The organism is Geodermatophilus normandii (genome assembly GCF_003182485.1).
GTDB classification, from domain to species: domain Bacteria; phylum Actinomycetota; class Actinomycetes; order Mycobacteriales; family Geodermatophilaceae; genus Geodermatophilus; species Geodermatophilus normandii.
Window position 1 is genome coordinate 1,132,501 of sequence record NZ_QGTX01000001.1, and the last position, 111,644, is coordinate 1,244,144.

At 76.1% G+C, this 111,644-nt stretch carries 115 protein-coding genes, 3 pseudogenes and 1 riboswitch (2 of these 119 only partly in view); of the genes and pseudogenes, 66 read left to right on the forward strand and 52 right to left on the reverse strand.

The features are described 5' to 3' along the window. Positions 1–609: the 5' portion of an alpha-ketoglutarate-dependent dioxygenase AlkB gene (locus JD79_RS05620; protein WP_110004723.1), read on the reverse strand. 24 nt of this gene lie to the left of the window's left edge; 609 of the gene's 633 nt are visible here — the first part of the coding sequence; it begins with the start codon at positions 607–609; its stop codon lies beyond the left edge, outside the window. A 39-nt stretch (positions 610–648) separates the two neighbouring features. Then, positions 649–2,874, reverse strand: a complete 2,226-nt coding sequence (locus JD79_RS05625) for a RecQ family ATP-dependent DNA helicase (protein ID WP_110004724.1) — start codon at positions 2,872–2,874, stop codon at positions 649–651. 78 nt (positions 2,875–2,952) lie between these two features. Here JD79_RS05625 and JD79_RS05630 point away from each other — a divergent pair, with 78 nt between their 5' ends. Further along, positions 2,953–3,771, forward strand: a complete 819-nt coding sequence (locus JD79_RS05630; protein ID WP_110004725.1) for a PHP domain-containing protein — start codon at positions 2,953–2,955, stop codon at positions 3,769–3,771. 2 nt (positions 3,772–3,773) lie between these two features. Here the strand turns inward: JD79_RS05630 and JD79_RS05635 are convergent, their stop codons facing one another. Then, entirely contained in the window at positions 3,774–4,211 is a 438-nt protein-coding gene (locus JD79_RS05635) for an SRPBCC family protein (protein ID WP_110004726.1), read from the reverse strand. 124 nt (positions 4,212–4,335) lie between these two features. Here JD79_RS05635 and JD79_RS05640 point away from each other — a divergent pair, with 124 nt between their 5' ends. After that, positions 4,336–5,346, forward strand: coding sequence for a carbamate kinase (locus tag JD79_RS05640; RefSeq protein WP_110004727.1), 1,011 nt, complete (start codon positions 4,336–4,338; stop codon positions 5,344–5,346). A 14-nt stretch (positions 5,347–5,360) separates the two neighbouring features. Next, positions 5,361–6,464, forward strand: coding sequence for a barbiturase (gene bar, locus JD79_RS05645; RefSeq protein WP_110004728.1), 1,104 nt, complete (start codon positions 5,361–5,363; stop codon positions 6,462–6,464). An 18-nt stretch (positions 6,465–6,482) separates the two neighbouring features. On the opposite strand, the gene JD79_RS22465 is transcribed toward bar, so the two are convergent. Beyond that, positions 6,483–7,034: an RNA 2'-phosphotransferase gene (locus JD79_RS22465; RefSeq protein ID WP_170149130.1), complete on the reverse strand. Its 552-nt coding sequence runs from the start codon at positions 7,032–7,034 to the stop codon at positions 6,483–6,485. Continuing rightward, positions 7,031–7,636: a hypothetical protein gene (locus tag JD79_RS22470; protein WP_170149131.1), complete on the reverse strand. Its 606-nt coding sequence runs from the start codon at positions 7,634–7,636 to the stop codon at positions 7,031–7,033. The genes JD79_RS22465 and JD79_RS22470 overlap by 4 nt, the downstream gene beginning before the upstream one ends. 74 nt (positions 7,637–7,710) lie before the next feature. Here JD79_RS22470 and JD79_RS05655 point away from each other — a divergent pair, with 74 nt between their 5' ends. Both JD79_RS05655 and JD79_RS05660 read left to right on the forward strand, forming a co-directional pair. After that, on the forward strand, positions 7,711–8,379 hold the full coding sequence (locus JD79_RS05655; protein WP_110004729.1) for a 3-oxoacid CoA-transferase subunit A: 669 nt from the start codon (positions 7,711–7,713) through the stop codon (positions 8,377–8,379). Beyond that, positions 8,376–9,041 (forward strand): 3-oxoacid CoA-transferase subunit B, encoded by a 666-nt coding sequence (locus JD79_RS05660; protein WP_110004730.1) that lies wholly within the window; start codon positions 8,376–8,378, stop codon positions 9,039–9,041. The genes JD79_RS05655 and JD79_RS05660 overlap by 4 nt, the downstream gene beginning before the upstream one ends. Here the strand turns inward: JD79_RS05660 and rpsD are convergent. Continuing rightward, positions 9,029–9,631, reverse strand: coding sequence for a 30S ribosomal protein S4 (rpsD, locus tag JD79_RS05665; protein WP_110004731.1), 603 nt, complete (start codon positions 9,629–9,631; stop codon positions 9,029–9,031). The genes JD79_RS05660 and rpsD overlap by 13 nt on opposite strands. Before the next feature lie 60 nt (positions 9,632–9,691). Here rpsD and JD79_RS05670 point away from each other — a divergent pair, with 60 nt between their 5' ends. Further along, positions 9,692–10,453: a DUF2470 domain-containing protein gene (locus tag JD79_RS05670; protein ID WP_110004732.1), complete on the forward strand. Its 762-nt coding sequence runs from the start codon at positions 9,692–9,694 to the stop codon at positions 10,451–10,453. Between the two features lie 135 nt (positions 10,454–10,588). On the opposite strand, the gene JD79_RS05675 is transcribed toward JD79_RS05670, so the two are convergent. Together JD79_RS05675 and JD79_RS05680 are read right to left on the reverse strand one after the other, a co-directional pair. Beyond that, a complete protein-coding gene (locus tag JD79_RS05675) occupies positions 10,589–12,016 on the reverse strand; it encodes a YlbE family protein (RefSeq protein WP_245899770.1) in 1,428 nt (475 codons plus the stop codon). Next, complete coding sequence (locus tag JD79_RS05680; RefSeq protein ID WP_245899772.1) at positions 12,013–13,512, reverse strand: AllF/FdrA family protein; 1,500 nt, start codon at positions 13,510–13,512, stop codon at positions 12,013–12,015. The genes JD79_RS05675 and JD79_RS05680 overlap by 4 nt, the downstream gene beginning before the upstream one ends. A gap of 183 nt (positions 13,513–13,695) precedes the next feature. On the opposite strand from JD79_RS05680, the gene JD79_RS05685 reads away from it, so the two are divergent. Genes JD79_RS05685 through JD79_RS05705 form a run of 6 tightly spaced genes read left to right on the forward strand, consistent with a single transcriptional unit; the run spans position 13,696 to position 19,734 of the window. After that, entirely contained in the window at positions 13,696–15,222 is a 1,527-nt protein-coding gene (locus JD79_RS05685; protein ID WP_110004734.1) for a uracil-xanthine permease family protein, read from the forward strand. Continuing rightward, the gene (locus tag JD79_RS23510) at positions 15,219–15,698 is read left to right on the forward strand and encodes an FAD binding domain-containing protein (RefSeq protein ID WP_245899774.1); all 480 of its coding nucleotides are present in this window, start codon (positions 15,219–15,221) and stop codon (positions 15,696–15,698) included. Before JD79_RS05685 ends, JD79_RS23510 begins: the two co-directional genes overlap by 4 nt. Next, on the forward strand, positions 15,674–16,093 hold the full coding sequence (locus tag JD79_RS23515) for an FAD binding domain-containing protein (protein ID WP_245899776.1): 420 nt from the start codon (positions 15,674–15,676) through the stop codon (positions 16,091–16,093). Before JD79_RS23510 ends, JD79_RS23515 begins: the two co-directional genes overlap by 25 nt. Next, a complete protein-coding gene (locus tag JD79_RS05695; protein ID WP_110004735.1) occupies positions 16,090–16,608 on the forward strand; it encodes a (2Fe-2S)-binding protein in 519 nt (172 codons plus the stop codon). The genes JD79_RS23515 and JD79_RS05695 overlap by 4 nt, the downstream gene beginning before the upstream one ends. A gap of 28 nt (positions 16,609–16,636) precedes the next feature. After that, positions 16,637–19,051: an aerobic carbon-monoxide dehydrogenase large subunit gene (cutA, locus tag JD79_RS05700; RefSeq protein ID WP_110004736.1), complete on the forward strand. Its 2,415-nt coding sequence runs from the start codon at positions 16,637–16,639 to the stop codon at positions 19,049–19,051. Continuing rightward, positions 19,048–19,734, forward strand: a complete 687-nt coding sequence (locus tag JD79_RS05705) for an SRPBCC family protein (RefSeq protein WP_110004737.1) — start codon at positions 19,048–19,050, stop codon at positions 19,732–19,734. Before cutA ends, JD79_RS05705 begins: the two co-directional genes overlap by 4 nt. Before the next feature lie 68 nt (positions 19,735–19,802). Here JD79_RS05705 and JD79_RS05710 read toward each other — a convergent pair whose 3' ends face one another. Next, positions 19,803–21,137, reverse strand: a complete 1,335-nt coding sequence (locus tag JD79_RS05710) for a right-handed parallel beta-helix repeat-containing protein (protein ID WP_110004738.1) — start codon at positions 21,135–21,137, stop codon at positions 19,803–19,805. 321 nt (positions 21,138–21,458) lie between these two features. Here JD79_RS05710 and JD79_RS05715 point away from each other — a divergent pair, with 321 nt between their 5' ends. Then, positions 21,459–22,472, forward strand: coding sequence for an ABC transporter ATP-binding protein (locus JD79_RS05715; protein ID WP_110004739.1), 1,014 nt, complete (start codon positions 21,459–21,461; stop codon positions 22,470–22,472). Next, positions 22,469–23,350, forward strand: a complete 882-nt coding sequence (locus JD79_RS05720; RefSeq protein WP_245899777.1) for an ABC transporter permease — start codon at positions 22,469–22,471, stop codon at positions 23,348–23,350. The genes JD79_RS05715 and JD79_RS05720 overlap by 4 nt, the downstream gene beginning before the upstream one ends. A 144-nt stretch (positions 23,351–23,494) precedes the next feature. On the opposite strand, the gene JD79_RS05725 is transcribed toward JD79_RS05720, so the two are convergent. Both JD79_RS05725 and JD79_RS05730 read right to left on the reverse strand, forming a co-directional pair. Then, entirely contained in the window at positions 23,495–24,136 is a 642-nt protein-coding gene (locus tag JD79_RS05725; RefSeq protein WP_245899779.1) for a LuxR C-terminal-related transcriptional regulator, read from the reverse strand. A 398-nt stretch (positions 24,137–24,534) separates the two neighbouring features. Continuing rightward, positions 24,535–25,269 (reverse strand): LuxR C-terminal-related transcriptional regulator, encoded by a 735-nt coding sequence (locus JD79_RS05730; protein WP_110004741.1) that lies wholly within the window; start codon positions 25,267–25,269, stop codon positions 24,535–24,537. Positions 25,270–25,667: 398 nt separating this feature from the next. Between JD79_RS05730 and JD79_RS05735 the strand changes: the two genes are divergently transcribed. From JD79_RS05735 to JD79_RS05785, 12 genes and pseudogenes are all read left to right on the forward strand, one after another. After that, positions 25,668–25,994: a TcmI family type II polyketide cyclase gene (locus JD79_RS05735; RefSeq protein ID WP_110004742.1), complete on the forward strand. Its 327-nt coding sequence runs from the start codon at positions 25,668–25,670 to the stop codon at positions 25,992–25,994. Next, on the forward strand, positions 25,991–27,772 hold the full coding sequence (locus JD79_RS05740; RefSeq protein ID WP_110007461.1) for an acetyl-CoA carboxylase carboxyltransferase subunit alpha: 1,782 nt from the start codon (positions 25,991–25,993) through the stop codon (positions 27,770–27,772). Before JD79_RS05735 ends, JD79_RS05740 begins: the two co-directional genes overlap by 4 nt. A gap of 31 nt (positions 27,773–27,803) precedes the next feature. Beyond that, positions 27,804–28,298 carry an acetyl-CoA carboxylase biotin carboxyl carrier protein gene (gene accB, locus JD79_RS05745; RefSeq protein ID WP_245899781.1) on the forward strand — a complete coding sequence of 165 codons (495 nt, stop codon included), beginning with the start codon at positions 27,804–27,806 and terminating at the stop codon, positions 28,296–28,298. Beyond that, entirely contained in the window at positions 28,295–30,043 is a 1,749-nt protein-coding gene (locus tag JD79_RS05750) for an acetyl-CoA carboxylase biotin carboxylase subunit (protein ID WP_110004743.1), read from the forward strand. The genes accB and JD79_RS05750 overlap by 4 nt, the downstream gene beginning before the upstream one ends. A gap of 24 nt (positions 30,044–30,067) precedes the next feature. Further along, positions 30,068–30,565, forward strand: coding sequence for an SRPBCC family protein (locus JD79_RS05755; RefSeq protein WP_110004744.1), 498 nt, complete (start codon positions 30,068–30,070; stop codon positions 30,563–30,565). Continuing rightward, positions 30,562–31,518, forward strand: coding sequence for an ACP S-malonyltransferase (locus JD79_RS05760; protein ID WP_245899783.1), 957 nt, complete (start codon positions 30,562–30,564; stop codon positions 31,516–31,518). The genes JD79_RS05755 and JD79_RS05760 overlap by 4 nt, the downstream gene beginning before the upstream one ends. A gap of 22 nt (positions 31,519–31,540) precedes the next feature. After that, positions 31,541–31,966 carry a cupin domain-containing protein gene (locus JD79_RS05765; protein ID WP_110004745.1) on the forward strand — a complete coding sequence of 142 codons (426 nt, stop codon included), beginning with the start codon at positions 31,541–31,543 and terminating at the stop codon, positions 31,964–31,966. After that, positions 31,966–33,258, forward strand: coding sequence for a beta-ketoacyl-[acyl-carrier-protein] synthase family protein (locus JD79_RS05770; RefSeq protein WP_110007464.1), 1,293 nt, complete (start codon positions 31,966–31,968; stop codon positions 33,256–33,258). Before JD79_RS05765 ends, JD79_RS05770 begins: the two co-directional genes overlap by 1 nt. Further along, a complete protein-coding gene (locus tag JD79_RS05775; RefSeq protein WP_110004746.1) occupies positions 33,255–34,502 on the forward strand; it encodes a beta-ketoacyl synthase N-terminal-like domain-containing protein in 1,248 nt (415 codons plus the stop codon). Before JD79_RS05770 ends, JD79_RS05775 begins: the two co-directional genes overlap by 4 nt. A gap of 59 nt (positions 34,503–34,561) precedes the next feature. Further along, positions 34,562–35,005: pseudogene (locus JD79_RS05780) on the forward strand (antibiotic biosynthesis monooxygenase family protein); the annotation flags it as partial. A 200-nt stretch (positions 35,006–35,205) separates the two neighbouring features. Further along, complete coding sequence (locus JD79_RS22475; protein ID WP_170149053.1) at positions 35,206–35,379, forward strand: hypothetical protein; 174 nt, start codon at positions 35,206–35,208, stop codon at positions 35,377–35,379. A gap of 29 nt (positions 35,380–35,408) precedes the next feature. After that, complete coding sequence (locus JD79_RS05785) at positions 35,409–36,965, forward strand: FAD-dependent monooxygenase (RefSeq protein WP_245900318.1); 1,557 nt, start codon at positions 35,409–35,411, stop codon at positions 36,963–36,965. A gap of 52 nt (positions 36,966–37,017) precedes the next feature. Here JD79_RS05785 and JD79_RS05790 read toward each other — a convergent pair whose 3' ends face one another. Continuing rightward, on the reverse strand, positions 37,018–38,094 hold the full coding sequence (locus tag JD79_RS05790) for an alkene reductase (protein ID WP_110004747.1): 1,077 nt from the start codon (positions 38,092–38,094) through the stop codon (positions 37,018–37,020). Between the two features lie 73 nt (positions 38,095–38,167). Here JD79_RS05790 and JD79_RS05795 point away from each other — a divergent pair, with 73 nt between their 5' ends. Both JD79_RS05795 and JD79_RS05800 read left to right on the forward strand, forming a co-directional pair. Beyond that, positions 38,168–39,028: an HTD2 family dehydratase gene (locus JD79_RS05795; protein WP_110004748.1), complete on the forward strand. Its 861-nt coding sequence runs from the start codon at positions 38,168–38,170 to the stop codon at positions 39,026–39,028. Beyond that, on the forward strand, positions 39,025–40,179 hold the full coding sequence (locus JD79_RS05800) for an acyl-CoA dehydrogenase family protein (protein ID WP_110004749.1): 1,155 nt from the start codon (positions 39,025–39,027) through the stop codon (positions 40,177–40,179). The genes JD79_RS05795 and JD79_RS05800 overlap by 4 nt, the downstream gene beginning before the upstream one ends. Before the next feature lie 136 nt (positions 40,180–40,315). On the opposite strand, the gene JD79_RS05805 is transcribed toward JD79_RS05800, so the two are convergent. Further along, on the reverse strand, positions 40,316–41,092 hold the full coding sequence (locus tag JD79_RS05805) for a hypothetical protein (protein ID WP_110004750.1): 777 nt from the start codon (positions 41,090–41,092) through the stop codon (positions 40,316–40,318). Positions 41,093–41,121: 29 nt separating this feature from the next. Then, positions 41,122–41,997, reverse strand: a complete 876-nt coding sequence (locus JD79_RS05810) for an ABC transporter ATP-binding protein (protein ID WP_110004751.1) — start codon at positions 41,995–41,997, stop codon at positions 41,122–41,124. Between the two features lie 194 nt (positions 41,998–42,191). On the opposite strand from JD79_RS05810, the gene JD79_RS05815 reads away from it, so the two are divergent. Both JD79_RS05815 and JD79_RS05820 read left to right on the forward strand, forming a co-directional pair. Then, positions 42,192–43,337 (forward strand): sensor histidine kinase, encoded by a 1,146-nt coding sequence (locus JD79_RS05815; protein ID WP_110004752.1) that lies wholly within the window; start codon positions 42,192–42,194, stop codon positions 43,335–43,337. Beyond that, the gene (locus JD79_RS05820) at positions 43,334–44,014 is read left to right on the forward strand and encodes a response regulator transcription factor (protein ID WP_245899787.1); all 681 of its coding nucleotides are present in this window, start codon (positions 43,334–43,336) and stop codon (positions 44,012–44,014) included. The genes JD79_RS05815 and JD79_RS05820 overlap by 4 nt, the downstream gene beginning before the upstream one ends. 10 nt (positions 44,015–44,024) lie before the next feature. Here the strand turns inward: JD79_RS05820 and JD79_RS05825 are convergent, their stop codons facing one another. Both JD79_RS05825 and JD79_RS05830 read right to left on the reverse strand, forming a co-directional pair. Continuing rightward, positions 44,025–44,768 (reverse strand): thioesterase family protein, encoded by a 744-nt coding sequence (locus JD79_RS05825; RefSeq protein WP_110004753.1) that lies wholly within the window; start codon positions 44,766–44,768, stop codon positions 44,025–44,027. Between the two features lie 71 nt (positions 44,769–44,839). Next, positions 44,840–45,475, reverse strand: a complete 636-nt coding sequence (locus tag JD79_RS05830) for a dihydrofolate reductase family protein (RefSeq protein WP_110004754.1) — start codon at positions 45,473–45,475, stop codon at positions 44,840–44,842. Positions 45,476–45,626: 151 nt separating this feature from the next. Between JD79_RS05830 and JD79_RS05835 the strand changes: the two genes are divergently transcribed. Further along, on the forward strand, positions 45,627–46,829 hold the full coding sequence (locus JD79_RS05835; protein ID WP_110004755.1) for an EAL domain-containing protein: 1,203 nt from the start codon (positions 45,627–45,629) through the stop codon (positions 46,827–46,829). A gap of 3 nt (positions 46,830–46,832) precedes the next feature. Here JD79_RS05835 and JD79_RS05840 read toward each other — a convergent pair whose 3' ends face one another. Further along, a complete protein-coding gene (locus JD79_RS05840; RefSeq protein WP_110004756.1) occupies positions 46,833–47,387 on the reverse strand; it encodes a GNAT family N-acetyltransferase in 555 nt (184 codons plus the stop codon). A gap of 204 nt (positions 47,388–47,591) precedes the next feature. Between JD79_RS05840 and JD79_RS05845 the strand changes: the two genes are divergently transcribed. Both JD79_RS05845 and JD79_RS05850 read left to right on the forward strand, forming a co-directional pair. Beyond that, complete coding sequence (locus JD79_RS05845; RefSeq protein WP_245899789.1) at positions 47,592–48,485, forward strand: sensor domain-containing diguanylate cyclase; 894 nt, start codon at positions 47,592–47,594, stop codon at positions 48,483–48,485. Between the two features lie 58 nt (positions 48,486–48,543). Next, the gene (locus JD79_RS05850; protein ID WP_110007467.1) at positions 48,544–49,374 is read left to right on the forward strand and encodes an SDR family oxidoreductase; all 831 of its coding nucleotides are present in this window, start codon (positions 48,544–48,546) and stop codon (positions 49,372–49,374) included. 209 nt (positions 49,375–49,583) lie between these two features. On the opposite strand, the gene JD79_RS05855 is transcribed toward JD79_RS05850, so the two are convergent. Next, positions 49,584–51,473 (reverse strand): ABC transporter ATP-binding protein, encoded by a 1,890-nt coding sequence (locus JD79_RS05855; protein WP_281270282.1) that lies wholly within the window; start codon positions 51,471–51,473, stop codon positions 49,584–49,586. Between the two features lie 37 nt (positions 51,474–51,510). On the opposite strand from JD79_RS05855, the gene JD79_RS05860 reads away from it, so the two are divergent. Together JD79_RS05860 and JD79_RS05865 are read left to right on the forward strand one after the other, a co-directional pair. Then, the gene (locus JD79_RS05860; RefSeq protein ID WP_211307878.1) at positions 51,511–51,927 is read left to right on the forward strand and encodes a MarR family winged helix-turn-helix transcriptional regulator; all 417 of its coding nucleotides are present in this window, start codon (positions 51,511–51,513) and stop codon (positions 51,925–51,927) included. A 114-nt stretch (positions 51,928–52,041) separates the two neighbouring features. Continuing rightward, positions 52,042–52,476 carry a DUF1707 SHOCT-like domain-containing protein gene (locus tag JD79_RS05865; protein ID WP_211307879.1) on the forward strand — a complete coding sequence of 145 codons (435 nt, stop codon included), beginning with the start codon at positions 52,042–52,044 and terminating at the stop codon, positions 52,474–52,476. On the opposite strand, the gene JD79_RS05870 is transcribed toward JD79_RS05865, so the two are convergent. Beyond that, positions 52,473–53,342 (reverse strand): GGDEF domain-containing protein, encoded by an 870-nt coding sequence (locus JD79_RS05870; protein ID WP_110004759.1) that lies wholly within the window; start codon positions 53,340–53,342, stop codon positions 52,473–52,475. The two genes, JD79_RS05865 and JD79_RS05870, sit on opposite strands and share 4 nt — an antisense overlap. A 156-nt stretch (positions 53,343–53,498) precedes the next feature. Beyond that, on the reverse strand, positions 53,499–53,759 hold the full coding sequence (locus JD79_RS05875) for a hypothetical protein (RefSeq protein ID WP_110004760.1): 261 nt from the start codon (positions 53,757–53,759) through the stop codon (positions 53,499–53,501). Positions 53,760–53,891: 132 nt separating this feature from the next. Between JD79_RS05875 and JD79_RS05880 the strand changes: the two genes are divergently transcribed. Next, positions 53,892–56,000 (forward strand): hydantoinase/oxoprolinase family protein, encoded by a 2,109-nt coding sequence (locus JD79_RS05880; protein ID WP_110004761.1) that lies wholly within the window; start codon positions 53,892–53,894, stop codon positions 55,998–56,000. After that, complete coding sequence (locus tag JD79_RS05885; protein WP_110004762.1) at positions 55,997–57,877, forward strand: hydantoinase B/oxoprolinase family protein; 1,881 nt, start codon at positions 55,997–55,999, stop codon at positions 57,875–57,877. The genes JD79_RS05880 and JD79_RS05885 overlap by 4 nt, the downstream gene beginning before the upstream one ends. Positions 57,878–57,923: 46 nt before the next feature. On the opposite strand, the gene JD79_RS22480 is transcribed toward JD79_RS05885, so the two are convergent. Next, complete coding sequence (locus tag JD79_RS22480; RefSeq protein WP_170149132.1) at positions 57,924–58,091, reverse strand: hypothetical protein; 168 nt, start codon at positions 58,089–58,091, stop codon at positions 57,924–57,926. Next, a complete protein-coding gene (locus JD79_RS05890) occupies positions 58,088–58,939 on the reverse strand; it encodes a helix-turn-helix domain-containing protein (protein WP_110004763.1) in 852 nt (283 codons plus the stop codon). Before JD79_RS05890 ends, JD79_RS22480 begins: the two co-directional genes overlap by 4 nt. Positions 58,940–59,026: 87 nt before the next feature. Between JD79_RS05890 and JD79_RS05895 the strand changes: the two genes are divergently transcribed. Both JD79_RS05895 and JD79_RS05900 read left to right on the forward strand, forming a co-directional pair. Then, positions 59,027–59,446: a hypothetical protein gene (locus JD79_RS05895; protein ID WP_110004764.1), complete on the forward strand. Its 420-nt coding sequence runs from the start codon at positions 59,027–59,029 to the stop codon at positions 59,444–59,446. A 26-nt stretch (positions 59,447–59,472) separates the two neighbouring features. Next, complete coding sequence (locus JD79_RS05900; protein WP_110004765.1) at positions 59,473–59,841, forward strand: nuclear transport factor 2 family protein; 369 nt, start codon at positions 59,473–59,475, stop codon at positions 59,839–59,841. 21 nt (positions 59,842–59,862) lie between these two features. On the opposite strand, the gene JD79_RS05905 is transcribed toward JD79_RS05900, so the two are convergent. Beyond that, positions 59,863–60,351: a DnaJ family domain-containing protein gene (locus tag JD79_RS05905; RefSeq protein WP_211307880.1), complete on the reverse strand. Its 489-nt coding sequence runs from the start codon at positions 60,349–60,351 to the stop codon at positions 59,863–59,865. Between the two features lie 47 nt (positions 60,352–60,398). Here JD79_RS05905 and JD79_RS05910 point away from each other — a divergent pair, with 47 nt between their 5' ends. Beyond that, entirely contained in the window at positions 60,399–60,947 is a 549-nt protein-coding gene (locus JD79_RS05910) for an NUDIX domain-containing protein (RefSeq protein ID WP_110004767.1), read from the forward strand. A 25-nt stretch (positions 60,948–60,972) separates the two neighbouring features. Here the strand turns inward: JD79_RS05910 and JD79_RS05915 are convergent, their stop codons facing one another. Further along, on the reverse strand, positions 60,973–61,545 hold the full coding sequence (locus JD79_RS05915) for an NADPH-dependent FMN reductase (RefSeq protein WP_110004768.1): 573 nt from the start codon (positions 61,543–61,545) through the stop codon (positions 60,973–60,975). Positions 61,546–61,782: 237 nt separating this feature from the next. Between JD79_RS05915 and JD79_RS05920 the strand changes: the two genes are divergently transcribed. Then, positions 61,783–62,796: an ATP-dependent DNA ligase gene (locus JD79_RS05920; protein WP_110004769.1), complete on the forward strand. Its 1,014-nt coding sequence runs from the start codon at positions 61,783–61,785 to the stop codon at positions 62,794–62,796. 14 nt (positions 62,797–62,810) lie between these two features. Here the strand turns inward: JD79_RS05920 and JD79_RS05925 are convergent, their stop codons facing one another. The 5 genes from JD79_RS05925 to aceB all read right to left on the reverse strand — a co-directional run bounded on the left by JD79_RS05925 (position 62,811) and on the right by aceB (position 72,496). Beyond that, a complete protein-coding gene (locus JD79_RS05925; protein WP_110004770.1) occupies positions 62,811–63,314 on the reverse strand; it encodes a MarR family winged helix-turn-helix transcriptional regulator in 504 nt (167 codons plus the stop codon). A gap of 32 nt (positions 63,315–63,346) precedes the next feature. After that, positions 63,347–64,387, reverse strand: coding sequence for a sensor histidine kinase (locus JD79_RS05930; protein WP_146220397.1), 1,041 nt, complete (start codon positions 64,385–64,387; stop codon positions 63,347–63,349). A 101-nt stretch (positions 64,388–64,488) separates the two neighbouring features. After that, the gene (locus JD79_RS05935; RefSeq protein WP_110004772.1) at positions 64,489–69,579 is read right to left on the reverse strand and encodes a SpoIIE family protein phosphatase; all 5,091 of its coding nucleotides are present in this window, start codon (positions 69,577–69,579) and stop codon (positions 64,489–64,491) included. Positions 69,580–69,600: 21 nt separating this feature from the next. Further along, positions 69,601–70,848, reverse strand: a complete 1,248-nt coding sequence (locus tag JD79_RS05940; protein ID WP_110004773.1) for a DUF6986 family protein — start codon at positions 70,846–70,848, stop codon at positions 69,601–69,603. A gap of 76 nt (positions 70,849–70,924) precedes the next feature. Continuing rightward, positions 70,925–72,496: a malate synthase A gene (gene aceB / locus JD79_RS05945; RefSeq protein WP_211307881.1), complete on the reverse strand. Its 1,572-nt coding sequence runs from the start codon at positions 72,494–72,496 to the stop codon at positions 70,925–70,927. A 45-nt stretch (positions 72,497–72,541) separates the two neighbouring features. Here aceB and uraD point away from each other — a divergent pair, with 45 nt between their 5' ends. From uraD to JD79_RS05970, 5 genes are all read left to right on the forward strand, one after another. Further along, positions 72,542–73,042 (forward strand): 2-oxo-4-hydroxy-4-carboxy-5-ureidoimidazoline decarboxylase, encoded by a 501-nt coding sequence (gene uraD / locus JD79_RS05950; protein WP_211307882.1) that lies wholly within the window; start codon positions 72,542–72,544, stop codon positions 73,040–73,042. Next, positions 73,039–73,356, forward strand: coding sequence for a hydroxyisourate hydrolase (gene uraH / locus JD79_RS05955; RefSeq protein WP_110004776.1), 318 nt, complete (start codon positions 73,039–73,041; stop codon positions 73,354–73,356). Before uraD ends, uraH begins: the two co-directional genes overlap by 4 nt. Positions 73,357–73,464: 108 nt before the next feature. After that, positions 73,465–74,370 carry a factor-independent urate hydroxylase gene (pucL, locus tag JD79_RS05960; protein ID WP_110004777.1) on the forward strand — a complete coding sequence of 302 codons (906 nt, stop codon included), beginning with the start codon at positions 73,465–73,467 and terminating at the stop codon, positions 74,368–74,370. Positions 74,371–74,380: 10 nt separating this feature from the next. Further along, entirely contained in the window at positions 74,381–74,875 is a 495-nt protein-coding gene (locus JD79_RS05965) for a phosphoribosyltransferase (protein WP_110007470.1), read from the forward strand. Between the two features lie 3 nt (positions 74,876–74,878). After that, complete coding sequence (locus JD79_RS05970) at positions 74,879–75,316, forward strand: GNAT family N-acetyltransferase (protein ID WP_110004778.1); 438 nt, start codon at positions 74,879–74,881, stop codon at positions 75,314–75,316. 21 nt (positions 75,317–75,337) lie between these two features. On the opposite strand, the gene JD79_RS05975 is transcribed toward JD79_RS05970, so the two are convergent. The 3 genes from JD79_RS05975 to msrA all read right to left on the reverse strand — a co-directional run bounded on the left by JD79_RS05975 (position 75,338) and on the right by msrA (position 78,146). Further along, complete coding sequence (locus tag JD79_RS05975; RefSeq protein WP_110004779.1) at positions 75,338–76,447, reverse strand: class I SAM-dependent methyltransferase; 1,110 nt, start codon at positions 76,445–76,447, stop codon at positions 75,338–75,340. Then, positions 76,444–77,376 carry a haloalkane dehalogenase gene (locus JD79_RS05980; RefSeq protein ID WP_245899791.1) on the reverse strand — a complete coding sequence of 311 codons (933 nt, stop codon included), beginning with the start codon at positions 77,374–77,376 and terminating at the stop codon, positions 76,444–76,446. Before JD79_RS05980 ends, JD79_RS05975 begins: the two co-directional genes overlap by 4 nt. 116 nt (positions 77,377–77,492) lie before the next feature. Beyond that, positions 77,493–78,146 (reverse strand): peptide-methionine (S)-S-oxide reductase MsrA, encoded by a 654-nt coding sequence (msrA, locus tag JD79_RS05985; protein WP_110007472.1) that lies wholly within the window; start codon positions 78,144–78,146, stop codon positions 77,493–77,495. Positions 78,147–78,244: 98 nt separating this feature from the next. Here msrA and JD79_RS05990 point away from each other — a divergent pair, with 98 nt between their 5' ends. The 6 genes from JD79_RS05990 (at position 78,245) to JD79_RS06015 (ending at position 81,529) form a co-directional block, all read left to right on the forward strand. Then, complete coding sequence (locus JD79_RS05990; RefSeq protein ID WP_211307883.1) at positions 78,245–79,267, forward strand: NADP-dependent oxidoreductase; 1,023 nt, start codon at positions 78,245–78,247, stop codon at positions 79,265–79,267. Between the two features lie 37 nt (positions 79,268–79,304). Beyond that, positions 79,305–79,511 carry a hypothetical protein gene (locus JD79_RS05995; RefSeq protein WP_110004780.1) on the forward strand — a complete coding sequence of 69 codons (207 nt, stop codon included), beginning with the start codon at positions 79,305–79,307 and terminating at the stop codon, positions 79,509–79,511. After that, complete coding sequence (locus JD79_RS06000) at positions 79,508–80,206, forward strand: serine aminopeptidase domain-containing protein (RefSeq protein WP_110004781.1); 699 nt, start codon at positions 79,508–79,510, stop codon at positions 80,204–80,206. The genes JD79_RS05995 and JD79_RS06000 overlap by 4 nt, the downstream gene beginning before the upstream one ends. 30 nt (positions 80,207–80,236) lie before the next feature. Then, positions 80,237–80,635, forward strand: coding sequence for a DUF1622 domain-containing protein (locus JD79_RS06005; protein WP_110004782.1), 399 nt, complete (start codon positions 80,237–80,239; stop codon positions 80,633–80,635). Beyond that, the gene (locus JD79_RS06010; RefSeq protein ID WP_110004783.1) at positions 80,632–80,925 is read left to right on the forward strand and encodes a DUF1622 domain-containing protein; all 294 of its coding nucleotides are present in this window, start codon (positions 80,632–80,634) and stop codon (positions 80,923–80,925) included. Before JD79_RS06005 ends, JD79_RS06010 begins: the two co-directional genes overlap by 4 nt. A 145-nt stretch (positions 80,926–81,070) precedes the next feature. Continuing rightward, positions 81,071–81,529 (forward strand): hemerythrin domain-containing protein, encoded by a 459-nt coding sequence (locus tag JD79_RS06015; RefSeq protein WP_110004784.1) that lies wholly within the window; start codon positions 81,071–81,073, stop codon positions 81,527–81,529. Between the two features lie 10 nt (positions 81,530–81,539). Here JD79_RS06015 and JD79_RS06020 read toward each other — a convergent pair whose 3' ends face one another. Both JD79_RS06020 and JD79_RS06025 read right to left on the reverse strand, forming a co-directional pair. Further along, the gene (locus tag JD79_RS06020; protein WP_110004785.1) at positions 81,540–82,562 is read right to left on the reverse strand and encodes a 1-aminocyclopropane-1-carboxylate deaminase; all 1,023 of its coding nucleotides are present in this window, start codon (positions 82,560–82,562) and stop codon (positions 81,540–81,542) included. After that, positions 82,546–83,211, reverse strand: a complete 666-nt coding sequence (locus JD79_RS06025) for a GntR family transcriptional regulator (protein ID WP_425454165.1) — start codon at positions 83,209–83,211, stop codon at positions 82,546–82,548. Before JD79_RS06025 ends, JD79_RS06020 begins: the two co-directional genes overlap by 17 nt. Positions 83,212–83,337: 126 nt before the next feature. Here JD79_RS06025 and JD79_RS06030 point away from each other — a divergent pair, with 126 nt between their 5' ends. Then, positions 83,338–83,784, forward strand: a complete 447-nt coding sequence (locus JD79_RS06030) for a rhodanese-like domain-containing protein (RefSeq protein WP_110004787.1) — start codon at positions 83,338–83,340, stop codon at positions 83,782–83,784. Here the strand turns inward: JD79_RS06030 and JD79_RS06035 are convergent. The 3 genes from JD79_RS06035 to JD79_RS06045 all read right to left on the reverse strand — a co-directional run bounded on the left by JD79_RS06035 (position 83,768) and on the right by JD79_RS06045 (position 85,744). After that, positions 83,768–84,331: a GNAT family N-acetyltransferase gene (locus JD79_RS06035; RefSeq protein ID WP_211307884.1), complete on the reverse strand. Its 564-nt coding sequence runs from the start codon at positions 84,329–84,331 to the stop codon at positions 83,768–83,770. The two genes, JD79_RS06030 and JD79_RS06035, sit on opposite strands and share 17 nt — an antisense overlap. A 22-nt stretch (positions 84,332–84,353) precedes the next feature. Then, positions 84,354–85,157 carry an SDR family NAD(P)-dependent oxidoreductase gene (locus tag JD79_RS06040; RefSeq protein ID WP_110004788.1) on the reverse strand — a complete coding sequence of 268 codons (804 nt, stop codon included), beginning with the start codon at positions 85,155–85,157 and terminating at the stop codon, positions 84,354–84,356. Between the two features lie 74 nt (positions 85,158–85,231). Beyond that, positions 85,232–85,744 (reverse strand): VOC family protein, encoded by a 513-nt coding sequence (locus tag JD79_RS06045; protein WP_110004789.1) that lies wholly within the window; start codon positions 85,742–85,744, stop codon positions 85,232–85,234. A gap of 170 nt (positions 85,745–85,914) precedes the next feature. Between JD79_RS06045 and JD79_RS06050 the strand changes: the two genes are divergently transcribed. Next, the gene (locus JD79_RS06050) at positions 85,915–86,544 is read left to right on the forward strand and encodes a superoxide dismutase (protein WP_110004790.1); all 630 of its coding nucleotides are present in this window, start codon (positions 85,915–85,917) and stop codon (positions 86,542–86,544) included. Between the two features lie 264 nt (positions 86,545–86,808). Beyond that, positions 86,809–88,005 (forward strand): Nramp family divalent metal transporter, encoded by a 1,197-nt coding sequence (locus JD79_RS06055; RefSeq protein WP_170149333.1) that lies wholly within the window; start codon positions 86,809–86,811, stop codon positions 88,003–88,005. Between the two features lie 69 nt (positions 88,006–88,074). Here the strand turns inward: JD79_RS06055 and JD79_RS06060 are convergent, their stop codons facing one another. Further along, on the reverse strand, positions 88,075–88,980 hold the full coding sequence (locus JD79_RS06060; protein ID WP_211307885.1) for an alpha/beta fold hydrolase: 906 nt from the start codon (positions 88,978–88,980) through the stop codon (positions 88,075–88,077). 54 nt (positions 88,981–89,034) lie between these two features. Here JD79_RS06060 and JD79_RS06065 point away from each other — a divergent pair, with 54 nt between their 5' ends. Further along, positions 89,035–89,637, forward strand: a complete 603-nt coding sequence (locus JD79_RS06065) for a TetR/AcrR family transcriptional regulator (protein ID WP_110004791.1) — start codon at positions 89,035–89,037, stop codon at positions 89,635–89,637. 204 nt (positions 89,638–89,841) lie between these two features. On the opposite strand, the pseudogene thiD reads toward JD79_RS06065, so the two are convergent. The 5 genes and pseudogenes from thiD to JD79_RS06090 all read right to left on the reverse strand — a co-directional run. After that, positions 89,842–90,462, reverse strand: a pseudogene (thiD, locus tag JD79_RS06070) (bifunctional hydroxymethylpyrimidine kinase/phosphomethylpyrimidine kinase); the annotation flags it as partial. Further along, positions 90,459–91,094 carry a thiamine phosphate synthase gene (thiE, locus tag JD79_RS06075; protein WP_110004792.1) on the reverse strand — a complete coding sequence of 212 codons (636 nt, stop codon included), beginning with the start codon at positions 91,092–91,094 and terminating at the stop codon, positions 90,459–90,461. The pseudogene thiD and the gene thiE, both read right to left, overlap by 4 nt. Continuing rightward, the gene (gene thiM, locus JD79_RS06080; protein WP_245899794.1) at positions 91,091–91,861 is read right to left on the reverse strand and encodes a hydroxyethylthiazole kinase; all 771 of its coding nucleotides are present in this window, start codon (positions 91,859–91,861) and stop codon (positions 91,091–91,093) included. The genes thiE and thiM overlap by 4 nt, the downstream gene beginning before the upstream one ends. 7 nt (positions 91,862–91,868) lie before the next feature. Next, a riboswitch (TPP riboswitch) is annotated at positions 91,869–91,965 on the reverse strand. Next, on the reverse strand, positions 91,958–92,584 hold the full coding sequence (locus JD79_RS06085) for a TenA family protein (protein WP_110004794.1): 627 nt from the start codon (positions 92,582–92,584) through the stop codon (positions 91,958–91,960). Its footprint overlaps the riboswitch before it by 8 nt. After that, positions 92,581–93,168 (reverse strand): TenA family protein, encoded by a 588-nt coding sequence (locus tag JD79_RS06090; RefSeq protein ID WP_110004795.1) that lies wholly within the window; start codon positions 93,166–93,168, stop codon positions 92,581–92,583. The genes JD79_RS06085 and JD79_RS06090 overlap by 4 nt, the downstream gene beginning before the upstream one ends. A 134-nt stretch (positions 93,169–93,302) precedes the next feature. On the opposite strand from JD79_RS06090, the gene JD79_RS06095 reads away from it, so the two are divergent. The 6 genes and pseudogenes from JD79_RS06095 (at position 93,303) to JD79_RS24195 (ending at position 97,479) form a co-directional block, all read left to right on the forward strand. Then, on the forward strand, positions 93,303–94,670 hold the full coding sequence (locus JD79_RS06095) for a purine-cytosine permease family protein (protein WP_110004796.1): 1,368 nt from the start codon (positions 93,303–93,305) through the stop codon (positions 94,668–94,670). After that, positions 94,667–95,806: a glycine oxidase ThiO gene (thiO, locus tag JD79_RS06100; RefSeq protein WP_245899796.1), complete on the forward strand. Its 1,140-nt coding sequence runs from the start codon at positions 94,667–94,669 to the stop codon at positions 95,804–95,806. Before JD79_RS06095 ends, thiO begins: the two co-directional genes overlap by 4 nt. Further along, on the forward strand, positions 95,797–95,997 hold the full coding sequence (gene thiS / locus JD79_RS06105) for a sulfur carrier protein ThiS (protein ID WP_110004797.1): 201 nt from the start codon (positions 95,797–95,799) through the stop codon (positions 95,995–95,997). Before thiO ends, thiS begins: the two co-directional genes overlap by 10 nt. Positions 95,998–95,999: 2 nt before the next feature. After that, positions 96,000–96,893 (forward strand): thiazole synthase, encoded by an 894-nt coding sequence (locus tag JD79_RS06110; protein ID WP_281270284.1) that lies wholly within the window; start codon positions 96,000–96,002, stop codon positions 96,891–96,893. A 62-nt stretch (positions 96,894–96,955) separates the two neighbouring features. Continuing rightward, positions 96,956–97,258: pseudogene (locus JD79_RS23525) on the forward strand (thiamine phosphate synthase); the annotation flags it as partial. A gap of 89 nt (positions 97,259–97,347) precedes the next feature. After that, positions 97,348–97,479 (forward strand): hypothetical protein, encoded by a 132-nt coding sequence (locus JD79_RS24195; RefSeq protein WP_281270360.1) that lies wholly within the window; start codon positions 97,348–97,350, stop codon positions 97,477–97,479. Here JD79_RS24195 and JD79_RS06120 read toward each other — a convergent pair. After that, complete coding sequence (locus tag JD79_RS06120) at positions 97,443–98,813, reverse strand: uracil-xanthine permease family protein (protein WP_110004798.1); 1,371 nt, start codon at positions 98,811–98,813, stop codon at positions 97,443–97,445. The two genes, JD79_RS24195 and JD79_RS06120, sit on opposite strands and share 37 nt — an antisense overlap. A gap of 199 nt (positions 98,814–99,012) precedes the next feature. Here JD79_RS06120 and JD79_RS06125 point away from each other — a divergent pair, with 199 nt between their 5' ends. Then, positions 99,013–99,438 (forward strand): ATP-binding protein, encoded by a 426-nt coding sequence (locus tag JD79_RS06125; RefSeq protein ID WP_110004799.1) that lies wholly within the window; start codon positions 99,013–99,015, stop codon positions 99,436–99,438. 79 nt (positions 99,439–99,517) lie between these two features. Here JD79_RS06125 and JD79_RS06130 read toward each other — a convergent pair whose 3' ends face one another. The 3 genes from JD79_RS06130 to JD79_RS06145 form a co-directional block, all read right to left on the reverse strand. Continuing rightward, the gene (locus tag JD79_RS06130) at positions 99,518–101,599 is read right to left on the reverse strand and encodes a SpoIIE family protein phosphatase (protein WP_110004800.1); all 2,082 of its coding nucleotides are present in this window, start codon (positions 101,597–101,599) and stop codon (positions 99,518–99,520) included. A 155-nt stretch (positions 101,600–101,754) separates the two neighbouring features. Next, positions 101,755–102,642 carry a S1 family peptidase gene (locus JD79_RS06135; protein ID WP_110004801.1) on the reverse strand — a complete coding sequence of 296 codons (888 nt, stop codon included), beginning with the start codon at positions 102,640–102,642 and terminating at the stop codon, positions 101,755–101,757. A gap of 820 nt (positions 102,643–103,462) precedes the next feature. Then, positions 103,463–104,038, reverse strand: a complete 576-nt coding sequence (locus JD79_RS06145) for a hypothetical protein (protein WP_146220398.1) — start codon at positions 104,036–104,038, stop codon at positions 103,463–103,465. A gap of 576 nt (positions 104,039–104,614) precedes the next feature. Between JD79_RS06145 and JD79_RS06150 the strand changes: the two genes are divergently transcribed. Continuing rightward, a complete protein-coding gene (locus JD79_RS06150) occupies positions 104,615–105,979 on the forward strand; it encodes an APC family permease (RefSeq protein ID WP_110004804.1) in 1,365 nt (454 codons plus the stop codon). Here the strand turns inward: JD79_RS06150 and JD79_RS06155 are convergent. Next, positions 105,972–106,847 carry an ATP-grasp domain-containing protein gene (locus JD79_RS06155; RefSeq protein ID WP_146220399.1) on the reverse strand — a complete coding sequence of 292 codons (876 nt, stop codon included), beginning with the start codon at positions 106,845–106,847 and terminating at the stop codon, positions 105,972–105,974. The two genes, JD79_RS06150 and JD79_RS06155, sit on opposite strands and share 8 nt — an antisense overlap. A 40-nt stretch (positions 106,848–106,887) precedes the next feature. Here JD79_RS06155 and JD79_RS06160 point away from each other — a divergent pair, with 40 nt between their 5' ends. After that, complete coding sequence (locus JD79_RS06160) at positions 106,888–107,847, forward strand: nucleoside hydrolase (protein ID WP_245899798.1); 960 nt, start codon at positions 106,888–106,890, stop codon at positions 107,845–107,847. A gap of 17 nt (positions 107,848–107,864) precedes the next feature. On the opposite strand, the gene JD79_RS06165 is transcribed toward JD79_RS06160, so the two are convergent. Then, positions 107,865–108,569, reverse strand: coding sequence for an ANTAR domain-containing protein (locus tag JD79_RS06165; RefSeq protein ID WP_110004807.1), 705 nt, complete (start codon positions 108,567–108,569; stop codon positions 107,865–107,867). Between the two features lie 136 nt (positions 108,570–108,705). On the opposite strand from JD79_RS06165, the gene JD79_RS06170 reads away from it, so the two are divergent. Then, entirely contained in the window at positions 108,706–109,218 is a 513-nt protein-coding gene (locus JD79_RS06170) for an ATP-binding protein (RefSeq protein WP_110004808.1), read from the forward strand. A 31-nt stretch (positions 109,219–109,249) separates the two neighbouring features. Here JD79_RS06170 and JD79_RS06175 read toward each other — a convergent pair whose 3' ends face one another. From JD79_RS06175 to JD79_RS06185, 3 genes are all read right to left on the reverse strand, one after another. Beyond that, positions 109,250–109,486, reverse strand: coding sequence for a hypothetical protein (locus JD79_RS06175; RefSeq protein ID WP_110004809.1), 237 nt, complete (start codon positions 109,484–109,486; stop codon positions 109,250–109,252). A 41-nt stretch (positions 109,487–109,527) separates the two neighbouring features. Continuing rightward, a complete protein-coding gene (locus JD79_RS06180; protein ID WP_245899802.1) occupies positions 109,528–110,217 on the reverse strand; it encodes an NYN domain-containing protein in 690 nt (229 codons plus the stop codon). A gap of 185 nt (positions 110,218–110,402) precedes the next feature. Further along, a protein-coding gene (locus JD79_RS06185; RefSeq protein ID WP_245899803.1) for a putative bifunctional diguanylate cyclase/phosphodiesterase crosses the window boundary here: on the reverse strand, positions 110,403–111,644 show its 3' portion. Its footprint extends 861 nt past the window's final position; the window shows 1,242 of its 2,103 coding nt (coding positions 862–2,103); its start codon lies beyond the right edge, outside the window; the stop codon is at positions 110,403–110,405.

Here is a 111,644-nt window from a genome sequence, read left to right on the forward strand (position 1 = left end):
CTGGACGCTCACCCGGGGCCCGACCGGTCGTGTCGTCTTCGGGATGCAGTGCTCCCACGTGCGCTGGCAGGAGCCGCCCATCACGACGAGGTCGCCGTGCCCGAGCGGGAAGCGCAGGGTCTCGCCGCCACCTCCGGCCGGGCGCAGGAGCAGGGGGCGGGGGGACCCGAAGGAGACGATCGCGACCATCGTGTCCTGGGTTCGGCTGCGCCCCAGCCGGTCGCCGTGCCAGGCGACGCTGTCGCGACCGTCCCGGTAGAGGCACATGCCCGCGGTGACGAACGGCTCGCCGAGCTCGTCCGTGTAGTGGGCGTCCAGCGCCGCGCGCGCCCCGGTCAGCAGCGGGTGGGGCAGGTCCTCGCCCCGGCCGTACCAGCGCAGGAGGCGGGGGACGGCGACCTCGCGGTCGTACATCTGCCGGCGGTCGGCCCGCCAGCCGATGTCCCCCAGCAGCACCTCGAGCACCTCGTCGGACCCGGTGACCCATCCCGGGAGGTGGTCGACCCACGCCCCGCGGCTGAGGACGTGGCGCCGGACCCGGCCCCGCAGCGGTGTGAGCGCCGCCTCCTCGGCGACGTCGAACATCGACGGCTGGTGCGCGAGCGTCATGGCGGCAGGCTACGCGGGATCGAACAGGTGTACGACCCCTCAGGCGGTCAGGGCCAGCGCGAAGGGCAGGACGCGGGAGGCACCGGCCAGGCGCAGCTCCCGCCCGGCGACCGTCATGGTCCAGCGGGAGTCGGCGAGGTCGTCGACGAGCAGGACCGGCACCGCGCCCAGCTCCTCCAGCCGCGAGCGCAGCTCCGGCCCGACGACGACCCGCTGCCACACGCCCGCCAGCCGGAAGGCGCTGTTCCCACCGGGTCCGCCGGTCGGCCCGCCGGAGGCCAGGGACATCTCCCCCAGGTACGGCAGCCGGCCCAGCCGCGCGAGCCCCTGCGCCACCCCGGTCACCAGCCGCGGCCGCCGGCGCGAGGGGACGGCCACCACCGCGGCGGGCCGCTCCGCCCAGTCCCACGCGCCCAGCACCCGGGCGCAGGCCCGGAGCAGGTCCTCGTCGGGCGGGACGTCGGAGATCGACCGCTGCACCGGGACGTCGAAGGCGGCGTCGGGGTCCTCCTCCAGGCCCGGGGCCTCGAGGTCGAGGGTCACCGTGCCGCCCACGCCGTCGTCCCCGAGGAGGGTCCGCAGGCGCTGTCCCCAGCCCAGGTCGGTGAGCCGGGCCACCGCCCGGCCCGGGTCCAGCAGCTCGCCCGCGGCGATCTTGCCCTTCACCTCGACGCCCAGCCGGTCGGCGCCGGTGGGCCACTGCGCGCGCGGCGCGAGCTCCACTCCCGGGCGGTCCAGGGCGGCCGAGGCCGCCTCCGCCGCCCCCTCGGGCACGTCGGTCGGGTACCAGGGGCCGGCGCAGACGTCGCAGCGGCCGCAGGGTGCGGCCGTCGGGTCGTCGAGCGCCTCCTGGAGGAAGGCCATCCGGCAGCGCGCCTCGTCCACCGGCTCCGCGTACGTGATCATCGCCCGCTGCTCGGCCTCGCGGGTGCGGGCGACGCGGGCGTAGCGGTCGCCGTCGTAGACCCACGGGCGGCCGGTGGACCGCCAGCCGCCCTGCACCCGCTCCACGGCCCCGTCGACGGCGAGGACCTTGAGCAGCAGCTCGAGCCGGGAGCGGCGGACGTCGGCCACCGTCTCCAGCCGGGCCACCGACCACGCCTTCCCGTCGGCCATCGCGGACAGGACGGCGGCGGCGTGGTCCTCGCGCGGCATGGACGAGGTGGCGAACCACTGCCAGATGGCCAGGTCCTCGGGCCCGGGCAGGAGCAGGACGTCGGCGTGCTCGACGGCGCGGCCGGCGCGGCCCACCTGCTGGTAGTAGCTGACCGGCGACGACGGCGCCCCGAGGTGGACGACGAAGCCGAGGTCGGGCTTGTCGAAGCCCATGCCCAGCGCCGAGGTGGCCACCAGCGCCTTGACCCGGTTCTCCCGCAGCGCCTCCTCGGCGTCCTTGCGGTCGGCGTCGTCGAGGCGGCCGGTGTAGGCGCGCACGTCGTGACCGGCGTCGCGCAGCAGCCCCGCCGTCTCCTCGGCGGCGGCGACGGTGAGCGTGTAGACGATGCCGCTGCCCGGCAGGTCGCCGAGGTGGGCGGCCAGCCACGCCAGCCGCGCGCGGTCGGTGGGCAGCCGCAGGACGCCCAGGCGCAGCGAGTCGCGCGCCAGCGGGCCGCGGACCGTGGTCACCCCGACGCCGCCGGCGCCGAGTTGCTCGGCGACGTCGGCCACCACGCGCTCGTTGGCCGTGGCCGTCGTCGCCAGGACCGGCGTGGCCGGCGGGAGGGTGCCGAGCAGGTCGCGGATGCGGCGGTAGTCGGGGCGGAAGTCGTGGCCCCAGTCGGAGACGCAGTGCGCCTCGTCGACGACGAGCAGGCCGCAGCGGGCGACCAGGCCGGGCAGCTGCTCCTCGCGGAAGCGCGGGTTGGTGAGCCGCTCCGGGGAGACGAGCAGGACGTCGACCTCGTCGGCGGCCAGGGCGGCGGCGACGTCGTCCCACTCGGTCGCGTTGGCGCTGGAGATCTCCACGGCGCGGATGCCGGCCCGGGCGGCGGCGGCCACCTGGTCGCGCATGAGCGCGAGCAGCGGGCTCACCAGCAGCGTGGGCCCGGCGCCGCGGCGGCGCAGCAGCGCGGTGGAGACGAAGTAGACCGCCGACTTCCCCCACCCGGTGCGCTGCACGACCAGCGCCCGCTCGGAGCGCTCGACCAGCGCGGCGACGGCGGCGTCCTGGCCCTCGCGGAAGACCGCGTCGGGCCGCCCGGTCAGCTCACGCAGGACCCCGAGGGCCTCGGTGGCGAGATCGGACGGCGGCGCGGCGGTGCTCATGGCTCCCGACAGTAGGGGCGTCCCCCGACAGCGGGACCGTCCGAGCGCGACCTGGGGACGGCGGGCAGGATGGGGACGATGCGACCGCCGGACAACCACGTGCACACCGGGTGGTCGTGGGACACCCCGAGCAGCGTGACGATGGCCCGGGCCTGCGAGCAGGCCGTGGCGCAGGGGTTGCCGGCGATCGCCTTCACCGAGCACCTGGACTTCACCGTGTGGGGTGCCGACGACCGCGCCACCACGCTGGGCCTGGTCGACCGGCACGCCTCGCGGCACGCCCCCATCGACACGCAGGGCTACTGGGCCGAGCTGGCCGAGGTCCGCGAGCGGTTCCCCGAGCTGCGGATCTGGTCCGGCGTCGAGGCCGGCGAGCCGCACCTGTTCTCGGCCAGCATCGCCGCCCACCTCGCCGACGCGCCGGTGGACCGCGTCCTCGGCTCGCTGCACTCGCTGCACGACGGCGACCGGCTCTACGGCGTCGGCCAGCTGCTCTACTCCGACGCCGACGGCACGATGCGCCGCTACCTCGCCGAGGTCGTCGACATGGTCGAGAGCAGCGACGTCTTCCAGGTGCTCGCGCACGTCGACTTCCCGCGGCGGTACTGGCCCGGCGGCTCGCACCGGTACGTGGAGAAGGACTACGAGGAGGAGTACCGGGCGGTGTTCCGCGCGCTGGCCGGCACCGGCCGGGCGCTCGAGGTCAACACGAGCAGCCCGCTGGCCTCGGTGGACCAGGTGCGCTGGTTCCGCGAGGAGGGCGGCGAGGCGGTCAGCTTCGGCAGCGACGCCCACCAGCCGGGCGCGGTCGGGCAGCGCTTCGACCTGGCCGTCGACGTCGTCGAGGCGGCCGGCTTCCGCCCGGGCCGCGACCGGTTCGACTTCTGGCACCGCTGAGCTCAGCCGGCCATCCGGTCCAGGGCCGCCCGCCAACCCCGGGCGAACGCGACGGGCCCGAGGAGTCGCTGGGCGAGCAGCACGGCCCGGCCCCGCAGGCCACGGCCGCCGGCGTGGTGGATGACGACGTCGACGTGACTGCCGCCGTCCCGCGGGGTGATCCGGACCTCGCCGGTTCCCCGGTCGCAGTGGTCGCTGTCCAGCAGCGTCCAGGTGACCCGGTCCGGCGTCGGCCACTCGTAGCGCAGCAGCACCCAGAAGGGCACGCCGGCGCTCCCCTCGCGGACGACGGCCCAGCCCTCGCCCTCCTCGAGGACCTCGTACTTCGCCGGGTCCAGCGAGCGCGACCAGACCTCCAGCCGGCGGGCGCCGGTGTCGGTGAGGGCCTCGCGGACCTGTGCCGGGGTGGCACGGGTGTCGAAGTCGAAGTGGACGCGCATCGCCGGCTCCCTCCGGACGGCCCCCGTGCCCGCGGTGATCGTCCCGCCGACGGTGCCTCGTGGGGAGGCGCCACCTCCTGCCAACTACTTCACCGCTAAGAGAAACGACGCTAGGGTCGCCGGGGTGACCTCCCGCCGCGCCGTGATCGCCCTCGGCGGCAACGCGATGACCGGGCCGGACGGCTCGGCGACGCCGGCGGCCCAGCGGAACGCGATCCGCGAGGCGGCCGGCCACGTCGCCGAGGTGGTGGCCGCCGGGGTCGAGGTGGTGCTCACCCACGGCAACGGCCCCCAGGTGGGGAACCTCCTGGTCAAGAACGAGCTCGCCGCGCACGTCGTGCCGCCGGTGCCGCTGGACTGGAACGTCGCCCAGACCCAGGCCACCATCGCCTTCACCGTCGCCGACGAGCTGGACGCCGCCCTGGCCGCCTGGGGGCTGCCCCAGCGCACCGCCGGGCTGGTCACGCGGACCCTGGTCGACGCCGACGACCCGCACTTCGCCGAGCCGTCCAAGCCGGTCGGCCGCTTCCTCCCGCGCGAGGAGGCGGAGCGGTTCGTCGCGCTCGGCCAGGTCTGGGAGGACCGCGGGTCGCGGGGCTGGCGGCGGGTGGTCGCCTCACCCGAGCCGCGGTCGGTCGTCGACTCCCCGGCCATCCACGCGCTCGCGGCGGCCGGCTTCGTCGTCGTCTGCGCCGGCGGCGGAGGCATCCCCGTGACCGCCGACGCCGCCGACGGCGCGCCCCTGCGCGGCGTCGAGGCCGTCATCGACAAGGACCTCACCGCCGCCGTCCTCGCGCGCGACCTGGGGGCCGACACCCTGGTGATCGCCACCGACGTCCCGAACGTCATGGTCGACTTCGGGACGCCGTCCCAGCGGCCGCTCGGCCGGGTCACGGTCGCCGAACTCCGCGCGCACGCCCGGGAGGGCCAGTTCGCGCGGGGCAGCATGGGCCCGAAGGTGGAGGCCGCCCTGCGCTTCGTGGAGGCCGGCGGCGAGCGCGCCGTCGTCACCTCGCTCGAGAACATCGCCGACGCCGTCACCGGTGACGCCGTCGGGACCGTCCTGCAGAAGGACCCTGCTGACCCCCACCGCTCGCAGGCTCGCGGCGGGCCCCCGCAGCAGGGCCACCCGTGAGAGAAGAGGAACAGGTGCCCGCACCGATCGAGGTCCGCAAGGTCCCGCTGCACAACGTGAGCGACGCCAGCGAGCTGGCCAAGCTCATCGACGACGGCGTCATGGAGGCCGACCGGGTCGTCGCCGTCATCGGCAAGACCGAGGGCAACGGCGGCGTCAACGACTACACCCGCATCATCGCCGACCGCGCCTTCCGCGAGGTGCTCCTGGAGAAGGGCACCCGGTCCAAGGAGGAGGTCGGGGAGATCCCGATCGTGTGGTCCGGCGGCACCGACGGCGTCATCAGCCCGCACGCCACGATCTTCGCCACGCTGCCCGAGGACGCCGTCGAGAAGACCGACGAGCCGCGGCTGACCGTCGGCTACGCGATGAGCGACGTGCTGCTGCCCGAGGACATCGGCCGCATCTCGATGGTGGAGAAGGTCGCCGAGGGCGTGCGCCGCGCGATGGAGGCCGCCGGCATCACCGACGCGGCCGACGTCCACTACGTGCAGACCAAGACGCCGCTGCTGACCATCGAGACCATCCGCGACGCCAAGAGCCGCGGCAAGGACACGTACTACGACGAGCCGCACGGCTCGATGGACCTGTCCAACGGCACGACGGCGCTGGGCATCGCGGTGGCGCTCGGCGAGATCGAGATGCCGGAGCAGTCGCAGGTCATGCGCGACCTGTCGCTGTTCAGCGCCGTCGCCTCGTGCTCGTCGGGCGTGGAGCTGGACCGGGCGCAGATCGTCGTCGTGGGCAACGCCCGCGGGCACGGCGGCCGGTACCGGATCGGCCACTCGGTGATGAAGGACGCGCTCGACCAGGACGGCATCTGGGACGCCATCCGCCAGGCCGGGCTCGACCTGCCCGAGCGGCCGCACGTCAGCGACCTCGGCGGCCGGCTGGTCAACGTCTTCCTCAAGTGCGAGGCCGACCCGACCGGCTACGTCCGCGGCCGGCGCAACGCCATGCTCGACGACTCCGACGTCTTCTGGCACCGGCAGATCAAGGCCACGGTCGGGGGCGTCGCGGCCTCGGTGACCGGCGACCCGGCGGTGTTCGTGTCGGTGGCCGCGGTGCACCAGGGGCCGTCGGGCGGCGGCCCGGTCGCCGCGATCGTCGAGGCGTAGGCCCGCCGGTCCCGGTGGTCACGGCCCGAGGACGGTGAGGAAGGCCGGCGGCACGGCGTCGACCAGCCACACGCCGTTGGCCGACCGCGTGAACACCGCCCCGGTGGCGGCCAGGCCCGCGGCGTCGACGCGCAGGACGGCGGCCCGCCCGCGGCGCTCGCCCACCGCCCGGGCGGTGGCCGCGTCGGGGCTCAGGTGCACCGCGTGCCGGCGCCCCGGACGCAGCCCCTCGGCGAGGACGGCCGGGAGGTTGCGCACCGGGGTGCCGTGGAAGAGCACGTCCGGCGGCGGCTCGGCGGTGTACCCGAGCGCCACCGGCACGCTGTGTCCCTGGCTGGCGCGGATCCGGGTGCCGCGGTCGTCGTAGGCGAAGCGCTGCTTGTCGTTGCCCGCGACGACGCGGTCGAGGTCCTCGCGGGTCAGCGGCAGGCCGTGCGCCGCCAGGGCGGCGAGCAGCGTGTCGACGTCGACCCACCCGGCCTCGTCGAGCCTGACGCCCACGGTGTCGGGACGGTGCCGCAGGACGTGGGACAGCCGCTTGCTGACCCGGACGACGTCGTCGCGCCTCACGGTCCGGCGAACCACGACCCCGGCGGCAGGTCCGGGGGCGGGGGCTCCGGGTTCCAGGGCTTCGGCGGCGTCCACGGCCACAGCTCCACCACGTCCGCCGCGGCCGCCCGGATCGCCGTCCCGTCGAGCTCGGTGGCCGTCTCCTCGACGCCGAGCTCCGGGCAGCGGACGACGACGGTGAGCGGCCCGTCCGGCGGCAGCGGGGAGAGCCACCAGCCCTGTTCGACGGAGCGGTCGTCGCCGCTTCCCCCCGTCGGCTGCCAGACCAGGTCCGGGTCGTTGCGGGGCACGCCGCCGCTGGCCACCCGCCGGCCGTCGGCCAGGCCCACCCCGACGAGCAGGCCGCCGCCGTCGAGGCCGTGCACCACCTCGTGCAGGCCCCGCCGCGGCGCAAGCGGCTCGCGGACCCGGACGAGGAGGGTCATCGACACCCCGGTCGAGTACACCTGCAGACCCGTCACGGCGATCGCCGCGTCCCGGGTGCGCGCGAGCAGCGCGTTTCCCGGCAGCGCCGTCGGCAGCTCGTTGTCCGGCGGGCCCATCCGGCGCAGGAACTCCTCGTCGGGCCCGTCCTCGCCACCCGGGGATCCGATCTGCCACACGGGCAGCAGCCTGGCGGGTCGAGCCGCGGATCCGCCAGCCGGTTAGCGTCAGGCCGACCGATCGGAGGGGACACGTGATCGACAAGCGGGTCGCGTCGCTGGCCGACGCCGTCGAGGGCATCGAGGACGGCGCCACGGTGCTCGTCGGCGGGTTCGGCGCCTCCGGCGTCCCGGTGGAGCTGGTGCACGCGCTGCTCGACCGCGGCACCACCGACCTCACGGTGGTCACCAACAACGCCGGGTCCGGCGAGACCGACGTCGCCGCGCTGCTCCGTGAGCGCCGGGTCCGCAAGATCGTCTGCTCGTACCCGCGCTCGGCCGGCTCGATCTGGTTCGAGGAGCGCTGGCGGGCCGGCGAGGTGGAGCTCGAGCTCGTCCCCCAGGGCACGCTGAGCGAGCGGATGCGCGCCGCGGCCGCGGGGCTCGGCGGGTTCTTCACCCCGACCGGCGCGGACACCCGGCTCGCCGAGGGCAAGGAGGTGCGCGTGATCGACGGGCGCCGGCACGTGTTCGAGGAACCCCTGCCCGGCGACGTCGCCCTGGTGAGGGCGGCCCGCGCCGACCGCTGGGGCAACCTGGTCTACCGCACCGCCGCGCGGAACTTCGGCCCGACGATGGCCGCCGCGGCCGCGCTGACCGTCGTCCAGGTGGACGCGTTCGTGGAGCTCGGCGAGCTGGACCCCGAGACGATCGTGACGCCCGGGATCTTCGTCGACCGCGTCGTACAGGTGGAGGCAGCGTGAGGCTGGACGTGCGGGACGTCGCCCGGCGGATCGCCCGGGACATCCCCGACGGCGCCTACGTCAACCTCGGCATCGGGCTGCCCACGCTGGTCGCCGACTGCGTGGGCTCCGACAAGGAGGTCGTCTACCACTCGGAGAACGGCATCCTCGGGATGGGCCCGGCCCCGGCGCCGGGCGAGGAGGACCCCGAGCTGATCAACGCCGGCAAGCAGCCGGTGACCCTCCTGCCCGGCGGGGCGTTCTTCCACCACACCGACGCGTTCCTGATGATGCGCGGCGGCCACGTCGACCTCACCGTGCTCGGCGCCTTCCAGGTCTCCGAGCGCGGCGACCTCGCCAACTGGGCCACCGACGACGCCTCGCACCCCCCGGCGGTCGGCGGCGCGATGGACCTCGCCGTCGGCGCCAGGCAGGTGCTGGTGATGACGACGCACACGACCAAGGCCGGCGAGCCCAAGCTCGTGCCGCGCTGCAGCTACCCGCTCACGGCCGCCGGCGTGGTCGACCGCGTCTACACCGACCTCGCCGTCCTCGACGTCACCGCCGACGGCTTCCTGGTGCGCGAGATGGTCGCCGGGCTCACCCGCGAGGACCTGCAGGGCGCCACCGCCGCGCGGCTGTCGTTCGCCGACGAGGTCGGCGTGCTCGGTCAGCGGGAGTAGTACTCCACGACCAGCTGCTCCTCGCAGACCACCGGGACCTCCTCGCGGGCCGGGACCCGCTCCACCCGGGCGGTGAGGTCGGCCGGCCGCACCTCGAGGTAGGCCGGGGCCTCGGCGTGCGCGCCGGCGGCGGCGACCTGGAACGGCTCCTTGGTGCGGGAGCGCTCGGCGATGGAGATCCAGTCGCCGGGCCGCAGCCGGTGGGAGGGCCGGTCCACCCGGCGGCCGTTGACCAGGACGTGCTGGTGGGTGACGAACTGGCGGGCCTGGTAGATGGTCCGCGCGAAGCCGGCCCGCAGCACCGTGGCGTCCAGCCGCGACTCGAGGTCCTGGATCAGCGCCTCACCCGTCTTGCCGCCGGTCCGCCGCGCGCGGTCGAAGGCGCGGCGCAGCTGGGTCTCGCTGACGTCGTACTGCGCCCGCAGCCGCTGCTTCTCCAGCAGCCGGGTCGAGTAGTCGCTCTGCTGCTTGCGCTTGCGGCCGTGCTCGCCCGGCGGGTACGGGCGGCGCTCGAAGTAGCCCACCGCCTTCGGGGTGAGCGGCAGGCCGAGCCGGCGGCTGAGCCGGACCTTGGGACGCGGGGTGTTCACCGGGACCTCCAGAGTTAGGTTAGGTTCACCTTACCCGCACGCCGACCGCCGAGGTGATCGATGACCGCCGGCTCCTCCCCCCGCGCCGCCGGCACCACCGGCATCCCGCAGCCCCTCCCGGCCGAGCGCGCCCGCACGGTGGCCGCCCGGGCCTCGGCGGCGCTGCACGCCGTCGGCGTCGGCGCGGTCGGGGTCACGGTGGGCGGGACGACTGCCGCCGGGCAGGTCCTCGTCGTCGTCCCCGCGGACGGGCGGCTGGCCGGCGCGCTCCGGAGCTCCCCGCTGGGCGACCTGCCCGCGCGGCTCACGGTCACCGACCGCGCGCCGTTCCCCCTGCGGCACCCCCTGCGCGGGCAGGTGTCGCTGTCGGGCTGGCTGACCCCGGTCCACCCCGCCGACGTGCAGCGGTCCCTGCTCGACCTGGCCGAGGTGCGCCCGTCGGACGCGCTGCTCGACGTCGGCCTCGGCGCCGTGCTGGTCCGTCTCGACCTCGCGGAGGTCCTGCTCACCGACGCCGGGACGACGGCCGAGGTGGACCCCGACGACTTCACCGCCGCGCGGCCGGACCCGGTGAGCGCCGACGAGTCCGCCCTCGCCGCCGCGCACGCCGGCGCACTGGACTCCCTGCTCGGGCGCGTGCAGACCTGGGCCGGCCCGCGCGACGACGTCCGCCTTCTCGGCCTGGACCGGCACGGCGTGCGCGTCCGCGTCGAGGCGCGGGCGTCCTGCCACGACCTGCGCGCCCCCTTCCCCGCGCCGCTGACCGGCGGCGACGGCCTGGCCGCGGCGCTGGGCACCCTGCTCACCTGCGGTCCGGCGTAGATCCGGTCGACCGGCGACGAGATCGGCGGTCTCGTCGCCACCGGGACGCCTCGGCGGACGAGATCGGCGGTCTCGTCGCCACCGGGACGCCTCGGCGTGCGAGATCGCCGATCTCGACGGAGCGGGAGCGGCCGATCAGGCGGCCGTCGCGGCGCGGGCCTCCTGCGCGAGGGCCGCCAGGGCCTGCTCGAAGCACTCCCGCGGCGGCTGCACCAGCCCGGCGCCGACCTGGCCGGTGCCGGCCACCCGCCCGGCCATGCCGGTGTTGATCTGCGGCAGCCAGCCGGTGCGCGCGACGGAGAGGACGTCGATGCCGGTCGGGGCGCCGCGGAACCCGAGGATCGGGATGGCCATCGCCGGGTTCTCGGCCAGCGTGAGCTGGTACATCCGCTCGGTGGTCGCCAGCGCGTCGGGGACGCTGCCGCCCACGAACCGCACGATGGCGGGGGCTGCGGCCATCGAGAACCCGCCGACGCCGTAGGTCTCCATGATCGCGGAGTCGCCGATGTCGGGGTTGGCGTCCTCGGGGCCGTAGTCGCCGAGGAACAGGCCGACCGGCGTCTGCGCGGGGCCGGTGAACCAGCGGTCGCCGGTGCCCGCCGTCTGGACGCCGAACTCGGTGCCGTTGCGCGCCATGACGGTGACCATCGTCGAGCCGGGGACGTCGCGGGCGGCGTCCATCGCGAGCTTCGCCGTCGGCATGCCGAGGTTGAGGAAGAAGTGCTCGTTGCCGCCGATGAACGCCAGCGCCGCGGCGGTGTCGGCCGAGGGCGCGTCCAGGGCGACCAGCGCCGGCGAGAGCTCGCGCAGGGTCATCAGCGAGCCCGCGCGGTTGCGGTTGTGCCCCTCGTCGCCCATCTGCAGCATCTGGGCGAGCACGGCCTTCACGTCCAGCGGCTCGGCCATCGACCGCACCGCCCGCGACAGCAGCGGGCCGAGGACGTCGCGCATCCAGGCCAGCCGGGTGAGCACCTCCTCGTTGAAGGCGCCCATCCGCAGCACCTTGCCCAGGCCCTCGTTGAGGTTGCAGTACGCGCGGCCGCCGTTGACCGGGTCCTCCAGGCACCAGGTCCACATCGACGGGCTGGTCACCCCGGCCATCGGCCCGACGGCGGAGTGGTGGTGGCAGGGGTCGAGCGTCACGCCGCCGGAGGCGAGCAGCGCCTCGGCGTCCTCCACCGTCGAGGCCCAGCCCTCGAACAGGCAGGCGCCGATCAGCGCCCCGCGCATCGGGCCCGAGGCCGCCTCCCAGGTCAGCGGCGGACCGGAGTGCAGCAGGACCCGGCCCTCGAGCCCGAGCGTCTCCCGCGCCGGCCGGACGTCGGTCAGCACCGACCCTGCCGCCAGCACCCGCTCGACCGCGGTCCGGTTGGCCGCGGCGCGGCGCGGGTCGAGGGCCAGCGCGGCGAGGTCGGCGGGCTCGCCGATCGCCGGCGGCCGCCAGTCGACGTCGCCCACCGGCACCCCCTGGGCGCGCAGGGAGCCGGAGAAGACCTCGACCCCCGCGGCGACGACGGCCGGCGGGCCGTCCAGCAGTCCACCCAGCGCTCCGGTCGAGGTCACAGCTCGGCTCCCAGCAGGTCGATGGCGTACCGCGTGGCCGCGGCGTTGGAGGCGAAGACCGCGGCACCGGCCGCGGCGAGGGCGTCGGCCTGCCGGCTCCAGCCCTGCGGGTCGGCCTCGGTGCCGACCAGCGCGACGACGACGGGCAGGTGCGCCCGTGCCCGGGCGGCGGTGAGCGCGGGCGCCAGCGCGGCGGCGGGGTCGGCGTCGGCGCCGTGGCCGAGGACGACGTCGAGCAGCAGCACGGCGGGTTCGCCGGAGGCGGCCAGCCGGTCGATCGCCTCCAGCCGCAGCGTCGGGTCGATCATCGGGTGCGCGCGGCCCACCGTGAGGGCGTCGTCGCCGAAGTCGACCACGGTGTGCCCGGGGGCGGACAGGTCCGTCCCGAGGGCGAGCTCGAGCCGCAGCGGCGTGTTGGAGCGGACGTCGCCCAGCACGGGGACCGCGAGGAGCATCGCCTCGTCGGCGAGCGTGCCGCCGGAGTAGAGGCCCTTGAGGACGGCGCCGGGCAGCGCGGCCTCGGCCGGACCGGGGCGCGAGGGCCAGACCGGCACGTCGCGGCCCATGTCGGCGAGCAGCGCCTCGACGGCGGCGGTGAGGTCGGGCGTCTCCGGGCTCAGCGCGGCCGACCGCACCGGGGTGGACAGTCCGGCGGCGGCCCGGGCGACCGCCTCGGCCACCGACGGCGCCGGCGGCTTGGAGACGACGAGCACCCGCTCGGTGGCCGGGTCGGCGTCCAGCGCGGCGAGAGCGGCCAGGGTGGCCAGCCCGCCGACGGCCTCGGACAGGTCGCGCCCGCCCACGCCGAGGACGTGCGAGACGCCGACGCCGGCCGCGTCGAGCAGGCAGGACACCTGCTGCGCGCCGGTCCCCGACGCCGCGACGACGCCCACCGGGCCGGGGCGGACGACGTTGGCGAAGCCGAGCGCGACGCCCGAGACGATCGCGGTGCCGCAGTCGGGGCCCATGACCAGCACGTCGGCCTCGGAGGCGGCCCGCTTGAGCGCCACCTCCTGTTCCACCGGCACCCCGTCGGAGAAGACCAGGACGCTGCGGCCGGCGGCGATCGCGTCGGCGGCCTCGAGCGCGGCGTACTGCCCGGGGACGCTGACGATCGCCAGCGCCGGGCCGCCGGGGTCGAGGTCCTCGAGGCCGGCGGCGATCGTGCGCGCGGGCTGGGCGTCGGCCGTCGCACGGGAGCGCTCGCGCTCGGCCAGCGCGGCGTCGACGGCGGCCACCGCGGCGGCCAGGGCGTCGTCGTCGACGGCCCGGACGGCGATGAGCAGCTGGTCGGGCGACGGCGTCTCGTCGGGCGCGAGCCCCATGCCGGCGGCGAGGTCGACGTTGAGCGGGGTGGCCATCGCGACGAGCACCGCGACCACCCCCTCGCGGGCGCCGACGTCACGGCTGACCTGCATCAACCGGACGGAGTCGGCGTAGACGCCGCTGCGCAGGGAGACGTGCCGGACGCCCTCTCCGGGGCCTGGAGCGCTCACCCCGCCGACCGTACCGGGCGGTGCCTCAGCGGTGAGATATCAACGGCGCAACGATCTTGTTGCCGCTCGAACATTTAGCGCTGAGGCACTTTCGCGCCTGCGTGTCGCGTGACACTGTGACGGCCTCCCGGGGGTGGCGGCACCTCCCGGGCCACATCGGTCGTGCCCGTCGAGGAGGGCCCCATGGCGTTCGGTTGGAAGCTCTACGAGGGTGGGAAGACCCCGCCACTGGGCGAGGCCGTCGCACCCGACGAGCGCCTCTCCTGGCCGCGCACCGTCGGCATCGGGGCCCAGCACGTCGTCGCCATGTTCGGTGCGACGTTCGTCTTCCCGCTGATCATGGGGTTGGACGCCAACCTCGCGATCATGATGAGCGGCGTCGCCACGATCATCTTCCTGCTCATCGTGCAGGGGAAGGTGCCCAGCTACCTGGGGACCAGCGCCGCCTTCGTGGGCGGGGTCGTGGCCATCCGGGCCAACGGCGGGGACTCCGGTGACGTCGTGGGGTCGATCCTCGTGGCCGGCGTCGTGCTCGCGCTGGTCGGCCTGGCCATCCACTTCGTCGGCCCGCGGGCCATCAACGCCGTCCTGCCGCCGGCGGTGACCGGCGCGGTCGTCATGCTGATCGGCTTCAACCTGGCCCCGGTCGTGGCCGGGACGTACTGGCCGCAGGACCAGTGGGTCGCGCTGGCCACGATGGTGTTCATCATCGTCGCCTCGCTCCTGCTGCGCGGCTTCTGGGCCCGCGTCTCGATCCTCCTCGGCCTGGTCTTCGGCTACCTGCTGTCCATCCTGCTCGACGTCACCGCCGGTCAGATCACCTCCGTGCTGCCCGGGCAGAACCTGCTGGACGCCGACGGCAACCCCTGTACCGCCGCAGGCCCGTACTGCGTCGCGACGGCGTTCCCCCACGACCGCATCAACTTCGACGCGGTGGGCCAGGCCGACTGGATCGGCCTCCCCACCTTCACCGCGCCGAGCTTCTCCGTGAACTTCAGCCTGCTGGTGCTGCCCGCGGTGATCGCGCTCGTCGCCGAGAACGCCGGTCACGTCAAGGCCGTGTCCGCGATGACCAAGCGGGACCTCGACCCGGTGATGGGGCGGGCGATCTTCGCCGACGGCGTCGGCACCGTGGTCGCCTCGGCCGTCGGCGGCTCGCCCACCACCACCTACGCCGAGAACATCGGCGTCATGGCCGCCACCCGCGTCTACTCGACGGCGGCCTACTACGTGGCCGCGATCGTGGCGATCCTGCTCGGCCTGTGCCCGAAGTTCGGTGCGCTGATCAACATCATCCCGGGCGGGGTGCTGGGCGGGATCACCGTCGTCCTCTACGGGATGATCGGCCTGCTGGGCGCCAAGATCTGGAAGGAGAACCGGGTCGACTTCGCCAACCCGATCAACCTGGTGCCGCTGGCCGCGGGCATCATCATCGCGATCGGCAACGTGACGCTGCAGATCACCGACTCCTTCCCGCTGAGCGGCATCGCGTTCGGCACGATCGTCGTCGTGGTCGGCTGGCACGTCGCACGGTCGGTCGCACCGGCCGAGATGAAGGCGGCGCTCGTGGAGGAGCGCGGGTTCGTCGACGGCACCGGCCCGGCCCTCGGGCACAGCGGCCGGCACGAGGTCAGCGCCGACCCGTCGTCGGTGGACCAGGTGGGGCGCCCCGGCGCCGACGGCCGTCGCAGGGACATGCTCGAGAAGTGAAACCCGCTCCCTTCCGCTACGCCGACCCCCGGTCCCTCGACGAGGCGCTCGACGTCCTGGCCGCCGACCCCGGCGCCAAGGTGCTCGCCGGCGGGCAGTCCCTGCTGCCGCTGCTGGCGATGCGACTGGCGGCGCCGGCCACGCTGGTCGACGTCAACCGGGTGCCCGGCCTCGACGCCGTCGAGGTCACCGGGGACGGCGTGCGGGTGGGCGCGCTCGTCCGCCACGCCCGGCTGCTCCGCGACGAGCCGGCCGCCCGGGTCCAGCCGCTGCTGGCCCGGGCGACGGCGAACGTCGCCCACCCCGCCATCCGCAACCGCGGGACGACGGTCGGCTCGATCGCCCACGCAGACCCCTCCGGCGAGATGACCTCGGTGCTGGCGCTCACCGGTGGCTCGGTGACCGTGGCGACCGCGGGGGCCGGGAGACCGTCGGCTGGCGGGACCTGTTCGTGGGGCCGCTGGAGACGTCGCTGAGCGGCGGCGCCGTCGTGGTCGACGCCTTCTTCCCCGCCCTGCCGGAGCGGTCCGGCACCGCCTTCGCCGAGATCGCCCGTCGCAAGGGCGACTACGCCGTGTGCGGCGCCGGCGTCGTCGTGACCCTCGACGCCGACCGCCGGGTGTCCGCGGTGCGGGCGTCCTACATCTCCGTCGGGCTCGTGCCCGAGGTGCACGACCTCACCGAGGCCGTGGCCGGCAAGCCCGTCGACAGCGCCGACTGGGCCGCGGCCGGCGCGCTGGCCCGCACCCTCGTCGACCCTGACACCGACATCCACGCCAGCGCCGACTACCGGCGCCTGCTGGTGGGCGTGCTGACCGAGCGCACGCTGGCCGACGCCGCCGCCGAGGCCGCCCAGAGGAGTGCCGCATGACCAGCTCGATCGACACCGAGCGGACCGTCCGCGTGACGGTCAACGGGGTCCCCCGCGAGGCGACCGTCCCGGTGCGCCGGGTGCTGGCCGACGCGCTGCGCGACGACCTCGGCCTGACCGGCACGCACGTCGGCTGCGCGCACGGCGTCTGCGGCTCCTGCACGGTGCTCGTCGACGGCGAGCCGGTGCGCTCCTGCCTGGTGCTGGCGGTGCAGGTCGACGGCGCCGAGGTGACCACGGTCGAGGGCCTGGCCCGCGAGGACCACCAGGGCGGGCAGGTGCTGCACCCGGTGCAGGAGGCCTTCCGCGAGTGCCACGCCCTGCAGTGCGGCTTCTGCACGCCGGGCTTCCTGGTGACGATCGCGGCGGGCCTGGAGGCGCGGGACCGCAGCGCGGAGATCACCGAGGAGGAGGTCGACGAGCTCGTCGGCGGCAACCTCTGCCGGTGCACCGGCTACGCCAACATCAAGAAGGCCGTCCGGCACGCCGCCGCCACGATGCGGGACGCACGGTGACCGCCGTTCGCGCGCGGAGGGCGGACCAGTGACCACCAAGCTGTTCGGGGAGCCGGTCCGCCGGCGCGAGGACGCCCGCCTCGTCACCGGCCGGGGCCGCTACCTCGACGACCTCGGCGCCGGCGCGCTGGCCGCGGCCTTCGTCCGCAGCCCGCACGCGCACGCCCGTGTCCTCGACGTCGACGTCGAGGCGGCCCTCGACGTCGAGGGCCTGGTGGCGATCTACACCTACGAGGACCTCACCGGCCCTATGGCCGAGCCGCTGCCCGTCCTCATCCCCCACCCGCAGCTGCACGCGCCGCGCACCGGCTACCCGCTGGCCAACGGCGTCGTGAACCACGTCGGCGAGCCGGTGGTGATGGTCGTGGCCACCGACCGGTACGTCGCCGAGGACGCCGCCGAGCGGATCGTCGTCACCTACGAGGAGCTGCCGGTCGTCGTCGGGGTGGACGCCGCCCGCGAGGCCCGCGCCGTCGTGCACGAGGACGTCCCGGACAACGTCGCGGCGCGGCACCACCAGGAGACCGGCGACGTCGGGCCGGCACTGGCCGCCGCCCCGCACACGCTGTCCTTCACCCAGTACATCGAGCGCAGCGCCTGCACCCCGCTGGAGGGCAAGGGCGTGCACGCCCGCTGGGACGCCGACGACGGCAGCCTGCGCGTGCACTCGAGCACCCAGGCCTCGACGTCGGTGCGCGCGGCGATCGCGGCGAAGCTGGAGCTGTCCCTGGACCGCGTCGAGGTGATCGCACCCGACGTCGGCGGCGGCTTCGGCGTCAAGATCGTGCACCCGTGGCCCGAGGAGCTGCTGGTGCCGATGGCCGCCATCAGGCTCGGCCGCGAGGTCAAGTGGGCCGAGGACCGCCGCGAGCACTTCGTCTCCAGCGCCCACGAGCGCCAGCAGCGCCAGGAGATCACGGTCGGGTACGACGACGACGGCAGGATCACCGCGCTCGACGTGCACGTCTGGCACGACAACGGCGCCTACACGCCCTACGGGATCATCGTCCCGATCGTGACGGCGACCCAGCTGGTCGGGCCCTACGTCGTCCCCGTGTACCGGGTGGTCGTCGAGAGCGTCTACACCAACACCGTCATCGTCACGCCCTACCGCGGCGCCGGGCGGCCGCAGGGCTGCTACGCGATGGAGCGGACGATGGACCGCATCGCCGACGCGCTCGGCCTCGACCGCGCCGAGGTGCGCCGGCGGAACCTGATCACGCCCGACCAGTTCCCCTACGACCACAACCTGACCTTCCAGGACGGCCGGCCGGTCATCTACGACTCCGGCGACTACCCCGGGCTGCTGGACAAGCTGGTCGCGCTGGTGGGCTGGGACGAGACCGAGGCGCTGCGGGCCGACGCGCGGGCCCGCGGGAAGCTGCTCGGCGTCGGCATGGCGCTCTACGTCGAGGGCACCGGCCCCGGCCCGTACGAGGGCGGCCACGTGCAGGTGCTCGGCAGCGGCAAGGTGCTGGTCTCCACCGGGCTGACCTCGCAGGGGCAGGGCCACGAGACGGTCTTCGCCCAGATCGTCGCCTCCGAGCTCGGGGTCCCGATCGACGACGTCGAGGTGCACACCGGCGACACCCGGCGCTTCGGGTACGCCGTCGGCACGTTCGCCTCGCGGGCCGCGGTGATGAGCGGCAACGCCGTCGCCCTGGCCGCCCGCGGGGTGCGCGAGAAGGCGATCCGGATCGCGGCCGAGGTGCTCGAGGCCAACCCCGAGGACCTGGAGATCGACGAGGGCCTGGTGCAGGTCAGGGGCACGCCCGGCGCGTCGGTCCCGCTGCGCACCGTCGCGGTGCTGTCCAACCCGCTGCGCTACGCCTTCGACGAGGCGGCCCGGCAGGCCACCCAGTTCGCCGGCCCCGGCGACGACTCGAAGCCGCCCGTGGCCCCCGGCGACGCACCGGGCCTGGAGCACCGCGACTACTACTCCCCGATCCGCTCGACGTTCGCCTCCGGCGCGCACGCCGCCGTGGTCGAGATCGACCCGCGGACCTGGGAGATCGACGTCGTCCGCTACGCGGTCGTGCACGACTGCGGCAACGTGGTGAACCCGATGATCGTCGAGGGCCAGGTGCACGGCGGCGTCGCCCAGGGCGTGGGCGGGGCGCTGTACGAGCGGATGGCCTACGACGCCGACGGGCAGCTGCAGAACGCGTCGTTCATGGACTTCCTCATGCCCTACGCCTCCGAGGTCCCCGACGTGGTCATCGACCACCAGGAGACGCCGTCGCCGCTGAACCCGCTGGGGATCAAGGGTGCGGGGGAGGCCGGGGTCATCCCCGGGACGGCGGCGATCGCCTCGGCGATCGAGGACGCCACCGGACGGCGGATCGCGTCGATGCCGATCTCGCCGACCGAGCTCTACGACCTCATGAGAGACGAGACGGCGGAGCGGACGGCGGCGTCCCTCCAGACGGGAGTGCCCGCGTGAACCTCGACGGGTCGGCGGTGCTGCACGGGTCGCCCGAGCAGGTGTGGGCGGTCCTCACCGATCCCGCCGTGCTGGCGCGGACGATCCCCGGCTGCGAGACGCTGCAGCGCACCGGCGAGGACGAGTACCGGATGGACGTCGCGGTGGGCGTGGGCGCCATCCGCGGCACCTACGCCGGGGAGGTGCGGCTGACCGACCAGCAGCCGTACTCGTCCTACGTCATGCACGCCTCGGGCGCCGGCGCGCCGGGCAACGTCCGGGCGAGGGTGACGATCGGTCTCGAGCCCACCGAGGAGGGGACGACGCTCAGCTGGTCGGCCGACGCCGTGGTGGGCGGGCCGGTGGCCGGGGTCGGGCAGCGGATGATCTCCGGCGTCGCGAAGCGGATGGCCGGCCAGTTCTTCGCCGCGGTGGACGGGGAGTTGACCTCCGGCGCGCCGGTGGAGACCGCGCCCGCGGCCGCCCGCGCCTCGTCGGCCGCGGTGAGCTCGACGGGGACGGAGCCCGCGAGCGTCCCCGCGGGGACGCCGTCCGCGTCCGCTCCGGAGGTCTTCAGCGGGACCAGGACCGCGCCCGCCGTCGCCTCGTCGGACCTGCGGACCCTCGCCGTCGGTGCGCTCGGCGGGGCCGGGCTCACCCTGCTCGGCGTCCTCGTCGGCTGGCTCCTCGGCCGCCGCCGCTAGTACTCCCGTACACGCGCCGAGGGCGGCCCCGGCGACAGTGCCGGGACCGCCCTCGGGCGGAGGTGCGGTCAGACCGGGTAGGGCTGTCCGCAGATGTCGTACGGGATGCTGGCGTCGCAGCGGTTGGCCCGGAACTCGATGTCCTCTCCAGGGGTGCCGACCGGGGTGTTCGGCACGGCCTGCGAGAGGAGGATGTCGAGCTGGACCCTCACGGGCGGGGGAGCACCTCGGAACTCGAAGCCGTGGTTGTCGCCGAACCAGTTGGCCACCACGTCCACCCGGTCCACCGGGCCGGGATCGACCCCGCCTGGGGTGAAGGGCTCGAACGTGAGCATGACGAGCCCGCCGGACGGGAAGGTCAGCGGCCCGGCGCCCTGCGGCGGCGCCGCCTTGTTGTCGCGGATGACGTTGGCCGTGAACCGCACGTCGGTCATGTTCACGACCGCCATGCCGACACCGGAGATGCGCTGGTCGCCGTTGGGGCCCTGCAGGCAGTACCGGTTGTTCGCCGCCGAGACGTTGGCGCTGATCTTCCAGTCCCCGGCCTCGACGTTAGGCGGCGACCCGGGGATCTCCGTGAAGGAGTCGTCGAAGGCCAGGATGCCGATGCAGTTGCCGGACAGGTGGTTGGCATCCACCCGGCCGCCGCTGGACTCGCGGAGGAAGATCCCGAGGTTGTAGCCGCGCACCCGGTTCCCGGCGATGAACGTCCCCGAGTCAGCCGAGTCACCGACGGAGATCCCCGCGGTCCCGGCGTCCGGCGCCAGCGGGTTCGTGGACCGGTCGATGCCCTCCTCGACATTGCCGACCACGTGGATGTTGCGCGAGTTGGCGCCGAGGATCCCGTACCGGTCGTGACCGACGCCCTTGGTGTTGGTCACGGTCAAGCCGTCCGCACCCCAGGCGGCGATGCCGTTGGCCGTGTGGTTCCTCGTCTGCAGGTCCTTGACGACCACAGGGCTGTCCGGGTTGAGGAAGAACAGCCCGGAGACGTTGTCGTCCAGGGTGTCCTGCGGGTCGTCATCCTCTTGGTCGGCGTCGTCGGTGGCCTGCCAGCAGGGGATCCCCCTGGGGTCCGTCGGCACGACACCGATGTCCCACTTGATGATCGTCCGGTCGCGTCCGGCGCCACGGATGGTCAGACCCTTGTCCTGGATGCAGACGGCCTCGTTGTAGGTGCCCGCAGCGATCCGGATGGTGTCGCCGGAGTTGGCGTCCTCGACGGCGTCCTGGATCGACGTGTAATGGCCAGGTCCGACGTGCAGGGTGCGGCCGTCACCGCCGCCGTGCGCCGAGGCGATGCCCGCAGGGAGGGCGGCGAAGAGGAGGACACCCGCGCCGGCCGCCGCCAGAACACGTGATCTGGCGCGGGTCCTCGTCCTCGTCGTCGTGGATGGGTCCATGGGTGGCCTCTCTCGTCTGCGCGGCGTCCCTGACGGACGCTCGGGAGCGGGGACAGGAGCACGGGCGACCTGTGAGGTGCCTGGCAACGCGGCAGACGATCCCTGTGAGCGCGGCGCCGTCCAAGCGGTCCCGGGTATGAACGTGGGTCCACCGGAGGTCGTACGACCGGCTCGCGGGGAGGCCGTCCGGACCCCGTGGTGGAGCCGGGTGTCCACCTCGGGAGGGGCCCTCCCCCACAGGTCGCACGCCCCGGGTCGGATTCGGCACGAAGGCCCCTCGGAGCGTCGACATCCCGGGCGCGCCACGGGCACAGTCCCCGCATGACGACCGCCCCGGAGACCGTCGGCCGGCCGGCCGCCCCCGCCCCGACGGTGCCCGGCACGCCGGTCGCCGATCCCGTCGTCGTCACCGACCGCCTCACCAAGCGCTACGGCCGGCGGACGGTGGTCGACGCGCTGTCGCTGGGGGTCCGCCGGGGCGAGGTCTTCGGCTTCCTGGGGCCCAACGGCGCCGGCAAGACGACGACGCTGCGGATGCTGCTGGGCCTCGTCCGGCCCACCAGCGGGTCGGCCACCGTGCTGGGCCGGCCGGCCGGCGCGTCGGTGGCCGAGGTGGGCGCGCTCGTCGAGGGTCCCGGGCTCTATCCCTTCCTCTCCGGCCGGGACAACCTGCGGGTGCTCGCGCGCTACGCGGGCGTGGGGACGGCGCGCGTCGACGCGGTGCTGGACACCGTGGACCTCGCCGACCGCGCCGGGGACCGCTTCGGCACCTACTCCCTCGGCATGAAGCAGCGGCTGGGCATCGCCGCCGCGCTGCTCAAGGACCCGGCGCTGGTCGTCCTCGACGAGCCCACCAACGGCCTGGACCCGGCGGGCATCAGCGAGGTGCGCGGCCTGCTGCGCCGGCTGGCCGGCGAGGGGCGGACCGTCGTCCTCTCCAGCCACCTGCTCGGCGAGGTGGAGCACCTGTGCGACCGGGTCGCGGTCGTCGCGTCGGGACGGCTGCTCGTCGAGAGCACCGTCGATGACCTGCGCGGGCTCGGGCGGCTCGTCGTCGACGCCCGGCCGCTGGACACCGCGGCGGCGGTCGCCCGGCGGCTGCTGGGCCCCGACCGGGTGTCGGTCGTCGACGGCGCGCTGCACCTGCAGACCTCCCCCGGCGAGACGGCGGCGGTCAACCGCGCCCTGGTCCTCGCCGACGTCGACGTGACCGGGCTGCGCCAGGAGGCACGCACCCTCGAGGAGGTGTTCCTGCAGCTCACCGACGGGGACGCCGGCCCACCCCCCGACCCGGCACCGGCCCGCCGGACACGGACGCGCCGGGGCGAGCGGTGAGCGTCGCGACCGCGTTCGCGGGGCGGCCCGTGCGCACCTCCGGGTCCCTGCCGTCGATCGTCCGCGCCGAGCTGCTCAAGCTGCGACGCCGCCCGGCCACCTGGGTGCTGCTGGGGCTGTGGCCGGCCCTGCAGCTGGTGTTCAGCCTGCTCATCCCCTACATCAGCTACCGCCGGGGCTCCTCCTTCGAGGGCATCCCACCCGAGCAGGTCCTGGCCACCACGCTCCCCGACCGGTTGGTCGGCAACGCGCTGTCGGGCCTGCCGCTGTTCGGCGGCGCGCTGCTGCTCACCCTCGGCGCCCTGCTGGCCGGCAGCGAGTACGGCTGGGGGACGCTCAAGTCGCTGCTGGCCCAGGGGCCGCGGCGGACGACCGTCCTCGCCGGGCAGGTGCTGGCGCTGCTCACCGTCCTCGCCGGCACGGTCGCGTTCAGCCTCGCGCTCACCGCCGGCGCCAGCGCGCTCATCGCCGGTGCGGAGGGGGCACCGGCGGACTGGCCGGCGCTCGGCGAGCTCGCCCGCGGCTTCGGCGGCGGACTCCTCGTGGCCGCCACCTGGGGCGTGCTCGGCATGCTGCTCGGCACGGCGCTGCGCGGCACGGCGCTGGCCATCGGGCTCGGGCTGGTGTGGGTGCTCGCCGTCGAGAGCCTGGTCGTCAACGTGGCCGCACCGCTGCTGGAGGTCTTCGACACCCTGCAGCGGGCGCTGCCGGGCGTGAACGCCGGCTCGCTGGTGGCCGCGCTGGCCGGGGGCACGGTGCGGACCCCGGGCGTCGTCGCGGTCGTCGACGGCGGCCAGGCCGCCTGGGTGCTCGGCGCGTTCCTCGCCGGCGCGATCGCCCTGACCGGCCTGCTGCTCGCCCGCCGCGACCTCTCCTGAGCCCCGGGCCCCGGGCGGGGAGCGTGGAGGTCGGGGCCGCCTGGGTCGGGGCCGCCTGGGTCGGGGCCGCCTGGGTCGGGGCCGCCTGGGTCGTGGCCGCCTGGGTCGTGGCCGCCTGGGTCGGGGCCGCCTGGGTCGTGGTGTCTAGGCCGCCGGTGAGCGGTCGCGGTTGACGAGGATGGCCAGCTGGGTCCGGCTGCGGACGCCGAGCCGCCGCATGGAGGCGGTGAGGTGGCTCTTCACGGTCGCGAGGCTGAGGAACAGCCGCCGGGCGATCTCCTCGTTGCTCAGCCCCTGCGCCACCAGCTCGGCGACCTCGCGCTGCCGGTCGGTGAGCCGGTCCAGCGCCCGGTCGTCGGTCTCGGCCGGCGTCGACGGGTCGGTCAGGTAGCGCACCAGTTGGCTCGTGGCCGAGGAGTCGATGGCCGGCTCGTGGCGGGCCAGGGCGCGCACGGCCTCGACCAGCCGGGCGGCGCCCGAGCACCGGGGCAGGTAGCCCCGCACCCCGGCGCGCAGCACCTGCACGAGCTCGGGTCCGCACTCCTCGCGCGGCTCGGCGAGCACGAGCACCGAGGTCCCCCGGCCGCACAGCTCGCGCAGCACGGGCAGCGTGGGTCCGTCCACGAGGCCCTGCCGGGCGACGACGACCTGGGTGGGCACGGCCTCGACGGCCGCGAGCGCCCCCGGCAGGTGGTCGGTCTCGGCGACCACCGCCATGTCCGGCTCGGCCTCGAGGACCTCCCGCAGCCCCAGCCGGAAGACCTCGCGGTCCTCGCAGAGCAGCACGCGGACGAGGCTGGAGGGCGGCCGGATGGCGAGCGGACGCGCCGGGCGCGGCAGGGGCGGGCCCGGGCGGCCCCACCGGCCCGGGGCCGGCACGGCCGGCGCCGGTCCGACCGGCCGTCGCGGGCGCGGCGCCATGGGGCCTGGACCCCTCTGCACGTCGTCGGAACCCATCTGTGTCCCCCTGCCCGGTTGGCTGACGGGTCGGAGCCGGGACATCCAGCTGTACGGAACCCGTCCGTCTCAGCGGACCCGCCGAACGGTAGCGCACAACCATCCGGCGTTGACAGGGAATCTGCACGCTGTTCACAGCTTCCGTCCAGACTTCTGTGCGGGCGTACCGGAACTCGCCCGGAGCCCCCGCCGGGCCGATACGCACCGTGGCGACCCGTGTACGGAGCTCAGCCCCTGACGGGCCCGACCTCCCAGCCGGCGCCGGGCCGGGTCCGGCGGTTCACGTGGATGGCCAGCTGCGTCCGGTCACGGAGCCCGAGCCGCCGGAGGGCGACCGTGATGTGGCCCTTGACGGTGGCGCGGCTGACCTCCAGCCGCGCGGCGATCTCCGCGTTGGTCAGTCCCTCTGCCACCAGCTCCGAGACGGCCTGCTGCCGGGCGGTCAGCGCGTTGCGCCCGCCCGGCTCGTCGGCCGCGGACGCCGTCCGGGCGCCGTCGAGGTGGTGCAGCAGCTCGCCGGTGACGGCCGCGTCGAGCAGCGTCTCCCCGCGCACCACCGCGCGCACGCCCTCGACCAGGCGGTCGGAGCTGACGGTCGTGTAGACGTAGCCGCGCGCGCCGGCGCGGAGGGCCTCGACCAGGTCCCCGCCGCTGCCGGCCTCGCCGAGCAGGATGACCCGGGTCCCCGCCTCGGTCAGCGCCCGCACCAGCTCGGTCATCGCCGGCCCCTGGGTGCCGAGGCCGAGCAGGGTGACGTCGGGGCGCTGCTCGGTCGCCAGCTCCAGCGCCTGACCGGCGTCGGCGGCCTCGGCGACGACGGCGAGGTCCGGCGCCCAGCGCAGGACGGCCCGCAGCCCGTGCCGGAGCACCTCGTGGTCGTCGCAGATGAGGACACGGGCCGGGGGACCGGCTCGCCGGGACACGTCCCGGGGTCGCGGGACGGTCTCCTCCGGCTCGCCCATGCCTCAGCTCCGCTCCCGTCCGGCCCCCGCGCCGTTGATGCAGGACCCGGAAGCTAGCGACGCCCGGTCACCCGCCGCCACCGGTCCGCGACGCGGCGAGCGCGAAGGGCCGCCGGATTCATACCCGGGTCGTGGTCCGCCAGTCCGGAAGGACGGCTCCGGCCCGCCCCGGGGCGCTGGGCCGGAGGACGTGCCACCCCCTCCGGCCGGAGGCCGTCCCGGTGAGCACGCCTCCCCTCCCCCGGGCGGGCCCGCCGAATCCGACCCGTGGCGGTGTCCGGCGGCCCCGCCGCCGCCCTAGCGTCGCCGCACACCGGTCCCCCGGCCCGCCGGCCGCACCGGTCCGCCGTCCACCGGCCGGCCGGCCCCCGCCGGCCCACAGCGACGCTGGAGTGCCCGTGCACCAGACCATGATCATCGCGAAGATGACGCCCACCGACGCAGACCGCGTCGCCGACGTCTTCGCCCGCTCCGACGCGACGTCGATGCCGTACGAGATCGGGGTGCAGCACCGGTCGCTGTTCACCTTCCACGGCCTCTACGTGCACCTGATCGAGTTCGACCGTCCCGAGCAGGAGGCCATGGCGGTCGCGCAGAGCCTGCCGGCCTTCCGGGCGGTCAGCGAGGAACTGCGGCCCTACATCACCGCCTACGACCCGAACTGGAAGTCCCCGCGCGACGCGATGGCCCGTCGCTTCTACGAGTGGTCGGCGGAGCGGTCGTGACCGCGACGACCCCGGCCCGGCCCGCCAGCGCGGCGGCCGGGCCGGTGGACTGGGTGAGCTGCCCGAGCTGCGGCTGGCTGCTCTACCGCAAGCGCCTGGACCGCAACCTCTCGGTCTGCCCCGAGTGCGACCACCACCTGCGACTCGGCGCCCGCGCCCGGATCGCGCTCCTGGCCGACGACGACAGCTTCGACGAGCGGGCCTGTCCCCCGGGCCCCCCGGACCCGCTGGACTTCACCGACCTGCGCGACTACCGCGAGCGGCTGCTCGAGGCCGCGGGCCGCTCGGGCGAGAGCGAGGCCGTCGTCCTCGGCACCGCCCGCATCGGCGGCACCCCGGTGGTGCTGGCCGCGATGGACTTCGGGTTCCTCGGCGGCTCGATGGGCGTCGAGGTCGGCCGCCGGGTCACCGCGGCCGCCGACCTCGCGCTGCAGCTCGGCCTGCCCCTGGTGACCGTCTGTGCCAGTGGCGGCGCCCGCATGCAGGAGGGCGTGTTCTCGCTGTTCCAGATGGCGCGGGTCAGCCACGCCTTCGCACGGCTGCACGAGGCGGGCCTGCTGTCGGTCTGCGTGCTCACCGACCCCACCTACGGCGGGGTGTCGGCGTCCTTCGCCACCCTGGCGGCCGTCCTGGTCGGGGAGCGGGGCGCGCACGTCGGCTTCGCCGGTCCGCGGGTGGTGCAGGAGACCATCCGCGCCGAGCTGCCCAGCGACTTCCAGACGGCGGAGTTCCTGCTGGCCCACGGCCTGGTCGACCGGGTGGAGAGCCGCGCGGAGCTGCGCCCGCTGCTGGTGCGGCTGCTCGAGCTGCACGGCCCCCGCCCGGAGCCGGCCCCGACCGCCCCCCGGGCGCCGGAGGCGGTCCCGGCCGCCGCCGGGACCGACGACGACCACGGACACGGCGACGAGGACGGCGCCCGCCCGGAGCTCGACGCCTGGGACGTCGTCCAGCGGGCCCGGGTCACCGGCCGGCCGACGACGCTGGACTACCTGCACACCGCCTTCGACGACTTCGTCGAGCTGCACGGGGACCGTGCGTTCGCCGACGACCCCGCCGTCGTGGGCGGGGTGGCCGTGCTCGACGGCCGGCGCGTCGTGGTGATCGGCCACGAGAAGGGCCACACGGTGCGCGAGCGGGTGGCCCGCAACTTCGGCATGCCGCACCCCGAGGGCTACCGCAAGGCGATGCGCCTCATGGGCCACGCCGAGACCTTCGGCCTGCCGGTGGTCACCCTCGTCGACACCCCCGGCGCGCACCCCGGCCCGGCGGCGGAGGAGCGCGGCCAGGCGCACGCCATCGCCGAGATCATCATGCGCAGCAGCCGGCTGCGGGTCCCCGTCGTCGCGGTGCTGACCGGCGAGGGCGGCAGCGGCGGTGCGCTGGCGCTGTGCACCTCCGACCGGCTGCTGGTCCTGGAGAACGCCTACCTGTCGGTGATCAGCCCGGAGGGCTGCGCGGCGATCCTCTGGCGGACGGCGACCGCGGCACCCACGGCCGCGCGCGCCATGCGGCTCGGGGCGGCGCACCTGCGCGACAGCGGCATCGCCACCTCGGTGGTGCCCGAGCCGCCCGGCGGCGCGCACACCGATCCGCTCGCGGCCGCCGCCATGGTCCGCGCGGCCCTGGTGCGCGAGCTGGACGAGCTGAGCCGGCTCGACGTCGCCACCCTGCTCGACTCGCGCGCCGCGCGGCTGTCGCGCATCGGCGGCGACGGCGACCGGCCGCTGCGCGTCGTCGCACCCGTCCCCGAGGGGGGTGCCGGCGATGCGGCCCGCTGAGCTGTCGCCGAGGTCGGGATCGGAGGACGCCGTGACGGCCGAGGAGGACCGCAGCCTGCGGGACGAGGTCGTGGACCTCGCCCGGGCGCTGCCCGGTCCGCTGCGGCGGCTGACCGTCCGCAGCGGGAACCGCGCGGTCGAGGTCGAGTGGGCGACCGACACCCTGCCCGCGGCCGCTGCCCCGGCGCCGGTGCCCGGCGGGCTCCAGGCGGTGGCCTCGCCGCCCACCGCGGTGCCGGACCCCCCGGAGGAGGCGCCCGAGGTCCCCGAGGGGACCGTCGCCGTGCGGGCGCCGCTGGTGGGCACCTTCTACGCCGCGCCCTCGCCCGGCGCCGAGCCCTTCGTGCGGGTCGGCGACGAGGTCGAGACCGGTCAGACGCTCGGGATCGTCGAGGCGATGAAGCTGATGAACCCGATCGTGGCCGACTCCGCGGGCGTGGTGGCCGAGATCCGGGTCGGCGACGCCGAGTCGGTCGAGTACGACCAGGTGCTGCTGCTCCTGCGCCCACCCGGGGGACCGCGGTGATCGGCCGGCTGCTCATCGCCAACCGCGGCGAGATCGCCGTCCGGGTCGCTCGGGCCTGCCGGGAGCTCGGCATCGAGGTGGTCGCCGTCTACTCGACGGCCGACCGGCACTCGGCCGTCGTGCAGATGGCCGACGAGGCCGTGCACATCGGCCCGCCGGCGCCGCGGTCGAGCTACCTGCACGTGCCCAACATCGTGGAGGCGGCGCTGCGCAGCGGCGCGGACGCGGTGCACCCGGGCTACGGCTTCCTGTCCGAGGACCCCGACTTCGCCGAGATCTGCGAGTCCGAGGGACTCACCTTCGTCGGACCGCCGCCGGAGGTCATGCAGCAGGTGGGCAACAAGGCCACCGCGCGGCGGCTCATGGCCGCCGCGGGCCTGCCGCTGCTGCCCGGCGTGGTCGACCCGGTGCGCACCGCCGAGGAGGGCCAGGCGATCGCCGCCGAGATCGGCTACCCGGTGATCATCAAGGCCGCGGCGGGCGGCGGCGGGCGCGGCATGACCGTGGTGCACGACCCCGGGGACTTCCCCGAGGCCTTCGCCACCACCCGCACCGTCGCCCGGGCGGTGTTCCGCGACCCGACCGTCTACGTCGAGCGCTACCTGTCCGGCGCGCGGCACGTGGAGGTGCAGGTCCTCTGCGACGCCCACGGCGCCGGCCTCCACCTCGGCGAGCGGGACTGCTCGCTGCAGCGGCGGCACCAGAAGCTGCTCGAGGAGGGCCCGGCCGGGCACCTCTCGCCGGAGCAGCGGGCCGAGCTCGGCGAGCTCGCCGTCCGCGGCGCCCTGTCGGTGGGCTACACCGGCGCCGGCACCGTGGAGTTCCTCGTCGACGACGCCGGGCGGGCGTACTTCATGGAGATGAACGCCCGCATCCAGGTCGAGCACCCGGTCACCGAGCTGCTCACCGGGATCGACCTGGTCCGCGAGCAGCTGCTGGTGGCCGGGGGCGAGCGCCTGCGGCTGCGGCAGGAGGACGTCGTCGTGCGCGGCGCGGCGATCGAGTGCCGGATCAACGCCGAGGACCCCGCCCGCGGGTTCGCCCCGGCGCCCGGTCACCTCGACGTGCTGCGCGTCCCCGACGGGCCCTGGACCCGCTTCGACACCGGCTACCGCCAGGGCGACGACGTCAGCCCGCACTACGACTCGCTGCTGGGCAAGCTCGTCGTCTGGGCTCCCGACCGTGACCAGGCGGTGCGCCGGATGGACCGGGCGCTGGCCGAGCTGCGCGTCGAGGGCCCCGGCGTGCACACGACCGCCGCCCTGCACCGCGCCCTGCTGCGCGACCCCGACATCCGCGCCGACCGGCACGACGTCCAGTTCCTCGACCGCCGGCTGCCCGACCTCGTGACCCGCGCCGCGGCCATCGCCGCGTGCCGGGAGCCGGCCCTGCCCGCCGCCCTGCGCGGCCCACTGCACCTCGTCCCGGCCGGCGAACCCGCCGGTCCGGCGTCCGTCCCACACCCCCGTCCCGAGGAGGACCCCACCATGTCCGCTCCCACGTTCACGCAGAGCGACCTCATGCAGCTGCTCACCGAGAAGACCGGCCTGCCGGCCGCGTCGCACACCAGCGACCCCGACGCGCACTTCGCCGACGTCGGCCTGGACTCGCTGGCCTTCCTCTCGATGCAGACCGAGCTGCAGGACCGCTTCGGCATCGCCATGCCCGACGACAACCCCGACGCCTACTCGTTCGGCCAGATCGTCGAGGCCGTCAGCGCGGCCCAGGCCGCCCAGCCGGCCTGATCCGCGACCCCGGAGGGAACGACCATGAGCAGCACCCTCGAGCCCGGCCTGACCGTCGGCCACACCGACAACTCGATCCTCATCGACGCCGACATCGAGCACGTCTGGCGCATGACCAACGACCTGCGGTCGTGGCCGGACCTGTTCACCGAGTACCGCACCGTCGAGATCCTCGAGTCCACCGACACCTGGTTCCGCTTCCGGCTGACCATGCACCCCGACGAGTCGGGGCGGACGTGGAGCTGGGTGTCGGAGCGGACGCTCGACCCGGCCACCCACGAGGTCCGCGCCCGGCGCGTGGAGCCCGGGCCGTTCGAGTTCATGGACATCCGCTGGAGCTACGCGCCCGAGGGCGGCGGCACCCGGATGCGCTGGGTCCAGGACTTCCGGATGCGGCCCGAGGCGCCGGTGGACACCGAGACCATGACGCGGCGGATCGACGCGAACAGCAAGGTCCAGATGGGGATCATCAAGGACAAGGTCGAGGCCGCGGCCGGCACGGACCCGGGAGCGGTGGGGTGACCGCGGCGCGGGGTCCCGCGGTCGTCCTGCCCGGGGAGGACGGCTCCCGTCCCGGGATGGTCGACCCCTGGCTCGCCGACCCGGTGGCCGCGGCCACCGTGACCGAGGTCGACGCCGTCGTCGGCCGCGACGTCGCCGCCTGGTGGCGGGACCCCGCGACCGCTCCCGACCCCGTCGCGGCACACCTCGAGGTCGTCGTGACCGGGGTGGCCGGCTTCCGCAGCCTGACCGCCCGCGGCCTGCACCCGGTGGCCGTCGCCGGGCACGGCGTGGGCGAGTTCGCCGCCCTGGTGGCGGCCGGCGCCCTGGAGCTCGACCAGGTCGTGGAGCTGGTGCACTGGCGCGCCGAGCTGCTCTGCCTGGCCCCCCGGCCCTCGTGCGCGGGCCTGGCCGCCGTCATCGGCCCCGGCGCCGAGGGGGTCGCCCGGGCCGCGGTGGCGCAGGTCGACGGCGACGGCCGGCTGTGCGTGGCCGCCGTCGACGCCCCGCGGCGCACCGTGCTGGCCGGCGGCCGCACCGAGCTGGCCCGCGCGGCCGAGGTCGTGCACGCCGCCGGGCTCGAGCTGGTCCGGCTGCCCGGCCGGGCGCCGTGTCACGGGCCGCTCATGGCGTCGGTCGCCGCCCACCTGGCGACCGCGCTGGCCGACCTCGACTGGTCGGCGCCGCTGGTCCCCGTCGTCCCCAACGCCGACGGCGAGCCGACGCGGGACCCCGGCCGGCTGCGCGCGGCGCTGCGGCGGCACCTCACCGCGCCGGTGCTCTGGGAGGCCACCTCCCGGTCGCTGGCCGACGCCGGCGCGACGTCGGTCGTCGAGATCGGCGCCGAGCCGGTGCTCGGGCCGCTGGTCGCGCAGGTCTCGCCCCACCTGCCCGTCTGCCTGGCCTCCGGGCCGGGCGCGCTCGTCCCCACCGACGTGCCGGGCCCCGCGCTCGCGGGCTCCGTGCCCACCTGACCGCCCCCACCCGAGGAGTGACATGACGACGATCCAGCACGCGCCGGCGACGCCGACGCGCTGCGGCCCCACCGTCCACCGCGCCGACACCGCGCCCAACCGCCGCCGCGGCGGGGACATCCGGGTGCTGCTCTCCCCGGCCAGCGTCGGGTCGACCGCCGGCTTCATGGGCACGCTGACCCTGGAGCCCGGCGAGGTCGTGACCGAGCACTGGCACCCGTACTCGGAGGAGTTCCTCTACTGCCAGGAGGGCGACGTCCTCGTCACCCTCGACGGCGAGGAGCGGCGGCTGGTCGCCGAGTCCGCCGTGCACATCCCGATCGGCGTGCGGCACCGCATCGTCAACGACACGGCGACGACGGCGACGTTCGTCTTCCTGTGCGGTCCGCTGGCGCCGCGCCCCGAGCTCGGCCACGTGGACACCGAGCTGCCGCCGGGCGTGCGGTGATGCGCGAGCGGAGGCGGGTCGTCGTCACCGGGATCGGGGTCGTCGCCCCGGGCTCGATGGGCCGGGAGGGCTTCTGGGACATGATCACCGAGGGGCGGACGGCGACCCGGCGGATCACCTTCTTCGACCCCGCCCGGTTCCGCTCCCAGGTCGCCGCCGAGGTCGACTTCGACGGCGTCAAGCAGGGCCTCACCGCCCAGGAGGTGTACCGCAACGACCGGTTCGTCCAGATGGCGATGGTCGCCGCGGACGAGGCGGTCGCCGACAGCGGGCTGCGGTTGGGCGTCGGGGACGCCGACGACGCTCCCGACCCCGACCGGGTCGGCGTCACCCTGGGCAGCGCGGTGGGCGCCACGATGCGCCTGGAGCAGGAGTACGTGTCGGTCAGCGACGCCGGCCGGCTGTGGCAGGTCGACGCGCGCTACGCCTCGCGGTTCCTGGCCTCGGCGCTGGTGCCGAGCTGCGGGGCCACCGAGCTCGCCGTCCGGTTCGGCGCGCACGGCCCGGCCACCGTCGTCTCCACCGGCTGCACGTCGGGCATCGACGCGGTCGGCTACGGCGCGCAGCTGGTGGAGGACGGGGACGCCGACGTCGTCGTCGCCGGCGCCAGCGACGCGCCCATCTCGCCGATCTCGATGGCCTGCTTCGACACCATCCGGGCCACCACCGACAGCAACGACGACCCCGAGCACGCCTCCAAGCCCTTCGACGCCCGCCGCAACGGCTTCGTCATGGGCGAGGGCGCCGCGGTGCTGGTGCTCGAGGAGCGGGAGCACGCCCGGCGGCGCGGCGCGGAGATCTACTGCGAGGTCACCGGCTACGCCAACCGCTGCAACGCCTTCCACATGACCGGGCTGCGGCCCGACGGCGTGGAGATGGCCGAGGCGATCGACCGGGCGCTCGCGCAGGGCCGCACCTCCCCGGACGAGGTCGGCTACGTCAACGCGCACGGCTCGGGGACCAAGCAGAACGACCGGCACGAGACGGCGGCGGTCAAGCGCAGCCTCGGCCCGGCCGCCGGCAGCGTGGCGATGAGCTCCATCAAGTCGATGGTCGGCCACTCCCTCGGCGCCATCGGGTCGATCGAGATCGCCGCGACGGCCCTGGCGGTGCAGCGCGGCGTCCTGCCGCCCACGGCCAACTACGAGGTGCCCGACCCCGAGTGCGACCTCGACTACGTGCCGAAGGTGGCGCGGGAGCAGAAGGTCGACGTCGCCCTCTCGGTGGGCAGCGGCTTCGGCGGGTTCCAGTCGGCGATCGTGCTGGCCAGCCCCACCCGGAGGGAGTCGTGACCGAGCTGCTGGTGACCGGGCTCGGCGTCGTCGCCCCGACCGGGGTCGGCGTCGAGGAGCACTGGGCCTCGCTGGTGCGCGGCGAGCCGGCCATCCGGCCGGTCGAGGGCTTCGACGCGCGGGCCTACGGGATCACGCTGGCCGGCCAGGTGCTCGACTTCGTGCCGGCCGACCACGTGGCGCCGCAGCTCATGGTGCAGACCGACCGGTGGACGTGGATGTCCCTGGCCGCGGCGACGCTGGCGGCCGAGGACGCCGGCTACACCCCGCCCGAGGACGACGTCTACGCCACCTCGGTGTTCCTCGCCTCGGGCTCCGGCGGCAACGAGTTCAGCCAGCACGAGATCCAGGGGCTGTGGGCCAAGGGGCCGAAGTCGGTGGGCGCCTACCAGTCGATCGCCTGGTTCTACGCGGCCTCCACCGGCCAGGTCTCCATCCGCGACGGCTTCAAGGGCCCCTCGGGCGTCGTGGTCAGCGAGGGCGCCGGCGGGCTGGACAGCATCGGCTGGGCGCGGCGGGTGGTGCGGCGCGGCACCCCGGCGGTGCTGGTCGGCGGCACGGAGGCCGGGCTGTGCCCGTACGCGCTGCTGTGCCAGACCACGGGCGGCCGCCTGTCGACCGCCGAGCGCCCGGAGGACGCCTACAAGCCCTTCGACCGGCGGGCCAACGGCCACGTCGTCGGCGAGGGCGGGGCGATCCTGCTGCTGGAGGAGCCCGGCGCGGCCCGGGCCCGGGGCGCCGAGCGGGTGTGGGGCGAGGTCGCCGGCTACGGCGCCACGCACGACGCCCACCACCACGAGGACCCGGCACCGGACGCCACGCAGTACGCGCGGGCCATCCGGCTCTCGCTGGCCGACGCCGGGGTCTCCCCCGACGAGGTCGACCTGGTGGTGGCCGACGGCGCGGGCGTCCCGGAGCTCGACCGGCTGGAGCTCGACGCGCTCGGTGCGGTCTTCGGCGGGCGCCGCACGCCGGTGCCGGTGACCGCGCCGTCGTCGTGGACCGGCCGGCTCATGGCCGGCGGCTCGGCGCTGAACGTCGCGACGGCGCTGCTGGCGATGCGGGACGGGATCGTGCCCGGCACCGCCCACCTCGACGACCCGGTCGACGTCCCGCCGGGGGTCGACCTCGTGCGGTCCGGCCGCGTGCAGGACCTGGCCACCGTGGTCGTCCTCGCCCGCGGTGCCGGTGGCTTCAACAGCAGCCTCGTGCTGCGCCGACACGCTGGAGGAGCGACGTCATGACCACCCTGGAGGAGCGGCCGGCGACGGCGCACGACGGCGCGGTGCGGACGCTGCTGCGCATGCGCGTGCGGGAGGGCTGCGAGCAGCAGTTCGAGGACGCCTGGCGCGAGGCCGCGGCGCACATCGCCGCCGTGCCGGGCAACCTCCGGCAGGAGCTGATGCGGGACTCGGCCGACCGGCGGACGTTCCTCATCGTCAGCGACTGGGCGGACAAGGCGGCGGTCGACGGCTTCGGCCGCTCGGCCGCCCGCGAGACGCTGACGGAGAAGCTGCGCGACCTGCGCGAGGACGCCGACCGCAGCACGTTCGAGGTGCTCTACGGCATCACCGGCGGCGAGCAGGCCTCCCACGTGCGCGTGGACATCAGCACCAAGGTGGCGCCCGGTGAGGAGGAGGCGTTCGAGCGGGCCTACGCGATCGTCACCGACCGGCTGCGCGGGACGAAGGGGCTCATCCGGGAGGAGCTGCTCAAGGAGGCCGACTCCGACCTGTACCACATCTTCGCCGAGTGGGAGTCCGACGAGGACTTCCGCAACTGGGTGGAGGACCCCTCGCACCAGGACCAGAGCGGTCCGCTCATCCGCTGGCTGTCGGTGTTCTTCCAGCGCAAGCTCTTCGAGATCCGGTACCGGCCGCAGGAGGCCGGCGTGCGCGGGGTCGCGGCGGCTCCTCCGGCCCCGCCCCCGCTCCCGTCGCGGACCCCGTGGACGTGCCGGAGACGCCGGCGTCGCTGCTGGGACCGGTCACCGCGCCGATCACGCTCGGCTCGCTGCCCTCCCCGGTCCCGGTCGCCAGCGCTCCCCCGGCACCGCCGGCCGCTGCGCGGACCCGCCCGGACGCCGAGGTGCTCGTCGTCGGCGCGGGCCGGCCGGGCTGACCGCCGGGATCGAGCTGGCGCGCCGCGGCATCGCCGTCCGCGTCGTCGACAAGCGGCCGGAGGCGTCCACGCAGGCGGACAAGGCCATCGGCATCCACTGCCGGACGATGGAGATCTGGGAGGACCAGGGAGTCGTCACCGACGCGATGGACGCCGGCAGCTGGCTCTACGGGCAGACCGTGTTCGTCAACGGCAAGCTCACGCACCAGGTCGACTGGTCGGGGCTGGAGGAGCTGCCCTACGCCCACCTCGGCCTGCCGCAGTACGACACCGAGCGGATCCTCGGCGCGCGGCTGCGGACGCTCGGCGTCGAGGTCGAGCGCGGCGTCGAGCTCACCGACTTCACCCAGGACGACGAGGGCGTCACCGCGCGGCTCGTGCACGCCTCCGGGGAGGTCGAGGCGGCGCGGGCGGCCTACCTGGTCGGTGCCGACGGCGCCTCCAGCGCGGTGCGCGCGGGCCTCGGGCTGACGTTCGACGGCGGGCTGTCGATCTTCCCGCAGCTGTTCATGCTCGGCGACGTCGACGTCGACTGGGAGATGCCGCCCGGGCACCTGGTGCGCTGGGTGCGGATCGAGGACGACGGCGACTTCACCGGCATGCTGGTCTGCGTCCCGCTGCGCGGCCGCAACCGCTACCGGGTGGCCACGCTAGCGCCCAAGCGGCTGCAGGACACGATCGGCAGCGGCGTCGTCCCCGCGGGGTTCTGGAAGGAGTACGACCCGCCGTCGCTGGCCGACATCCAGGCCGCCATCGACGACCTCGGCCCGGCGGGGACGACGGCGAGCAACCTGCGCTGGTCGTCGGTCTTCCGGATCAAGCACGGCATCGTCGACCGCTACCGCGTGGGCCGGGCCTTCGTGGCCGGGGACGCCGCGCACCTGCACCCGCCGGCCGGCGGCCAGGGCATGAACACCGGCATCCAGGACGCGTGGAACCTCTCCTGGAAGCTCGCCCTCGCCGTCCGCGGGGAGGCCTCCCCCGGCCTGCTCGACAGCTACGAGGCCGAGCGGCGCCCGGCCGGCAAGGCGATCGTCGACCGGGCCGTGGCCATCGCGTTCACCGACGAGATGGACATGGAGGACGAGAAGGCGCAGTTCCTGCTCGAGATGCAGATGACGATGAACTACGCCGACAGCCCGCTGGTGGGCCAGGCGGCCGGTTCCTTCTCCGGCGGGCCGGAGCCCGGGCACCGGGCACCGGACGTGACCGGCCTGCGCCGGTTCGGCGTGGCCCACGACGTGCGGCTGTTCGACCTCACCCGGGGCACGCACGCCACGCTGCTGCTCTCGGCCGACTCCTCGGCGGACCTCGCCGCCCTCGAGGAGCTGGCGACGGCGATCCGGCGCGACACCCGCGGGCAGGTGCACCCGTACCTGGTCGTGGCGCCGGGCACCGCCGTCCCGCCGCTGGTGGAGCTGCCGGTCCTCACCGACCCCGCCGACGGGTTCCGCACCGCCTACGGGATCTCCGGCCCGGGGACGGCGGCGTACCTGGTGCGGCCGGACGGGCACGTCGGCTTCCGCGGCCAGGGGGTGGACGCCGACGTCCTGCGCGAGCACCTGGCCGGCGTCTACGCGCTCTGAGCAGTCCGGTCCCGGGGAGCAGGGACGGCCGTCCCTGCTCCCCGGGACCGGGTCAGCCGGCGCGCAGCGCCGGGTAGTCGGTGTAGCCCTCGGCGCCGGACGCGTAGAACAGGTGCGTCCGGGGCTCGTTCTCCGGGTGCTCGCCGGCCCAGCGCTCGACCAGGTCGGGGTTGGCGATCACCGGCCGGCCCACGGCGACGACGTCGGCGTGCGCGGCCTCGATGAGCGCCACCGCCTCGTCCCGGGTGGTCACCGTGGAGAAGCCGCTGTTGACCATGAGGTGCCCGCCGAACCGCCGGCGGAGCTCCTGCACGAGGTCGCCGGCCGGCTCGCGGTGCAGCACCGACAGGTAGGCGAGGCCCAGCGGGCGGAGCTGGTCGAGCAGCGCGCCGTAGGTGGCCAGCACGTCGTCGCGGTCGGGCTCGAGGGCGTCCTGGATGCCGTGCTCCGGCGAGATGCGCAGGCCCACCCGGCCGGCGCCGATCGCCCCGGCCACGGCGGTGACGACCTCGACCACCAGGCGCGCGCGGTTCTCCGGCGAGCCGCCGTACTCGTCGTCGCGGACGTTGGACGACGGCGCGAGGAACTCGTGCAGCAGGTAGCCGTTGGCGCCGTGGATCTCCACGCCGTCCAGCCCGGCCTCGACGGCGCGCTCGGCGGCCCGGCGGAAGTCGCGGACGACGTCGCGGACCTCCTCGGTGCTCAGCGCGTGCGGCACCGGGTACGGGTGCTTGCCGGTGCTCGTGCGCGCCACGCCGTCGATGGCGATGGCGCTCGGGGCGACGACGCGGCGGCCGCCGTTGGTGTCGGGGTGGGTGACCCGCCCGCCGTGCATGACCTGCAGGACGATCCGGCCACCGCGGGCGTGCACCGCCTCGGCGACGCGGCGCCAGCCGGCCACCTGCTCGTCGGTGACGATGCCGGGCTGGCCGACGAAGGCCTGCGACTCGTGGTTGGGGTAGGTGCCCTCGGTGACGATGAGGCCGATCGAGGCGCGCTGCGCGTAGTGCTCGACGACGAGGTCCCCGGGGACGCCGGAGTCGCCGGAGCGCATGCGGGTCAGCGGCGCCATGGCCACGCGGTTGGCGAGCTCGAGGTCGCCGAGGGTCACGGAGGAGAACAGGTCCACGCCCGGTTGCGACACCGCGCGGGACCGGGGCATTCCGCGGTGCGGCCGGTGTCACAGGCGGCACGATGACGCCGTGTCCCTCCTGACCGACGCGGTCGACGGCTGGTCCCCGGACCCGGTCACCGACGCGGCGACCGTCCTCCCCGGGCCCCCGGCGGCCTTCGCCGCCCTCCTCGACCAGCCCGCGCCGCCCCTCGCCGACGGCGATCCGCTGCCGCCGGGCTGGCACGCGTTCACCTTCCTCGAACACCCGGCCACCGCCGACCTCGGCGAGGACGGCCACCCGCGCGCGGGGCGCTTCCTCCCGCCGCTGCCGCACCGGCGCCGGATGGTCGCCGGCGGCCGGCTGTCGGTGTCCGCGCCGCTGCGGGTGGGATCGGTCGTCGAGCGGAGGTCGTCGCTGGCGCGCTGCGAGGTCGAGGCCGGCCGCAGCGGGGAGATGCTGCTGGTGACGATCCGCAGCGAGTACCGGGAGGACGGCGCGCTGCTGGCCACCGAGGAGCAGGACGTCGTCTACCGCTCGCAGGAGGGCGGGTCCTCACCGGCGCCGGCCGGTGCGGGGTCGCCGGAGGTCGGAGGCGGGCACGCGGTGGAGGTGCTGCCGGACGCGGCGCTGCTGTTCCGCTTCAGCGCGCTGACCTACAACGCGCACCGCATCCACTACGACCAGCCCTACGCCACCGGCGTGGAGGGCCACCCCGGGCTGGTGGTGCACGGTCCGCTGCTGGCGCTGCTGCTGCTCGAGGTACCGCGCCGTCACGCGCCGGACCGGTCCGTCACGTCCTTCGCCCACCGGCTGACCCGGCCGGCGTACGCGGGCACGCTGGTGCGGGCGACCGGCCGGGTCGACGGCGACCGCGTCGACCTGACCGCCGCGGCGACGGGGCAGCCGGCGTCCGTCACCGGGACCGCGGTGCTGGAGGCGTCCCGGTGAGCGTGCTGAGCGCCGAGGAGCGCGACGTCGTCGGCACCGTGCGCACCTTCGTCGACCGCGAGGTGCGGCCGGTGGTGCGCGAGCTCGAGCACGCCGACACCTACCCCGAGGCGCTGATCGGGCGGATGAGGGAGCTCGGCGTCTTCGGGCTGGCGGTGCCCGAGCCCTGGGGGGAGGCGCCGGTGTCGATGCCCTGCTACGCGCTGGTCACCGCGGAGCTCGCGCGCGGCTGGATGTCGCTGGCCGGGGCCATGGGCGGGCACACCGTCGTCGCGAAGCTGCTCGTCGCGTTCGGCACCCCGGAGCAGCAGGACCGCTGGCTGCCGCGGATGGCGACCGGCGAGGTGCGGGCGACGATGGCGCTGACCGAGCCCGGCGGCGGATCGGACCTGCAGGCGATGCGGACCGTGGCCCGGCGCGACGGCGAGGGCTACGTCGTCGACGGCGCGAAGACGTGGATCACCAACGCGCGGCGGTCCCAGCTGGTCGCGCTGCTGTGCAAGACCGATCCGGCCGCGCAGCCGCGGCACCGCGGGATCTCGGTGCTGCTGGTGGAGCACGGTCCGGGGCTGCACGTCTCCCGCGACCTGCCGAAGCTCGGCTACAGGGGCGTGGAGAGCTGCGAGCTGGCCTTCGACGGGTTCCGGGCACCGGCCGACGCCGTCCTCGGCGGGGTCGAGGGGCGCGGCTTCGCGCAGATGATGACCGGCCTGGAGACCGGCCGGATCCAGGTGGCCGCCCGCGCGCTCGGGGTCGGGCAGGCCGCCTTCGACGACGCACTGCGCTACGCGCAGGAGCGGGAGAGCTTCGGCCGGCCGATCTGGCGGCACCAGGCCGTGGGCAACCTGCTCGCCGACATGGCCACCTCGCTCACCGCCGCCCGGCAGCTGGTCCTGTACGCCGCCGAGCGGTACGAGACCGGGCAGCGGTGCGACCTGGAGGCCGGGATGGCCAAGCTGTTCGCCTCGGAGACGGCGATGACGGTGGCCCTGGACGCCATCCGGGTGCACGGCGGGCACGGCTACTCGACCGAGTTCGACGTCGAGCGCTACTTCCGCGACGCCCCGCTGATGATCGTCGGCGAGGGCACCAACGAGATCCAGCGCGACGTCATCGCCCGCCAGCTCGTCGCCCGGGGCGGCCTGGACTGACGCCGGGCGTTCCCGCGGGGACGCCGGGGTGCCGGTCGACCGGGGGGACCAGCGGGCCGGGGCCGGGTCGACCGGCGGACGCGTCGAGGGCGGTCCCGGCCGGAGCCGGGACCGCCCTCGACGGGAGCGCGACGGATCAGGCCACCGCACGGCGGCGGGTGGTCACGGCACCGGCGACCAGGCTCACGAGCACCCATCCGGTCAGCACCAGGACCTGCGTCGTGCCGCCGGAGCCGAGCGCCAGTCCGAGCGTCGCGTCGGCCGGGTCGAGCTTCTCGGCGATGCCCGGCTGGGCCAGCCGCAGGACCGGCATGACACCCAGGACGGTCAGGTACAGCCCGGTCAGGGCCGCGGGCGAGTTCCCGACGGCCGCCCCGACCCCGGCGCCCACGACGGCGAAGGCCGCACCGGCGGCGACCACGACCCCGATCGCCCGGGGGACGCCGTCCCAGGTCAGGTCGCCGAGGGGAGCCAGCGCGAGCACGCCGGCGGTCGCAGCGGTCGCCACCGCGGCCAGGACCGCGCCGAGCAGGGCCGTCGCCACCGCCTTCGCGGCCACGACCCGCCCGCGGTGCGGAACGACCAGGAACGTCGTCTGCACGGTCCGGTGCGTCCACTCACCGGCGGTCGAGAGGACCCCGACGGACAGCAGGACCAGGACGGTGACCAGCCCGAGCGAGCCGATCGGCGCTGCTGCGGACCCGAGGTCGTCGTCGCTGGTCAGGGCGAGGACGGTCGCGATGCCGGGGGCGAGGAGGGCCGACGCCAGCGCCAGCGTCCTCCCGGACCGGGTGGACAGCGACTTGCGGATCTCCAGGCCCACCAGCGCGGCGGGCGACGCGCTCCGCTCGCGGACGGCGGGATGGGCGGTCGGGCGGGCGGAGGGGACGGAGGAGGTGAGGGTGGTGGTCACGACGAGCTCCAGGAGGGGGACGGGAGGGATCAGGAGGTGGTGGTGAGCTGGAAGAACAGGTCCTCGATGCCGCGCTGGACCGGGCGCAGGTCGGTGAGCACGTGGCCCCCGGCCGCTGCGACCGCACCGACCTGGCCGGGCTCGGCGCCGGGGACGACCAGGACGCCGTCGGCGCCGTGTTGCACGTGGAACCCCGCTGCCCCGAGCGCGGTGGCCAGGGCTTCCGGAGCGGCGGCGCGCACGGCGGTGCCCTCGGCGCCCAGCAGTTCGGCCACCGGGGCGTCGGCGACGATGCGGCCGCCGCCGATGACCAGCAGCCGGTCCACCGTGTGCTCGACCTCGCCCAGCAGGTGGGAGGAGAGGAGCACGGTGCCGCCCCGCGCCGCGTGGCCGCGCAGCAGGTCGCGCATCCAGCGGATGCCCTCGGGGTCCAGCCCGTTGGCCGGCTCGTCGAACACCAGCACCGGCGGATCGGCCAGCAGCGCACCGGCGATGCCGAGGCGCTGCCGCATGCCGAGCGAGTAGCCGCCGATGCGCCGCCGCGCGGCGGCGGACAGGTCCACCAGCGCCAGCACCTCGTCCACCCGGGCGGCCGGCACGCCGATCGCCGCGGCCAGCAACTGCAGGTGCACCCGCCCGGTCCGGCCCGGGTGCACCGCCGAGGCGTCGAGCAGCGTCCCGACGACGGCCCCCGGGTTGGGCAGGTCGGCGTAGCGCCGGCCGTCGACGAGCGCCGTCCCCGAGGTCGCCGGGACCAGGCCGGTCATCATCCGCATCGTCGTGCTCTTGCCGGCTCCGTTGGGCCCGAGGAACCCGGTCACGGTGCCGGGCTCGAGGGTGAAGGACACGTCGTCGACGACGGTCCGGGTGCCGTACTGCTTGGTCAGTCCGCTGACCTCGATCATGGGAGACCTCCTCGGTCGCCGACCGGCTCGTCCGGTCACGGCGACGAGAGTGGCCGCGGCCGGGCTCCCCTCGCGTCGGCCGCGGGGCTCGACCTGCGGCGCCGCGCGGGGGATCCCGTGTCATCCGAAAGGGGACACCAGCCCGAGACGTCCGGCCGACCCGCCGCCGGCCCGCGCCTGAATACGCTCCCGCCATGAGGCTCCGGGACCGCGTCTGGCCCGGCCTCCGCGCGCGCAGCATCGGGTTCGAGGCCCTGCTCGCGCTGGTGAGCACCGCGACGGTCGTCGTCGGCGCCGTCACCCCGGAGGCCCGCCTGGCGCCGGACGCCGTCCTCGTCGCCGGCGGCCTGCTCCTGGTCCTGACCCTGCTCCTCTTCCGGCGGTCGGCGCCGGTGGTGCCGTTCGTCGTCAGCGCCGCCCTCGGGGCGCTGGTCCCGGCGCTGACCGCCGGCATGCTGCTCACCGCCTACGCGGTCGGCCGATACGAGGGCCGGTGGCCGGTGCGCATCGCCGCCGGCGTGCTCGGGACGGTCGCGCTCGTCCAGCCCTGGGGCATCGGCACGGCGAGCGAGGTGGCAGGCGCCCTCGGCGGGGTGGCCATCGCCCTCGTCCTCCCCGCGGCGCTCGGGATCTGGCAGCGGACCCGCGCGCTGCTCCTGGAGGCGCTGCGCGAGCGGGCCGTGCGCGCGGAGGCCGAGCGGGAGCTGCTGGCCCGCAACGCCGTCGTCTCCGAGCGCACCCGGATCGCCCGCGAGATGCACGACGCCGTCGGGCACCGGGTGAGCCTCATGGTGCTGCAGGCCGGCGCCATCGAGGTGGCCGCCGGGGACGCGGAGCGGGTGGAGCAGCTGGCCGGTCAGGTGCAGACGGCGGGACGGCAGGCGCTGGAGGAGTTGCGGCAGATGGTCGGGGTGCTGCGCGCGGAGGAGGTCGACGAGGCCGCGCCGCTGGGTCCGCAGCCCGGGCTGGCCGACCTGCCGCGCCTGGTCGGGTCCGCGCGCGAGGCCGGAATGGCCGTCGACTGGTCCGGGCCCGCGGAGGGGACCGCGCCGGTCGACCCCGTCGTCGGCCGGGCGGCGTACCGCATCGTGCAGGAGGCCCTGACCAACGCCGGGCGGCACGCCCCCGACGCGCCGGTCCGCGTGTGCGTCGAGCGGCGGCCCGGCGAGCTGCGCGTGCGCGTGGTCAACGGCCCTCCGGGCCGCCCGCCCGCCGCCGTCCCCGGCGGCGGCTTCGGCCTCGTCGGGCTGGGCGAGCGGGTGCGCACCCTGGGCGGGCAGCTGACGGCCGAGCCGCGCCTGGACGGCGGCTTCGGCGTCGAGGCGGTGCTGCCGGCGTGAGCGCGCAGGAGGGCACGCGGCGGATCCGGGTGCTGCTGGTCGACGACGAGGAGCTGGTCCGCTTCGGCCTGCGGACCGTGCTGGAGGCGGCCGGCGACATGGACGTCGTCGGGGAGGCCGGCGACGGCGCCGCGGGGGTGGCCGCGGCGCGGGAGCTGCGCCCCGACGTCGTGCTCACCGACATCCGCATGCCCGGCACGGACGGCCTGACCGCCACCCGGGAGATCCTCGCGCTGCCCGACCCGCCGCAGGTCGCCGTGCTCACCACCTTCCACGTCGACGAGTACGTCTACGCGGCGCTGGCCGCCGGAGCCGCGGGCTTCCTGCTCAAGGACACCCCGCCCCGGCAGATCGCCGCGGCCGTGCGGGCGGTGGCCGACGGGACGGCGACCCTGTCCCCCGCCGTCACCGCCGGGCTGATCGCCTCCTACGTCGGCAGCCGGGCGAGCCCGCGGCGGGCCGAGGCTCTGCAGCGGGTGGCCACGCTCTCCGACCGCGAGCGCGAGGTGCTCGCCCTGCTCGGCAGCGGCGGGTCCAACGCCGAGCTCGCCGGCCGGCTGTTCGTCAGCGAGGCGACCGTGAAGACCTACGTCTCCCGGCTGCTCACCAAGCTCGACCTCGCCAACCGCACGCAGGCGGCGATCCTCGCCCACGAGGCCGGGCTGCTCGACGGCTGAGCTCCCGGCGTCAGCGGGACAGCAGCCGGCGGGTCTGGCGGGCGCGGGCCACCAGCCTGCCGTCGACGGCGCGCAGCTCGGCGTCGTCGACGGCGACGTCGCCGTCGGCCCACGTGGTGACCTGGTCGATGCGCACCCAGGCGCCGGTCTCCGGCGGCGGGCCGGCGAGGTGCGCGGTGAGCTCCACGGTGGGCATGACGGCCGGGGTGGTGCGGACGGCGAACAGCGACGGCGGCAGCGCGTCGAGCAGGACGCCGAGCTGCACGAGCGGTGGGAGGCCGCCGTCGATGCGCACCCACGCCGACAGCCGCGGCTCGGGGCCGCCGGCCAGCGGGCGGGAGGAGCCGAGCGCGCGGATCTCGGTGTGGTCGGCGATGGGCACCAGCTCGCGCGGGAGCCGGAACGGCACGCCGTCGCGGACCGCCGGCCCGGGCGGCGCGGGCACCGCCTCGGTGACCGGGGACGCCGGGCGGGCCAGCGTCAGGACCTGGGCGACGGCGAGCACCCGGTCGTCCTGGCTCATCGTGGCCCGGGCGCTGCCGGTGGTGCCGGCCCGGTCGGCGACGGCGTCGACCGACGTCGGCGTCCCCGGCTCGACCCCGGCGAGCAGGTGGGCGGTGACCGCGCGCGGGGCGGCGCCGGCCAGGTCCGCGGCGGCGGCCAGGAGGTGCCCGACCACCAGCCCGCCCTGCACGTGCGTGAAGGACCGCCAGCTCGGGTCGAAGACCAGCGCGGTGGCGACGGCGGCCGTCATGGGCCCTCCTCCCGGCTCGGTTGGACCGTCCAACCGGCCGGGAGGACCGTACCGCGATGTAGGTGGGGAAATCAAACCGATGTCTCGACGTCCCCCAGCGCGAAGGAGCCGGTCCGCACCTCCCCGACCCGCCGGTGGGCGGTCACCACCGCACCGGTCGAGGTCTGCACCGAGGAGACCAGCTCCCAGGTGCGCGGCGCGGCGCCGCCCTCGAAGAGCCGCTTGCCCTGCCCGAGCACGACGGGGAAGACGACGGTGCGCAGCTCGTCGACCAGGTCCTCGGCCAGCAGCGTCTGCACCAGCCCGATCGACCCGTGCACCTGCAGCTCCCCGCCGTCGGCGGCCGTGAGCTCGCGGACGGCGGCCGGCACGTCGGCGCCGAGCAGGCGGGCGGAGCTCCACTCCAGGGTGGTCAGCGTCCGCGAGGCCACGTGCTTGGTCTTCGTCTGCAGCGCCTGCGCGACCGGGTCACCGGTGGCGTCCACGTGCGGCCAGTGCGCCGCGAAGATCTCGTAGGTCGTGCGGCCGAGCAGGAAGTCCTCGGCGCCGCGGAACCAGGCGTCCATCTGCTGCCCGAACGCCTCGTCGGCGAAGGGCACCAGCCAGCCGCCGTGGGGGAAGCCGCCGGACGGGTCCTCCTGCGGACCGCCCGGGGCCTGGGCGACGCCGTCGAGGGTCAGGAACGTGGTGACGGTGAGCGGGCGCATCGGTTCCTCCTCCGGGTGCGGGGCTGTGGGGTGCAGACGGCGGACGGGTCCGCGACTCATCGGTCCGGGTGAGCCCCCGGTCGCGTCCACTCCAGTCGTGCACGACCGGTGTCGATGGGAGACCGAGACCCCTTCCGGACGAGGAGCACCGATGGCCCGACAGCGCACGGAGGCCGAGCAGCAGATCGCCGAGCTGCTCCGGACGGCCCGCAGGTCGCTGCACATGAGCGTGGCGTTCCTCAGCCGCATGGACGGCACCACGCAGCACCTCGAGGTGGTCGACACCCGGGTGCCGCTGCTGGTGCAGGAGAAGAAGGAGCAGGCCCAGGAGACCTCGTTCTGCCAGGCCATCCTCGACGGGCGACTCCCGGCGGTCATCGACGACGTGAAGCGCCACCCCGTGGCGATGTCCCTCCCCGCGGCCCGCATCCCGCGCATCCGCAGCTACGTGTCGACCCCGGTCACGCTCTCCGACGGCAGCCTCTACGGCACGTTCTGCGCCTTCGGGTTCACGTCCGACAAGGAGCTGACCACCCGCGACGAGACGCTCATGAAGGTCCTCGCCTCGGCCGCCTCGGTGATCATCGAGCCCGAGCTCCGCGAGCAGCAACGCCGCGACGACATCGAGGGCCGCCTCGACCCGCTCGTCGCCTCCGGCGGGCCGACCGTCGTCCTGCAGCCGATCGTCGACCTCGCCACCGGCGTGCGCGTCGGCGCCGAGGCGCTCAGCCGCTTCCCGCGCGAGTGGGGCAAGGGACCCGACGCCGTCTTCGAGGAGGCGCACAGCATCGGCCGCGGCCACGAGGTGGAGCTGCTGGCGCTGCGCGGCGCGGCCGCCCACCTGGACCGGGTCGGCGGGTACGTCGCGATGAACGTCTCCCCGCAGACCCTGCTGACGCCGGCCTTCGCCGCCCTGCTCGCCGACCTGCCGCTGGACCGCGTCCTGCTCGAGCTCTCCGAGCACGACCCGGTCGAGGACTACGACGCGCTCACCACCGCGCTGGTGCCCTTCCGCGCGGCCGGGATGCGGCTGGCCATCGACGACGTCGGCGCGGGCTTCTCCTCGCTGCGGCACATCGTGGTGACCGACCCCGACGTCATCAAGGTGGACCGCAGCATCGTCAGCGGCCTGCACGTGGACCCGGTGCTGTCCAGGCTGGTCGAGTCGCTGGTCGTCTTCGGGCACGGGTGCGGCGTGACGGTGGTCGCCGAGGGCATCGAGACCGCCGACGAGGCCGTCCACCTGCGCGACCTCGGCGTCGACCTCGGCCAGGGCTGGTACTTCGGGCGTCCCGGGCCGCCCGAGGCGCTCGCCCCGGTCGCGTCGGCGCGCCCGGTGGCGCAGCCGGCCTGACCCTCACCCCCCGGCCGGCCGCCGGAGCAGGGAGACGACGTGGTCGGGCGGGTCCACCGGGTTGTCCGGCGTCAGCGGGCCCTCGGCGACCCGCGTGAACCCCGCCTTCTCCAGCGCCCGCCAGGACGCGACGTTGCCCGCCGCCACCGGCACCAGGACGGCGTCGGCCTCCGGGTACGCCGCCCAGCTCTCCGCCACGAACGCGGCCAGCATCGCCGTCCCCGCACCGCCGCCGCGGACGTCGGGCTCCCCGATCAGGTAGTCGATCGACAGCGCCCGCGGCGGGACGTCGACCACCGGCGCGAGCTCCTCGACGTACTCCGGGAAGTCGGCGATCCGGTACCGCTGCACCAGCCCGAACGGCCGGCCCCCGGTCAGCGCGAGCAGGACCTCCGCGGGGTCGGTGCCGTCGATGCACGGGCCGAAGTCGGCCTCCAGCGCCTCGGGCGTGGTCTCGTGCGCCCACCAGCGCGCCACCAGCGGCTCGGTGAGCCAGCGGCCCACCAGCGGCAGGTCGGCGCGGGTCAGGGGGCGGAACGTGACCGGCCCGTCGAGCACGCGGTCACGCTAGCCCTCCCGCGGCGGCAGGAACGGCCGTTCCTGCCGCCGCGGATCCACCCGTTCGGGGGTACACGTCCTCGAGCCGGGCCCCACCGGTGTCGATGAGGAGGGGGACAGCAGTCCTCCCGAGGAGATCCAGCCGTGCACGCACCACGACGGACGTCCCCGTCCGGCCTCCCCGAGCGACGGGCCACCGTGTCGGTGACGTCCCCGGCGCTCGACGGCCTGTCCCGGGCCGCGGTCGAGGCCACGGCCGCCCTCGTCCTCGTCTGCGACGGCGGCGGGCGGGTCCTGCTGGCCAACCCCGCGCTGCAGCGGTTCACCGGCCGCACCCGCGAGGAACTGGTCGGCGCGCCCTTCTGGGACCTCGTGACCCTCCCCGAGGAGGTCGAGCTCGCCCGCGCCGCGGTGGCGATGGTCCTGTCCGGCCGCCCGGCGATCCCCGGGGAGGTCGACTGGCTCACCGGCGACGGCGACCGGCGGCGGATCGAGCTGCAGACCAGCGTCCTGGCGCACGACGACGGCCGGCCCTACGCCGTCGCGTTCATCGGCATCGACGTCACCGCCCACCGCGAGCGGGAGGCACGGGTGCGCCGGCAGGCGGTCACCGACCCGCTGACCGGCCTGGCCAACCGCAGCGCGCTGTTCGCCGTCCTCGCCGCCCGCCTGCACGTGGAGACCGGCGACGGCTGCGGGCTGCTGTTCTGCGACCTCGACGGCTTCAAGGAGGTCAACGACCGGTTCGGGCACGCCGCCGGCGACCGGTTGCTGGTGGCCGTCGCCGGGCGGTTGCGGGGGCTGGCCGGTCCCGACGACGTCGTGGCCCGTCTCGGCGGGGACGAGTTCGTGCTGGTGACGCGCGAGACGGACGTCGACGCCCTGGCGGCGCGGGCACGACGGCTGGAGGCGGTCATGGTCCCGCCGTTCGACGTCGCCGGCGCCGGCGGGGCCGAGGTCCGGGTCGGCGCGAGCACCGGGACGGCCGTCGGCGGCCCCGGTGAGGACCCCGACACCGTGATGACCCGCGCCGACATGGCCATGTACGGGGTGAAGAGCCTGCGTCGCGTCCGCCGGGGCACCCCGCCCCCGTCCTGAGCTCCCGTCCCGAGCCGGTCCGGGAACACCGCGGTCCGCGCCGGTGCTGTGCGCGGACATGCCGAAGACCTGGTTCATCACCGGCGCCTCCCGCGGCTTCGGCCGCGAGTGGGCGGTCGCCGCCCTCGAGCGCGGGGACTCCGTCGCCGCCACCGCCCGCGACACCGCCACCCTCGACGACCTCGTGCAGCGCTTCGGCGACGCCGTCCTGCCGCTGCCGCTCGACGTCACCGACCGCGCCGCCGACGTCGCCGCCGTCGCGCGGGCCGCCGAGCGGTTCGGCCGGCTCGACGTCGTCGTCAACAACGCCGGCTACGGCCAGTTCGGGATGATCGAGGAGATCTCCGAGGCCGAGGCCCGGGCGCAGTTCGAGACCAACCTCTTCGGCGCGCTGTGGATCACCCAGGCCGCGCTGCCGGTCATGCGCGCGCAGGGCTCGGGCCACGTCCTGCAGGTCTCCTCCATCGGCGGCATCAGCGCGTTCCCGAACATCGGGATCTACAACGCCTCGAAGTGGGCGCTCGAGGCGTTCAGCCAGTCGCTGGCCGCCGAGGTCGCGGGCTTCGGCATCAGGGTCACGATCATCGAGCCGGGCGCCTACGGCACCGACTGGGGCGGCTCCTCGGCGAGGCACGCGGAGCCGCACACCGCCTACGACGCCTTCCGCGAGGAGGCCGCCGAGCAGCGGAGGGCCCGCGCCGGTGACCCGGGTGACCCGGTGGCCACGCGCGACGCCGTCCTGCAGATCGTCGACGCCGACGAGCCGCCGCTGCGGGTCTTCCTCGGCGACGGCCCGCTGGCCATCGCCACCCGCGACTACGAGTCGCGGCTGGCCGAGTGGCGGCGGTGGGAGCCGCTCTCGGTCGCCGCGCACGGCCGGCGCGACTGACTCCCCCGGCCGGGGACGGGCGGACCGCCCCGGCCGGGCCCGGCGTCCGCGGCGTGCCGACCGCGACCGCCGCCGACGTCCTCGCCCACCGCGTCGCCGCCCAGCAACCGGACCGGGAGTCCGGGACGAGGCCGAGCGCCTGGCCGCGTTCCGCGGCATCCGGCTGGAGGCGGTCACCGTCCCCCGAGGGCCTTCGTGGCGCTGATGGCTCACGCGGCGAGCAGGTCCTCCGCGCCGTCCCCGGCGGCGACGAGGCCGGCGTAGCGGCCGCCGCGGCCCAGGAGCTCGGCGTGCGTGCCGGACTCGACCACGCGGCCGGCGTCGAGGACGACGATCCGGTCGGCGTGCCGCACGGTGGACAGCCGGTGGGCGATCGTGATCGTCGTCCGGCCGTGACGGGCCTCGTCCAGCGCCGCCTGGACCGCCCGCTCGGTGGCGGTGTCCAGCGCGCTGGTGGCCTCGTCGAGGACCAGCACCCGCGGGTCGCGCAGCAGCGTGCGGGCGATGGCCAGCCGCTGCTTCTCCCCGCCGGAGAACCGGTGCCCGCGGGCGCCGACGACGGTGTCGTAGCCGTCGGGCAGCGCCGCGATCACCTCGTGCACCTGCGCCCGCCGGGCCGCGGCCTCGATCTCGGCGTCGGTGGCCTCCGGCCGGGCGTGCCGCAGGTTCTCCCGCACGGTCGCGTGCAGCAGGTAGGTCTCCTGCGAGACGACGCCGACCAGCTGCGCGAGCGTGGCCAGCCGCAGGTCCCGCAGGTCGACGCCGTCGATCGTCACCCGGCCGGCGGTGGGGTCGGCCAGGCGGGCGACCAGCGAGGCCATCGTCGACTTCCCCGACCCGGTCTCGCCCACCAGCGCCAGCGTCGTCCCGGCGGGGACGGTCACGTCGACGCCGGTCAGCGCGGCGCGGGCGCCGTCGGGATAGGCGAAGTCGACCCGCTCCCAGCGCACCTCCCCGCGCACCGTCGCCGGGTCGACCTCCACCGGCTCGGCCGGGTCGTCGACCTCCACCGGCAGGTCGAGGTACTCGAACACCCGGCTGAACAGCGCCATCGAGCTGGTCACCGAGACGCCGACGTCGAGCAGGCCCATGAGCGGGCGGAACAGCGTGCCCTGCAGCGCGGTGAAGGCGACCAGCGTGCCGATCGTCATGCCGCCGGAGGTGGCCGGCAGCCCGGCGAACAGGTAGACCAGCGCGGGGATGCCGGCGAAGACGACGCTCATCGAGGCCATCCGCCAGCGCCCGGCCAGCTGTGAGCGGACCTCCAGGCCCACGAGGTCCTGCGACGTCGCGGCGAACCGCCGGGACGCCGCCGGGCCCGCGCCCAGGGTCTTGCCGAGCAGCACGCCGCTGACCGAGAGCCCCTCCTCGACCTGCCCGTGCAGGTCGGCGAGGTGCCGTTGCCGCTGCGCCGTGATCGCGCGGCGCATCCGGGCGACCCGGCGGGTCAGCGCGATCGCCGGCGGCAGCACGACGAGGGAGAGCAGCGACAGCCGCCAGGACAGCGCCACCATGGCCACCACCGTGCCGACGACGGTGGTGGCGTTGGACGCCAGCGACGTCGCCGTCGAGGTGACCACCGACTGCATGCCGCCGATGTCGTTGGTCAGCCGCGACTGCACCTCCCCGCCGCGGGTGCGGGTGAAGAAGCCCAGCGACTGGCGCTGCAGGTGGGTGAACACCGCCGTCCGCAGCCCGTGCATGACGCGCTGGCCGACCGTCGTGGACAGCCAGGTCTGCACCACCCCGAGGACCGCGGTCACCCCGGTGACGGCGACCATCCCGGCGACCGCCCAGACCAGCAGGCGGACGTCCTGCCGGGGCAGGGCCTCGTCGATGACCAGCCGGACGAGGAACGGCGTCGCCAGCGCGACGGCCGAGGAGGCGACGATCAGCGCCACCACGGTCGCGACCTGCCAGCGGTGGGGGGCGAACAGCGCCGCGACCCGGCGCAGGGAGACCGGCGCGCGCTCCAGCTGCGCCCGGTCGGCGGGGTCGACGGTCCGCCCGGACCCGCCCCGTCCCGAGCCGCTCCCGCGGCCCGTGGCGATCTCGTTGACGGCGACCACCTCCTGAGATGATTGCTGAGGGTACCTCACGTTCCGGTAACCACACCATCGCCGTTACCCTTCCCCCGTGGCGGACGACGACGGCGCGGAGCTCGCCGAGCTGGTCATGCGCGTCGCCCGCACCCAGCGCCGGCGGTGGGGGGACGCCCTCGCCCCGTGGGCGCTGTCGCCGCACCAGGCCCGCGCGCTGCGGGTCGTGGTCGCCCGCGAGGGCGCGCGGCTGTCCGACCTCGCCGAGGCGCTGCACATCGCGCCGCGCTCGGCGACCGAGGTGACCGACGCGCTGCAGGAGCGGGGCCTGGTGGAGCGCAGCCCCGACCCGACCGACCGGCGGGCGGTGCTGCTGCGGGCGACGGAGGAGGGACGGCGGGTGCAGGCCGAGGTCGACGCCGCCCGCCGCGCGGACACCCGCGACCTGTTCGCCCGGCTGCCGGCCACCGACCGTGCCGAGCTCGCCCGCCTGCTGCGCGCCCTCCTCGACTAGAGGGAGGCCCCGTCCCCCTCCCCGCTCGCACGCTCGCGGCGAACCCCTGGACGGGGCCGCTGTCCGTCAGCCGGTGGACCCCACGGGGCGGGCCGCGGTGCCACGATGCTGCGCATGAACGAGCCGGTGCGCACCGAGGAGCTCCGCGTCTCCGACGTCGAGCGGAGGGTCGTCCAGGACCGGCTGCACCGCGCGGTCGGCGCCGGCCAGCTCGACCTGCACGAGTTCGACGAGCGCGTGCAGGCGGTCTGGGCCGCGCGCACCCGCGGGGAGCTCGACCGCGTCACCCGCGACCTGCCCGAGCCACCGCCCGCGCCGCCCCCGCCGCCACGGGAGCCCCGGCACCGCGTCTTCTCCGACACCGGCGGCGGGACGGCGATGCGGGTGCTCACCACGGTGTGGGCCTCGATCGTCGCGGTGAACGTCGTCGTCTGGCTGCTGGTCTCCCTCGGCGACGGCGGCCCGGCCTACCCGTGGTTCATCTGGTTCGCGCCGTCGGGGGCCGTCCTCGCCGTCCTCTACGCCACCGGGATCGGCCGGCCCCGCTAGTCCGGCGGCCGCCCGGGGCTGCGGTGCCGGCGGGTCTTGGCCCCGTACATCGCGCGGTCGGCGCGGGTGATCACCTCGTCCGGCGACTCACCGGGCCGGCCGACGGCGCTGCCGATGCTCACGCCGACCGCCACCGGCCCGGCCGCGGTGGGCACCGGCGCGCCGACCCGCCGGCGCGCCGCGGCGGCGAGCGCGGCGAGGGCGGGCTCGTCGGAGCCGGGGCAGAGGACGACGAACTCGTCACCGCCCAGGCGGGCGACCAGGTGGCCCGGCGCGGCCATCGCCCGCAGCCGGGTGGCGACCTCCACCAGCACGGCGTCACCGACGGCGTGCCCGTGCACGTCGTTGACCGACTTGAACCCGTCGAGGTCGCAGAAGAGCACCCCGCAGACCCGGTCGGCCGCCGGGTCGAGGTGGCCGGCCAGCTCCTCGAAGAACGTGCCCCGGTTGGGGATCCCGGTGAGCCGGTCGGTTCGCGCCCGCTCCGACAGCTGCGCCTCGCGCCGCCGCTGGTCGGTGACGTCGATGCCCACGCACGCGACCGCGTAGGGCCGCCCGTCGGGACCGGTCAGCACGTTGTTCTGCATCGAGATCAGGCGCCGGCTGCCGTCGGCGGTCAGCCAGTCGCCCTCCTGCGGGTGGGCCCGCCCGGTCGCGACGGCCCGCGCGACGGCGTCCAGCGCCAGCTCCCGGTGCTCCGGGACCACGTAGACGTCCACGAAGCAGTAGCCGAGGAGCTGGTCGGGTGTGCGCCCGGTGAGCCGCTGCAGGGCGGGGTTGGCCAGCAGGATGCGGCCCTCCCCGTCGACGACGCAGACGAGGGCGTCGGTGCCCTCGACGAACTCGAGCGCCAGCCGGCCGTCCACCTAGCCCAACGCGGCGGAGACGTCGCGGCTGTCGTGCACCTCGGCCATGTGGACTCCCCTTCGAATCGTCCGGCCCCCTCCGACGATGAGATCACGATCACACGGGGTGCGTCACCCGTTCCGGCACCGGTCCGGCTCGTTCGGCCGGCGGCACGCTCAGTGGACGACGAACAGCCCCTCCGCGCGGCCCTCGCAGGACCCCACCGCCACGGCGCCGGCCGCGGTGAGACGGAGGTGGTCGAACGCGGCGTCCCCGGGGCACAGCGGGCCGGTCTGCACGACCTCTCCGGTGGCCAGGTCGACGGTGAGCAGGACCGGCACCAGGACGTCGTGCGCCCCGAGGAGGTGGGCCCGGCCGGCGTCCTCGTCCACGACGAGGGGCTCGCGTGGCGGTGCGCCGCCGGTCTCGGCGAGCACGGTCGGCGCCGGGTCGCCCGGTGCGAGCGAGAGCAGCCGCGTGGTGTCGCTGCGCTCCTCCTGGACGACGACCCGCTTGCGCTCCGGCGCGGCTCTTCCCGGCGCGATGTCTCAGCGCTAAGGTATCCGGCCATGGCAGCGGCGCGCCGGGTGCGGATCGGGATCGACACCGGGGGCACGTTCACCGACGTCGTCGCCGTCGACGAGGAGACCGGGCGGACGACGACCACCAAGACGCCGTCCACCCCGGCCGACCCGGCCGAGGGCTTCCTGGCCGGCGTGCGCAAGGTCCTCGGCCTCATGGGCCTCGACGGCGCCGCGGTGACGGCGGTCAGCCACGGCACGACGGTGGCCACCAACCAGCTGCTCGAGGGCAAGCTGGACCGGATCGGCTTCGTCACCACCGAGGGCTACGAGTCGGTGCTGGAGATCGCCCGGCAGTCGGTGCCCGACGGGTACGGGAACAGCTACTTCTGGGTCAAGCCGCCGCGGATCGTCCCCGCCGACCTGGTGCGCACCGTCCGCGGCCGGCTCGACCCCACCGGCGCCGAGGTGCGCCCGTTCGACCGCGACGACGCCGTCGCGGCGGCCCGGTTCTTCCGCGACGCGGGCATCACCACCGTCGGCGTCTGCTTCCTGCACGCCTACGCCGACGACGCCCACGAGCGGGCGATGCTCGAGGTGCTGCGCGAGGAGCACCCCGGCGCGGTCGTGTCGATCAGCTCGCAGGTGCTGCGCGAGTACCGCGAGTACGAGCGGTCGGTCACCACGCTGGTCGACGCCGCCGTCAAGCCGCGGGTGGGCGCCTACGTCACCAACATCCGCACCCGCCTCGACGAGATCGCGCCGGGCGTGCCCTTCTACGTCATGAAGAGCAACGGCGGCGTGCTGTCGGCCACCGAGGTGGTGCACCAGCCGATCACCACGATGCTGTCCGGACCCGCGGCCGGGGCGCTCGGCGCGGCGCTCATCGCCGGCGCGGCGGGCTTCGACCGGGTCCTGACCTGCGACGGCGGCGGCACCTCCACCGACGTCACGGTCGTCGTCGACGGCGAGCCGACGCTCACCACCGAGGGCTCGGTCGGCGACTACCCGTCGAAGATCCCGATGATCGACGTCGTCACCGTGGGCGCCGGCGGCGGCTCGATCGCCTGGCTCTCCCCGGAGGGCACGCTCAAGGTCGGCCCGCGCTCGGCCGGCGCCGACCCCGGGCCGATGTGCTACCCCTCCGGCGGCGCCGAGCCCACGGTCACCGACGCGCACGTCGTCCTCGGCCGGATCCCCCCGCACCTGCTCGGCGGGGAGATCCCGCTGTCGGTGGACGCCGCCCGCAAGGGGCTCTCCGCGCTCGGCGGCGAGCTGGGGCTGTCGCTGGAGCGCACCGCGCTGGGGATCCTGGAGATCTCGGCCTGGAACCAGGCCAACGCGCTGCGCCAGGTCACCGTGGCCCGCGGCCTCGACGTCCGCGACTTCACGCTCACCACCTTCGGCGGCTCCGGGTCGCTGCTGGCCTGCCGGCTCATGGACGTCCTCGGCCTCCCCCGCACGCTGGTGCCGCCGAACCCGGGCAACGTGAGCGCGTTCGGCCTGCTCACCGTCGACGTCCGCAACGACCACGTGCAGACGGCGATCAGCCGGCACGCCGACCTCGACCTGGACCGGGTGCGCGGCGTCTACGCCGACCTCGAGGCCGACGCCGCGGCGGCACTCGACGGCGAGGGCTTCTCCCGCGACGAGCAGCGGATGGTGCGGACGGCGGACCTGCGCTACGTCGGGCAGGCCTTCGAGGTGCGGGTGCCGGTGCCCAGCGAGATCGACGCGGCCGACCTCGACGCCGCGGCCGCCGACGAGGTGGCGCGGGCCTTCCACGCCGCGCACCGCCGGCTGTACGGCTACGACTTCGCGGCCGACCCGCGGCAGGCGGTGGAGTGGGTGAACCTGCGGGTCAGCGGGATCGGCCCCATCCGCCGTCCCGACCTGGTGGAGCTCCCGCCGGGCGACGGCGGCCCGGAGCGGGCGGTCACCGGCTCGCGGCCGGTGCTCTTCGGGGGCGACGGCGCTGATGACGGAGCCGGCGACTGGGCCGACACCCCCACCTACGACCGCACCCGCCTGGCCTCCGGCGACGTCGTCGCCGGTCCTGCCGTGATCGAGGAGTTCGGCTCGACCGTGCCGGTGCACCCCGGTTTCACCGCCACCGTGGACCGCTTCGGCAACCTGCTGATCGAGAGGGCCTCATGAGCCTCCATCGCGACAACGGCTCCTCCGGGGCCGCCGACCCGGTGCTCGTGGAGATCGTCGCCGGCACGCTCGCGGCCATCGAGAAGGAGGTCGAGACCTCCATCGGGCGGACCTCCCGCTCACCGATGATCCGCGACGCGCACGACTTCCGCGCCGGCATCCACGACCGGCAGCTGCGCAAGCTCACCGGCCGCTCGTACTCGGCGCTGGTGCACCCGGTGGTCCGCGACCACCCGATCGAGACCATGCACCCGGGCGACGTCTTCTTCCACAACGACGTCTACCTCTCCGAGGGCGGGATCGGCCACCTGCCCGACCTGTGCGTGACCGTCCCGGTGTTCGCGCACGTCGACGGCGCGGAGCGGGTCGTCGCGTTCGTGCAGGCGTTCGGCCACCACGACGACATCGGCGGCGCCGTCCCCGGGTCGATGCCGAGTGCGGCCACCAGCGTGTACGAGGAGGGCCTGATGGTCCCCCCGATCAAGCTGTGGGACCGCGGGGTGCCCAACCAGGCCGCGCTGGCGATCATGACGCGCAACTCGCGGATGCCCGACTCGCTGGCCGCCGACCTCGACGCCGAGTGCTCCGCCTGCCTGGCGGGCGCGCGCCGCCTGGGCGAGCTGTTCGACCGCTACGGCGTGGCCGCCGTCGAGGCCTGCTTCGACGCGATCCTGGCCAACTCGACCGAGGTCTACCGGCGGGAGATCCTGTCGCAGATCCCCGACGGCACCTACGTCTGGGAGGACTACGCCGAGCACGACGGCGTCGAGGCGCCGAAGCTGCACCGCCAGCGGATCACGCTGACCATGGACTCCACCCGCGAGACCCCGCTGGTCATCGACTTCACCGGCACCGGCCCGCAGGCCAAGGGCCCGATCAACCACTGCGGCGACTACGCCGACGGCAACTTCCTCAAGAAGTGGCTGGCGCCGATCCTGCGCAACCTCGCCGAGACGCCGGAGCGGATGGCCGAGCTCGACGTCAACGAGGGGGTCGTGCCGCTCATCGAGATGCGGTTCCCGGAGAAGGGCACGCTGCTGACGCCGGTCTTCCCGGCGCCCACCAACGCGCGCACGTTCGTCATCCTGCGGCTGCTCGGCGTGCTCGCCGGCGTGCTGGCCAAGGCCACGGGCGGCCGGATGCCCGCCGACCAGGAGACGATCCGCTACACCGGCGTCTACGGCACCGACTTCGACGGCACCCCCTACCTCATGCGCGAGGTGCTCGGCGGCGGCTCCGGCGGGCGCTGGTACGCCGACGGCGAGGACACCATCCACGTCGTCCCGGACTCGCGGAACCTGCCCACGGAGTTCACCGAGTCGCGGTTCCCGCTGCGGGTGGAGCGCCTCGGCCTGGCGCTGGACTCCGGCGGGCCCGGCCGGTACCGCGGCGGCTGCGGCTACGAGAAGCACATCCGGGTGCTGCGCGACGCGCACTTCATGTCGATCGCGGACCGCTCGATCCTGTCCTGCTGGGGGGTCAACGGCGGCCGCGCGGGGCGGCCGTTCCAGGTGACCGTGGACCCGGGCGGGCCGGACGAGCACCACGTCGACGCGCTGGCCGACGCCGAGCCGCTGCCGGCCGGCACGGTCGTGCGGATCCGCACCACCGGCGGCGGCGGGTGGGGCGACCCGCTCGAGCGGCCGGTCGAGGAGGTCCTGCGCGACGTGGCGTGGCGCAAGGTGTCGGTGGCCGGCGCGCGGGCGGACTACGGCGTGGTCGTGCTGGACGACGGCACGGCCGACCTCGGGGCGACGTCGGCGCTCCGGGACGAGCTGCGCGCGGCCCGCACCGGCGACGAGCCCTTCTTCGACCGCGGCCCGGGCTACGCGTTGCTCTCGGGCGGCGCGACGTCCAACGAGTTCGACGTCCTCTGACGCGCTCGTGCTCTGCCCCCGATCGGGGGCAGAGCACGAGCGCCCGTCAGGTCACCGGGTCGGTGCTCCCCGGCGCCGGCTTGACGTCGTCGCCGGTCTGGCCCTCGTCGCCCTCGGTCGACGTGTCCTCCTCGACGCCCTCCGGGCGGAGCGGCGTCTCCTCGAGCACGTTCTCCCGCGCCTGGTCGCGGTCGGTGCCGGGTACCTCGGTCATCGGTCCTCCTCGGGTCCGGGTACCGCTCCCCTACCCCTGTCCTGAGCGAGCAGGCGCGGGTTCGCCAGGGGTGAACGGCGGGCCCGGAGCACCTCGGCGGTGTGCTCGTCGGCGGGGAGGAAGGCCTCCACCGACAGCTCCGCGGCGGTGAGGTCGACGGCGGTGCCGAAGGTGGTCACGGTGCTCAGGAAGCACAGCACGCCGTCGTCGGTGCGCAGCCGAAGCGGGACGGCGATGCCGTCGGGCGTCGACCGGTCGGTGCCCCCGGGCAGCGCGGCGAGCTCCCGGTGCAGCGCGGCCAGCGCCGGGTCGCCGGTCAGGTGCGCCTCGCGGCCGAGCCGGTGCAGCAGGTGCGCCCGCCACTGCGGCAGGTTGGCGATCCGCGGCGCGAGCCCGTCGGGGTGCAGGCTCAGCCGCAGCACGTTGGCCGGCGGCTCGAGCAGGTGCGGGGCGACGCCGTCGAGGAACAGCGCCACGCTCGCGTTCGCCGTCACCAGCTCCCAGGACCGGTCGACGACGACGGCCGGGTACGGCTCGTGGGCGGTGAGCACCAGGTCCAGGGCCCGGGTGACGGCGGCCATGTCGGGCGAGTCGAGGGGACGGCGGCCGTAGGCGGGGGCGAACCCGGCGGCCAGGAGCAGCTCGTTGCGCTCGCGCAGCGGCACCTCGAGCCGCTCGGCCAGCCGCAGCAGCATGTCCCGGCTCGGCCGCGCCCGGCCGGTCTCGAGGAAGCTCAGGTGCCGCGCCGACACCTCCGCGTCGTTGGCGAGGTCGAGCTGGGAGAGCCGGCGGCGCTGCCGCCAGCCGCGCAGCAGCTCCCCGACCGGCGGGCGCGTCAGGGTGGTCACGGCGGCGACGCTAGTGACGACGGCGTCCGGCGTCGCCTACCTGCGAGGTAATCGACCCGCCTCTCCGGTGGCGCCACGGTCTGCGGCATGACAACGACAGCCACCCGCCCCCGCTCCCGGACCCTCGGCCTGCTGGGCCGCGATCCGCTGCGCACCGTCCTCCGCCTCGACGCCGTCGTCACCGGCGCCAACGGCGCGGCCTACCTCGCCGCCGCCCCGCTGCTGACCGGGCTCCTCGGCGTCCCGTCCGGGGTGCTGCGCGGCCTGGGCGCCTCCCTGCTGGCCTACGCGGCCGGCGTCGCCCTGGTCGCGGCCCGCCCGAGGACCTCGGCCGGCGCCACCGAGGTCGTCGTCGGCGCCAACCTGCTGTGGTCGGCCGCCAGCGTCGCTGCCGTCGTGAGCGGCCGCTTCGACCTCACGACCGCCGGCGCCGTCTGGGTGCTGCTCCAGGCCGCGGTCGTCGCCGGCTTCGCCGCCCTCCAGCTCACCGCCCTCCGCACTCGCTGACCCCCCACCCGAGGAGGAGAACCGCCATGACCGCCACCCCCGACCTCGCCGAGCGCTACCTCGCCGCCTGGAACGAGACCGACCCCGCCGCACGCCGGGCGCTGGTCGAGCAGGTGTTCGCCGAGGACGTCACCTACACCGACCCGATGGCCGACGTCGCGGGCCGGGCGGCGCTCGACGCCACCATCGCCGCCGTGCACGGGATGTTCCCGGGCTTCGTCTTCCGGCTGGCCGGCCCGGCCGACGCCCACCACGACCAGGTGCGTTTCACGTGGCACCTGGGACCGGAGGGCGCCGAGGCGCCGGTGATCGGCTCCGACGTCGCGGTGACCGACGCGGACGGGCGGATCCGCACCGTGCTCGGCTTCCTCGACCGGGTGCCCGCCGGCGCCTGAGCCGGTTCCGCGCCGCAGGACCTAGCCGCGCCGCCGCTGCCACCAGCGGCGGCGCGGGAGCGCGTCTGCGACCGGCTCCTCCGCGGCAGGCGGGGCGGGTGGCGGGCGGTCGCGGCGCCAGCCCTCGACCAGCGCCTCGACGTCGGCCAGCCCGGGCACCGGCGACCACCGGCTCGGCTGCGGCCGGCGCCAGAACGCCTCGACGCGGGCGTTGTAGTCCTCGGCCACGGCGCGGACGGCGCCCTCCGAGGGCAGGCCCGCCACCCGCTCCGGCAGCTCGTCGCGCTCCCGGCGCAGCGCCAGCCCCGGCGGCAGCATCTCCGCCGGCCTGATCCCCTCGCGGCGGGCCTTGGCGATCGCCCAGTCGTAGGCCGTCTCGTCGGGGTCGAAGGCCGGCAGCGGTTTCCCCGCCCCCCGCAGGCCGGTGAAGTCGCCCCGCTCCTGCGCCTGGCCGATCTGCCGCTCCACCCAGGTCTCGAACGAGACCCCCGGCGGCTTGCGCTGGGTCACCCGACCACCTCCTGCCCCCATGCTCCGCCTCTGGGAGGCTCGGCCGCATGCGGACGACGGGCAGCAGGGAGGTCTACCGGAACCCGTGGATCCGGTTGCGGGAGGACACCGTCGAGCGCGCCGACGGCTCCACCGGCGTCTACTCCGTCGTCGAGAAGCCCGACTTCGCCCTGGTGATCGCCGCCGAGCGGGACGGTTTCTGGCTGGTCGAGCAGTTCCGCCACCCGGTGGCCCGCCGGGCCTGGGAGTTCCCCCAGGGCACGTGGTCCTCCGAGGCTCTGACGTCGGGCACCAGCGGGACGCCGGAGGACCTGGCCCGCGCCGAGCTGGCCGAGGAGACCGGCCTGCGGGCCGCGCGGATGGCGCACCTCGGCCACCTGGACCTCGCGCCGGGGCTGTCCACCCAGGAGTTCGACGTCTGGCTGGCCACCGACCTCACGCCCGGCCCGACGGCCCGGGAGGCCACCGAGGCGGACATGGTGGCGGCCTTCGCGACCGAGGGCGAGCTGCGGGCGATGGCCCGCGACGGCCGCTTCACCGACGGCCCCTCGCTCGCCGCCTACGCCCTGCTCCTGCTCGCCCGAGAGGGCCGTTAACGCTCCGAAGGCCCCCGGGACGGCGCTACGCGGCGCGGAGGGTGCGCAGCGCGGTGGTGACGCGGGCGAGCTCGTCGAGCATCGCCTTGCCGCCGGCCTCGAGCTCGGCGTTGGGCACGAACTCGTCGTCCTGGTCGAGGAACTGGGCGAAGAAGGGCACCGACACCGCCTCGGGGACCACGTGCACCCGCAGCGCGCCGAGCACCGGCTTGACCGCCGACGAGGCGCGCAGGCCGGCGGAGACGCCGCCGTAGGTGACCAGCCCGGCCGCCTTGTCCGCCCACTCGGCCGACAGGTAGTCCAGGGCGTTCTTCAGCGACGCCGGGAAGGAGTGGTTGTACTCCGGCGTCACGAAGACGAACGCGTCGGCGCGGGACACCGTCGCACTCCAGTCCCTCGTGTGCTGGTGCGTGTACTGCTGCAGCCGCGGGTGGTTCGGCTCGTCGAACACCGGGAGGCCCACCTCGGCGAGGTCGACGAGCTCGACGTCGAACCCGGCGTGCTCCTCGGCCAGGCGCTGCAGCCAGCGGGCGACGGCGAGGCCGCGGCGGCCGGGACGGGTGCTGGCGGCGATCACCTGCAGGACGGGACGGGACACCGGGACCTCCGAGGACGGCGGAACGACTCGTTGAGCACTCAACCGGCGGCTCGACCGGCTCCTTCCGGCACCGCCGGTGATCCCCGCCGCAGTGCCGTGACCCGATCGTGCCTGGACAGCCGGACGCCGCTCGTGCCGCCGGGCGGATCGGTCGCGCAGCGTGGCGACCTGCCCTGAACGGGTGATCCGCCTGCTCGGGAGCCTGCGCACGGCTCCCGCACCCCCGACGCTGTCCGGGTGCCGCTCAGCGTCCCCGGCCTGCCGGACCTGCCGCCGGACCTCGCCGGTCCGGTGGCGGTGCAGCTGGCCAAGCCGGTGCGCGACCTGCCGACGGCGTCCGCGCTGCCCGGCGGCTGCCGCTACGAGCCCAAGTGGGACGGCTACCGGCTGGTCGTCGTCCGCGGCCGCAGCGGCACCCGGCTGTGGTCCAAGCAGGGCCGCGACCTCACCGACCGCTTCCCCGACGTCGCCGCCGCCGCGCTCGCCCAGGTCCCGGCCGGCACGGTGCTCGACGGTGAGGTCGTCGTCTGGAACGGCGAGCGCCTGGACTTCGGGCTGCTGCAGCGCCGCATGGTCACCCCGCCCTCGCGGATGGCCGCCCTCGCCGCCGCGCACCCCGCGTCCTACGTCGCCTTCGACCTGCTCGCCGCCGGCGGCGGGGACCAGCGCCGGCGGCCGTTCCGCAGCCGCCGCTCCGCGCTGGAGGAGCTCGCCCGGCGGTGGGCGCCCCCGATGCAGCTGTCCCCGGTCACCGCCGACCCGGACGAGGCGCGCGGCTGGGCCGAGGACCTGCGCCCGCTGGGCATCGAGGGGCTGGTCGCCAAGGGCGCGTCCACCCGGTACGCCGCCGGCCGGCGCGAGTGGCTCAAGGTCAAGTCCTGGGAGACGACGGAGGTCCTGGCCGGCGGCGTCATCGGTCCCCTCGAGCGGCCGAGCCAGCTGGTGGCCGGTCGCTACCGCGACGGCGAGCTGGTCGTCGTCGGGCGCACCAGCCCGCTCTCGCCCGCCCAGTCGGCCGAGCTGGCCGCCGTCCTCACCCCCGCCGGCCCCGACCACCCCTGGCCCGAGCGGATCGGCACCGGCCGCTTCGGCGGCGGGCGGCTGTCGGTGGCGCTCACCCGGGTGGAGCCGGTCGCCGTCGTCGAGGTCAGCGCGGACGCCGCGCTCACCGCCGGGGTGTTCCGGCACCCGCTGCGCTTCGTCCGGGTCCGCCCCGACCTCGTGCCCGGCGACGTCCCGCGAGCCGACTAGGGGCCGCTGGGGTCTCAGGGGCGCTGGGGCACGCGGCCCAGCGTCACGAGGAACCGGCGCAACAGGCAGGCCAGCTGGGCCAGCTCGTCCTCCGACAGCCCGGCCAGCAGGCGGCGCTCGGTCTCCAGGTGGTCGGGCAGCGCCGCGTCCAGGGCCTCCCGGCCGGCCGCGGTCAGGGTGACGACGACGGCCCGCCCGTCGGCGTCGCTGCGCGTGCGGGTGATCAGCCCCTTCTCCTCCAGCCGGTCCAGCCGCTGGGTGATCGCGCCGGAGGTGACCAGCGCCGTGCGCATGAGCGCCGTGGGCGTCAGCTGGTACGGCTCCCCGGCCCGGCGCAGCGCGGCGAGGACGTCGAAGGACGGCGCGTCCAGGCCGTGCCGCGCGAACGTCGCCCGCTGGGCCAGGTGGACCTCCCGCTGCAGCTGGGTGATCCGGCCGATGATCCCCATCGGCGAGCAGTCGAGGTCCGGACGCTCCCGGGACCACTGCTCGAGGATGAGGTCGACGGCGTCCTCCACCCTGGTACCTCAGCAGTGAGAGAACGCGGGCGTCAAGCCGCGCCGAGCCCCTCCCCCGGGCGCACCAGACCGCTCGCCAGCCGGACGGTGAACCCCTCGGGGCCGGACACCAGGTCGACGTCGTCCCAGAGCTTGCGGGCCAACCACAGGCCCATCCCACCGGCGGAGAGGTCGTCGCCGTGCGCCGGCAGGAAGCCCGCGAGGGGGTCGGCGAAGGTCGTGCCGGAGTCGGAGATCGTGCAGACGACGGTGGAGCGGTCGGCCCACACCCGCGCCGAGACCGGCCGCCGGCCGTGCCGGAAGGCGTTCGCCGCCACCTCGCTCATGCCCAGGTGGAGGTCGGCGCGCTGGTCGGCGTCGGGGACGACCGCCTCCAGAGCCCGCCGCAGCCCGCCGCGCAGGCCGGCCAGCGCGGGTGCCGCGTCGACGGCGAACACCGGCTCGCCCGCCTCGACCGGCTCGCGGGCGGCACCGAGGTCGCGCAGGACGCCGACCGGCTCCCGGTACTCCGAGTTGCGCACCCGCACGCCGCCCATCCACAGCTCCGGGTGGGTGTGCCGCGCGGTCGCGAGGACCTCGGCCGGCGACCGCTCGCGGTCGTAGACGCACAGGCAGGACAGCGGCGCGCCGCTCACCAGGGCGTTCGAGGCCGCCTCGTACCGCCGGACCTCGCGCCAGCGCCGGGGGTCGGACCCGAAGACGGGCTCGGCGAGGATCCGCAGCCGCCCCGATCCCCGGGTGGCGGCGCGCTCGACCCGCTGCCGGATCACGGCCATCGCGTCGGGGGCGCGGGCGCCGACCAGGCAGATGCGCGCGTCGTCCTCGACCTCGCGGGCCCGCAGCCCGAGCGCCCGGCGGATGGCCTCGACGGTCTCCGGTGCGCAGGCGAGGACCGGCAGGTCGCCGGCCCGCAGGCCCTCGTCGACGTAGGCGGCGGCCACCCCGACCGCCTCGCCCGGGGAGTGCACGAGCGCGGCGCCGTGCACGAAGGCCGACCGGTCCGGCGACGGGCGGGGACTCCGCTCGCCCTCGCCGCTCCGCTGCTCCGCCTGCCTGGCGGAGGCCTCGACCACCGGATCCACTGGCCCCTCGACCGCCTGCGAGCCGGAACTGCCCCGACCCGTCGCCCCCGATTGTGGAACACGTCCACCGTCGACGCGCTCCCGGGTGCCCCTCACGTCCCCCAGGCGGCGGACCGGCGCCCCCGCGGACCGTCGGCGGTGCCGCGCCCCGCGCCGGTGTCCACACCGCCCAGGGCGAGCACGCGGGCCGGGGCGGACCCCTCACGGGTGCGCACCCGGAGGACCAGGCGGCGTGCGGTCGCCACCCGCATCAGCTCGAGCACCAGGCCGACGCCGGCGCTGGCCAGGTAGGTGACCGGCTCCAGGTCCAGCAGCACCCGCGTGCCGTCCGGGACGCCGTCGATGGCGCGCAGGGCCTCCGCCCGCAGGGCCGGCGCGGCGGCCAGGTCGACCTCACCGGACAGTCCGAGGCGCACGCTGCCGGGCCCGCGGTCCACCGTCAGCCGGGCCGGCTCGGCGTCGGCCCGCCCACCGGTGCCCCGGACCACCGGCCGGTCCGGGCCGGGACCGGCCGGGACGAAGCGGAAGTGCACGGTGGTGCCGGCGCCCTCCCGGCCGCCGTCGTCGACGGTGCGGCCGACCTCGACGTCGGTGGCCAGCGCCGAGATCAGCTCCAGCCCGCGCCCCCGGTACCCCTTGTCGGCCGGCGCCGGCCGCCACACGCCCTCGTCGCGCACGCAGACGTCGATGCTGCCGTCGGCGGCCCGCTCCAGCCGGTACTCGCAGCGGCCCTCCCCTGCGGTGGCGGCGTAGGCGTGCTCGACGGCGTTGGCCAGCGCCTCGCCGAGGGCCAGTTGCAGGTCGTCGAGGGAGTCGCCGGCCAGCCCGGCGGCCAGTGCCCAGGCGGTCACCCGGCGCCGCACCCCGCGCAGCCGGGCGGGCTCGGCGCGCAGCACCTCGTGCAGCGGCGGCGGGGTCAGCCGGGCGGCGATGACCGCGACGTCGTCCGGGAGGGCCGACTCGTCGAGCACCTCGGCCAGCAGCGCGCGGGTCAGCCGGCGCGGCTCGGCGCCGCCGAGGCGGGCGGCGGCCTCGGCGACGCGGCGCAGGCCGGTGTCCAGCGACTCGCCGCGGCGCTCGACCAGGCCGTCGGTGTAGAGCAGCAGCGTCGTCCCCGGCAGGACCGTGGTGCTGCCCTCGACGTAGGGCCGCCGGCCCGGCGCGCCGAGGACCGCGCCCCCGCCCTCCTCGAGGAAGGTCGCCGCGCCGTCGGTCACCAGCAGCGGCGGTGGGTGGCCGGCGCGCGCCCACCGCACGGTGCCGGCGGTCCAGTCGAGCACCAGGCACGCCGCCGTCGAGGCCAGCGCGCCGGGCAGCCGGGCGGCGAAGCGGTCCAGCAGCTCGAGGGCCTCCGCCGGCGGCTTGCCCTGCAGCAGCGCCGCCGACAGCGCGCTGCGCAGCTGGCCCATGACCGCGGCGGCCGCCGGGCCCTGGCCCACGACGTCGCCCACGGCGATGGCCACGCGGTCCCCGCCCAGCTCGACGACGTCGTACCAGTCGCCGCCGGCCGAGGTGCCCGCGGCACCGGGCAGGTACTCCGCGGCCAGCGCGAGCCGCTCCAGCCGGGGCACCGCGGCGGGCAGCAGGCTCAGCTGCAGGGTGGAGGCGATGTCCTGCTCGGCGCGGTAGAGGCGCGCCCGGTCCAGCGCCGAGGCGCACTGCTCGGCGACCGCCAGCAGCATCCCGCGCTCGGCCGGCCCGAGCCGGCCGGCCTCCGGGGAGGCCACCCCGATCACGCCGACCACCCGGCCGGCGACCAGCAGCGGCAGCGCCACGACCGACCCGGGACCGCCGTCCCCGCGGTCCGGGACGTCCTCGATCCACACCGCGCGGCGCCCGGTGACCGCCGTGGTGACCGCCAGCGGCGTGCTCAGCGGGATCTCGGCCCACCGCTGCGCGTCGTCGGCCGGGGGCCCGGCGGGCGCGAGCAGGCGCAGCGCGCGGCCGGCGGCGTCGACCTCGTAGACGCCGACGCGGCTGCCGCTCCCGGTCAGCGAGAGGACGGAGGCGGCCGCGGCCTCGGCCACCTCCACCGGGGTCGTGGCGGCCGACAGCTCGGCGGTCACCCGCTGGAGCAGGCCGAGGCGCCGCGCCGCGGCCCGCTCCTCGGCCAGCAGGAGCGCGTTGTCCAGCGCGAGGGCGGCGCGGGCTCCGATCTCCTCGACCAGCGCGCGGTCGTCGTCGTGGAAGGGCGGGGCGTCGTCGCGGCGGCCGAGCGCCAGCACCGCCCGCACCCGGCCGCGGACGGTGAGCGGCACCAGGAGCGCCGAGCTCAGGTCCAGCCGGACGCCGCCGTCGCCGGCACCGGACAGGTGCGGGCGCAGCAGCGGCACGCCGCTGTCGAGCACCTCGACGCCCAGCCCGCCGTGCGGCTGCAGCTCCGCCAGCTGCTCGTCGGTCCCCTGGATGTCCGCGCGGCCGGCGTAGCGCAACCGCCCGTCCGGGCCGACGACCCGCGCGGTGCAGACGTCGGCCAGGCGGCGGTCGACCACCAGCTGCGCCAGGCCGGCCAGCTGCCGGTCGACCTCGGTCTCGCGGTCGAGCGCCGTGCCGACCGCGGCGAGCAGCGACTGCCGCTCGGTCTCCCGGTAGCGGGCGTTGATGTCGGTGCAGCTGCCCACCCAGCCCCCGGCGGTGCCGCCGATCGGGACCGCGCGCTCGAGCAGCCAGTGGTAGGCGCCGTCGGCCCGGCGCAGCCGGAACTCGACCTCCCAGCCCTCCCCCGCCGCCGTCGCCGCCGCCACGGTGGCGGCGTAGCGTCCGGCGTCGTCGGGGTGCAGCCCGGTCTGCCACCCGTCCCCGAGCTCGGCCTCCGGCGGCCGGCCGGTGAACGCCGTCCACGCGGCGTTGAGGAACTCGCGCCGGCCGGAGCCGTCGGCGACCCAGATCAGGGCCGGCGCGAGGTCGGCCATCGCGGTGAAGCGCTCCTCGGCCTCGCGGCGGGCGCGGCCGAGCTGCAGGTGGGCGTCGACGCGGGCCAGCAGCTCCTGGGCGGAGAAGGGCTTGACCAGGTAGTCGTCGGCGCCGGCGGCCAGCCCCTCGACGGCGGCCTCCTGGCCGGCGCGGGCCGAGAGCAGGACGACGGGGACGCGGGAGGTGCGGGCGTCCGCGCGCAGGGCGGCGAGCAGCTGCATGCCGTCCAGCCGCGGCATCATCACGTCGCTGACGACGAGGTCGGGCGGATCGGCCAGGGCCGCCTCCAGGGCCGCCTGCCCGTCGGCGACCGCGCGGACCTCGTGCACCGGCGCGAGCAGCCGTGTCACGTAGTCGCGCATGTCGGCGTTGTCGTCGGCCACCAGCACCCGGCCGGCGCGGCTGCCCTGCGACCCGGGGGCGGACGCGGGGACGTCGTCGGCCGCGCCCGGGAGCCAGCGCAGCGCCTCGGCGACGAACGGCGTGGCCCCGGGCGAGATCGCCGGCGCCTCGGCGACCGCGGGGGCCAGCCGGTCGGCGGGCAGGTGCGCGGTGCCCAGCGGCACGGTGACGGTGAAGGTGGTGCCGACGTCGGGCGTGCTGTCGACCTCCACCGAGCCGCCGTGCAGGCCCACGAGCTCGCGGACCATCGCCAGCCCGATGCCGCTGCCCTCCCCGGAGCGCGCCCGGGCGCCGGAGACGCGGGTGAAGCGCTCGAACAGCCGGGGCAGCTCGGCGGCGGGGATGCCGGTGCCGGTGTCGGCGACGGTGAGGACCGCGACGCCGTCCCCCTGCCGCAGCCGCACGGTGATGCCGCCGGCGAAGGTGAACTTCAGGGCGTTGGAGAGCAGGTTGAGGACGACCTTCTCCCACATGTCCCGGTCGATGTGGACCGGCTCGGACAGCGGCGGGCAGTCGACGGTCAGCCGCAGGCCCGCCCGGTCGACGGCGGAGCGGAAGACGCTGGCCAGCTCGGCGGTGGTCGCGGCGAGGTCGACCGGCTCGAAGCGCGCGTCGATCCGGCCGGCCTGGATGCGGGAGAAGTCGAGCAGGGTGTTGACCAGCTTCTGCAGCCGCAGCGCGTTGCGCTCGACGACCTCGAGCTCCTCGGCCACCCGCGGGTCGGCCGTGGCCGCCGCCGAGGCCCGCAGCTCGGCGACCGGGCCCATGATGAGCGTCAGCGGGGTGCGGAACTCGTGGCTGACGTTGCTGAAGAAGTCGGTCTTGGCGCGGTCGAGCTCGGCGAGGGCCTCGGCGCGTCGCCGCTCGGCCTGGTAGGCACGCGCGTCGGTGACCGCCGTCGACACGTGCCCGGCCACGAGGTCGAAGAACCCGCGGTAGTTGGCGTCGAGGGCGCGGTAGGGGCAGACGCCGAGGACCAGGACGCCGGCCGCCTCGTCCTCCCCCGACACCGCGACGGGCAGGACGACGGCCCGGTCGGGGACGGCCTCGCCGATCGGGGACCGCACCAGCCGGTCGGCGGCGGCCAGCCCGTCGCAGACCTCCCCGGTGCCGGTGCGCAGCACGCGCCGGACGACCTCGGCGACGGGACCCGGCAGCTCCCCGGCCGCGGCGGCGCTGCCCTCCACGGCGCCGGAGACCGCCACCGCGCGGAGCGCCTCCGGGTCGTCGTCCTCCCGCAGGAAGACGGCGGCGAGCGGCACCGTCACCCGGTGCCGCTCGAGCACCCCCACGGCGGTCCGGCAGGCGTCCTCGACCGTGCCCGTGGAGGACGAGAGCTCACCCAGGTCGCGCAGGACCCACAGCCGCCGGTCGCCGAGCACCTGGTCGGTGGTGTCGGTGGCCACCACGAAGACGCCGCCGACCGCACCGCTCTCCTCGGCGATGGGGCTGTAGGAGAACGTCCAGTAGGTCTCCTCGACGTAGCCGTACCGCTGCAGCAGCAGGAGCTGGTCGCGGGAGTAGGTCGCGCCGCCCCCGCTGAGCACCTGGTCGGCGAGCGGGCCGAGCTCGTGCCACGCCTCGGGCCACACCTCCGGCGCCGGGCGGCCGAGCGCGGCGGGGTGCTTGTCCCCGAGGGTGGGCAGGTAGGCGTCGTTGTAGAAGTCGATGAGCTGCGGCCCCCACCACACGAGCATGGGGAACCGGGAGGACAGGCAGATGTCGAGCGCCGTCCGGAGGCTCTGGGGCCAGTCCTCGCGCGGGCCGAGGGAGGTCGCCGCCCAGTCGATCGTCGCCAGCCGGGCGGCCATCTCCCCCTGCGGCTCCGGTCCGGGAGCGGACCGCGGGCCGGCCCCGTCCCCCGTCACCGCGCCACCACGCAGGGCAGCCTAGGCGCTGCTCCCCGGGCGCGCCGGGTCCCGTCCGGCCAGCGCGTCGAGGGCCGTGCGGTCCAGGCCGGTGGCCGCCGCGACCTCGGCCGCGTCGACGGCGCCGCAGTCCAGCCCGCGCAGCACCACGCCGGCCAGCGCCCGCGCGGTGGCCGGCTCGTCGAGCACCCCGGCGTCGGCCCGCTCGACGTAGGCCCTCAGCCGCGCGGCCGCCGCCGGGAGGGCGCCGCGGAAGAACGCGTAGGTGGCCACGTAGCGGGTGACCAGCTGGGCGGGGTGCAGGTCCCAGCCCTGGTACAGGCCGCGCCCGAGCGCCCGCCGCACCAACCCGGCGTGCACCCGCCAGCCGGCGTGCACCTGCTCGCGCGGGCCGACGGGCAGCTGGTTCGTGGAGCCGTCGACCGCCCGCGCGCCCGTGCCCGCGACGGCGACCTGCATGAGCTGCTTGGCGAGGTCGAGCGCCGGGTGGTCGGAGGACTGGTGCGCCGCCGCGATGCCCAGCGCCGCGCTGTAGTCGTAGGTGCCGTGGTGCAGCCCGGTCAGCCGCGGGCCGGCCGCGTGCACCATGCGGGCCAGCGTCACCGCGCCGTCGGCGCCGAGCACCGCCTGCGGCGTCTCCACCTGCAGCTCCAGGTCGAGCGCGACGCCGTGCGCGCCCTCGAGCGCGTCGAGGACGGGCAGGAAGGCGCGCACCTGCTCGACGTCGGTGACCTTGGGGAGCGTGACCGTCGCCCGGGGAGGGACCTCCGTGGCGGTGTCGGCTCCCAGGGCGGACAGGAACAGGTCGAGGGAGCGGACGCCGCGGCGGCGGGTCGGCCCCTCCAGCGACTTCGCGCGGATCCCGACCGACGGCGGGGCGGTGCCGGCGGCGCGGTCGGCGGCGACCGCCCCGGCCGCGCGCACGACGTCGCCGTCCTCGGCCCCGGGCCGGCCGCGGTAGCCGTCCTCGGCGTCGACCCGCAGGTCCTCGACCGGCTCGGCGGCGAGCTTGGCGCGCACCCGCGGCAGCACCTGGTCGAGCAGGCCGGCGTCGTACCCGAGGTCGGGGAGGCCGTGCTCGTCGAGGGCGGCCAGCGCCGCGGTGCCCCAGCCGGCGGCCAGGCCGGGGACGACGGCGTCGGCGGGGACGTAGCAGGTGTGCACCGGCTGCCGGGCCGGCCGCTCCCCGGGGTACGCGGCCGCGCGGGCGGCGTCGACGGGAGCGAGCCGCCGGTCCAGCTCGGCGTAGACGTCCTCGCCCAGGGTCACGCGTCCACTCCGATCACCGTTGCGGCCTCCGCGCAGGGCCCGCCCCGAGCCCGCGGGAGGTGGAGGCGGGAGTCCCTCACTCGATCAGCTCGTAGGCGGGCAGCGTGAGGAAGTCGGGGAAGTCCTCCGCCAGCGCGACCTGCTCGAACAGCCGGCGGGCGTCGTCGAGGCGCGGGAGCTCGCCGATGCCCTCGACCTCCTCGGCGACGACGCGGCGGACCAGGTCCTCCGTCACCGTCTCGCCGGTGTCGAGCACGACGCCGGCGTGCACCCACTGCCACACCTGCGAGCGGCTGATCTCGGCGGTGGCGGCGTCCTCCATGAGGCCGTGGATGCCCACCGCGCCGTTGCCGGCGAGCCACGCGGCCAGGTAGCGGACCGCCACCTCGACGTTGGCCCGCAGTCCGGCCAGGGTGCGCCCACCCGGCACCCCGGCGACGTCGAGGAGCTGCGCCGCGGTCACCGACACCTCGGGGCGCTGCCGGTCGAGCTGGTTGGGCCGGTCACCGAGGACGGCGTCGAACGCCTCGCGGCAGACCGGCACGAGGTCGGGGTGGGCCACCCACGAGCCGTCGAAGCCGTCACCGGCCTCGCGGGTCTTGTCCTCGCGGACCCTCGCCAGCGCGCGCTCGTTGGCCTCGGCGTCCCTGCGGCTGGGGATCGCCGCGGCCATGCCGCCGATGGCCATGGCGCCGCGGCGGTGGCAGACGGCGACCAGCTGGTCGGTGTAGGCCCGCATCATCGGTGCGGTCATCGTGACCGCGGCCCGGTCGGGGAGCACGAACTCCGGCCCGGCCTCGCGGAAGACCTTGATGACGCTGAACAGGTAGTCCCAGCGGCCGGCGTTCAGGCCCGTGGCGTGACTGCCCAGCGCGTGCAGCATCTCCTCCATCTCGAACGCGGCCGGGATGGTCTCGATGAGCATGGTGGCGCGGACGGAGCCCTCGGGGATCCCCAGCACCCGCTCGGCGTGGTCGAGGACGAGCTTCCACAGCCCGGCCTCGAGGTGACCCTCCAGCTTCGGCAGGTAGAAGTAGGGGCCGCTGCCGCGCTCGAGCTGCTCGGCGGCGTTGTGGAACAGGTACAGCCCGGCGTCGACCAGCGCGCCCACCGTCGGCTGCCCGTCGACCAGCACGTGCCGCTCGGGCAGGTGCCAGCCGCGCGGGCGCGGGACGATCGTGGGCAGGTCGCCGTCGTCCCGGAGCCGGTAATCCCGGCCCTCGGGAGTGGTGAACGCCAGCTGCCGGCGGACGGCGTCGCGCAGGACCAGCTGCCCGGTGACGACGTTGCGCCAGTGCGGGGTGTTGGCGTCCTCGAGGTCGGCGAGCCAGACGTCGGCGCCGCAGTTGAGCGCGTTGACCGCCATCTTCGGCTCGGTCGGGCCGGTGATCTCCACGCGGCGGTCGACCAGCCCGGGCGGCGGCGGAGGCACCCGCCAGTCGCCGTCGCGCACGTCGGCGGTCTCCGGGCGGAAGTCCAGCCAGCGGGCGGTGGCGATCTCGGCCCGCCGGGTCGCCCGGGCGGCCAGCAGCGCGTCGCGCTGGGTGCCGAAGCGGCGCTGCAGGTCGGCGACGAACTCCAGCGCCTCGGGGGTGAGGACCTCCTCGCCCCGCTCGACCTCGGGACCCTCCACGCGCACGTCACTCACCGCTGGTCCCCCTCGCCGGCCCGGATGGGCTGCCATCCTGTCACCGTGTCCCGCCTCGACGAGTTCAACAGCGAGCCCGCCGACGCCGCCGTCGAGGCGCTGCGCGGCTGCAACGCCGCCCCGCGCTTCGCCGCCGAGCTGGTCGCCGGCCGCCCGTTCCCCGACGCGGACACGCTTGTCCGCCGCGCGGGGGAGGTCGCCCGCGGCCTGCCCTGGGACGAGGTGCAGATGGCCCTGGTCGCGCACCCGCGCATCGGCGACCGGGTGGAGGGCTCCTCCGCCGAGGCGCGGGCCTCCCGCCGCGAGCAGGGCTCGATGGGCGGTGCCGACGACGACACCCGCGCCGCGATCGTCGAGGGCAACCGCGCCTACGAGGAGCGCTTCGGGCACGTCTACCTGATCCGCGCGGCCGGCCGGTCGCCCGAGGAGGTGCTCGCCGAGCTGCGCCGCCGGCTGGACAACGACGCCGACGCCGAGCGGGCCGAGGTGGTCGAGCAGCTGGCGCAGATCACCGAGCTGCGGGTGCAGGGGCTCCTCGGCGCATGAGCGTCTCCACCCACGTGCTCGACGCCGTCGCCGGCCGCCCGGCCGCGGGGATCGCCGTCCGCCTGTTCGCGGGGGACTCCCTGCTCGCCGAGGGCGTGACGGACGACGACGGCCGCTGCCGGCTGACCGAGGCGGGCACCGCCGCCGGGCCGCACCGGCTGGTGTTCGCCACCGGCGCCTGGTTCGCCGCGCGCGGGACGACGGCGTTCTGGCCGGAGGTCACGCTGACGTTCGCCGTCACCGAGCCCGCTGCCCACCACCACGTGCCGCTCCTGCTGTCCCCGTTCGCCTACTCCACCTACCGCGGCAGCTGAGGCCTGCCCGGCCCCTGCAGGGTCCGGCCGCGAGCCTGCGAGCGGTGGGGGGCAGGGGGTCCTTCCCGTGCAACACCCCCGCAACCCGCGTGGGGCAGGCTGCGGGGCATGGCGATCGTGCTCGGACCCAACCAGTACGGGAAGGCGGAGGTCCGCGTGGTCGCGGTCGACCGCAGCTCCCCCCGGCACGAACTGGTGGACCTCAACGTCAGCAGCAGCCTGCGCGGGGACTTCGCCGCCGCGCACACCGACGGCGACAACGCGCACGTCCTCACCACCGACGCGCAGAAGAACACCGTCTTCGCCCTCGCCCGCGACGGCGTCGGCTCGCCGGAGGCCTTCGGCCTGCGCCTGGCCCGCCACTTCGCCGGCTCCTACGACTGGATCACCGGCGCCCGGGTGGCCGTGGAGTCCTACGGCTGGGAGCGGATCGCCGTCGGCGGGCAGCCGCACGAGCACGCCTTCCGCCGCCCCGGCGGGGAGGTCCGGACGGCCGTGGTGACCGCGGACGGCGACGACGTGCACGTGCTCGCCGGCCTGTCCGACCTCGTCGTCCTCAAGACCACCGGCTCGGAGTTCCGGGGCTTCCCGCGCGACCGCTACACGACGCTGGCCGAGACCCGCGACCGCGTCCTCGCCACCGCGGTCACCGCCCGCTGGCGCTACACGTCGGCCGGGCTGGACTGGGACGCCACCTTCGCCGGCGTCCGGACGACGCTGCTCGAGACCTTCGCCGCGACCCACTCCCTGGCCCTGCAGCAGACGCTGTACGCGATGGGCGAGGCGGTGCTCGAGCGCTTCGGCGACGTCGCCGAGGTGCGGATGTCGATGCCCAACCGGCACCACTTCCTGCAGGACCTGTCGGCGTACGGCCTGGACAACACCCCCGCGTCCGGCTCCCCCGTCGTCTACCACGCCGACGACCGGCCCTACGGGCTCATCGAGGGCGCCGTGCTGCGCGACGACGTGCCCCCGGCCGAGGTCGCGTGGCTCGGCACGCCCGGCTTCTGCTGAGGTGGGGACCGTGAGCGACGAGCGCGAGGTCCTGACCTACGACCTGTTCGGCACGGCGGCCCGCGAGCTGGCCCAGCAGGTCGCCGACGACGGCTTCGAGCCCGACCTGATCCTGTCGATCGCCCGCGGCGGGCTGTTCCTCGGCGGGGCGCTGGGCTACGCGCTCGACGTCAAGAACCTCTTCGTGATGAACGTGGAGTTCTACACCGGCGTCGACGAGCGGCTGGACCTGCCGGTGGTGCTGCCGCCGACGCTGGACGCCGTCGACCTGACCGGCGCGAACGTCCTGGTCGCCGACGACGTCGCCGACACCGGCAAGACGCTGGAACTGGTGCGCGACTTCTGCGCCGGCTACGTGTCGGCGGTGCGGACGGCCGTCGTCTACGAGAAGTCCCGGTCGCTGGTGAGGTGCGACTACGTGTGGCGCCGCACCGACGCCTGGATCGACTTCCCGTGGTCGTCCCAGCCGCCGGTCCGCACCCGCAGCGCCCGCCCCGCCCACTGAGCCGTGGACGCCGTCGAGCTGGAGCCGATCACCCCGGAGAACGTCCGCGCCGTGTGCGACCTGCGCGTCGCGCCCGGGCAGGAGCACCTCGTGGCACCGAACGCGGTGTCCCTCGCCGAGGCGTACGTGTACCCGCAGGCCTGGTGCCGCGCGGTGCGGACGGGCGGGCGCCTCGTCGGCTTCGTGATGCTCTGGGACTCCCCCGAGGAACTCGGGCACATGCTGTGGCGGCTGATGGTCGACGCCTCCGCGCAGGGACGGGGCATCGGCCGGCAGGTCGTGGCGCTCGTCGCCGACCACGTCCGGGCGCAGGGCGTCCCGGTGCTGCGGGTGAGCGTCGTGGCGGGCGAGGGCAGCCCGGAGCCGTTCTACCGGTCGCTGGGGTTCGTGCCCACCGGCGAGACGGCCGATGACGAGCCGGTCCTCGCCCTGACCCTCTGAGCGGGGGCGGCGGGAGCGCGCCTACCCGCGGACCGACACCGTCACGGTGTACCGGCGGTCGTTCGCGGCGGCCCGGGTCGGGCCGACGACCCGCCGCAGTGCCGCCCGGTGCGGCAGCCGGTTGTTGTAGACCGTCCACAGCTCGCCGCCGGGCCGCAGCAACCGCGCGGCGGCGGTGAACAGCCGGTCGGCGGCCGCCGTCACCACCGCCGCACCCAGGTGGAACGGCGGGTTGCAGACGACGAGGTCGACGCTGCCGTCGGGCAGGGTCGACGCGGCGTCGTCGCGCAGGACGCGCACCCTGCCGAGCCCGGCGCGTGCCAGCGTGGCCCGCGCCGAGGCGACCGCGGCGGCCGACTGGTCGGTGGCCGTCACCGTCAGGTCCGGCCGCGCGCGGGCGAGCGCGGCGGCCAGCACGCCGGTCCCGCAGCCCAGGTCCAGCGCCGTCCGGGCGCCCGTGGCCGCCTGGGGCAGCGCGCCGAGCAGCAGCCGGGTGCCGTCGTCGACGCGGCTGCCGGCGAAGGCCGCACCGTGCGCGCAGACGTCGAGGTCCAGGGCGTCGTCGTGCCGGCAGCGGGGGAAGGAGGGCCGCACGTCCGGCCGCGGCCCGCGCGCCACCAGCACCCGCGACTTCTGCCGCGCCAGGGTGGCCGAGACCTCGGTGAACCCGGCCCGCAGCACGTCGTTCATGCCGAGGGTCATGTGCTTGACCCGCCCGCCGACCAGCACGGTGACGTCGGGGTCGGCGGTCGCGGCGGCCAGCTCGGTGAGCTCGCGCAGCGCGTCGAGGGCCCGGGGCGCGCGGGCCAGCACGAGGGTCGCGCCGTCGAAGAGCCCGGCGTCCAGCGGCGCGGGGCGGTACGTGCCGGCCAGGCCGCAGCGCTCGGCGTTGAGCGCGAGCGCCCGCTCGCCGACCAGCAGGTCCTGGGCCACCCGGACGTCGCGCGCCCCGGCCGCGACCGCGCCGAGGGTGAGCGCGCCGTACGCGTCGTCGACGACGACCACCCGCTGCTCGGGCAGCCGTTCCGCGGTGTCGAGCAGCAGCCGGTCGGTGGCGTCGACGGCGACCAGGTCCGGCGCCTCGACGTCGGGCTCCCGGCGCAGCTCCGCGAGGACCTCCCCGGGGCTCACCGGGGCGTGGCGGCGACGAACGCGGCGACCACGCGGCCGAGCTCCGGGCCGACGTCCTCCTGCAGGAAGTGCCCGCCGCCGCGCAGGGTGGTGTGCGGCATGCCCTGCGCGCCGGGGACGACCCGCTGGAAGACCCGGTCCCCGCCGCCGGTGATCGGGTCGGCGTCGGAGAACGCCGTGAGGAGCGGCTTCTCCCAGCGCGCGAGGACCTCCCACGCGGCGCGGTTCGCCGGCGCGGCGGGGTCGTCGGGCGCCGTGGGCACCAGGCTCGGGAAGACGCGGGCGCCGGCCTTGGACGCCTCGTCGGGGAACGGCGCGTCGTAGGCGGCGACCACCTCGGGCGGCAGGCCGGTGACCGTCCCGTTGGACACCACGCGGCCGACGTCGAACGCGGGCGCGGTGGTGGCGAACCGCTGCCAGGCGAGGAACGCCTCGCTCATCGGGGCGTCGCCGGTGGGCAGGCCGGTGTTGGCGACGACGACCCGGGCGAACCGGTCGGGGTGCTCGGCCACCAGCCGCAGGCCGATCAGCCCGCCCCAGTCCTGCCCGACCAGCGTGACGTCGACCAGGCCGAGGCCCTCGAACACCGTCTGCCGCATCCACTCCACGTGCGCCGCGTACGAGTAGGCGGCGGGGTCGGTGGGCTTGTCGGAGCGGCCGAAGCCGACCAGGTCGGGCGCGACGACGCGCAGCCCGGCCGCGGTCAGCTCGGGGACCACCCGGCGCCAGAGGAAGGACCACGACGGCTCGCCGTGCAGCAGCAGCACCACCTCGCCGTCGACGGGGCCGGTGTCGACGACCGCCACCCGCAGCATCGTGCCGTCGCCGCCGTCGAACGTGACGTAGGTGGGCGGGTACGGGAAGTCCGGCAGCGCGGCGAACCGCTCCTCCGGCGTGCGGACGACGTCCACGTGCACCCCCTCGGGCATGGGAAGCTCCACGCACCTCCAGCGGCGCGAGACGTGCGTAGAGCTTCCTATGCCCGGCCACCCTCCAGGATCCCGGGGCCGAGCGCATGGGGTCCGGGGAGAAGGGTGGTCCCTCCTCAGACGCCGGGGAGCCCGACGGGGCAGCTCACCCCGGTCGAGTGCACCGGGCAGTAGCCGTTGGGCACCTTGAACAGGTACTGCTGGTGGTAGTCCTCGGCGTAGAAGAACTCGCCGAGCGGGGCGATCTCGGTGGTGATCTCGCCGTAGCCGGCCGCCTTCAGCCGCTCCTGGTACTGGTCGCGGCTGGCACGGGCGGCGGCCTCCTGCTCGGGCGTGCCGAAGTAGATCGCCGAGCGGTACTGCGTGCCGACGTCGTTGCCCTGGCGCATGCCCTGGGTGGGGTCGTGGTCCTCCCAGAACACCTTGAGCAGCTCGCCGTAGCTGACGACGGCGGGGTCGAAGACGACGAGGACGACCTCGGTGTGCCCGGTGCGCGCCGAGCAGACCTCCTCGTAGGTCGGGTTGGGCGTGTAGCCGCCCGCGTAGCCGGCGGCGGTGGAGTAGACGCCCGGCACCTGCCAGAACACCTTCTCGACGCCCCAGAAGCAGCCCGCGCCGAAGACGGCGGTCTGCATCCCCTCGGGGAACGGCGGCTGGATGCGGTTGCCGTTCACCGCGTGGGTCTCCGGGACGTGCGGCAGGGGATCGGGTCGACCCGGCAGCGCGTCGTCCTGCGTCACCGGCTGGGTCTTGTACCGGGAGAACAACATGATCCGAGCGTAGGACCGCCGCGCCACCCGCCGGACCGCCGCCGTCGCGACGGCGGCAGGATCGGTCCCGACCCACCCGACGACGCAGGGAGCGCCCCGTGCCGATCACCGCCCGCGAGTGGCACCTGGCCGCCCGTCCCCACGGCGAGCCCACCCCCGAGGACTTCGCGCTGGTCGAGGTCGAGCACCCCGACCCCGTCGAGGGCCAGGTGGTGGTGCGGATGGTCGCCATGTCGGTCGACCCCTACATGCGCGGGCGGATGCGGCTGGGCCCGTCCTACGCGGCGCCGTGGGAGGTCGGTGAGGTGATGAAGGGCGGCGCGGTCGGCCGGGTGGTCGAGTCGCGCTCCCCCGACGTCCCCGAGGGCGCGCTGGTCCTCACCGACGCCGCCTGGCGCGACGTCGCCGTCCTCGACGCCCGCGCGGTCCGGCAACTGCCGGCCGACGCGGACCTGCCGTTGACCTACTCCCTCGGCATCCTCGGCATGCCCGGGCAGACCGCGTACGCCGGGCTGTTCCGGGTGGCCGCCTTCCGCGAGGGCGACGCCGTGTTCGTGTCCGGCGCGGCCGGGGCCGTGGGCAGCGCGGTCGGCCAGTTCGCGAGGCTGCGCGGCGCCTCGGCGGTGATCGGCAGCGCCGGCAGCCCGGAGAAGGTTGCCTGGCTGCGCGAGATCGGCTTCACCGCCGCCTTCGACTACCACGACGGGCGTGTCGCGGACCTGCTCGCGCGGGCCGCGCCCGACGGCATCGACGTCTACTTCGACAACGTGGGCGGCGAGCACCTCGACGCCGCGCTCGGCGCGCTGCACGTGCACGGCCGCGCGGCGCTGTGCGGCTCGATCTCCGGCTACAACGCCACCGAGGCGGTGCCCGGCCCGAAGAACTTCAGCGCGCTCATGGTGAGCAAGCGGCTCGCGGTGACCGGCCTGCTCGTGGGCGACCACAACGACCTGCGGGCCGAGTTCACCGAGACGGTGTCCGGGTGGATCCGCTCGGGCGACCTGGTCGTGCGGGAGACCGTCTACGAGGGCCTGGACAACGCCGTCCCCGCCTTCCTCGACCTCCTCAAGGGCGCCAACACCGGGAAGATGGTCGTCCGGCTGGCACCCGACCCCGACTGAGCGGTTGCGCGCCGCAGGTGCCGGGAAGGGGCTGCCCATGTGGCTCTTCCTCACCCGGCGCCTGCGCGTCTGGCTCATCGTGACCGTGCTCGTCCCCCTCGCCACCGGGCTCCTCCGGCGGATCGGGCACGCGCTCGAGCGGCGCGGCGGGTCCACCCCGGTCAGCCGGGCGCTGCTGCAGGCCGGCGACCTCGGCGACCGGGCCCGCGCCCGGCTGCGCGGTGGCGGCCGCCGGCGCCGGTGACGACCGCCGCCCGGGTCCCCGCCCTCGACCACACCCCGGCGACCGCGCCCACCCGCGCGGTCGCCGTCTTCGCCCACGGCGGCACCGTCGCCAGCGTGGAGCCACCGCGGGAACGGGCGCTGTCGCTGGTGCGCATGCGCGCGATCCAGGAGGCGGTGTCCCGCGCCGCCGCCGGCCGCGGGGTGGAGGCCTACGTCGTGCGCTACCGCGTGGCCGGCTGGAACGGCGCGGCCGCCGACGCGCACGCCGACGTCCGCTGGGCCCTGGACCAGGTGCGCGAGCGGCACGGGGGCGTGCCGGTGGTGCTCGTCGGGCACTCGATGGGCGGCCGGGCGGTGCTGCGGGCCGGCGACGACCCGTCGGTGACCGCCGTCTGCGGGCTGGCACCGTGGACGCCGCCGGGCGAGCCGGTCGCCCACCTGCGCGGGCGCACCGTCGTCCTGGCGCACGGGCGCGGCGACCGCTGGGTGCCCGCGCGGCTGTCGGAGGAGTACGCCGTCCGCGCGCACCGGGCCGGCGTGCGGGTCGCCCGGTTCACACTGCCCGGCGGGCACGGGATGGTGCGCGCGGTCGGCCGGTGGCACGCGCTGGTCCGCGACGTCGTCCTGGCCGGGGCCGGCCTGGCCGCGCTGCCCCGCGACGTGCGCGCCGCCCTGGACGCGCCGGCTCCGGAGGGTCTCGCCGTCCCGCTGTGATCGCCGGAGCCACCCGGGTAGGGGACGCGCGTGGAGGAACTGCTCGCCGACGTCGTCGGTGTCCTGGTCACCGTCGTCGAGGCCTGCGGGGCCGCGGTCATCCTGATCGGCGCGGTGTGGGCGTTCGCCCGCTTCGTGTGGGTGGGCCTGCGCCGGGGCGGGACCTCGGCGTTCGTCCCCGTGCGGCTCACCCTCGGGCGCTTCCTGGCCCTCGGCCTGGAGTTCCAGCTGGCCAGCGACGTGCTGCGGACGGCGGTGGCGCCGAGCTTCCGCGAGCTCGGCCAGCTGGCCGCGGTGGCGGCGATCCGCACGGCGCTGAACTACTTCCTGTCCCGGGAGATCGCCGAGGAGCGGCGGCAGGTGGCCGAGGAGGCGGGAGCACCGGCGCCCGACCCGGCCTCGGCGGAGCACCGTGGGCGGGGCGTGTGACCTCGCTGGGCCCGGTCCCGGGCCTGCTCGCCCTCGGCGTCAGCGCGCTGGCCCTCGTCGCCGGGACGGTGGCGCTGGCCGCCACCCGGAGCCCGGCACTCGCGCTGGGCGTGTTCCTCGACCTGCTGCTCGCGGCCGGGCTGCTGCGCCTGGCCGCCGAGCCGACGTGGACCTCGCTGGGCACCGCGGCGGCGGTCGTGCTGCTGCGGCGGTTGATCGGGGCCGGACTGCGGGCCGGCGGGCGGACGCTGTCCCTGCCGGCCGTTGCCCCGGGGAACCGGGGCCGCTAGCGTCCCCGGCCGTGACTGCCGGGTCGGCCTCGCGCCGCGCACGGATCGGGTCCCCGGCCGCCGGGTGAGCCCGCGGCGGGCCCGCGCCCCGCCTCCGTCGTCCTGTCCCCGCCCTCCCCCGCACCTCCCCCGGACAGGACCCCGCATGGCCTCTCCCCTCGGCGCCGAGCTGCGCCGCGTCCACGACTCGCTGCGCGCCGACCTGCGCGCCCTCCGCTCCGCCGCGGCCGGCGGCACCTCCCCGGACGCCCGCCGCACCCTGCCCGCCCACTGCCTGGCGTTCTGCGCCGCGCTGACCGCCCACCACACCGGGGAGGACGCCGGCGCCTTCCCCGCGCTGGCCGAGCGCTTCCCCGAGCTCGCGCCGGTGCTCGACAAGATGGCCGAGGACCACGTGTGGATCTCCGGCATCCTCGGCCGCGTCGAGGAGCTGGCCGGCGAGCTCCTCGACGCGGGCGCCTCGCCGCGGCTGGCCGGCGAGCTCGAGGGCCTGGCGGCGATCGTGGAGTCGCACTTCTCCTTCGAGGAGCGCCGGATCGCCGCCGCCCTGGACCGGCTCCCCGGCACGGTCGCCCTGCTGGGCGCCGGGGACGGGACTCCCTAGCGCTGACGGCTCACGAGAAGAGCGCGCTGTAGCCGTTGAGCGCGGGCTGGCCGCCGAGGTGGGCGTAGAGCACGGTCGACGACGGGTCGATCTCGCGCCGGCCGACCAGGTCGATCGTCGCGGCCATCGACTTCCCCTCGTACACGGGGTCGGTGACCATGCCCTCGGTGCGGGCGGCCGTCTCCATGGCGCGGATCGTCGCCGCGTCGGGGATGCCGTAGACGCCGCCGTGGAAGCGCTCGTCGAGCTCGACGTCGTCGAGGGTCAGCTCGCGCTGCACACCGATGGCCCGCGCCGTCCGCTGCGCGATGCGCAGCACCTGGTCGCGGGTCTCGGCGGGCTTGGCCGAGGCGTCGACGCCGAGCACCCGCCGCGGCCGGCCGCCCTGCTCCTCCAGCAGCGCGAACCCGGCGACCATCCCGGCCTGCGTCGACCCGGTGACCGAGCAGACGACGACGGTGTCGAAGAAGACACCGAGCTCGGCCTCCTGCCGCGCCACCTCCAGCGCCCAGTTCGCGAAGCCGTGCCCGCCGAGCGGGTGGTCGCTGGCGCCGGCCGGGATGGCGTAGGGCTTGCCGCCGCGCGCCTCGATCTCGGCGAGCGCGGTCTCCCAGCTCTCCTTGAAACCGATGCCGAACCCGGCCTTCACCAGCCGCACGTCGGCCCCGGCCAGCCGGCTGACGAGGATGTTGCCGACCTTGTCGTAGACCGCGTCGGGCCAGTCCACCCAGCTCTCCTGCACCAGCACGCAGGCCAGGCCGACGTGCGCGGCGACGGCGGCCACCTGCCGGGTGTGGTTGCTCTGCACGCCGCCGATGGACACGAGCGTGTCGCAGCCCTGCGCGAGCGCGTCGGCGACGAGGTACTCGAGCTTGCGGGTCTTGTTGCCGCCGTAGGCGATGCCGGAGTTGCAGTCCTCCCGCTTGGCCCAGACCGCGGCGCCGCCCAGGTGCGCGGTCAGCCGGTCCAGGCGGTGCACCGGCGAGGGCCCGAACAGCAGGGGGGTGCGGGGGAAGTCAGCGAGGCTCGTCATCGGTCTCCTCCAGTTCGGACAGCAGCGCCGTCCAGATCTCGGTGGTCGTGGCGACGGCGGCGTCGACGTCCCCGGCCGCGCAGGCGGCGATCAGGCGGTCGTGCAGCACGACGGACCCCCGGCCGTGCGCCGCGGCGAAGCGGGCCCGCTCCAGCCGGCGGATCGCGGGCGTGAACCGCTCGACGGTCGCGGTCAGCGCCGGGTTGCCGGCGCGGGCGAGCAGGACGGCGTGCAGGTCGTCGTCGGCGTCGAGCGCGGCGTCGAGGTCGCCGGCGTCCACCGCGGCGGCGAACCGCGCGTTGGCCGCGCGCATGGCGTCGACGTCGTCGGCGGTCGCCGTCCCGGCGGCCTCCCGGGCGGCCAGCTCGTGCATGGCCCGGACGACGACGGCGGCGTCGCGCACCTGCCGCGGCCGCAGCGGGGTGACCCGGGTGTGGCTCTGCGGCTTGGCCTCGACCAGCCCCTCGTCGACCAGCCGGGTCAGCGCGGCCCGCACCGGGGCCACCGACAGGCCGAGGCGGGCGGCGAGGTCGGCGTCCTTGACTACCGCGCCCGGCGCGAGCTCGCCGCTCACGATGGCGGTCCGGATCCGCGCCAGCGCCTGGTCGCGCAGCAGCACCCGGCCGACGGGGACCAGCGGTGCGGGCACAACTGACATCTCAGATGTCAGAGGCCCGTCCTGTCAAGGCCGACAGCCCTGCACAGGCCGTTCTCGTGCGGTCGCTGGCAGGCGGAGGCCTCGTCCCGGCGGACGACGGCCCGCACGATCGGCGGCGTGACCAGCGACTGGAGCACCGACCCCGCCGACGCCGCCGCCCACTTCGCCCGCCGGCTGGCCGTGGAGACCGACGTCAGCGACGTACACGCCGCGCTGGAGTCCGGCGCCCCGGGCTTCGTCCTCCTCGACAGCCGCAGCCGCGAGGCGTGGGACCAGGGGCACGTCCCGGGCGCCGTGCACCTGCCCGGCCGGGAGGTCGCGGCGCGGGCGGAGGCCGAGCTGGACCGGTCCGTCCCGGTGGTCACCTACTGCTGGGGCCCGGGTTGCAACGGCGCCACGCGGGCCGCGCTCGCGCTGGCGCTGCTCGGCTACCGGGTGCGGGAGATGATCGGCGGCTTCGAGTACTGGGCCCGTGAGGGGCTGCCGGTGGCGACCGCGGACGGCGTCACCCGGCCCGACGTCGACCCGCTGACCGCCCCGCGGACGGTCAGCTGCGGGTGCTGAGGTCGGGGACGTCGTCGCCGGCGAGGCGCGCCCACAGCAGCTCGTCGCGCTTGACGCCGTCGCCGTACCGGTAGGAGCGGCGCAGCCGGCCCTCGAGGGTGAACCCGGCCTTCTCGGCCACCCGGCCCGACCCCGGGTTCTCGACGGCGTGCACCAGCTCCACGCGGTCGACGGGGAGCTCGGCGAAGCCCCAGCGCACGGCGGCGTCCACGGCCCGCGGCGCCACGCCCCGGCCGCGCGCGGCGGGCACCGTCCAGTAGCCGACCTCGGCGTCGCCCTGGTCCCGGTCGATCGAGTGCAGGTTCACCGAGCCGAGCAGCTCGCCGGTGCCGGCGTCGGCGACCGCCCAGGCGGCGATCCCCCCGCCGCTCCAGTCGGCGCGTCGGGCGACCCACCAGCGGGCGTCGTCGAGGGTGGCGACCCGGCCGGGGTTGCTCCAGACGCGGGTGGCCGGGTCGGTGAGGGCGGCGAGGACGGCCGGGGCGTCCCCGGCCCGCCACGGACGCAGCAGCAGCGGGCCGGCGGGCACCTCGACGGGCTCGGTCACGCCCCCGATCGTGCCGGAGGGGTCAGCTCTCCCCGGAACCCGGCTCGGTCATCTTCCGGTTGAGCTTGGCCGCGACGTTGCCGGGCGTGAGTGCGGACAGCCGCCCCATCGCCTTGCTGGCCAGCGACCCGGCGAACACCGAGGCCTCGCCCTTCATCAGGCCCTCGAAGCCCTGGCGGGCGACCAGCGCGGGGTCGTCCTTCGCGTCGGTGGCGCCCATCCGGGTGTCGGTGAGGTCCCCGCGGTCGAAGAACTCGGTGTCGGTGGGCCCGGGCAGCAGCGCGGTGACGCTCACGCCGCGGTCGGAGAGCTCCTCGCGCAGTGCCAGCGCCAGGTGCTGCACGAAGGACTTGCTCGCGCCGTACACGGCCTGGAACGGCTGGGGCGCCTGCGAGGCCACCGAGGAGGTGAACAGGATCCGGCCCTCACCCTCGGCGGCCATGTCCTGCGCGACCCGCTTGGCGATGTGCACCGTGGACCCGCAGTTGAGCGCCACGATGCCCAGCTCGGCGTCGAGGTCGGTGTCCACGAACGCCCCGCCGACGCCGACACCGGCGTTGATCGCCGCGGCGGCCAGCGGCCGGTCCGCCCCCCGCACGGCGGCGATCAGCAGCTCGCGGTCCTCGTACCTCGTCAGGTCGCCGCGGACCGGGGAGACGGCGGCGCCCATGCCGCGCAGTGTCTCGGCGGCGGCGTCGAGCTCGTCGTCCTCCGCGGCGACCACGAGGTCGTAGCCGTGCTCGGCGAACTGCTTGGCGAGCTCCAGGCCGATGCCGCTGGAGGCGCCGGTGACGAGGGCGAGGGGACGGGCGGTCGGCAGGGTCACGGGAGCTCCCGGGGTCGGTCGCGGCTGCGGTCGCCCCGGGTCATGCCCGGTCCGGTGGCGTCCGACCCATGGGCTCAGACCGGGACGGAGACGCCGAGCCCGCCGCGGGTCTGCGCGCCGTAGCGGGCGATCTCCGCGTCGAGGTCCAGCGGGCGGATGGCCATGGCCTGCGCGCGGACGTCGTCGGTGATCAGCCCGGCCGGCAGCAGCCAGGAGACCTCGAACTCCAGCCCGTCGGGGTCCTGCGCGTAGAGGGCCTTGGTGGTGGCGTGGTCGGAGGCGCCGACCAGCGCCCCGGCGGCGACGAGCGCGCCGCGGATCCGGGCGAGCTCGGCGAGGGTGTCGACCTCCCAGGCGAGGTGGTAGAGCCCGACGCTCGCGCGGCCGGCCTGCGACGGGCCGGCGCCGGCCCCGACGGCGAACAGGCCGAGGTCGTGGTCGTTGGTCGAGCCCTCGGCCTGCAGGAACACCGCTCGGCCGGGGATCTCGGCCTCGACCCGGAAGCCGAGCACGTCGCGGTAGAAGGCGGTGCTGCGCTCGACGTCGCGGACGTACAGGACGGCGTGGTTGAGGCGCTGGACCGGCATGACCCCAGTGTGCGCCGATGTCGATGAACGTTCAAGTACCTGCGCGGGTCGGGAGCCACAGCGCGACGGCGGCCGCTCCCCTGGCCCGCGCGGGCCACGGGTCGGCCCCGACGTGACACCTCCGCCGGGCAGGACGAGGAGCGTCCACCCAGCCTGACGGAGGGAACCCCATGCCCGAGTACGTGCTCCCGGACCTGCCCTACGACTACGGGGCACTGGAGCCGCACATCTCCGGCCGCATCATGGAGCTGCACCACGACAAGCACCACCAGACCTACGTCACCGGGGCGAACACCGCACTGGAGAAGCTCGCCGAGGCGCGGGAGAACGACGGGCTGGGCACGGCGAACCTGCACGAGAAGAACCTGGCGTTCAACCTGGCCGGGCACGTCAACCACTCGGTGTTCTGGCCGAACATGAGCCCCGACGGCGGCGACCGGCCCGACGGCGAGCTGGGCACCGCGATCGCCGACCAGTTCGGGTCCTTCGAGGCGTTCCAGGCGCACTTCACCGCTGTCGCCAACGGGGTGCAGGGGTCGGGCTGGGCGATCCTCGCCTGGGACTCCGTCGGCCAGAAGTTGCTGATCTTCCAGCTCCACGACCACCAGGGGAACCTGGCCGTCGGGCAGGTCCCGCTGCTGATGCTGGACATGTGGGAGCACGCCTTCTACCTGCAGTACCAGAACGTGAAGGCCGACTACGTGAAGGCCTGGTGGAACGTCGTCAACTGGGCCGACGTCACCCGGCGCTTCACGAACGCCCGCACCGCCACCGCCGGGCTCGTCGTCCCGGCGGCCTGAGCCGATCCCGGGGCCGCGGACCGCCCGCGGCCCCGGGACGGCCCAGGCGAGGCTCACCTCGGCCCGCGCGGGCCACGGGCTGGCCCGACCGTGACACCCCCGGCGGGCAGACCAGGAACGAGACCCTCCCCCGCCCCCTGCAGCGCAGCCCTGTGAGGCCCCCGTGTACCTGTCGAAGACCGAGGCCGCCGTCCTGCCGACGACGCTGGTCGGCACCCCCGGACCCCGCTCCCGGCCCCCACCGGCCGCCGCCGGGTCTGGCCCCTGCTCGGCCCGGCCTTCGTCGCCGCCGTCGCCTACGTCGACCCCGGCAACTTCGCCACCAACTTCTCCGGCGGCGCCTCCTTCGGCTACACGCTGCTGTGGGTGATCGTCGCGGCCAACCTCATGGCGATGCTCATCCAGTCGCTGACGGCCAAGCTCGGCCTCGCGACCGGCCGCGACCTCGCCACGCTGTGCCGCGAGCGGCTGCCGAGGCCGGTCACCTGGGGGCTGTGGGTGCAGGCCGAGGCGGTCGCCATCGCCACCGACCTCGCCGAGATCGTCGGCGGTGCCGTGGCGCTGAACCTGCTGTTCGGGGTGCCGCTGCCAGTCGGGGGGCTCATCACCGCCGTCGTCGCGTTCGTGCTGCTGGGGGCGCAGTCACGCGGGCACCGGCCCTTCGAGCGGGTCATCACCGGGCTGCTCCTGGTGATCGGCCTGGGCTTCGGCTACACGCTGGTCGGTGCGGGGGTCGACCTCGGCGGTGTCGCCGGCGGCATGGTCCCGTCCTTCGACGGCCCGGAGAGCCTGGTGCTGGCCACCGGCATCCTCGGCGCCACGGTCATGCCGCACGTCATCTACGTGCACTCCGCGCTCACGCCCGGCCGCTACGGCGACGTCGTCACCGCCGGCCGCACGCACGAGGGTCGCAGCCGGCTGCTGCGGGCCCAGCGCATCGACGTCCTGCTGGCGATGGGCCTGGCCGGGCTGGTCAACGCCGCGATGCTGGTCGTCGCCGCGCAGCTGTTCACCGGCTCCGGCGACCAGGCCACCACGCTCGAGGGCGTGCACGCCGGCCTCGGCGACCAGCTGGGCACCGGCGCGGCGACCGCCTTCGCGCTCGCGCTGCTGGCCAGCGGGTTCGCCTCCTCCTCGGTCGGCACCCACGCCGGCCAGGTCGTGATGGCCGGGTTCCTCAAGCGGCACATCCCGGTGCTGGCCCGCCGGCTGATCACCCTCACCCCGGCGCTGGCGGTGCTCGTCCTCGGCGGCGACCCGACGACGGCGCTGGTGTGGTCGCAGGTCGTGCTGTCCTTCGGCATCCCGTTCGCCCTGGTGCCGCTGCTGTGGCTGACCAGCCGCCGCGACCTCATGGGCGGCTGGGTCAACCGGCGGGTCACCACCGCCGTCGGCGGCGTGGTGGCGGCGCTGATCATCGGCCTCAACGCCCACCTGCTGATCGGCTTCGTGACGGGCTGACCGCGCCGAGATCGCCGGTCTCGCGCGCCAGGACCCCCGGATCCGTGCGAGATCGGCGGTCTCGTCCGGTCAGGGGCGGCGCGCCGCGCGATCGGCGACGGCGCGGACGTCGTCGGCCAGCCGGGGCCACAGCGCCCGCGGCAGCTCGTGGCCCATCCCCGGGTGGACGACGAGGCGGGCGCCGGGGACCGCCTCCGCGGTCGCCCGACCGCCCTCCGGCCGGATCACCACGTCGCTGTCGCCGTGCACCACCAGCGTCGGCACGCGCACCGCGGCGAGCGCGGGACGCAGGTCCGGGGCGATCCGCTCGGCGGCGTTCTGCCGCTTGGCCCCCGGGCCGGTGAGGCCGGAGTCGTCGCGGGCCATGGCCACCCGCAGCACCTCCAGGTGGTCCTCCCGCCGGGGCGGGTAGCCGGGCGAGCCGGTGACCTCCTGCATCGCCACCATGGCGTCCGCCATCGCCTCGGGCGTCGTCGCCGGACCGCGCTCCCTCGCCAGCCGCCGCGCCTTCCGGACCAGCGCCAGCACCGTCCGCAGGCGCATCCGGCCGATCCGCGGCGACGGCGTCGACATGACCGACGTCAGCGACAGCACCCGCTCCGGCGCGGACACGGCGAGCTGCTGGGCGATCATCCCGCCGAGTGAGGCGCCCACGACGTGCGCGGCCGGCCAGCCGACGGCGTCCATCACCGCCAGCGCGTCCCCGGCCATGTCGGCCAGCGTGTAGGCGGCCGGCACCCGCGACCAGGCCCGCGCCGGCACCGGCCCGTCGAGGTGGGTGGACAGCCCGACGTCGCGGTTGTCGAAGCGGACGACGTGGAAGCCGCGCGCGGTGAGCTCGGCGCAGAACCCGTCGGGCCAGCCGACCATCTGCGCGCCCAGGCCCATGACCAGCAGCAGCGGCTCACCCCCGGGGTCCCCGAGCACCTCGTAGGCGATGTCGAGCTCGCCGGAACGGGCGGTCAGGATGGTCACGGCTGCCTCCGACGGAGTCGACGAGGATACAGTCGTACCACGAAGGAGGTGCCGATGCCGCGCAGGGTCGACCACGACGAGCGGCGGGCGCACCTCACCGCCGCCCTGCTGCGCATCGCCAGCACCCGCGGGCTGCAGGCGGTGTCGATGCGGGAGGTCGCCGCCGAGGCCGGCGTCTCCCTGCGGGTGGTGCAGTACTACTTCACCGACAAGAGGACGCTGATGCTGTCGGGCGTCACCGAGCTCGCCGCCCGGCTGGACCGGCGGGTGCGCGAGCGGGCGGCCGCCATCGGCACGGGCCTCCCGCCGCGCACGGTGTTCGACGTCGTCCTCGGCGCGATCCTGCCCACCGACGACGACAGCCGGGCCGACCAGCTCGCCTGGACCGCCTACTACGCCGCCGGCCTCACCGACCCCGCCGAGGCGGTCGACGGCCGCTACGCCCCTGACGCGCTCGAGCGCTGGCTCACCGGGGTGCTCACCGAGGCCGTCGAGGCCGGGGACGTGCCGGGTGACGTCGACCCGCGCATCGAGGTGGTCGGCCTGCTCGCGCTCACCAACGGCCTGGTCAGCAGCGTGCTCGGCCAGCAGCGCGACGTCGACGACGCCCTGCGCGTGGTCCGCTACCGCCTCGACCGCCTGTTCGGGACGGGGTGACGACAGAGGCCTAGCGCCAGATCCCGGCGAAGTGGTGCACCGGGCCGTGGCCGGAGCCGATCCCGAGCGACGCCCCGGCCTCCAGCATCCGCTGCAGGTGGTCGCGCGCCTGCTCGACCACCGGCTCCCACCGCCCCGGGCCCCGACACCGCGGGCCACCAGCGCGGTGATCGCCGAGGACAGCGCGCACCCCGTGCCGTGGGTGGCGGTCGTGTCCACCCGCGACCGGCGGGTGACGACGACGCCGTCGGCGGTGGCCAGGACGTCGACGCTCTCCGGCCCGCCGAGGTGGCCACCCTTGGCCAGCACGGCGCCGGGCCCGAGCTCCAGCAGCGCCTCGGCCTGCGCGGCCAGCTCGTCGACCGAGCCGGCCGGCGCCGCGCCGAGCAGCGCCGCCGCCTCCGGCACGTTGGGGGTCACCAGCTCGACCACCGGCAGCAGCTCGGCGCGGACGGCGGCGATCGCGTCGTCGTCCACCAGCCGGTCACCGCTGGTGGCGACCATGACCGGGTCGCACACGACCGGCCCGGCGGCGCGGCCGGCGAGGGCCGCGGCGACCTCGCGGACGACGTCGGCGGTGCCGAGCATGCCGGTCTTGACCGCGTGGACGGTCACGTCGTCGAGCAGCGTGCGGATCTGCTCGCCCACGAACGCCGGGGGCACCGGGTGCACACCGGTGACGCCGCGGGTGTTCTGGGCGGTCAGCGCGGTGAGGACCGCCGTGCCGTAGGCGCCGAGCGCGCTGAAGGTCTTGAGGTCGGCCTGGATGCCGGCGCCGCCGCTGGGGTCGCTGCCGGCCACGGTCAGGGCCACGGGCGTCGTCACCGGGCCTCCCGCAGGGCACGCGCCGCGGCGGCGGGGTCGGGCGCGGCGCAGATCGCGGAGACCACGCAGATGCCGTCGACGCCGGTGAGCAGCGGCGCCCGCCGGGCGTCGATGCCGCCGATCGCCACCGACCGCAGCCCGCCGGCCGCCGCCTCCGCCGCCAGCGCCGCCACGCCCTCGGGGCCCAGGCCGGTGCCGGCGTCGGGCTTGGTGGGCGTGGACCACACCGGCCCGATGCCCACCACGTCGACCGTGCCCGGCGGCAGCGCGAGCGCGACGGCGAGCTCGTCGTCGGACCCCGCGGAGAGCCCGAGCAGCCGGTCGGGGCCGATCAGGGCGCGCACCGCGGCCGCCGGCAGGTCGTCCTGCCCGACGTGCACGCCGTCGGCGCCGGCCAGCAGGGCGACGTCGACGGCGTCGTTGACGAACAGCGCCACGCCCGTGCCGGCCAGGACCTCCCGCACGGCGAGGGTCAGCGCGTACAGCTCGCGCCGCGACGCCGTCTTGTCCCGCACCTGCACCGCGGTCACCCCGCCGGCCACCGCCGCGCGGACCACGTCGGGCACGCCGCGCGGCCCGGCCAGCGCGGTGTCGGTGACCAGGTAGAGCGCCGGGTCGAACGCCGGCCTCACGTGGTCACCTGCGCGGCGGACAGGTCCGTGACGGCGTCGAGCGCGTCGAGCCAGAGCGGGGCGAAGGTGCCCGGACCGGCGGCGACGGCGGCCGCGGCCTCGGCGGCCAGCGCCACGTGCGCGTGCGCGGCGACCGCGCCGGTCATCGGGTCCCCCGTCGCCGCGACGTAGGCCGCGACCAGCGCACCGAGCGCGCAGCCGGCGCCGGTGGTGCGGGTGAGCAGGACCGAGCCGCCGCCGACCCGCACGGTGCGCGTCCCGTCGGTGACGACGTCGACCTCGCCGCTCACCGCGACCACTCCCCCGGTGCGGCCGGCCAGGGCGACGGCGGCGTCGAGCGCCTCGTCGGCCTCGGCCGTCGAGTCGACCCCGCGCCCGCCCGAGCCGGCGCCGGCCAGCGCCATGACCTCGGAGGCGTTGCCGCGCACGACCGCCGGGCGGGACCCGAGCAGCTCGGCGGCCAGCTCGGTGCGGAAGGCCAGGCCCCCGACGGCGACCGGGTCGAGCACCCACGGCGTCCCGGCGGCCGACGCCGCCCGGGCGGCCAGCCGCATCGCCTCCGCCGTCCGCCGGTGCACGGTTCCGACGTTCACGAGCACCGCCGAGGCCACCGCGGCGAAGCCCTCGGCCTCGAGCGGCTCGTCGACCATCGCCGGCGCCGCGCCGACGGCGAGCAGCGCGTTGGCGGTGAGCGTCTGCACGACCGTGTTGGTCAGGCAGTGCACGAGCGGGGCGGCGGCGGACAGCGCCGACCGGGCAGAACTCAACGCAGCGGCATCCACGCCGTGACATCCCTCCGCCAGCATGACCTGGACAGGTTCGACGGGTGTGTTCTCAGCCCGCCGGACGGCGGACACCCCGAGTCACTGGCCGCCGACGGTACCCCAGGCGCTGTCGAAGAAGCCCAGCTCCAGCTCCATCGCCCGCCGGTACGCCCGCCGCACCGCCGGGGTGTCGGCGGCGACCCGGTCGAGCAGCGCCTCCAGCGTGGCGGCCAGGTCCGCGAAGCCGGGGTCGGCGTAGGTGTCCACCCACTCCCGGTACGGCCCGGTCGCGCGGGGGACCAGCGCCCGGCCGAGGTGCGCGTAGAGCCGCATGCACGGCGTCGTCGCCGCGCAGACCTCGCCGACGTCCCCCAGCGCGGCCGTGGCCAGCAGGAACTCGGTGTAGGCGAGCGTCGCCGGCGCCGGGGACACCGCGGCCAGGTCGATCCCCCACCGGGCGGCGTAGCCGTCGTGCAGCCGCAGCTCCTCGCGGACGCCGGCCAGCAGGTCGGCGAGGGCCTCCAGCGTGGCGCGGTCGCGGCTGTGGGCCACCCCGAGGGCGTAGGCGCGGGCGAAGGCCTCGAGGAAGAACGCGTCCTGGGCGACGTAGCCGGCGAACCGGCCGCGCGGCAGGGTGCCGTCGGCGATGCCGGTGACGAACGGGTGGTCCAGCGCGGCGGCGGCGAGGTCGGCGCTCTCCGTCCACAGCCCGGCGGAGAGGGTCACGCGAGCGCCATCCCCCAGAACGCCGTCTCCGCGGCGACCACCTCCAGGAGGACGGCGTCGTCGCGCGGGCCCGTCGCGTCGGCCGCCGCCTCCAGCCCGGCGACGTAGGACGCGAAGCCGGGCACGGTCCAGTGCTCGACGAACGCGCGGTACTCCCCGGCGCCGGGCAGGGCGGACGACCACGCGTCGAGGTAGGTGCGCTCGACGGCCCACAGCGCGGCGAGGGCGGTGCCGACGTCCGCGGCGTCGAGCCGGTACAGCAGGTCCCCGTAGGCGATGGTGGCCGGCAGCTGCGGCGCGTCGAGGTCCAGGCCCCGGTCGGCGGCGACCCGGGTGAACCAGTCGAGCTCCTCGACCAGCGCCACGCACCCGCCGGCCAGCACCGCCTGCGCCGGACGCGGCGCGCGGGCCAGCAGCCGGGCCTGGAAGCGGAGCAGGTCGGCGAGGAAGTGCGCGTCCTGCACCAGCCAGGTGTCGAACGCGGCCGGCGGCAGCGTCCCGTCGCGGACGGCGTCGAGGAACGGATGGCGGGTGGCCCGGCCCCACGCGTCGGCGTGGCGGACGAGCAGGTCGGCGACCGGCACGGCGGGCGACCCTACGCGGTGGTCATAATGGCGCCGCCATGTGCGGGAGCTCGGGGCAACCGGGCTGAGAGGGCGGCTGGACGCGCCGCCGACCGCTGGAACCTGACCGGGTAATGCCGGCGTAGGGAGCGCTCATGAGCACGTCGGACCCTGTCCGTACCCGTCCCGTCCGCCCCCCGGGGGCCGACGCTCCCCTGACCCTCGACCAGGCGCCGCCGCGCACCATGGGCCTGGGCGAGTCCCTCGGCCTGTGGGCCAACCTCGGCATCAGCGTGCTGCTGCCGGTGGCGGCGGTCTTCGTCGTCCTCCCCGGGCGGCCGCTCGCGGTCACCCTGGCCGCCGTCGTCGTCGGTGCGGCGATCGGGGCCGTGCTGCTCGGCGCGGTCGCCGCCGCCGGGGCCCGCGAGGGCGTGCCGGGGATGGTGCTGCTGCGCGGGCTGCTCGGGCGCCGCACCTCCTGGCTGCCCACGGCGTTCAACCTCGTCCAGTGCACCGGCTGGGCGACCTTCGAGATCGTGGTCATCGCCGAGGCCGCGGCCCGGGTCCTCGACGCGCCCCGCTGGCCCTTCGTCGTCGCCGCGGGCGCCCTGGCCACGCTCATGGCGCTCAGGCCCCTCGGCGTCGTCCGGGTGCTGGCCCGGTACGCGGTGTGGGCCGCGCTGGCCGCCGTCGCGTACCTGTACGTGCAGGTCCTGGCCGAGCCGCTGCCCCCGCTCGAGGGCGGCGGGGCGACGTCGTTCTGGACGGCGGCCGACATCGTGATCGCGCTGCCGGTCTCCTGGCTGCCGCTGGCCGCCGACTACACCCGCCACGCGCGCAGCGCCCGGGCCGCGGGGGTCGGCTCCGCGGTCGGGTACGGCGTCGCCACCGTCGTCCTGTTCACCCTGGGCGTGCTGGCGCTGGCCGCCTACGGCAGCGCGGGCACCGACGTCATCGGCGCGCTGCTGGCCGTGCCGCTCGGCGCCGTGGCGGTGCTCGTGCTGGTGTCGGTGGAGCTCGACGAGGCGTTCGCCAACCTCTACTCGACGGCGGTGTCGGCGCAGAACGTCGTCGCCCGGCTGGACCGGCGGGTGCTCGCCGTCGGGGTCGGCGCCGTCGCGACGCTGCTGGCCCTGACCTTCGACGTCGCCGCCTACGAGCCGTTCCTCTTCCTCATCGGCGCGGTGTTCGTGCCGCTGGCCGGCGTCCTGCTCGTGGCCTACTGGCTCACCCCGCGCGGCGGCTGGGACACCTCCGACACCGCGCCGGCCCGGCCGCTGTACCTGCTGCCGTGGCTGGCCGGGTTCGTCGCCTACCAGCTGACCCTCCCCACGTACTTCCCCGGGCCGGGCGCGGGCTGGACGGCCTGGTGGAGCGCGCGGCAGGCCGACCTCGGCATCGACCCGGCCAACGGCTGGTCGGCGTCGCTCGTCGGGCTGGCCGTGGCGGTCGCGCTCACGCTGCCCCTGGTGATCCGGCCGCTGGTCGTGGCCGGCCGCCGCGGGGGGACGACGTCGCGGTGACCGACGTCGCGGTGACCGACGTCGCGGTCGCCGGCGGCGGGCTCGTCGGCCTGGCGGTCGCCTGGCGGGCGGCGCGGCGCGGGCTGTCGGTGACCGTCGTCGACGACGCCCCCGGCGCCGGCGCCTCCGCCGCGGCGGCCGGGATGCTCGCGCCGGTCACCGAGGCCGGCTACCGCGAGGAGCCGCTGCTGCGCCTCGGCCTGGACTCCCTCGCCCGCTGGCCGGCCTTCGCCGCCGAGCTCGAGGCAGCGGCCGGGACGCCGGTCGGCCTGCGCACCGCGGGCACGCTGGTGGTCGGCTTCGACGAGGACGACGTCCGCGAGCTCGGCGTGCTGCACGCCTTCCAGCGGGAGCTGGGCCTGGCCGCGCACCGGCTGACCCCGCGCGAGGCCCGCCGCCGGGAGCCGGCGCTGGCCACCCGGGTGCGCGGCGGGCTGCTGGTCGAGGGCGACCACTCCGTGGACGGCCGGGCCGTGCACGCCGCGCTGCTGGCCGCCGCGCGGGCCGCCGGGGTCGTGCTCGTGCGCGACCGGGTGGCCGGGGTCGTCGTCGACGGTGACCGGGCGACCGGGCTGCGGCTGGCCTCCGGCGGCGCCGTCGCGGCCGGCGCCACGGTGCTCGCGCTGGGCGCGCGCAGCGGGGACCTGCCCGGCGTCCCGCCGCTGCCGGTGCGCCCGGTGAAGGGGCAGGTCCTGCGGCTGGCCGGCGCGGCCGGGCTGCTGGAGGGCACCGTGCGGGCGCTGGTCCGCGGCCGGCAGGTCTACCTGGTCCCCTACGGCGGCGACCGGCTGGTCGTGGGCGCCACCTCCGAGGACCGCGGCTTCGACGCCCGGGTCACGGCCGGCGGCGTGCACGACCTGCTGCACGACGCGATCGACGTCGTCCCGGAGGTCACCGAGCTGGAGCTCACCGAGACGCTGGCCCGCTGGCGGCCGGGCACGCCGGACAACGCGCCGCTGCTCGGCCCCTCGTCGCTGCCCGGGCTGGTGCTGGCCACCGGCCACCACCGCAACGGCGTCCTGCTCACCCCGGTCACCGCCGAGGTCACCGCCGAGCTGCTGGCCACCGGCGCCCTGCCCGCGGTGGCCGCCCCCTTCACCGCCGACCGCTTCGAGAGGAGCCCCGCTTGGAGCTGACCGTCAACGGCGCCCCGGCCGAGCTGGCCGAGGACGCGACCGTGGCCGACCTGGTCGCCGCCCGCGCGGCCGGCCACGACCGCGTGGCCGTGGCCCGCAACGGCGACGTCGTCCCCCGCAGCAGCTGGGCGGCGACCCGGCTGGCCCCCGGCGACGCCGTCGAGGTGCTCGCCCCGACCGCAGGAGGCTGACCGTGCTGGATGACCCCCCTGCCCCCCACCGCTCGCAGGCTCGCGGCGGGCCCCTGCACGGGAGCCAGGAGGACCGGACCGAAGGCCGCCCCCAGGACCTCGCACCGGCGCCGGCGCGCGAGGAGGCCAGCGACCCGTTCGTGCTCGGCGGCGAGACGTTCACCTCGCGGCTGCTGCTCGGCACCGGCGGCGTGCCGAGCCTGGAGGCGCTCGAGGCCGCGGTGCGCGCCTCCGGCACCCAGCTGGTGACCGTGGCGCTGAGACGCGTGGAGGCGTCCGCGACCGGCTCGATGATGCAGGTCCTCGACCGCGCCGGCGTGCGGCTGCTGCCCAACACCGCCGGGTGCATGACCGCGCGCGAGGCGGTGCGCACCGCCCGGCTGGGCCGGGAGGCGTTCGGCACCGACTGGGTCAAGCTCGAGGTCATCGGCGACGACCGCACGCTGCTCCCCGACGCCGTCGAGCTGCTCGACGCCGCCGAGCAGCTGGTGGCCGAGGGCTTCACCGTGCTCGCCTACACCACCGACGACCCGGTGCTGGGCCGCCGCCTGGCCGACGCCGGCTGTGCGGCGGTCATGCCGCTGGGCTCGCCGATCGGCAGCGGGCTGGGCATCCGCAACCCGCACAACGTCGCGCTGCTGCGGGAGGCCGTCGAGGTCCCCGTGGTCCTCGACGCCGGCATCGGCACCGCGTCGGACGCCGCGCTCGCCATGGAGCTCGGCTGCGACGCCGTCCTGCTCGCCTCCGCCGTCACCCGTGCCCGCGACCCCGAGCGGATGGCGCTGGCCATGCGCCGAGCGGTCGAGGGCGGGCGGCTGGCGAGGCTCGCCGGGCGGATCCCGCGCCGCTGGCACGCCGAGGCCTCGACGTCCTTCGAGGGGCTGCCCGCGCTGTGACCGTCCCCCGCCTGCTCGTCGTCACCGACCGCACGCAGGCGGCCCGCCCGCTGGCCGACGTGGTGGCCGGCGCCGTGGCGGCCGGCGCCCGGGCGGTGCTGCTGCGTGACAAGGACCTGTCCACCGCCGACCGCACCGCGCTGGCGCGCGACCTGCGGGCCGTGCTCGACCCCGTGGGCGGGCTGCTGGTCTGGGGCGGGGCGGCGTCCGCGCCGGCCGGGCTGCCGGTGCACCTGTCGGCCGCCGACCCGTTCCCCGCCGCCCGCCCGCCGCTGGTGGGCCGCTCCTGCCACTCCGCCGCCGAGCTGGCCCGGGCGGCGGCCGAGGGCTGCGACTGGGTGACGCTGTCCCCGTACGCCCCGACCGCGTCCAAGCCCGGTCACGGCCCGGCGCTCGGCCCGGCGGGGCTGGCGGCGCTGGTCCGGGCGCCCCGCCGGTGCTCGCGCTCGGCGGCGTGCGCCCCGGCGACGTGGCCGACTGCCTCGCCGCCGGGGCGTCCGGGATCGCCGTCATGGGGCCGGCGATGCGCGACCCCGCCGTCGTCGCCGACTACCGCGCCGCGCTGGCCGCCGCCTCCCGCACCTGAGCCGGCCGGCCCGGCCGGCCGGGCAGCACCAGGTTCAGCACCACGGCGACGGCGGCCGCGACGACGATCCCCGAGTCGAACAGCGCGCCCCACTGGCCGGTGACCCGGTCGAGCGCGGCGGGCGCCGAGGCGATGCCGCGGCCCAGCGCCAGCGACAGCGCGACGATCAGCAGCGACCGGGTGTCCAGGCCGTCCTTGGCCAGCATCTGCACGCCGATCGCGCACACCATGCCGAACAGCACGAGCACGCCCCCGCCGAGCACCGCGGGCGGGATGGCGGCCAGCACCGCGGCCACCTGCGGCAGCAGTGCCAGCCCGACGAGCACCAGCGCGCCGAGGGTGACCACGTGCCGGCTCATCTGCCTGGTCAGGGCCACCAGGCCGATGTTCTGGCTGAACATCGTCGTCGGCAGGGCCCCGAAGACACCGCCGAGCACCGCGCTGCCGCCCTCGGCGAGGATCCCGCCGCGCAGCTCCCGCGTGGTGGCCGGCCGCCCGGCGCCGCCCTCGGTGACGGCGTGCACGGTGCCCACCGAGTCGACCATGTTGACCACCCCGACGACCGCCATCGACAGCACGGCCACCAGCGGGAAGGACAGCCCGAACTCGAACGGCAGCGGCACGGCGACCAGCGGCCGGTCGCCCACGCCGGAGAGGTCGAGGAGACCGAACGGGATGGCCACCAGGTAGCCGACCACGACGGCGACGAGCACCGAGGCGGTGCACAGCAGCCCGCGGCAGAACTGGTTGAGCGCCACGGCCAGCAGGCAGACCAGCGCGGCGATGCCCAGGTTCACCGGCGAGCCGAAGTCCGGCGAGTTCGCGCCGCCGGCGGCCAGGGTCAGGCCGCTGGGCAGCAGGCCCAGGCCGATGACCAGGATGATCGTGCCGGTCACCACCGGCGGGAACAGCGCGACCACCCGGTGGATGCCCAGCGCGATGGCCACCTGCACGGCGGCGGTGACCAGCACCCCGCCGAGGACCGCCGACAGGCCGTGCTCCTCGGCCAGCGGGACGGCGACGGCGATGAACGCGAAGCCCGACCCCATCATCAGCGGCAGCCGGCTGCCCACCGGGCCGATGCCGACGGTCTGCAGCAGGGTGGCCAGGCCCGCGCACAGCAGCGCCGCCTGCACCAGCAGGGTGGCCTCGCCGGTGGTGGCGCCGACGACCCCGGCGAGCAGGATCGCCGGGGTCAGGTTCGAGGTGAACATCGCCAGGACGTGCTGCAGCCCGAGGGGGACGGCCACGCGCCACGGCGGTCGCGCGTCGGGGTCGGTGGGGTCCTGCGAGGCGGGCGCGGCGGTGCGCGTCCGCGGGGGAGAGAGGGCCATTCGGAGGGTCTCCTCGGGCGGGGACGTCGGTACCCCGAGCACGCTCCCGGTCCCGTGTTCCGGAGCCGTGACGACGACGTTCCGGCTCCCCGCCTGTGACGCTGCTCGCAGCGGCGTTTACCGACCACGCCCGCGAGCCATACGCAGGTGTTCGACTTCGCGCGCCCGAGACGGGGGCACGACCACGGGGAGCCACTGCGTGACACGAGGACCAGCCGCGCCCGGCTGGCCGTCGGCGTCACCCCCACCCGGGTGCGACTGGCTGTCCTGGGAGCTCTCCGACGTCGCCGAGCTGCCCCGCGTGCGCGAGGAGCTGCGCCGGTCACCGGTGGTGGACGGCACCGCCGACCTGCGCGACCGGCTGGTGCTCGTGCTCGACGAGATGGCCTCCAACGCGCTCCGCCACGGCGGCGGCTGCGTCGAGGCCGCGGTCCGGCGCACCGGGGACGCCTTCCTCGTCGCGGTCTCCGACGGAGACGCCCGCACCCCGCCGACCCCCGCGGTCGACCGCGACCCCTCCGAGGGCGGCCTGGGTCTCTACCTCATCGCCGAGCTGTCGACGGCGCACGGCTGGTACGCCGACGGCACCGCCAAGACCGTCTGGGCGGTCCTGCCCCCGCTCTGACCCCGTGGTGAGGTGCTGGAACGGCCTCCTTGCAGCGTCCCGCGCCGAGCCCGCGAGGCGCGGGGGCAAGGAGGTCCTTCTACTGGGGGTGCAGGCGGACCGCGACCAGGGCGACGTCGTCCTGGAGTCCCTCGGGGCGCAGCCGGGCGACCAGCGCGTCGCACAGCCGGTCCAGCGGGAGGTCGGCGAGGCGGGCCAGCGCCGTCCGCAGCAGCGCGATGCCGTCGTCGAGCAGCAGGTCCCGGCCCTCGACCAGCCCGTCGGTGTAGAGCAGCAGCGTGGACCCGCGCGGCACCTCCACCGCCGCCGACGTCCGGGAGGCGCCCGGGTCGACGCCGAGCATGAGCTGCCCGCGCTCGGTGCCCAGCGCACGCACCTCGCCGCCGGGGAGGAGCAGCAGCGGCGGCGGGTGCCCGGCGTTGGACCAGCGCAGCGTCGTCGTCCCGGCGGCCCGCTGCTCCGGTGTCTGCTCGACCCGCGCGACCACCGCGGTCGCCAGGGAGCCCATGCGCAGCGCGTCGACGGCGGCGTCGAGCTCGGCGAGGACGGCGTCGGGCGGGACGTCACCGCGGTGGGCGATGCCGCGCAGCATGCCGCGCAGCTGGCCCATGGTCGCGGCCGCCTCGATGTCGTGGCCGACGACGTCGCCGATGACGAGCACCGTGGCGCCGTCGGGCTGCAGGAAGGCGTCGTACCAGTCGCCGCCGACCTGGGCGACCTCCACCGCCGGCTGGTACCGCACGACGATCTCGGCGTCGTCGGGCTGCGGCGGCGCGGTGAGCATGCTGCGCTGCAGCGCCTCGGCCAGCCGCCGCTGCTGGTCGAACAGCCGCGCGTTGTCCAGCGCGAGCGCCACGCGGTCGGCGACCTCGCGCGCGGTCGCCACCTCCTCGGCGTTCGCGGCCGGCCGGCCGGCGCCGCGGTAGACGCTCAGCGCGCCGAGCGTGCGCCCGCGGGCCAGCAGCGGCTGCGTGACCGCCGTCCGCGGGGCCAGGGCGTCGAAGGCGTCGCGCACCTCGCCCTCGGGCAGCGTGGGGCGGATGGCGCCCGGGACGTCGGCGACGGTGAGCAGCCGGCCGGACTGCAGGGCCCGCAGCACCGGCGCGTCGGCGGGCACCGAGGCCAGCCGCAGGCCGGCGTAGGCGGCGGCGGTGGCCCGCAGGGCGGGGTCCCGGTGCCAGCTCGCGACGTCGCGCATCCGGCCGTCCTCGCCGGTGGACAGCGTGAGGATCACCCAGTCGCCCAGCACCGGGACGACGGCCTCGGCGACCCGCTGCAGCGCCGGCTCCTCCCCGCCGCCGGAGCCCAGCGACGCCGACATGATCGCGCTGACCTCGGCGACCAGGGCGAGGCGGGCGGCGCTGTCGCGGGCCCGCTGCTCGGCGGCGCGCCGCTCGGTGACGTCGAGGAAGTAGACCGACAGCCCGTCGGGCCCCGGCCAGGCGCGGACCTCGTACCAGGCGTCCAGCGGCGGCGGGTAGTGCGCCTCGAAGACCCGCTCCTCGCCGCGGTCCATGGCCGCGCGGTAGTTGACCTCGAAGTCGCTGCCGACGGCGGCCGGGAACAGCTCCCAGATGCCGCCGCCGAGGAGCTCGTCGCGGGTGCGGTGCAGCACCCGCTCGGCCTCGGCGTTGACGTAGGTGAAGCGCCACTCGCGGTCGAGGGCGAAGAACGCCGAGCGCATCGTCTCCAGGACGCGGGACACGCGGGCGTCGCCCTCGCGCAGGCGGGTGGTGTCGATGCCGGCGCCCAGCAGCCGGACCGCCGTCCCGCGGTCGTCGGCCAGCGCGCGGCCGCGGCCCTGCACCCAGCGGGTCTCACCGGAGGGCAGGACCACGCGGAACTCGGCGTCGTAGGTGCCGCAGGTCTCGATGGCCTCCTGCAGGGCGCCCAGCGTCCGCTCCCGGTCGTCGGGGTGCAGCCGGGCGGCGAAGGCCCCGATGGTCTCGTCGAAGCCGCCGGTGTCGTAGCCGAAGATCGCCAGGAGCTGGTCGTCCCAGGACAGCGTCCCGGACACGAGGTCCCAGTCGAAGCTGCCGATGCCCGCCGCGTCGATCGCCAGCTCGAACCGCAGCCGGCTGACCTCGGGGTCGTCGGGGAGCGCGGAGAGCGGACGGGGCGCCGTTCCCGGCGACCCCGGACGCTGCTCGGGGACGGTCACGGGGAGCGGGGTCCATTCGTACGGGAGCGGTGGTCCGTCGTCCTTTCTCCCACGCCGGGGCGGGGGACCACAACCGGTGTGCCGGAGTCGACACCGGGTGCGGACACGCCGGAGCCCCGGCCCACCGTGGCGGACCGGGGCTCCGGGGCGGTGCGTCAGGCGGCCGGCAGGACGCCGAAGCCGGCGAGCCAGTCCTGGACGACGGGGACGTCCACCCGCTGCAGGCCGTCGATGTAGCGGCAGTTGCCGGTGTAGCCGTAGCTGGTGACGGTGACGACGTTCCCGGAGGGACCGAAGGCGGGTCCGCCCGAGTCGCCGAAGCAGGTGCCACCGCCGCCGCGGTCGTCGTGCTCGTTGCCGTTGACCTGCAGGATCTGCGCGGTCAGCTTCTGCCCGACGACGTCGGTGTAGCGGCGCACGAGCGGGTAGCTCATCGGCGTCGGCTTCTGCGGGCCGGAGTCGGGCTGGCGCACCTCGGTGCCGTAGCCGACCGCGGTGAACGTCGTCCGGTTCAGCCGCGGCTGGGCGTACCGGTCGAGCTCGTTGGGCGCGGCGATCTGCGCCGGGTCGATGCCGGTGACCGGGTCCTCGAGGACGACCACGCCGACGTCGTTCCAGGTGTCCAGGTCGGTGAAGTCCGAGTACTCCGGGTGGGTGTGCGCGGTGCCGGCGTACCAGTCCGACCCGTCGGTCTCCTCCTCGCCCGTGAAGCCCGCTGCGGGGTCCGCGGCGACCGGGAGGACCGGCGGGTCCGTGGGACCGGGGGCGGTCCGGGCGATGTCCGGGTCGAAGGTGACCAGGGTCTGGCCCTCGGTCCCGTAGGTGCAGTGCGCCGCGGTGAGGACCACCGTGGGGGACACGAGCGTCCCCGAGCAGCGGTAGCGGACGCCGTCGTCGTAGAAGGCCAGCAGCCCGACGTTGTCGTAGACGTTGGTGCTGTCGACCGTGCCCCCGGTGACCGCCCCGGCCGGTGCCGGCGCGACCAGCCCGACCGTGAGCAGTGCCGCGGTGCCGGTGAGCACCGCCTTCGTGCGTGCGTGCATCGTCGTCCCCTCGTCGCGGTGGAGGCGTCTCCCCCGAGGGGAACGAACCGGGTCCGGAACGGTTGCGCAACCCGGCCGTGCCGGTCGCCGCGACCCGGTCCGTCCCGGTCCGGGGACGGGCGCCCCCGCGGCCCGACCGGCGCCGGTGCCGGTCGGGCCGCCCGGGAGCGCCCGTCGTCGTCTCTCCGCAGTCCGCCGCCGGGCCCGGGCCGGCGCCCGCCGTCCTCGTCGCGGCGCCGGGCCGGTGACCGCGGCCGGGTCCCGGCGAGCGTCCACCTCGGGCCGCCGGGCGCCTGCCCGGCCGGGTCGTGCGCGGTCAGAGACCCGGGGAGGACGACGCGGCGGGTCGTCTCCCGCCGGGCACCGGCAGGACCCGGTCCTCCTCGCCGCGGCGGCCGTCGCCGGGCAGCCGCGCCGCGGGCGTCCGGGCCTCCCGGGAGGGTCCGCGCGCCGCCCTCGGTGGGGCGGTCGGCGGGGGGTCGAGGCCGGATCGTCGTGCGGAGGGGTCTGCTGCCGGCGGCGGGGGACCTGCTGCCGGTCGCCGCTCCGCCACGGGCGTCCGGGCCTCCCGGGAGGGTCCGCGCGCCGCCCTCGTGCGAGGCGGTCGGCGGGGGGTCGAGGCCGGATCGTCGTGCGGAGAGGTCGGTCGGCGGCGGGGTGCCGCGGAGGAGGGCCAGGGGGCGGCCGTGGTCGGCCGGGAGGACTGCTCGGGGAGCGGGCCGGCGGTCCGGCCACCCGCGGGGGAAGGGGGTGGCCGGGCCCGTCGAGCACGTCGACGAGGGGGCGGACGCACGTCCCCGGGGAGGGGGCGCGCTGCGGATCAGCCGGGAGCCGGTGGCGGCGGCCGGGGAGAACCCCGCGCCGGGTGCCCGCCCGGGTCGCCCCGGGTGCGCACCGCACCGGCGGTGCCGGTGCGGCCGGGCGCCCGCGCCGTCGGCCGCCCTGCGGCGGGCCGCGCCGGCCAGCCGGCCGGGCCAGCGCCGGCCCGCCGAGCGGGGGCGGCGGGGCGGGGCGGGAACGGCCGGGTGGAGCCGGCCGGGGACGGCGCCGCAGCGGGGGAAGACGCCGCGGGCCGGACCGTGGGGGTGCTCGGGAGCTCGGTGAGCACCACGGGGGCGTTCGGGACGGGCGCGGGCACGGGCCGCCGCGGGCGGCCCCAGGCCAGGTGCTCGCCGTCCGGGCCGCTGCCCCAGAGCGCCAGCCGCCGGACCAGGCCGGGACCGGCCGGCGGGACGACGACGGGAGCGGTCGGCCAGGCGGCGTGCACCCCCCGCGGGCCCGCGCCCCACATCGCCAGGCGCCGGACCGACGCGCGCAGCCGGGCGCGCCAGCGGGGGCCCGGCACGGCCACCGGTGCGGGTGCCGCGGCAGCGGGGGTCGCCGCGGGGACCGCCACGGCCGCGACGGGGACCGGGACGGCGGCCGGCGGGACCGGGCGCGGGCGCGGGACGGGCACCGGGCGGGCCGCCGGCAGGGGCGCAGCGTGCGCGGGGCGCCCGGCGAGCGGGTGAGCACGGCGCGGCGGGGGCGGGGCCGCTGCGGCAGCTCGTGCGCCCGGTCGAGCAGGCCGATGAGGCCGGCCAGGTCCAGGTCGTCCGGCAGGGTCGCCGACGACGGGGCAGGTGCCCGGTCGATCGCCATGCCGTCCTCCTGGGGGGTCTGTGTCCGCAGCAGGGGAAGGTGCTGCGGACAGGGAGAACGGTAGGGACGGCGGGCCTCGCGGACGGCCGATCGGGACACCTCCTCGAGGGCCCGTGACGCAACCGTTGTGGGGCCCTGACCAGCGGGTCGACGACCCGGCGCTGACGACGATGCCTTGTCGACCCGTCGACGGCCGGCGAGCGCGGCGGGCCGCCGCGGGGCCTCCGGTCACCCCGGGACACCCTCCGCCGCGCCCGGCGTGTCGGACCGCGGATCCCCGGAACGGCGCGGTCCGTTTGCCGGGTCCGGGGGGCCTGCCCAGACTCGTGCGGTGACCGACCAGCCCGCTCCGGACACGGCCGCGACCGGCGCCGCCGAGCCGGACACCAAGCTGCGCCGCGCCGTCACCGGCCCGCTGCTCTACCTGTTCATCCTCGGCGACGTCCTGGGGGCCGGGGTCTACGCGCTGGTCGGCGAGGTCGCGGGAGAGGTCGGCGGGGCGATCTGGGTGCCGCTGCTGGTGGCGCTGCTCCTGGCGCTGCTGACCGCCGCGTCCTACGCGGAGCTGGTCACGAAGTACCCGCGCGCGGGGGGCTCGGCGGTGTTCGCCGAGCGCGCGTTCCGCTCACCGGTGGTGGCCTTCCTCGTCGGCTTCTGCATGCTCGCCGCCGGCGTCACCAGCGCGGCGGGCCTCGCGCTGGCCTTCGCCGGCGACTACCTGGCCGTGTTCCTCGACGTGCCGGCCGCTCCCGCCGCGCTGGTCTTCCTGCTGGCCGTGGCGCTGCTCAACGCCCGCGGCATCCAGGAGTCCCTGCGCGCCAACCTGGTGATGACGCTGGTCGAGACCTCGGGCCTGGTGCTGGTCGTCGTCCTCGGCGCGGTGGTGCTGTTCCGCGGCGACGGCGACCTCGGCCGCTCGGTGGAGTTCCCGGCCGGGGTGTCCGCGGCGACCGCCACCCTCGCGGCGGCGCTGCTGGCCTACTACTCCTTCGTCGGGTTCGAGACGTCGGCCAACGTGGCCGAGGAGGTCCGTGACGTGCGGCGGGTCTACCCGCGGGCGCTGTTCGGCGCGCTGCTCACGGCCGGGCTGGTGTACGTGCTGGTGGGCGTCGCCGCGGCGGTCGTGCTCCCGCCCGGCGACCTGGCCGGCTCCAGCGGGCCGCTGCTCGAGGTGGTCCGGGCCGCCGACGCCGGCATCCCCGACCGGCTGTTCAGCCTGGTCGCCCTGATCGCCGTCGCCAACGGCGCGCTCCTCACCATGATCATGGCCAGCCGGATGGCCTACGGCCTGGCCGAGCAGCACCTGCTGCCCGCCGTCCTGGGCCGGGTGCTGCCGCGCCGCCGGACGCCGTGGGTGGCCATCGCCGTCACCACGCTGGTGGCCATGGGGCTCAGCCTGGCCGGTGACCTGGCCACGCTGGCCACCACGGTGGTGCTCCTGCTGCTGTTCGTCTTCCTCAGCACCAACACCGCGGTGCTGGTGCTGCGCCGCGACCGGGTCGAGGCCCCGCACTTCCGGGTGCCGGTGGTCGTCCCGGTGCTCGGGATCGTCTCGTGCCTGGTCCTGCTGTGGCAGCAGGAGGCGGGGACCTGGGCGTTCGCGGGGATCCTGCTGGCCGTCGGGGTGCTGCTCTACGTGGTGACGGCGCTGCCGCGGCGCCGGGCGGAGGCGCGGGAGCGCACGCCGGTCAGCTGAGGCGGGCGCGGACCGCCGCCGCCAGCCGGGCCGCGGCGCCGTCGTCGGTGGTCAGGAACAGGCTGGGCTCGGTCAGCTCCACCTCGATGACCTGCGGCGCGCCGTCCTCGCCGGGCACGAGGTCGACCCGGGCGTAGAGCGGCACCGTGCCGGTCCGCTCCCCCACCCAGGCCAGCACCCGGTCGCCGAGCGCCTGCTGCTCCGCGGTGGCGGTGCGGGCGGTGATCTCCTCCTCGGCGTACAGGCCCGGGCCGAGGGCCTCCCCCGCCAGCAGGGCGCCCTTGCCGAACGCGTGGCTCGCGGCGCCGTCGAGGTACACCAGGCCGGTCTCGCCCTCGGCGTCGAGCCGGTCGAGGTAGGGCTGCACCATGACCGCCCGGCCGCTCGCCAGGATGCCCTCCGCGGCCGCCCGTGCCTCCGCCCGCGCCGCCGGTGCGAAGCGGGCGGTGTCGCGGGCGCCGGCGGAGACCACGGGCTTCACGACGACGTCGCCCGGCCAGCGGGCCAGCGCGGCGTCGACCTCACCCGGCTGCTCCGCCCAGGCGGTGGGCACCACGGGCACCGCGGCGTCGGCGAGCTCCCGGAGGTAGCGCTTGTCGGTGTTCCACGTGAGGACGCCGGCCGGGTTGAGCAGCCGGGTGGCCGACTCCACCCGGCGCGCCCAGGCGAGGAACTCGTCGCGGCGCGGCGCGTAGTCCCAGGTCGACCGGACGACGACGGCGGCCGCTGCGCCCCAGTCGACGTCGGCGTCGGCCCAGTCCGCGGACGACGCCGTCAGCCCCTCGGCGGCCAGGGCGGCCAGCAGCAGCGGCTCGTCCTCGTCCTTCCCCGCAGCGGCGGCACAGCTGGCGATGAGGACGTCGGGCACGCCGCGATCCTGCCGCACGCCGTCTGCTGGGATGGTCCCCGTGGCTCCTCCCCCCGCGCGGCCCCTGGTGATCGACACCGATCCCGGCATCGACGACGCCCTCGCCATCCTGCTGGCGCTGGCCAGCCCGGAGGTCGACCTGCGCCTGGTGACCACCGTGCACGGCAACGTGGAGCTGCCGCAGACGACGGACAACGCGCTGCGGGTGCTGCACCTGGCCGGCCGCTCCGACGTGCCGGTGGCCGCGGGCGCCGCCGAGTCGCTGGTGTTCCCCCAGCCCGAGCGCGCCGGGCACGTGCACGGCGTCACCGGCCTGGGCGGCGTCGAGCTGCCGCCCTCCCCCGCCGCCGTCGACCCGCGCCCGGCCGTCGTCGCGCTGGCCGAGCTGCTGCTGGCCTCCGACGAGCCGGTGACCGTGGCCGCCATCGGGCCGTACACGAACGTGGCGCTGCTGCTGGCCACCTACCCCGAGGCGGCGGAGCGGATCGACCGGCTGGTGCTCATGGGCGGCTCGGCGGGCCGCGGCGGCAACGTCACCGCCGCGGCGGAGTTCAACGTCTGGTCCGACCCGGAGGCCGCGGCGCGGGTGCTCGGCTCGACGGTTCCCACGGTGCTCGTCGGCCTCGACGTCACGCTGCCCACCGTGCTCGGCGAGGACGGCGTCGCCCGCTTCGCCGCGGCGGGGCCGGTGGGGGCGGCGGCCGCGGCGATCCTGCAGCAGTACCTCGACCACGCCCGGACGGCGTACGGGACCCCCGGCGTCGTCGTCCACGACGCGCTGGCGCTCACCGAGGTGATCGTGCCGGGCACGCTGGGCACCGTCCGCCGCGACGTCGTCGTCGACACCGGTGGCGGGCCCTCCCGGGGGCAGACGCTGGTGGACCGGCGGTCGGTGTCGGACGCGCCCACGGCGGTCGACGTCGCCGAGACCGTGGACGGCCCCGCGGCCGTCGAGTTCCTGGTCGACCGGCTGGCCGGCCTCGCCGCACGGGTGGGCTGAGCCGCCCAGCGCCAGCCCTAGCGCTGGGGCGGCCCGACGACGGAGTCGACGATGCCGGCCGCGATGTCGCGCAGCTTGCGGTTGTAGCGCTGGGAGGCCTCGCGGAGCAGTTCGAAGGCGGCGTCGGCGTCGACGTGCCGCTGCGCCATGAGCACGCCCTTGGCCTGCTCGATGACCGCCCGCGACCGCATCGCCAGCTCCATGTTGCGGGCGTGCTCGCCGAGCAGGGCGTGCGCGTCGGCGTTGGCGACGGCGACGGCGACCACCTCGGCCACCTCGCGGGCGACCTCGGCGGACTCCTCGGAGGCGAAGGCCCGCGGCTGCGTCGAGTAGTTGTTCAACGCGCCGATCGTGGTGCCCTGGTACGGCAGCGGCATCGACAGCGAGCTCCGGACGCCGACCTCCACCACGCGGGCGACGTAGGCCGGCCAGCGGGTCTCGGTGTGCATGTCGTCGATCCGCAGGACCACCCCGGCCCGGCCCGCGTCGAGGCAGGGGCCGTAGCCCTCGTCGTACTGCATCTCGTCGGCGGCCAGCGACATCTCGCCGTGGTGGGCGGCCGTGGTGGCGGTGTCCCCGCGGATGAGGGTGATCGACGTCGACTCCGCACCCGGGACGTGCTCGGAGGCGAGGCGGGTGACCTCGCCGAGGACGTCGCCGAGCTCCCGTTCGGCCAGCTGCAGCCGGCTCAGCGCGCGCCAGAGGTCCTCCACGCCGCCCATCCTGCCCGTCACGGAGCCGGACGGGGAGCCCGGGAGCGGTCGCCCGCGCCCCCGGTGCGCCCCCGCCGCTGCGCCGTGCTGGGGTTTCGGCCAGGATGGACGCCGGTCGACCGGAGCGGACGCGAGGGGGAGGCGGATGGGCCAGGACGCGTGGCCGTGCACCCCCGTGCCCTCGGTGGCCGGCGACGTCTGGCACTGGCAGCTCGAGGCGATGCACGTCGTGTCCCGGGTGCGCGCCGACCTGCGGGCCCGCATCGCCCACCCCTCGGTCAGCACGTCGTCCACCGAGGACGCGCGCGACGGGCTGCTGCTGGTCTTCGAGGAGCTCGCGTCCAACGCGCTGCGGCACGGCGGCGGCGACGTCCGGGCGCTGGTGGTGGCCAGCCCCGCCGGCTGGCTGCTCGACCTCAGCGACGAGGCGCCCGACCGCCCGCCGGTGCCCGCCGTGGACCGCGACCCCTCGCTGGGCGGGATGGGCCTGCACCTGGTGGCGCAGCTGTCGGTCGACTACGGCTGGGAGAAGCGGCCCGGCCGCAAGCACGTGTGGGCCCGGCTCCCCTCGGGCCTGCAGCCGATCGAGGGGTTCGGCACCCAGGGGCTCGGTGGTCAGGTGCCCGAGCCGCGCGCCCCGGAGATCCCGCGCGACTGACCGCCCCCAGCGGCCGGTGCGGGCCGGGGCCTCACGCGGAGTCGGCCACCGGTGCGCCGTCGTGCTCGGCGCGGGCGCAGTGCGCGCAGCAGTAGAAGGAGCCGTCCACGACGACACCGTGGCCGACCACCTTCACCCCGCAGTGCTCGCAGATGGGCGCCATGCGGTGGATGGCGCACTCGAAGCTGTCGAAGGTGTGCCGGGCCCCCTGGGCCACCACCTCGAAGCTCATGTCGTAGTCGTTGCCGCAGACCTCGCAGACCGCCATGGTCCCTGTGTGCCCCGGCCGGGCGCGCCGGACACCGCCGATCAGCCGCTGCGGCGCGCCGTCCAGGTGGAGACGAAGTCCCGCAGGCTGCGGGTCGGCCGCAGCCAGGCGCCGTCCGGCGGGAGGGCGTCGAGCCGCACGCGGTCGAGCGGGGCGGCGAAGGCGCCGGGGACGTCCTCGATGTCGATGAACTCGAGCAGGTCCGAGCCGATGGCGTAGCCGGCCACCTCGCTGAAGGCCACGACGACGACCTGCGTGCCCGTGCGGGCCAGCTCCTCGAGCGGCTCGGCGAAGTTGCGCCCGTCGCCGGAGAAGACGACCAGCCGCCGCAGCCGGTGGCTGTGCTCGCGCACCGCGATGTGGTCGAGCATCGCCTGGTCGATGTCGTCGTCGGGCTGGCTCTTGGGCCGGGCGAAGACGGCGTAGCCGAAGCCGCGCAGCGCCTCCACCCAGCGCTGCAGCGAGCCGACGACCGGCGGGATGTTGGCGAAGACGCAGGCCTCGACCTCGGGCGCGTCCGGGGCGGCCGGGTCGCCGGCGCCGTCGACGAACCAGGCGGCGATCGCGTCGAAGCGCGGGCGGGAGGCGGCGGTGGGCCGCGCGCCGATGACCGTGGACAGGGTCATGTCGATGTTCGGCGCGTCCCAGATCAGCAGGTCCAGCGCCGGCCGACCACGACCCTCGTCGTGCTGCGGCTCGGTGACGGGGGCCTCTGCGCTGGTCGTGGTCACGGGGGCAGTCTGCCCGGTGGCCGCCACCGTCGGGACCGGGGCCGGGGCCGGGGCGGGCAGGCGTGTGGCGGGCAGGGGTGCGGCGGGCGGTGCGGGCGGCGGTGGCCCGGCCGGCGCGGTGGCCCGGCGGACGGCGCGCCGTCGCCCGCTCGGGGGCACCCCGGTCAGCAGTGCGCTCCTCGTCCTCAGCGCAGCTGGCCGGCGAGCGCCATGGCGCAGGAGTCGCCGCCACCGGCCTCGACGCGGTGCGCCCAGCGCTCGACGTCCCCGGCGGCCATCGGGTGGGCCAGCAGGTAGCCCTGCGCCGAGTCGCAGCCGGCCTCGCGGACCATCCGCAGGTGCTCGGCGGTCTCCACGCCCTCGGCGACCGACCGGATGCCCAGGGTGTGCGCGAGTTCGACGATCGCCCCGAGCACCGCGCCGGTGCCCCCGGCGGCCAGCCGCTCGGCCGCGGTGATGAGCGAGCGGTCGATCTTGAGCGTCCCGATCGGCAACGCCATCAGCTGGGCCAGCGAGGACCACCCCGTGCCGAAGTCGTCGATGGCCACCCGCACGCCGAACCCGCGCAGGATGGCGAGCTGGTCCTCGGCGCGGGTCGGGTCCTCGGCCACGCAGGTCTCGGTGAGCTCGAGCATGAGCTGCTCGGGGGCCAGGCCGGACTCGTGCAGCGCCGTCCGGACGTCGCGCACCAGGGTCTCGGTGGAGAAGTGGCGGGCGCTGATGTTGACCGCCATGCGCAGCCGGAGACCCTGCCGCGCCCACTCGGCGGCCTGCCGGGTGGTCTCGCGCAGCAGCCACCGGGTGATCGGGATGAGCTGGCCGGTCTCCTCGGCCACGGAGAGGAAGGCGTCGGGCGCGAGCAGGCCGCGCTCGGGGTGCTGCCAGCGCAGCAGCGCCTCCACGCCCTCGACCTCGCCGGTGTCGAGCCGCACGACCGGCTGGTAGTGGACGACGAACTGGTCGAGGGCGCCGTCGCGCAGCCGGGTGGCGACGTCCATGCGCCACCGGGCGGCGTCGCGCAGACCCGGGGAGAACAGGTGCACGCGGTCGCGGCCGGCGGCCTTCGCCGCGTAGCTGGCGGCGTCGGCGTCGCTCAGGAGCTGGTGGGCGTGGCGCAGGCCGGGCTGGGCGACGGCGACCCCGATGCTCGCCGACACCGGGACCGACACCCCCGCCGCGACGAACGGGCGGGCGAAGGACCGCTGCAGGCGGAAGGCCAGCGACGCCGCCTCGGGGGTGTCGCAGGAGTGCGCCAGGACGACGAACTGGTCGCCGCCGAGCCGGCCGACGGCGTCGCCGGGGCGGATCTGGCCGGCCAGGCGGGCGCCCACCTGGCGGAGCAGCTCGTCGCCGACCTCGGAGCCCAGCGAGTCGTTGATGGTCTTGAAGCCGTCGATGTCGAGGAAGAGCAGGGCGGTGCGGCCGGC

What these genes read in the sequence shown, in the direction of transcription:
- JD79_RS05625 (WP_110004724.1), bottom strand. Translation starts at nt 2,874, where the DNA reads ATGAGCACCGCCGCGCCGCCGTCCGATCTCGCCACCGAGGCCCTCGGG.
- JD79_RS05630 (WP_110004725.1), top strand. Translation starts at nt 2,953, where the DNA reads ATGCGACCGCCGGACAACCACGTGCACACCGGGTGGTCGTGGGACACC.
- JD79_RS05635 (WP_110004726.1), bottom strand. Translation starts at nt 4,211, where the DNA reads ATGCGCGTCCACTTCGACTTCGACACCCGTGCCACCCCGGCACAGGTC.
- JD79_RS05670 (WP_110004732.1), top strand. Translation starts at nt 9,692, where the DNA reads ATGACCGCCGGCTCCTCCCCCCGCGCCGCCGGCACCACCGGCATCCCG.
- JD79_RS05685 (WP_110004734.1), top strand. Translation starts at nt 13,696, where the DNA reads ATGGCGTTCGGTTGGAAGCTCTACGAGGGTGGGAAGACCCCGCCACTG.
- JD79_RS05695 (WP_110004735.1), top strand. Translation starts at nt 16,090, where the DNA reads ATGACCAGCTCGATCGACACCGAGCGGACCGTCCGCGTGACGGTCAAC.
- JD79_RS05710 (WP_110004738.1), bottom strand. Translation starts at nt 21,137, where the DNA reads ATGGACCCATCCACGACGACGAGGACGAGGACCCGCGCCAGATCACGT.
- JD79_RS05715 (WP_110004739.1), top strand. Translation starts at nt 21,459, where the DNA reads ATGACGACCGCCCCGGAGACCGTCGGCCGGCCGGCCGCCCCCGCCCCG.
- JD79_RS05730 (WP_110004741.1), bottom strand. Translation starts at nt 25,269, where the DNA reads ATGGGCGAGCCGGAGGAGACCGTCCCGCGACCCCGGGACGTGTCCCGG.
- JD79_RS05755 (WP_110004744.1), top strand. Translation starts at nt 30,068, where the DNA reads ATGAGCAGCACCCTCGAGCCCGGCCTGACCGTCGGCCACACCGACAAC.
- JD79_RS05765 (WP_110004745.1), top strand. Translation starts at nt 31,541, where the DNA reads ATGACGACGATCCAGCACGCGCCGGCGACGCCGACGCGCTGCGGCCCC.
- JD79_RS05770 (WP_110007464.1), top strand. Translation starts at nt 31,966, where the DNA reads ATGCGCGAGCGGAGGCGGGTCGTCGTCACCGGGATCGGGGTCGTCGCC.
- JD79_RS05810 (WP_110004751.1), bottom strand. Translation starts at nt 41,997, where the DNA reads ATGATCGAGGTCAGCGGACTGACCAAGCAGTACGGCACCCGGACCGTC.
- JD79_RS05815 (WP_110004752.1), top strand. Translation starts at nt 42,192, where the DNA reads ATGAGGCTCCGGGACCGCGTCTGGCCCGGCCTCCGCGCGCGCAGCATC.
- JD79_RS05825 (WP_110004753.1), bottom strand. Translation starts at nt 44,768, where the DNA reads ATGACGGCCGCCGTCGCCACCGCGCTGGTCTTCGACCCGAGCTGGCGG.
- JD79_RS05830 (WP_110004754.1), bottom strand. Translation starts at nt 45,475, where the DNA reads ATGCGCCCGCTCACCGTCACCACGTTCCTGACCCTCGACGGCGTCGCC.
- JD79_RS05835 (WP_110004755.1), top strand. Translation starts at nt 45,627, where the DNA reads ATGGCCCGACAGCGCACGGAGGCCGAGCAGCAGATCGCCGAGCTGCTC.
- JD79_RS05850 (WP_110007467.1), top strand. Translation starts at nt 48,544, where the DNA reads ATGCCGAAGACCTGGTTCATCACCGGCGCCTCCCGCGGCTTCGGCCGC.
- JD79_RS05865 (WP_211307879.1), top strand. Translation starts at nt 52,042, where the DNA reads ATGAACGAGCCGGTGCGCACCGAGGAGCTCCGCGTCTCCGACGTCGAG.
- JD79_RS05880 (WP_110004761.1), top strand. Translation starts at nt 53,892, where the DNA reads ATGGCAGCGGCGCGCCGGGTGCGGATCGGGATCGACACCGGGGGCACG.
- JD79_RS05885 (WP_110004762.1), top strand. Translation starts at nt 55,997, where the DNA reads ATGAGCCTCCATCGCGACAACGGCTCCTCCGGGGCCGCCGACCCGGTG.
- JD79_RS22480 (WP_170149132.1), bottom strand. Translation starts at nt 58,091, where the DNA reads ATGACCGAGGTACCCGGCACCGACCGCGACCAGGCGCGGGAGAACGTG.
- JD79_RS05895 (WP_110004764.1), top strand. Translation starts at nt 59,027, where the DNA reads ATGACAACGACAGCCACCCGCCCCCGCTCCCGGACCCTCGGCCTGCTG.
- JD79_RS05900 (WP_110004765.1), top strand. Translation starts at nt 59,473, where the DNA reads ATGACCGCCACCCCCGACCTCGCCGAGCGCTACCTCGCCGCCTGGAAC.
- JD79_RS05910 (WP_110004767.1), top strand. Translation starts at nt 60,399, where the DNA reads ATGCGGACGACGGGCAGCAGGGAGGTCTACCGGAACCCGTGGATCCGG.
- uraH (WP_110004776.1), top strand. Translation starts at nt 73,039, where the DNA reads ATGAGCGTCTCCACCCACGTGCTCGACGCCGTCGCCGGCCGCCCGGCC.
- pucL (WP_110004777.1), top strand. Translation starts at nt 73,465, where the DNA reads ATGGCGATCGTGCTCGGACCCAACCAGTACGGGAAGGCGGAGGTCCGC.
- JD79_RS05980 (WP_245899791.1), bottom strand. Translation starts at nt 77,376, where the DNA reads ATGCCCGAGGGGGTGCACGTGGACGTCGTCCGCACGCCGGAGGAGCGG.
- msrA (WP_110007472.1), bottom strand. Translation starts at nt 78,146, where the DNA reads ATGTTGTTCTCCCGGTACAAGACCCAGCCGGTGACGCAGGACGACGCG.
- JD79_RS05995 (WP_110004780.1), top strand. Translation starts at nt 79,305, where the DNA reads ATGTGGCTCTTCCTCACCCGGCGCCTGCGCGTCTGGCTCATCGTGACC.
- JD79_RS06015 (WP_110004784.1), top strand. Translation starts at nt 81,071, where the DNA reads ATGGCCTCTCCCCTCGGCGCCGAGCTGCGCCGCGTCCACGACTCGCTG.
- JD79_RS06020 (WP_110004785.1), bottom strand. Translation starts at nt 82,562, where the DNA reads ATGACGAGCCTCGCTGACTTCCCCCGCACCCCCCTGCTGTTCGGGCCC.
- JD79_RS06045 (WP_110004789.1), bottom strand. Translation starts at nt 85,744, where the DNA reads ATGCCGGTCCAGCGCCTCAACCACGCCGTCCTGTACGTCCGCGACGTC.
- JD79_RS06050 (WP_110004790.1), top strand. Translation starts at nt 85,915, where the DNA reads ATGCCCGAGTACGTGCTCCCGGACCTGCCCTACGACTACGGGGCACTG.
- JD79_RS06065 (WP_110004791.1), top strand. Translation starts at nt 89,035, where the DNA reads ATGCCGCGCAGGGTCGACCACGACGAGCGGCGGGCGCACCTCACCGCC.
- JD79_RS06095 (WP_110004796.1), top strand. Translation starts at nt 93,303, where the DNA reads ATGAGCACGTCGGACCCTGTCCGTACCCGTCCCGTCCGCCCCCCGGGG.
- JD79_RS06120 (WP_110004798.1), bottom strand. Translation starts at nt 98,813, where the DNA reads ATGGCCCTCTCTCCCCCGCGGACGCGCACCGCCGCGCCCGCCTCGCAG.
- JD79_RS06135 (WP_110004801.1), bottom strand. Translation starts at nt 102,642, where the DNA reads ATGCACGCACGCACGAAGGCGGTGCTCACCGGCACCGCGGCACTGCTC.
- JD79_RS06165 (WP_110004807.1), bottom strand. Translation starts at nt 108,569, where the DNA reads ATGGGCGGCGTGGAGGACCTCTGGCGCGCGCTGAGCCGGCTGCAGCTG.
- JD79_RS06170 (WP_110004808.1), top strand. Translation starts at nt 108,706, where the DNA reads ATGGGCCAGGACGCGTGGCCGTGCACCCCCGTGCCCTCGGTGGCCGGC.
- JD79_RS06175 (WP_110004809.1), bottom strand. Translation starts at nt 109,486, where the DNA reads ATGGCGGTCTGCGAGGTCTGCGGCAACGACTACGACATGAGCTTCGAG.